Raw genomic sequence first — 115343 nt, forward strand, 5'->3', positions numbered from 1 at the left:
TACGACCACGACAAGTACCGGCGCCAGGTGTGGGCCAAGGGCATCAAACCGGTCATCGCCCGCCGCGGCGCCCCGCACGGGTCCGGGCTGGGCGTCCACCGCTACGTCGTCGAGCGCACTATTGGCCTGTTGCACTGGTTCCGCCGCTTACGCATCCGCTGGGAGATCTGCGACGACATCCACGAATCTCAGTGATGGTGTCAAGCCGCGAGTGCGTTGACCTGCGATGGCGGGATCGGGTTGTAGGTCCGGTTGTCACGCAGCAGGGCCCACAGCACGTCGACCATGCGTCGGGCCAGCGCGAGGAGAGCCTGAGTGTGGATCTTGTTCTCATCCCGTTTGCGCTGGTAGAAGACTCTTGACGGCCCTTCGGTCTTCAGGCTGGACAACGCCATCATGTAGAAGACCTGGCGCAGTGGCCGGTGGTAGCGCTTGGGCCGGTGGTAGTTGCCGCTGACGCGTCCGGAGTCACGCGGGACTGGCACCAAGCCAGCGTAAGAAGCCAGGCGGCCGGAGTTGGCGAAAGCGTCCAGGGGACGCCCGTCGGTGGCGACAAGGAACTGGGCACCCAGGATCGGGCCCATTCCGGGCAGGCTCTCGATGATGTGGGCCTGGGGGTGGTCGCGGAACCTGCTAGTGAGCAGCTTGTCGGTGCCTTTGATCTCCTGGTCGAGGTCCAGGAGTTGCTTGGCGAGCCTCTTCACCAGCAGCGCCGTAGTGGCTTCGCCGGGCAGTTCGACGGTCTGTTGCTCAGCGGCTTGGACGGCTTGGGCGGCCATCTTGTCGACCCCCCTGGCCCAGGCCCCGTGCTCACGCAGGTGGGCGGCCAGCCCCTCGGCTCCGGCGCCTCGGATTCCGGCCGGAGTGCAGTAACCGGTGAGAAGGATCAGCGCTGACCGGGTGGAGTAATCGAAGGTGGCCTCCAGCGCAGGGAAGATGCTGGTCAGCAGGGCACGGAGTCGGTTGATGCCGCGCACCCAGTCGGCCATCACGTCGGCCCGGTAGGAGGCCAGCCGGGTCAACTCGACCACCAATTCGTCGCTGGTGGTCAGTTCCGTCAGATCGCTTCGCATGCGGGCGGTGTCGGCGATGATGCGGGCGTCCTTCGCGTCGGTCTTGCCCTCGCCTCGGAACACCCCGGCCATGCCGTGGACGACCCGGCCGGGCACATAGACCACGTTCTGGCCGCTGGACAGCAGGATCGCCAGCAATAGGGCAGCGGGTGGGCTGACCAGGTCGATCGCCCACCGCACCTCGCCGTCGCCGGCGGTCGTGGAGGCTCGGTCGAGCAGCTCCTCGATCGGCTGCTGGCTGTTGCCCACCTTGACCGACCAGAGCTTCTTGCCCGATGCGTCGACGGCCACCGCATAATGGCTCGCCTTCCCCGCGTCGATCCCGCCCACACGACACTCGTGGCCGTCACCCCGGCCACCTCCCCGTTCTCGCAGGTCAAGCCCGTGGACGGCCCCGCCATCAGGTCCCTAAACAGCGACGGTTCGCATCAGATCTCAGTGAGCGGCCAGGGGGTCCAGGGCGACGAGGCGGCCATTCGTGGAAAGCCACAACCACGGCAAGCATTCATTAGCCACACCCCGTCGCCCGGGGCATCCAGAGCGACTCACTCCAGACACTTCGATCTTAGGGAAGCGTTCATGACCCTCGCCGCAGCCACCATCTAATAAGGGTCGTCGCGTCGAACGCCTGTGGCATATCCGGTCCGTTGAGGCCTGGAGCAAGACCGTGCAGACGCGGCCCGCCGTGGCGGTGGCCTGATCGATTCGGGCGCGCCACCACGGCGGTCTACGGCAGGTTGTCGATCGTGGTTCGAGCCGCCCGCGCGGTGCATCCCTCGCCATCATCAGAGTCTCTGAGGCCTATCAGCAGACTGGGAGCCCGTGCGGGTCGCTGGGATCGCGAACGGCTCCATCGGAGGCCAGGCCACGAGCCTTGTTATTAGAGCGCTGCGCGTTCCCTGCCAGGTCAGACCCACAGTCGGACATACCGAGGGCGACCAGAGGAGAGAGCCCACGTGAAAGTGTTCTGCGGGATCGACTGGGCCGAATCCCACCACGACATCGCGCTTGTCAACGGCGCCGGTGAACTAGTGGCCAAACGCCGGATCAAAGACACCGCCGAAGGGTTCGGTGAACTGCTGCAGATGCTCGCCGACGCCGGCGACGACCCGGCCGATCCGATCCCGGTCGCCATCGAGACGCCGCGCGGCCTGCTGGTCGCCGCGCTGCGCGGCGCCGGCCGACGGGTCTACTCCATCAACCCGATGGCCGTCGCCCGCTACCGCGAACGCCACACCGTGGCACGCAGGAAATCCGACCACCTCGACGCCATGACATTGGCCAACATCCTGCGCACCGACGCCCACGCGCACCGGCCGCTGCCCGACGACACCGAACTCGCCCGCGCCATCACCGTGCTGGCGCGCGCCCACCAAGACGCCACCTGGAGGCGCACCAAGGCCTCCAACGAGCTGCGCTCGCTGCTGCGCGAGTACTTCCCCACCTTCCTGGCCGCGTTCGCCGGCCGCACCACCAACCTGACCAGCCGAGAGGCCCGCGCTGTCCTGGCCATCGCCCTCACCCCAACCGCCGCGGCCAAACTGACGCGCACACGCATCGCCGCGGCACTGCGCCGGGCCGGCCGCCAACGCGGCATCGAGCAGCTGGCCGAGAAGCTCTACCAGGCCATGCGGCAGCCGCAACTGCATCACCCCCCGCTGGTCGAACAGGCGATGGGCGAGCAGGCCCGCGCCCTCCTGGCCGTCCTGGACACCGAATGCGCCAACGCCGACCGCCTCGCCGAGACCGTTGCTGAGGCCTTCCGCCAGCACCCCGACCACCAGGTCATCACCAGCTTCCCCGGACTCAGCGATCAGCTCGGCGCCCGGGTCCTGGCCGAGATCGGCGACGACCGCCACCGGTTCGCCGACGCACGTGCGCTCAAGGCCTACGCCGGATCCGCCCCGGTCACCCGCGCCTCCGGCCGCAGCATCTCCATCACCCACCGAACCATCAAGAACGATCGCCTCGCCAGTGCCGGATTCGTCTGGGCGTTCGCGGCCTCGACCAACCACGAACCCGCACGAGCCCACTACAAGCGACGCCGCGACCGAAGCGATCGGCACTCAGCCGCTCTGCGGCATCTGTTCAACCGGATGCTCGGCCAGCTCTTCCACTGCCTCCAGACCGGCCAGAGCTACGACCCCGGCAAGGCCTTCACACCCCCTCCCGTGGCAGCCGCTTGACGGCTTAGCGCCATCGGAGGTCTGCTGGCGACGCCTCGTCCGCTGATTCTGTTACGACCTCTTAGGGCCGCGCGTCATCGTGATCGACGAGGCGCAGGAGCTGTTCACCCATCCGGAGTACAAGGACGAGGCGGCCGACCTGTCCACGCGGCTGATCAAGAAGGGCCGCGCGTACGGCCTCCTGCTGACGCAGAACCCGGACGCGCCGTCGCTGCCGTCGTCGGTGTCGTCCAGCGTCGGGACGCGGCTGTGTCTGGCGGTCATGGACTGGCGCGCGAACAACAACGTGCTCGGCACCGGCGCGAACGAGCGGGGCCTGCGCGCGATGGACATCTCGGCGTCCGAGCAGGGGACGGGCATCCTCGTTCGGGGCCGTGAGGGCGGCACCGTCCGCGCGGCGTTCATCAAGCAGACCGAGGCGGAGGAGATCGGGAAGCGGGCCCTGGCGCTGCGTATCGCGGCCGGGACGCTGTCCGGTGAGGCCGCCGGCGAGCAGCTGGAGGAGGGCGACCGGTCGACGCTGCTCGATCACATCCGCTCGATCTGGCCTGCCGGAGAGGACGCCGTGCATTCCTGGCGGCTCGTCCAGGCCCTCGCGGTGTATCGGCCGGAGTTGTACGGGCAGTGGCTCCCGGAGGGCCTGGAGGCGCTCGGCGAGGACGAGCAGCGGGACGCGCGGTCGGCGGCGTCGACGACGCTCGCGGCGGCGCTGAAGCCGTACGGGGTGCCGACCCGGCAGATCAACCGGCGCGGTGCCGGCGGCGGCGGGAAGGGCGTCCGGTGGGACGACCTGAAGGCCGTTGAGGGGGCGCCTGTGGGTGGTTAAGGGTTTCGCCGTTGCAGGCCCTCAGATGCGCTGTGAGGCGTGTCCGCGGGCCTGCGGCGTTGGGGGCGAAACCCGAAACATTGCAGGCCACCCCCGTTACCGGGGGCGAAACCGGTTTCGGGGGTGCCTACGTCACCAGCGTTGCCGCTGACGGGGCGTACGGCGGTGTTACAAGCTCTATTCGGTGGGCGCGCACAGCTCGCGGTACGCCTCGTTCAGCTCGGCGGCCTCCGGGACACTCCGCGCTTCCACGGCGGCGATGACCTCGACCGCGCGCCAGTAGTTCGACGGCACCAGGCGCCCACTCGTCACCGCCTCCAGCGCCGTGTGCGCCGCCTCGTCCGGCTGGTCCGCGGCCAGCAGCGCGAGCGCGAGATCGAGCCGCGCCGAGGCCGCGCGCCGGGGCCTGGCCGGCCCCGTGGCCGGGTGCTCCAGCCGGGCCAGGACACCGCGAGCGTACGGCTCGGCCGCCGGGTCGCCGATCCACGCGAGCGTGGTGGCGGTGTAGGCGTCGCTCTTGGCTGGGTCGTACCGGTAATGGTGCTCGGGACGGTCCGGCATCGGCAGCGGCTCTACGAGCCGCGCGACGCGCGCCAGCGCATCGCGGGTCTCTGGGCCGGCGCCGAGACGAGCCCACGCCCGGCCCTCCTGCGCGGTCGCCTGGATGAAGGCCGAACTGCCCCGCGGGGCGACCTCCTGCGCGCTCCGGGACAGCCTCACCGCCTCCCGCAGGTCGCCGTCGGTGAGGCACTGCCAGGCGCGGGTCTCCAGCGTCCACGCCAGAATCTCCGGATGCCCGGCATGCTCGGCGAGCTGCGCGGCCGTCCGCAACCTCGCGGCGGCAGCCGGGCGCTGTCCCAGATCGATGTCGCAGGTCGCGGCGAGCAGCGACAACCAGCCACCGATGACGACCAGGCGGCGGCGTTCGGCCAGGGTCATGCGCGCGTCCATGAGCCGGGAGACGTAGCTCAGGTGCCGGCGCGTCCGCGCGAGCAGCTCGCCGGGCGCGGACCGCGGGTAGGCCGAGGCCAGCTCGTCAACGGTCATCTCCAGCGCGACGAGGGTCTCCTCACCAACGTCGCTCGCTGTCACGCGGCGCCCGAGGTCCAACGCCTCAAGCTCGTCGTCGAGGGGCGGGGCGGCGGCCGGTGTGGAGGGTCGGAGCGCCTCCAGTTCGCCGCCGGCGGCCAGGACCTCGTCGAAGCGCGCGGCCATCTCCGGTGAAGGGACCTTCAAGTCTCGGGCGACCCGGGACACGTACCCGTCGTTGCACGGCACGAGTCCGGCCAGCCTGCGCTGGCTGATCTGCCGCTCGTCCATGAGCTGACGCAGCATCGCGCCGAAGGTGGTCATCGCCTCACCCGTTTCGCCCCGGGTTGCCCTGCTGCCTGTCGCTGCCCACGCCGACAGGCAGCAGGCAGCATCTACCAAGCTAATGCCGGGCGCGGTTATGTGGTGGGCCAAGGGTGTCCCAGGACACAAAAAACGGCCCCGGCCGGCGGGCGAACGCCGGGTGTTCCGGGGCCTGACCGGAACAGAGGCCCGGCTGATGAGCACGGTACCCAACCCAGCACCCGCACCACCTGAAGACATCGAGGGGCGCCTCGCCGCGCTCCGCGCCGAATTCCCCGGCTGGACGATCACACCCGCCGACACGCCGCCCCTCTACCGCGCTGTCCGCGACAGCGGTGAGGGCGAGCGCCTCGGCGCCGGAACCTACGCCGGGCTGCGCCGTCTGCTGGACGACCAGGACGACGCCGACAGCAACCGCGCCGTGCTCGCCCTGGAGGCGGCGCTGGAGGAGCGCGGCGTGCAGGTCGTCCAGCACAGCGTCAGCCTCATCATGCGCACCCGCACCGGGATCGCCCGGACCGTCGGCGCCTACCGGGGGCGTTTCAACTGGGGCTCCGGCCTGGACCTCGGCCCGATCGACGGCATCGACGAGGTCGTCGTGAAGATCGTGCGACTGCTGGGCCTGGAGCTGCACCCGCAGCTCTCGGTGCTCGCCCGGCACATGGGCGTCCGCGGCTACAGCGTGGACATCGGCGCGCCCGTGGTCACCGTGACGACCCCAAAGGCGTCTCGCCGCCCCACGCCGTGCGGGTCACCTGCGAGCCGCGCCCCACCGACGAGGACCGTGAATGGTTCTGGACGCACTGGGGCAGCGCGCTCGCCCAGGCCGACGACATCACGGGCGCCGAGGTCGCGCTCGTCGGGCTGCTCGCGGAGGAGACGTGACGGCCGAGGAGCGGCTCGCGGCCCTGCGCGACGAGCTGCGGGCCCGCACCCAACTCGGCCGGGTCGACTGCGGTCATGCATCGAGCATGGATCCGCCCGACTATCTGAAGGTCGCCGCCGGCACCGGGCCGGTGCGCTACATCGTCTGGCACGACGGCTACCGCTGGACGACGGGCGAGCAGCTCGGCGCAACCGCGTCCGGGGCGGCCGAGGCGGTCGCGCGGACGCTGGGTATGCCGATCACCTGAACCCCGCTGCCTCAGGAACCCGCATCACCCGGGGCGGCGGCGTCACGACCGGTGACGGTCCCGGTACTTCTACGGGAAACGTGACGACTTCGAGCGGGTCACTCACCTCGGTGACATCGTGGAGCGTGCGGCCCGCGAATAGACCGGGGTGGCGTCGCCGACCAATCCCCAGGGCGGCGCCACCCCGCACCAGACGTGTACCGGCCGCGGCCGCTGCGTTATCCCCAGCTCAAAGAAACCGCGGCCAGCGCACAAAAGGACAGCCCCCGCCCCCCTCGTGTAGAGGAGGCGGGGGCTGTTCGCGTCCCCGCGAGCGCGGGGCCAATACGTCCACCGGTCGGACAGGTCAGACGTGATCAGAACCATCCCCGCGGGCGCGGGGCCGACATCATCTGTCCCGTCAGCGCGTCGTCCTCGTGGGAACCATCCCCGCATGCGCGGGGCCGACTCGGAGAATTCCGAGAGCGGACGGGTCCAGCCAGAACCATCCCCGCATGCGCGGGGCCGACGTGACTCCCGGCAGCAAGGAGATCGGGCGGCGCGAACCATCCCCGCATGCGCGGGGCCGACGCTTGCTGACCTGCGACGCTATCAAACAGGGCAACGGTTCTCATTCGCTGACCAGTGATCATCGATCCCGGGGGCGGCGAAGCGCCCCCACCTCCCAGGGGCCGGGAGGTGGGGGCGCGCGTGGAAGCGGTCCGGCGGAGACCGCTCCACGATTAAGGGGCCGCGGGTGGACGCTACCGCCGATAGGTCGGCAGCACGTCCCGATCGGCCGGATTGGTCCGGTTCGGGGCCGCGATGACCCCGGCCGCGGCGAGGACCGCGATGCCGATCGGCACCCACTCCCCGGAGTGATCCGGCCGTCGCCGGCGGCGGCCTGGACGGCGAGGAGTACGGGCGTCGACGACGCGATGACGCCCTTCCGGCAGCGGCTGATTCGCAGCATGGTCGGGCGACCGGGCGGCCCCAATCGAAGGTCTCGCGGGCCTCGCGAAGGATCTTGTTGGGGTCTCGCAGGTCGGCCTCCACGTACTGGCAGGTCCCGCCCTCCAGCGTGGTGGAGGGGAGAAGGGCGCGGGCGAGCGCGAGGACCAGGGGGTCGTTGTCGACGTAGATCACCCGGGCGGCGCGCTTGATGTGCTGGGCGACGTCGTGGGTGTTGGTGGCGGCGGGAAGGCCGGGGCCGATGTCGAGGAATTGGGCGACATCGCGGGCCTTTGCCAGGTGGCGCACGACGCGGGTCTTGAACTGCCGTGCCGTCAGCGCCAGATCGACGGCTTCGGGCATCGCCTTGATGATCTTGTCCGCCACCTGGCGGTCCACTTCGTAATTTTCCTTGCCGCCGAGGAGATGGTCCCATACGCGGGCCGCATGCGGGACGGTCTGGTCGATCTTGGCGGCGGGTATTTCGGTCACGGTGTAGTGCCTCCGGGGGGCGAAACTGTTGGAACAGCGCCGGGATGGCCCGCGGAGATGGGCGGGCCGGGGGAGGGGGGACACGGCGATGCTGCAGCCGTAGAACAGCGATGGGGTGGTGGTTGCATCGGGTCCGTGCGGAGTTCCTGTGTGACGGCTCCACGCGTTTCTCAGCCACGCCCCCTCGTTGACATCTGCATCAGCCCAGCCAGCCCAGTGCGGCCGCGTTGATGATCAGGTGAACGGTGTTGTCGACCACGGTCAGCAACGCGCTCGCCCAAGTGCTCGACACGGCGGCCGAGGAGCCCTTGTTGTCAACGGCCTGGCTCCATGGCGTCCTGAACGACCAGGGGCCGAGGAAGCCTGCGCCCAGACCACGTACTTGGCGGCCTGGTAGTGGTCCAGGACGGCGTGTGTCCCACCGACGATCAAAAGCGCCCACACTGATCGTGTGATCAGTAAGAACGGCAGGGCGTAACACATGCCGTGGGCGATGGCAGGCCACCACCTCTCGACCTTCTTCACTGCCATCCACCGCGACTGCAGGATGTAGTCGCCAGCCAGATGCGCGATCACAGCCTCAGCAAGCAACCCCCACCTCCGGCCGCTTGGTGCAGAGAACGTCGATGGCCGCGGCGGCCACCTGTACGGCGGTGCAGGTCAGGGCGTGGCGGGCGGCGGCCCGGCGGCCGAGCTGGCTGACCGTCAGCGCGCTGGTGCCTGGGCCACGATCGACCACCTTCTGTCCGTGCTCCTCCTTGGCGAGGTCGGCGCGTCGCTGGAACCACAGGTCGAGGAGGGGACGCAGGGCGGTGAAGATAACGGCCGTCACCGAGAACACTCCCATCCGCTCGGCCGCCGGGCTGCCGCTGCCAGCGGCTCACCGGAGCTCGGCGGTCGGACGGTAAGGGAGTTGATCAACGGGGACGTCGCCTCAACGGCAACCGCCCCCAGGGCCAGCCGCGCGAGTTCCGCCGCCTCACGCCGTGGTCCCAGACGAGGGGTCGGTCAGGTTCCAGACGAGGGGGGCGGTGGGATGCTTGTCGGGAAGTTCCTTGGCCGGGGGGACGGCGTCGGCGAGGGGACGGGCGGCGTCGTGGTCGCCATTGCGGGTGTGGGCGGCGGCCGTCAGGTAGCGCAGGCGGGCGAGGTCGGGGTCCGACCAGCCGGAAAACCTCTGTTTGGCTCGGGCGAGGTGCTCCAGGGCCGCGGTGGGCTCTTCGGCGTCGAGCGCCAGCTGCGCCCGGTCCAGGCCCAGGCGGGCGAGTAGGTAGGGCTCGCCGTGTTCGACGAAGACGCTCTCGACGGCGCGGAAGTGTTCTTCGGCTTCGCTGCCTCGTCCAAGCCGGGCCAGCGCGATGCCGAGCTGGCGTTCCAGCAGCGCTTGGCCGCGCTGGTGCGGGACCACCGCCGCTTGGTACAGGGTGAGTCCGCGCTGCAGGGCTTCCAGGGCCTTCTGGGGTTGGTTCAGGCGGAGCAGGGGCGCGCCCTGGTGTGCGGCGGCGGCTGCTTCGGTCAGAGTGTCGCCGGCTTGCCGGGCCAGGCGTGCGGTCTGGTTGTGGTGGTCGAGGGCGCGCGGAAGTTGTCCGCAGTGCCGTCCAGCAGGCCGGCGAGGCTGTGCCACAGAGCCAGCGCAGCCGGGGTCGCCGTTGCTTTGAGGGTCAGAAGGTGGATGACCAGGGAGGCGGCTCCGGCCGCTGGCTACTCGGCCGTCTTCCCGTCGTCCGGTCCAGCTCAGTGCGTCCCGACTTGAGCAGGTGCCTCACCGTTCTCATCGCCTTCTCGGCGTGCGTGAGATGCGCAAGTGCGCTGTCCACTGCGGGCAAGTCGAGTGCGGGCGCCTGCTCATCCCGGGCCTGCGTTGCCTGCGCGACCGCGACCGCGATGAAGTCGTGGAACACATGTGCCGTGAAAGCCGGCGGCTCCAGTGCCCTGGCGATCTCCGCCGGCGTCGCCGTGGTGGGGTAGCTGCCGCGCCCGACCAGGTCTGCCAGGTCTGCCAGGGAGTCCAGAGCCAGGCTCAGACCGGTCTGGCCAGCGTCGGAGACGGCGCGGACGGGTTGTTCAGGCATGCGCTCTCAGCTCTCCGGTGAGGATGCGGGGCAGCTCGCCGATCCGGGCGATCAACCGGGCGCGCGGAGGGAGGTGCGCAGCCTCCGCAAACGGCGCAAGCAGGACGGCGCGGATGCCCAGTAGCGCAGGGGCGCGAACGTCGGTGTCGATGTTGTTGCCGCACACCAGCAATGCGCTCGGAGCGACATCGAGCTCGTCTAGGACGTAGGGGTAGAAGTCCGGATGAGCCTTGTCGAGGCCGAGTTCGTGGCTGAGGTAGACGCGGGAGGCGAACAGCTCGTCGAGCCCGGCCGCTTTCAGCGCCCGGCGCCGGTCCAGATCGAGCACGGTGTTGGACACCAGCGCCACCTGCGCCGCCTCGGCCATTGCTGGTACGCCGAGGCCCGCGTCACCGTAGTGATCAAGCAGCCACGTCATCGCCTGGGCGAGATGAAGGGGCAGGGTACGCCCGTCTGGGTGTGGGGCGCGGCATCCGCACAAGGGGCACCCGACCTGCACGACGGCCACGAGTTCTTCCTTCCTTCATCGAGGGTCTGGGGGAGGAGCGGTCACCCACCGGCGGGGTGGCACGGCCCGGGTGGGCGGTGATGCCGGGGCTGGCCGGGCATGATCGCGCTAGGGGAAGGGGAGGTTCAGGTCGACCCACACCAGCCGGTGGTCGCTGGCCTGGTCGCCGGTTTCGCTGACGCCCACGCCGTAGGAGCCGGGGACCATCGCGCGCGCCAGTGTGTGGCTGAGCACGATGTGGTCGATCCGGGCGCCCTGCCCGTCGTCGATGTCGTTGTTGACGGTGACGGTCATGTCGTCGGCCTGGCAGCCCGCGCTGCGGAATCCGGCCTCCCACAGCAATGTCAGCGCCCGCCGGTCCGATACCAAATCCTGTCCCGTCGGTGGCCGGGCCCCGGGCGGCAGCGTTTTGTGCTGCCGCTTGTGGAGCGGTCGGGTGTACCAGTTCGGCTCGAACTCGTGATGCGTGACGCCCAGGGGTCCGGTGCAGTCGGGCCAGATCGAGTTGAAGTCGCCGGCGACGATCGCCAGTGAGCCGGGGGTGGCGTAGCGGGTGAGTTTGTGCGCTTCCTCCAGCCGGATGTCTCCGGACCAGTGCGCCCACTGGGTCGACTTGACCGCCAGTTCCGGCTCCAGGCCGTCGACGCGGAGATGCAGCCAGCCGATCTGATCGTGGAAGACGTCCGGGAGGTCCGGGGTCCAGTGCCGCACCGGCCGGATCCGCGCCGTGTTGACGAACACCAGTTCGTGCAGGGTGCCGCGGGTGCTGCGGGTCAGGAAGCCGCGGTCGGGCCCGAGCGGGGCCAGCAGGTCCTCGGCCTGGTAGCGGCGGGCCTGCCCGCCGCGGTCGTACTCTTTGCCTTCCTGCATGCACAGGATGTCGACCGGCCTGTCGATCTGGGCCAGCAGGGCGGGTACCAGGTCCAGGCGCTCGCCGTCCTTCAGGTTCAGCGTCGCCACCGTCAATGTGCTCACTGGGATTCCTTCCTGCGGTCCGGGGCCTAGTGGTGTGAGGAATGGGGCGCCGGTGGATGAAGCGTGGTCACGCGGACGCGGACGAATCGGCCAGGCCATCCCCGAGCAGGGCGCACAGGTCTTCACTGAGCTTGGTCATGTGGCTTGTGGGCGGGCCGTACCTCGCTCAGTAGCAGAGCCGCCAGGATCAGCAGGACGAAGACGTGGGGAAGTGCCTGGTGCCAGTAATCGAGCAGGGCGTTGTAGGCCAGATGCGTGATGATCAGCGGAGTGAGTCGGCGTGTCCGGGTGAACAGCCAGAGGTTGGCCGCGCCGAACAGGCCCACTCCCAGCGCGGGAATGCCGATGTAGGCATGCCAGAGGATGCGGGCGGTCACCGACACCGCGTAGATCTCCCGCAGGGGGCGACCGGCGGCGGTCAGCAAGACCGCGGTCACCGCGACGAACACGGTCTCCTCCCGGAAACCGGCGGCGAGGTCTAGCGTGTAAAAGCTCAGCCCCACATTTCCCAGGAGGTCGGCCTGACTGCTGGTCATTTTCGGGACCGGCAGCATCAGCAGGTAGGGGATGATGATCGCGGTGCCGGCGACGCATGCTGCGAGCGATATCGCGGCGATGATGACTGATTGGATGCGGCCGGTGCGGTTCGCGGCCCAGCCTGGGCGGATCCCCATCTGCGCGGCGGAGATTCCGCGGTCGCGTGCGACGGCCAGGCACAGCCAGATTCCGGCGCCGGCCACGACCAGGACACCGATCGCGCTGGCCCAGGTGTTCGCCCGCCCGGTCACGGTGACGGCGCAAAGGCCCAGCCCGAGCAGGCCTAGCACGCACGCGGTGGCCAGCGGCAGCACCGGTCGCAGACGAGCGCCGTCGGCCTGGCCGGCGCGGCGTGAATGCAGGGTCAGCAGCCACATGGCGGTCGCCGCCAGGACCACGCCGTAGATTCCGCCGGCGGGCCAGGTGCGTGGCCAGGTGGCCCATGCGGGCAGGCCCGCCAGGTCGGCGCCGATCGCCAGCCGTTTGGTCATGTCGGGTCCCAGCAGCACTGCGAGCAGCCCGAACGCCGTCAGGTAGCCGCGACCGCCGGTGAGCGCTGGAAGGTTGCGGGCTGAGAGGGGCGAGTGCAGCCATCGGTCTCGGCGGGAGGCGGCTGCGCGGGTGCGCGGCGTTGCCGTTGTGTCCGTCGCGCTGGAGGGAAGCGGGGAGGGGGCCCCGCTTCGCCGGGCGGTCTCTGTGGGTTCGGTGGGGTTCATGTCGGTGTCCGAGATGGGTCTGGCCGCGCAGCGGCTCGGGTTCAGCGGGCAGCGATCAGTTCGCTGCGGCCGCCGGGGGGACAGGGCGGGCGCTGGAGGCGGGCTCTGGTCAACGTCGTTTCTTCCGCGGGTTTTTGGGGCGCTTGCCGGTGGGTGGACGGGGCGCCGTTTTGTGTTTCGGGCGGCCTAGGTGATGCTCATTTCCGGCCAGGGCCATGAGCGCGCAGGCTTGGAAGGTCCCCAGCGCCCAGAGCAGATCGGTTGGAGCGATTCCGGGTGGCGGCAGCGTCGGTCCCGGGCCCGCGGGCAGCAGTAGGTGTTCCAGGCCCGTCCACGCCCGGGCGTCGAAAGGCATCCCCTTGGCGGGGAGTTGCCCGGTGGGTGTCAGGACGCTCAGTATCTGGGCGAGTGCGGTGTCGGGGCCGGTGCGGTCCTGGTCGGCCATGGCGTGCAGCAGTTGCCGGCTGGAGCGGTAGGCGGCCATCATCACCACCTCGGCCTCATACCGGCGCAGCAGGTCGGCGATCACTTCATCGGGCGTGGGGCCGTCGGGCGCATCGGGCGCGACCATGGCGAAGACCCGCATGCGCAGGCGATGGACGCCGGCGTCCAAGCCCGGGGGGAGCGGATCTGTGGGCCGCAGGGTGGGGGCGGTGACCAGCGTGACCTGGTCTGCGGGCGGCAACCCCGCCTTCCGGTCGGCTTCGGCCTCCTGCACGGGCGCGGTGCGCCGGGTCAGGTGCGGCGGCGGTGCGGGCTGGGCCGGGTCGGGGGTGAGCATCGCCCAGGACGCCAGGACGATGTAGGTGAGGGCGTCGTAGGGATCGCGCTGGTCTGCGGGAAGCGTGTTGAGTGGCAGACCGCGCAGATCCGTGAACGCGAACGCGGCGGCGGAATCGTGGGCCCCCGCCGAGCCGGGCATGCGGGTGTGCGGATTATCGGGGCCTTGCAGGAAGGACGCCGCGTTGTAGTAGAGCGGGCCATTCTGGGCCAGGACGTCGTCGGCGAGTTGCGGGGTGAGCCACGGCGGTGCCGACGCGTCGGCCAGTCCGTCCCCCAGCAGGGCGGACAGGTCGCCCCAGAACACCAGCCAGATGCCCGAGGTGTCGGGGGTGGTGATGCGGCCCCAGTGCATAGCGGTGATCGGTGTCTGGCTGCCGGGAGGGATGATCGGCGTGGCCCAGCGCACAAATCCTGCCGGGGTGGGCGGGACTATCCATGGTGCGGCGATCGTCCCGCCGGGCGCGGGGCGCACGGTGTCGGCCGTGGCGGCGCTGGCGTGAAGGCGGGCCCCGTAGGAGACCGCGGCCGAGGTGGCCCCAGGGTCGAAGGCGAACAGTTCGGCGTCTCCGAGCCGCGCGGCCTCATCGGCCGCGAGCGCTTTCAGGCGCTCGTTGGGCTCGGCGTCCGCGGCCGCCGGCAGGGACGGGGGCATGAGCATCCGCTCGCCGAGCTCTTCCCGCAAGGCGAACCAGGTCGGGGCCTGCCCGATGAGTGACTGGTGGGCGCTGCGGCGTCCCCGAATCAGGGCACCGATCGGGTCCGCGATCGGTGCAGTGCCTGGGCTGGTGTTCGGGCGGCTGGTGGTCACGTGCTGCTCCCGATGACGTTGTTGCGGGCCACGGCTGTTGTTTGCGTCTCGGGGGTGTCCCAGGTGTCGGGGTCTGCGTTGGGCAGCCCGCGGCGGATGCCGCCGCGGGGGTCGTCTTGGTCGCCGAGCCGGCGCGGGATCAGGTGGATGTGAAGGTGGCCGATGGTGCGGCCGGCGGCCTGGCCGTCGTTGACGCCCCAGTTCCAGCCGTCGACCCGCCGCATGGAGGTGATGACGTCGGCCGCCTCGGCGAGCAGGCTGAGCCCCTCCAACTGCTCGACCGGAGACAGATCGAACCACGAGGTGACGTGCGAGAACGGCACGATCTCCAGATGGCAGGGCGTGGCCGGGAAGTTGTCGAAGCGGGCGTACCAGCTATCGCTCCTGGCCAGGATGCGGGAGCGGGCCGGGTCGCAGAACAGGCAGGTCACTGCCAGGCCTCCGAGTGCGGTGGGGGCCGCCGAGCCCACGGGTCGGTGGGCTCGGCGGCGCGGGGGAGGAGTTCGGACTGCTCTAGTGGGCGAGGGCGTTGACCAGGCGTCCGGCGTCCCGGACGGTCCCGACACCCGACGGAAGGTCGTAGCCGCGGCGAGCCTGGAAGCCGGTGACGCCGTTGGCGGTGTTGGTGCCGGTGGTCAGGTCGGTCAGCCCCAGCCGGGCCGAGCCCGGCGCGGAGTACAGCACCCGGTGGATGTCACCGACCGGCCGCCCGGCTTTCTGCGCGGCGAGCGCGACGATCCCGGCGAGTTTGGGCGCGGCGATTGAGGTCCCGGCGACCCTGATCCAACCCGGCTGCTGCCCCGCGATGGGGTTGTAGGAGGAGAAGAACCATTCGCGGGCCTTGCCGGAACCGTTCAGCGCGACGTCGACGCTTCCGCGCCGCTCACCCACGACGCTGGTGAGGCGGGCCTGGTAGGCCGGGCGGCCGAAGACGGCCGAGGGGCCGGCGCCGGTGGCGACCCCGCCCTCGTCGTCCCACACCTGGTCGGGCGCGGTCCGGACGCCGGTGTCGGTCAGGTGGACGCGGGTGCCGCCCACGGCGGTGACCAGCGGGTCCGACGCCGGCCACGCCACCGAGGGATGGGTGTAGAACGCGGTTCCGGCCAGGTTCGGGCCGGTGGGGCCCCGGTTCCCCGACGAGGCGATCAGCGTTGTCCCGCGCCGGTGCGCGGCTTTGAGAGGGCCGCGCAGCCGGGTGAGCAGCCGGTAGTCGCCCTCACGCCCGGACTGCTCGGGGAAGTTGGCCTCGAAGGCGCCCCAGCTCGCGGTGACGGCGTCGACCTTGCGGTGGCGGGTGACCCACCCGATCGCGCCGATCAGCTCGTCCAGGCCAACGGTGCCGCCGGTCTGGTCGGTACCGGTCTCGACCACGATGATCTTCGCGGCGGGGGCGATGGCGTGCACGGACTGGACGTCGACGGCGGCCTCGGCGGCGCACGCCGCCTGGCCCGGGTCGCCGGGGTCTGCGGTCGGCACCTTCCCGTACTGCATTACCTCCAGGTTGGCCGGGGGCAGTCCCCAGTGCCGGGAGTAGGTGGCCACGTTCTTGCGCAGGTGGGGGTTGTGGAAGCAGATCGGGATGGCGATGGTGCGGCCCTTGCCGGTCAGACCCCGCCGGTGGAGGCGGTCGAGCCCGTAGGCGTGGTTGATCTGCGGGGGTCCGTAGCAGCCGGTGGTGTTGTAGAGCCGCGGGCACTGCGACGGCGGCACCGGCACGACCGGGCCGGCCGGGGGTGTGGCCGTTCCCCGCATGGTGCGGGCGCCGCCGCGGTCGCGCGGTGCGGTCGGCGCCGGGGCGATGTCCAGTGTGGAGATCACCCCGCGGCTCAGTATGGCCGGTGGGGCGCCGCTGGCCAGCGTCCCGCCGACCAGGGTGCTGCGGGCCGGTCCGCCGTGGGCCGGCGCGGCGGTGCCGATCGCTATGGCGGCACCGGCCGCCAGCAGGGCTGCGGCCGCGAGGCCGGCAACCAGCCGTCCAGAAGTCGATTGAGGGGTCACGTGCTTCTTTCTCGGTCGAAGGATGGGTGGAACGACCGGGACGTGGGTGTCCCGGAGCTGGGGGGTGCGAGGGGTGCCGTGCTCGGGTGGGTCGCCCACCGGCGCGGCCCGCGGCGGGCAGGCGGGCCCGGTCAGGTCCGATCGGGAACGGCTCGTCCGGGGTGGGAGGGGTCTTGATCGCCGTCGGATCAGAGTTTCTGATCGCCTGCGTTCATTTCTGGTTTTTCCTGTCGAGTGAGTTACGGCGTGTGGGGGTGGGGCGGGCGGGGGTTCCTCCTCGCCCTGCACCCGGGCGGGAGAAACGCTCAGGGGTTATGCGGCGTGCTCGTGGCGACCGGGTCCGAGGACGTGTCGTCGTGTGCAGGGGCCGCGGGCCGGCTGTGGGTTCGCACGGCCAGTTCCGCCCGCAGCTGGCCGGGCGGCTGTTGGATTCGCAGCCGGGCGACCATGTGGAGGAGTTCGATGGCGTGCCTCCCATGTCGGTGCAGACGCACGAGCTCCCAATGCCCACGGGCCGCGTCCGGTCCGACCGCCTGGCTGGCGGCGGCATCGGCTCGGAGCTCATCGGCCCAGCACAGGGCCCCGGTGATCAACAACAGGGCGGGGACGACGAAAAGCAGCACTCGCGGCGGGACGGCCAGCCCCAAGACCAGCCACCCGGCCACGAACGGCCCGCTGGGAAGCACACGCAGGAGCCGTGATGTGACCCTTGCGTGGGAGGCCGTGTGCGGCAAGAGCAACGACAGCGATGTGGGCTGCTCCAGAACCTTGTCGCCGATCGCCAGCACCACCCGCCGCCGACCGGGCATCAAGGTGACCTCCGCCCGCAGCGGCCGACACGAGCAGCAACCCGAGGAGAAGGTGCACTCCCTCTCGTGGCAGGGGTCGGGACGCACCACGTAGGGGTACACCCCCACCACGTGCGGCATGTGGTCGCGGACCATGCGCTGGGCGCCCCTCAGCGCAGTACGGACAACGGGGGGCGCAGCCGCGATGAAGTCACGCTCGTAGGCGTCCGCAGTCGCCCAATCCACGTTCTTGACCGGGCCCCAGTGGTATCCGGCGAAGCATTTCAGCAAGGCCCCGATGACGACCACCAGCGCCACGGCAAGGGGGAGCCTGGTCGCCAGCGGGGACGGCAGCAGCCCGATTCCGGCACGGGCACCCACGCCGAGTCCGGTGAGCAGCAGCGTCAGGAACACACCTGGGGCCGTGCGCAGCCTTCTCCGTTTGGTCTCTGCGCGCATGGCGGCCTGGAAGTCACGTGAAGGGCCCGTTCGGAAGGGAAACCGGAGAGGTTGCAGACGCATCATCGGCTCGTTTCGAGGTCAGGGGGTCGGTAAGGCAAGGGCACGACCTGGACGCGTTACGGTTTGCGGCCCACGCCGCAGTACTGGAGCACCGCGTCCGCCGGCCACGGTGACGGGTCGGGGCGCCAGCGCGAGCAGGTCACGATCCCCGGGTCGAGGAGATCCACGTCCTGGAAGAACTCCGCAATCTGGCTCGGGGTTCGGGCGGTGAACGGTGTGCCGCCCATGCCCGTGACGATCTTCAGGACCTGGTGAAGGTCGTCGCCGTGCAGGTCGGCTGTGAAGTGGGCGATCACCAGGTGGCTGCCCGGTGCCAGCGGGGCGACCAGGTCCCGGACGGTCTCCCTTGCTTCGATGTCGTCGACGATGTGGTTGAGGACGCCGAGCATCAGCAGCGCGACGGGCTGCCCGAAGTCGAGCGTGTGGGCCGCCTGGGCGAGGATCGGGCCCGTGTCGCGCGCGTCGGCTTCCAAGTGGTCGCACGAGCCCTCAAGCGTGGAGGTGAGAAGAGCACGCGCGTGAGCGAGGACAAGGGGGTCGTTGTCGACGTACACGATCCGCGCCTCGGGCGCGATACCCTGCGCTACCTCATGGGTCTCGTCGCCCACGGGCAGCCCGGTCCCGATGTCCAGGAACTGCCGTATCCCGGCCCCACCGGCCAGGTACCGGACGAGGCGGGCCCGGAAGTACCGACTGTGCAGGGCCGCGTCGGCGACGGGCACCCGGTCGGCCACTCGGTCTCCGGCCTCCCGATCGATGCCGTAATGGTCCTTACCGCCCAGCCAGTAGTTCCACATCCGGGCGGCTTGGGGATGGTCGGAGTCCAGCCGGGACTTTGCGGTGGCCGGGGCATCCATGTGGCAGCGGAGCATGAGGCGGCGGAGCATGAGGCGCTTTCGTTGTCGATGGGGAGGGTGGCGGACACGCCGGGGACGCGCGTTCGTGTCTGAGGGCGGGGAGATCCGGGCCGCGCCCGCCCGGTGGAAGTCAAACCCCGAGGAACGATTCAGCCGCATTGATCTTTTTTCGGAGTTCGTTGACCGAGTCCGCATCCACCGCTTCGAAACGGGCGAGGACCCTTCTACGTGCGTCCGGGTCTAGAGCGCATTGGGCCCACCAGCGCCCCTTGTTGGAGTGAAGGAATCTCCAATTTGGAAATTCCTTCTCCAGTTGAGCCTTGGTTCGCCGGGCGTCAGCGGCAGCATCGCAACTTGTGTTCATGATGGGATTCCCTGATGGATAGGGATGGGCAGCGGCGGCGGGCATCCAGTGTGGGGAGGCTTGCCCGCAGCCGCCGTCACCGCATTACTTCAACCTGGCGATCAAGCTCCTCCAGTCTCCCCGGGAGAGACGGATCACGGGCCCTTCCGGGATCTTGGAGTCGCGGACCGCGCGCTCGTCTTCGCCGACCGCGGCGACCTCGACGCAGACATGCTTATCGCCTGCGTCCGCTCCGGACGAGTAGCTGCTCTTGCGCCAAATCGCGCCGGGGAAGCCCGGGTGCGGGGCCTGGGGAGTTTTCACCGTTTCCTTTCTTTCTCTGCTTTCTTCATTCGTGAGAGGCGGTCTTGGCCACCGTCGGTGAGCGGAGAGTTCCGTTCACCGAAGATTATTAGTGCCGTCTGGGGCGGCGGACGGGAGGCCATTGCTGCGCCAGCCGGTTGTGCATGTGGCGTGGGTGGGTTCTTGCGTTTAGGCGGCGGCCTCCTTGGTGGCGGTCGGCGGCTGCAGGGCCGTCAGGGGCGCGAACCGCACCGACCACGGGGGGCCGTGGTCGATGCCCAGGGCTCCCTCGGCGAGGCGGTGAATTTGGACATCGCCGGTGCCGGCGGGTGCATCGAGATGGAAGGCGTCCCGCAGTAGGCGTTCGATGGGGCGGTCGCGGCGGAGCCCGGCCGCCGCGTGGATCTTCATCACTGCCAGGGCCGAGTTCCACAACGCCTCGACGCCGTACTGCTTGGCGTTCATCAACTCCTCGTCGCAGGGCTGGCCGTGGTCGAGCATGTGGGCGGCCTGGTAGGCCAGTGCGCGGGCGGTCATCAGCCGCTGTTTGATCTGTCCGATCCGCTGGCGATTTACGGGGAGTTCGGCCAGCGGTGCGCCGCGGCGATGGCGGCGCGGGTCGGTGGTGAAGGCGATGGTCTCGTTGAGGAGGGCCTGGTGGATGCCAAGCGCGACGGCGGTGAGGTTGGGGCGGCCGTACAGGACCGAGGAACTGTAGGCGACGTCGAGGCCTTCGCCTAGGCCGCCGATCATGTTCGCGGCCGGGACCCGGACGTTGTGCAGGACCAGGTCGCCGAAGGAGAAGCCGTGCAGCCCCAGCGGCGGGGCGTAGGGGAGGAGGGTCAGGCCTGGCCGGTCGTGTTCCACCAGGAACGCCGACAGGCACTTGGATCGGCGGGTGTCATCGCCGCCGGTGCGGACGACGACACCGTGCACATGCCCCACGTGCGAGTTGCCGACGTAGAGCTTGCGGCCGTTCAGCACCCACTCGCCGCCCTCGCGGCGCGCGCTGGTGTGCATGTCCAGCACGTTCCCGCCCGACTCTTGTTCGGTCACCGCGATCGTCGGCAAGCACTCGCCTGCGGCGATCGGCGGCAGCCACCGCTGTTTTTGCCGCTCTGTACCGAAATGGATGATCTGGGCGGCGCCGAGCTGGGACGCCTGGACCATAGCTCCCATCGCCCCCGACACTCGGGCCAGTTCCTCGATCACGATGGTCTTGGCGAGGTGTCCGGCGCCCCTGCCGCCGTATTCGCGGGCGATGGTCACTCCGATCCATCCCTGCTGGGCGATCAGGGCGGAGGTGTCGATGTCGACGGCTCGGGAGGACTCCATCCCGGGCACGCGTGGTGCGAGGTGGTTGTCGGCGAAGCCGCGCACCTGCTGACGGAGTCGTTGGTGGTCGTGAGTCTCGAACAACGCAGACGTCCCCTTTTCGTCGTGGAACTGCTGCCGGCGGACGAGTCGGCAGGCGTCCATCACCCTGATGTGGCCGCTAGTCGGTGACCGTGGCGTGCTTGCCGTGGAGGCGTTGTACGCTGGCCAGCTGGTCGCCGGGCGGGCCGAGGTGGTTGCGTGCGCCGCGCTGATCGATGAGGTTCATGAACTGTTCCGCGTAATCCTTGATGAGTGCGCGGGAGGGCTCCCCCGTGACGAGCGGCAGTTCGATGGTGCCGACGACGCAGATGGTCCCCAGAACAACGCCGGTGGGCCGGTGGATGAGCGGGGCACCGGCGTAGGTGCGGATCCCGATTTGATCGACTACCGCGTTGGCGGCGAAGCGGGGGTGGGCGTAGACGTCGGGCAAGACCAGGGCGGTGCGGCGTTGAACCACTTCGGGGCAGAAGCCATGGTCGCGGGACATGGTCCGCCCGACCGGAGGTTTGCCCTCGGGGCAGTGCAGGCCGATGAACTGCTGCTCGCTGGTGACCAGGTTGACCATGGCGTAGGGGACCTCGGCCCCCCCGCCCAGATGGGCGGCGAACTCGGTGGCCAGGGCGGCGGCGCAGGCGTCGAACTGCTCGGTAGGTTCACCGAGGCCCAGGTCGATCAGCAGCCGAAGCCGCTGTTGGACCTCGGCGTCGAGGTCGGGTTTGGCGGGCATGTCGAACACGGGTGGGCTCCCAGGAGAAGCGGTGGTCAAGGGCGGGCGGCCAAGGCATGGCGGACCAAGGTGATCAGCACGGCGATGACCGACCTGGGATCGCGGGCGTCGCAGACGACCACCGGAACCTCGGCGTCCAGGTCGAGTGACCCTCGGATCTCGTCGGCGGGATAGTGGTGGAGGGCGCCATCGAACTGGTTGACCGCCACGACGAACGCGAGACCTCGCTGCTCGAAGAAGTCCAGCGCGGGGAAGGCGTCGGCCAGGCGGCGGGTGTCGGCCAGCACCACGCCGCCGACCGCGTTGTGAGCCAGTTCGTCCCAGATGAAGTCGAACCGGTTCTGGCCGGGGGTGCCGAACAGGAACAGCGTCATCGGCAGCGGCTTGGTGAGCGTGCGGCGACCGAAGTCCAACGTCACCGTGGTAGTGGTCTTGTCGTCGACCCCGGCCAGCGAGTCGAAACGGGTGCTGGCTTCGGTCAGGCATTCCTCGGTGGTCAGCGGCTTGATCTCGCTGATCGCGCCGACCATGGTCGTCTTGCCGGTGCCGAACCCGCCGGCAATGAGGATCTTCAGTGCACGTCGGCGGGCCGCGTGAGCCAGCTCAAGCGACGGCGAATTCATGAGCTTCCAGCCCTTCCAGCAGTGCCTGCAGCAGATGTGTGCTCGGTCGGCCGGCCTGGGAGTCGGTCGGTACGGCGGGCGACGCGATGCCCAGCGCGCCGGCCTCGATCAGGTCGCACAGGAGTGTCTTTGTGACCAGGACGGGCTGGCGGATGGTGGCGGCGATCTCGGCGACCGAGCAGCCGCCCGCCCGGCAGAGCCCAATGGCGTGCGCGGCCTCGGGCGCCAGGGCCTCTGTGGCGGTACCGGCAGCGGAAATGGCGGTGGCGGCGGCAGTGTTGGTGGTGGCAGTCAGCACCGTGTCCAGCCGGATTTCATACCTGGGGTGGGCGTGGCCGTCGGTCACCACCACATACGGCCGGAGCTGCTGAACATCCTGATCGACCCACGGGGCGCTGGTGGGCGGACGAGCCCGGTCGCGGCGTTGGGCGCCGTGGTGGTGTTCACTGCTCATCGCCGGCCCCTTTGTCTTGCTGCCCTGCCCCGTCCCTGAAGACGTGCGTGGTGGAGACTCTCCAAGGGGCGGTTTCTGTGTTGGCCGCGCTGGACGTGCTGGTACGGATCGCGATGACCATGTGCCGGGCGACGCTCTCGATCAGTGTGCTCATCCCGTTCGCGATCAGCCGGGTCTGCGCGTCGGGGCCGGCCAGCACGCCCAGGACGCATCCGACCGCAGCGTCGCCCGCCTGTGGGGCCAGTGGATCCCGGGTGGTGTTGGAAGCACTCTCCGCTGCGATGTCGTGCGGCTGGTCAGGGGTTCTCATCACGATGGTGTATCCGGCGTCGTGCTCGACGATGATCTGCTGGACGGCGCCGAGGCAGGGAGAAACGATCTTTCCGGCGGCGCCTGCGATCGAGAACGTTGACGCCGTCGCCGCAGCGGCATGGTCGGCTTCGTCGGTGGTCAGGCCGGAGGCAGCGAGCACCAGCCCGTCCCGGCCCACCAGGAATGCGGCCCGGATGCCGGGCACCTCGGCGCGGAAGTTGTCTAGCAGCCACCCCAGGCCCTCGCTGGAGCCGCCGCTCTGCGCGCCGGCGGGACGGGCGAAGGCGGGGGAAGGCGAGACGGTTGGGTTCAGGGGGATCGTCATCGACAAACTCCTGGTAGAGGTCGGCGGAGGCGGGCTGGGATCGGCCGGGGACCGATGGCGGTCGCGCGAGTCATTGCGGCGAGTGCCCTGCGGCTGGGTCGGTCGGCGGATCGGCGTGCTGCGGGCTCGGGGGCGTGGAGCGCCCGGGTTCCTGCTTGCCCTGGTCGCCGGCTTGATAGTGCGGGCGGGCCGCGCCAGCGAAGTCGGTCAGCAGCCCGGTGGCCGGGCCCCGCTTGGGTGGGCTGTCCCGCTCTCGGCTCGGCCCAGTCGCCCGCGTCGTGAGATGCCCGGCTGCGGCATCGGCTGCTGGTTCCTCGAGACGGGCCTTGCGATGACGTCGGGGAAGGGCGGGCCGGGCCTGGACATCGCCGGCTCCGCCCAGCGCCGTGTTGCCGGTGGTGCTCAAAGGTGCGGTCGGCGAGGAAATTGCGGCTTCAAGCTGGGCCGGTGGCGCCGGTGACGGCGGCGCGAGGGGCGGCAGGGCGGCGGCGTGGTCGAGGTGCGTCCCGGTGCTGGTGGTTCTGGCTAGGGTTGGCCGCCCAGGGGTGGGTTGGGGTGTCATGAGCAGGGCGGCCGGGAGGGTGACCAACGCCCGGGTCCCTTTCGGGTCGGCCGGGTGGAGCTCCACTCGCACGCCATGGGTTTGCGCGAGAACCGACACGATCAGCAGCCCGATGCGCCCCGCGATGATCTGATCGCGGAGGCTGACGGTGTCGGGATCGGCTAGCAGCCGGTTGAGCGTCGCGAAGGTGTTGGGCAGCATCGACAGTCCCCGGTCAGTGATCTCGATGCTCATCCCGGACGGCGCCGGGGCCACGGTCATCTGCACCTGGGTGTCTGGCGGGGAGAACTTGGTGGCGTTCTCCACCAGCTCCGCCAGCAGCAGCGCGATCTCCGGCCCGGCGGATCCGGGCAGGACCGCCTCCATGTGTGGGGGCGGTACCTGGACCCGTGCCCTGCGGTAGTGCTCGATCTGTGCGACGGCCTGACGCATCACCGTCGCCAAGCTCAGTGGTTCCTTCACCTGCCGGGCTGTCTCACCGCCCAGCGGTGCTTGCCGCTCCAGTCCCCGTAGCACTCGCGTCGTCAGGTGGTCGATCTTGAGTAGTTCGTGGAACAGAAGCGTGTCCTCCACCTCACGCTCCACTGAGTCCAGCAACTCCAGAATGCGGTGGACCAGCACGTGCAGCGGCTGGCCCAAACGAATGATGAGCTGCCGTACGAACTCTGCGTCACTCCTGCCCGACTCGGTGCCGAGGTGCGCCGACCGGGCACGGTGGCGCACGTCGAGGTCGATCGCCCCAGCGACGGCATCAGCAGCTTCCTGCGGCTTGGTGGCCGGGCAGAACGCCTGGAACCAGCGCGCTCCGATCCATTGACGCTCCGGGAAAAGCCGCTGCCAGTGCCAGAGCAAACCGTCGGTCCCGGCAGGTCCTGGTAGCAGCAGCACCAGCCGGCCGACATAGGGGTGAAGGTCCACCCGCTGCGCCGACACCGCCATGGCCCCCACCGGGCTGCCCACATTGGGCGCTGCCGACGCGCGAAGGCCGCGCTCAGCCAGGCATCTGACCAGTTCGTGCGCGTGTTCGCGGGCCTGCGCGGGTGAGTGGTGGCGCCCGGAGGGGACGGGTGCGGCCAGGTGAGGGTTCGTCATCACATCGCTCCGAAACTCACACCGATACCGATCCGGCCAGGCAGGTTCGGGGTGCACACCCAGAAGTTTCGGATGCGCCTGTCGCACCAGGCCACAAGGCCCTTGGGGGAGTGGACGGTGATCCCCCGCACCGCGTCCGGGTTCTCTAGCCATGAGGGCGCGCTGATCGAAGAGTTCTGATTGCCCGGCTGGTCCTGTCCTACGCGGTTCACTGCCAGGACTCCTACTCCTGGTAAGCCCCGGAGTTCCCTCCTGTCCTTACAGGGGAGCCGGGACCGATCTGTTTCTGACGTGTCGCCCAAGTTTTTCCCGGTCGACCGTTACTGTGGAACCGTTGGGGTGTTGGGGAGGTGTTGGGTCAACACCTAAGCGATGCTCCGCAGCGAGGAGAATGTTCAAGGAGCGGCGATGACCTCAACGACCTTCGGCGATCGGCTGCGCCAGGTCCTGCACGAGCGTGGGATGTCCCAGAACGCGCTGGCCAGGGAAGCCAACTACGGACCCAGCTACCTGTCGAAAGTCGTCAACGGCCATTCGTCGCTTACGCTGGAGATGGCACAGAAGATCGATGCCGTACTCCATACAGGCGGTGAATTCGCCGACGCCTACTGCCGCCCCGCTCCGATCGACCTCACCGACCCCTCAAGGGGTGAGGAGCATGAGGACGCTGAGGAAATGGAACGACGCCGACTTTTCCAAGCGCTGACCGTGCTGGGCATCGCCATGACGCCGGCTGCTGGCGCACTCGAACACATACGTGACGCGGCGGACCGCACGCTTGGCCGCGACGACTCAGTCCACGTCGAGAACTGGGAGAACACCCTTATCGAGTACGGTTACGCCTACATGGAGCACTCGCCAGCCCGCCTGCTACGCGACCTTGCGCTGGATCTGGTGCTCGTGCAGCAGGCCACGCGGGCAGCCCGCTCCAACGACCGTAGCTACCATGCCTGGTGCCGGATCACCGGCGGCCTGGCCGTGCTCATCGCCAAAACGCTGTGCAACCTCGGTGAACACCGTCAGGCCCGCGGCTGGTGGAACACCGCTACTCGCGCCACCGCATGTGCCGGTGACCTTGACCTCGAACTGTGGGTGCGTGGCGAGCAACTTATCCACGGCCTCTACCAGGGCCGCCCCACTCAGATCCTGCTGCGCGAGGCCGACCTGGTCCGCCGAGTGGCCAGCACGCACCGTCCAAGTCGCGGTATGGCCAAGGTCCACACCGCCAGCGCCCAACTCCACGCGCTCAGCGGCGATGCCGACAGCGCCAACAGCGAACTGGCTGCGTGCCGCGCCGTCTATGAAAAGCTCCCAGCGTCCGTCACCGAGGACGTGTCCTCGGTCAACGGCTGGGCCAGGGACCGCCTGACCTATACCGAAACCTGGGTGCACGCCTATCTCGGCGCCGCCGCAGAGATGGAACGCGCCGCCGCTCAGACCCTGAACCTACTGCCGCCCGGACCCATGAGCGTCCGTGCGAACACCCAGATCGCTCTCATGCGGGGGGTCGGCCACGTCCGTGCCGGCGACGTCGGCACGGGCCTCGCGCTGGCCGAACGCGCCTACGCTGGCCACCCCGCCGACCAGCGCACCACGCTGATCACCGCGCTCGCCGCGCAGGTCCTGACTGATGTCCCTACCCGGGAAGCGCACCGTCCGGCCGTGGACGCCTACCGGGAACTCCTCCGGCCGCCCGAGCTGCGCGCGCTCACCTGAGCTCCAGCAGGTACAGGTCGAACTCGGTCTGCGTCTCGCCCGGCGAGCCGGGCACCCGGCCGACCTTCCGCCATCCCCACCGCTCGTATATCTGCTGCACATCCCGCTCGGCAGGGTTGGTCGCCAACGTTGCCCGTTGCTCGGCCCGCCCTTCGAGCAGGTCACTTACGAGCCGCCGACCGAGCCCGCGGCCCCGCGCGTCAGGGAGAACTGCCAGGTCGATGAGCGCGAAGGTCCGCTGCCCGTCCTCGGCGGTGAACGCCGCGTCGGATGACGCCGGGTCGAGCCCAGACCACCACCCGCCGCTGCGGAGCGGCAGCCCGTAGGCGAAGCCCACCAACCGTCCGTCCTCCTCGGCCAAGAGCGCCTCGAACCCAGCCACGGCCGCCTGGCGAGCCGTCCGATCGCGATGGTCGCCAAGGTCATAGCCGGGGAACGCCACCGCGTACACTTCCTGGATCTCTCGCAGCCGGGCCATGGTCTGCTCACCGTCAAGACGGATGATCCTCAACACCATGCAGGAAGGGTACGTCCCTTCGAGGAGTCGCCCACCTCTCGCTCGCCGCATGATGACGGTGGAACAGGCCTTGCACAGCGGGGGATCCCCGAAGGAACAGGTGGCGCCAAACTGACGGCGTACCAAGCGGCGGCCAGCGAGGAGGTGCGCCAGATACTCTTCCTGGTCGTCGGGGCGCAGCATCGGCTGGCGGCGATCGTCGAAGGGCATCTCCCGGACGGTGGCGGCCAGCTCCGTCACCAGGTGCCGGCCGGTCTCGGCGATGGCATCGCACGGCTGGCGCGGGTGCTTGCGGCAGCGGCTGCGTATCCGTCCACGCCGAGCAGGGGGCGGCATCGACGGGGACGTTGCTGGTGAAAGCCTGTCTCAGTCGCAGGTCCCGCACCGCTGCCGCCGCCTACATCACCCACTGCGTAGCACCGCTGCTGCGAGGCACCACCGGCCGCACCCGCCCCGCCATGTTCACCGCCGCCGCCGACCTATTGACCGGACTACCGGGGTGGGGGCCGCGTGTTGTCAGCGTGTTGAGCTGGGGTTCCTCGGTACAACCGGCTGGTGACCAGTCTCGATCCTCCAGAGCGTGACCTGCGGAGCATCCGGCTGCCGATGCTCGGGAAGGTCGTGCCGTCGGATGGTGTGGTGCCGTGGGTGGTTCTCGACGCGGCGGGTGGGCCGGTGGCAGCCGATCATGCGCTACCTGCGCGATTTCGTAGCGCGTGGAAACCGGCCGGGGAGCGTCCGCAGCTATGCCTATGACCTGCGTCGTTGGTGGCGTTTCCTGGTGGCGGTCGAGGTCGAGGTCGAGTGGGACAAGGCGACCTCGCGAGAGGTCTGCGACTTCGTGCTGTGGATCCAGAGCAGCAGCAAGCCGCGGCGGTTCGCTCGCACGGCTTCAGCACGGACCGTGGGAAAGACCAACGCAGTAACACGGAAGCGGCATCTGTCTGATCGGTACGAGCCCACCACGGTCAGGCACAGCAACTCGGTGCTGCGCTCGTTCTATGAGTTCTGGATCGAGACGGGCGAGGGCCCGCTGGTCAATCCGGTGCCGCGAGACCGCGAGGGGCGCCGCCCGAACGCCCACCACAATCCGCTTGAGCCCTACCGCGCCGAGCGACGGCTGCGCTACAACCCCAAGCTCCCCAAGCGCAAGCCGCGTTCGATGCCCGACGAGCGGTGGCGGGACTTGTTCGGCTCGATGCGTTCCAACCGCGACCGCGCCATCCTCGCCTTGGCGATCAGCACCGCGGCGAGGGCGAATGAGCTGCTGGGCATGGCCGGCGCGGATGTGGACTGGGGTAATCAGCTCATCCGGGTCCGGCGCAAGGGCAGCGATGCCGAGCAGTGGCTGCCGGCCAGTCCGGAAGCGTTCATCTGGCTACGCCTCTACTGGAACGACATCGGCGAGATTGGGCCTAACGCCCCGCTCTGGGTGACGTTGCGGCGACGGCGCCGTGGCCCGGACTCGGAGTTGGAGCGACGGCCTCTGAACTACGAGGCGTTGCGGGCGGTGCTGCGCCGCGCCAACGAGCGACTCGGCTCGAACTGGACGATGCACGACGCCAGGCACACCTGCGCGATCCGCATGATCCGCGACGAGCGCCTTTCGCTCCGCGACGTCCAGACGATCCTCGGTCACGCCCACCTGACCACGACCCAGATCTATCTCGAAGAGGACGAAGCCGAGGTGATCGCCCGGGTCCTGGAGCACCTGGCCGACGGCCGAGAGCGGGCGACCCAACAAATAACGCCCGCGCAGGGCTACCAGCAAGCAGATCTCGATGTCCTGTTCGGAGGAAGTCTCGGCCATGGCCATTGATCAACTTGAAGCCACAGAGACGGTTCAGGAAGGCGAGGCGGGATCTGCGGTTCCCGCGCTGCCCAGAGCGGAGAAGGGCTCGGACCACCTGCAAGCGAAGCGTCAACCACTGATCAACCCGAGCGCCGAGGAACTCCTCGTGATGGTGCAGCAAGTGGTCCCGATCGCCCTCTACAGGGATGGCGTCATCATCCTCGGCACCACGCGCGTGCTGGACTGGCTGCTGACGTTCCCCGGGAACACCTGGCAGGAACGGTGGGAGGCGAGCGGCGCCGACGCCGGAGCAGGCTGGATCCAGGACCTGGTTGACGCGGACCCGCGTCGCGCGAGCACCGCGCGCAACGACCTCACCTCAGCGATCTACCGGATTCTGCTCTGCCGGGTCGTCTATCCCAGCTACGACTTCCTCACCGAATACGTCGCGCGCACCCTGTTCGGCAAGGTGCAGGAGCGCGTGACTCCCGACCTGTTCACCCAGCTCAACAATGCGGCCACTGAACTCAAACTCCATCCCGGCCAGAGCATCGACGGGATGCGCGTCATCATCAAGATCGTCCTTCACGCCGGCAAGGGAGTCGACGAAATCACCGCGCACGACCTGCTCGACTACCGGGATTGGTGCAACGGGTGGAAGCACAAGAGCGAACGAGGCGTCTCCGCGGCCTGGGACATGCTGCGCAAGATCGGAGTCATTGAGGACGTCGATTTCCGTGTTGGTCTGCGGCGCGGACAGGAAACCAACCAGGAGATCATCGACCGCTACGGGATCAAAACCCCGGAGATCCGCACCCTGCTGACCCGTTACCTGGACGAGCGCAGGCCGGGGATGGACTACGTCTCGCTGCGCAGCATCGCCTTCATCCTCGCCGACCTGTTCTGGGCGACATCGAACGGCACCACCCCGAGCAGAAAGATCTCCAGCTCTCAAGAGAGATCGCCGAGGCCTGGCGCGAGCGCGTCCGGTCCAGGAAAGACAAACCCGGCGAGCTACGCAGGGACGTAACCTCGATCGTCTGCTCCGTCCGGGCGTTCTACCTCGACATCCAGGAGTGGGCGCAGGAGGACCCCTACTGGGCGGTCTGGGCCGCGCCAAGCCCGATCCGGCGCAGCGACACCATGGGCCAGGCCAAGCGCAAGAAGTTGGTGATGTCTCAGATCCACCAGCGTATTCGTGCTCGGCTGCCGCACCTGACGGTCCTGGTTGATACCGCCGAGGCCCACTTGGACCGTTGCACACGGTTCCTCGCCGCCGCGGAAGCCGTGCCGATCGACGACACCTTCAGCTTCGACGGTGTCACCTACCGCCGGGTCATCACCAACGCCGCCCGCAAGGACCCCGTCTATCACCGGATCCACAAGGCGCTGATCGAAAACCTCGAGACCGGCGAGCGGCTCGATGCCGAATTCGCGGAGGACGAGGCCTTCTGGGCCTGGGCAATAATCGAAACGCTCCGACACACCGGAATCCGGATCGAGGAGCTCTTGGAGATCACGCATCTGGCCCTGAGCTCCTACCGAATCCCCAAGACTGGTGAAGTCGTCCCGATGCTTCAGATCGTCCCCTCCAAGAGCAGCCAGGAACGACTTCTCCTGGTCGCACCGGAACTGGCCAACGTCCTAGCCCGAATCGTCAGCCGGCTGCGGGTCAAGAACCACGGCGCTATTCCGCCGATCGAGCGCTACGACAAGCACGAGCGGGTCACCAGCCCGCCGCTGCCCTATCTGTTCCAGCGCATGACCCGCGGATGGGTCAGCCAGAGCATCAGCAGCAGCACCGTCACCACCCTGCTCAACAAGGCCGTCGCGCTCGCTGGAATCGTTGATGCCACCGGGGAACCGCTTCGCTACACCGCTCACGACTTCCGGAGGCTGTTCACAACCGAAGCCGTGACCGGAGGCCTGCCTGTCCACATCGCCGCACGGATCCTCGGGCACGCGAACCTCGCTACGACCCAGCACTACCTGGCCGTCTTCCAAGACGACTTGATCACTGCCTATCGCAGCTTCCTGTCCCGGCGCCGCAGCCAGCGGCCCGAAGCTGAATACCGCGAACCGACCGCCGAGGAGTGGAAGGGTCTGTCCAGTTAACGGTGTAACTCGATCTTGCAGGGTCTAGTTGCGGGCGGCGGCCAGGCGGCCTTCGAAGGTGATCTCGAAGGCGTTGAGGGCGGCCTTCCAGCGGGAGATCCAGCGTTTGCGGCCGGTGCCTTTGGGGTCCAGGCTCATGACCGCGAGGTAGACGCATTTGAGTGCGGCCTGCTCGTTGGGGAAGTGGCCGCGGGCCTTGACCGCGCGGCGGATGCGGGCGTTCACCGACTCGATGGCGTTGGTGGAGCACACGACCTTGCGGATCTCGGGGTCGAACTGCAGGAACGGGACGAACTCGGCCCAGGCGTTCTCCCACAGCCTGACGATCGCCGGGTATTTCGCGCCCCAGGCCTCGGCGAACTCCAGCCACCGCTCCATCGCGGCCGATTCGGTGGGTGCGGTGTAGACCGGCTTGAGCGCACGCGCGATGGCGTCCCAGTCCTGGCGGGCGGCGTAGCGGAAGGAGTTGCGCAGCAGGTGCACGATGCAGGTCTGGACCAGGGCCTGCGGCCACACGTGCGCGACGGCGTCCGGGAGGCCGGTCAGGCCGTCGCAGACGACCATGCAGGCGTCGGCGACCCCGCGGTTCTTGAGTTCGGTGAGCACGTGCAGCCAGTACTTGGCGCCCTCACCACCACCGTCACCGGCCCACAGCCCCAGGATGTCGCGGGTGCCGTCGGCGGTGACGGCCAACGCGACGTAGATAGGACGGTTGGCGACCTGCCCGTCACGGATCTTCACCTGGATGGCGTCCAGGAAGATCACCGGATAGACCGGGTCCAGCGGCCGGTTCTGCCATTCGGTCATGCCGTCGATGACCTTGTCGGTGATGGTGGAGATGGTCTGCTTGGACACCGACGCGCCCTACACCTCGGCCAGGTGCGCCGAGATCTCTCCGTGGGTCAGGCCCTTGGCGCTCAGCGACAGCACCATCTCATCCACCCCGGTCAGCCGCCGCTGCCGCTTGCGGACGATCTTCGGCTCGAAGCTGGCGTCCCGGTCGCGGGGCACCTGGATCTCCACCGGCCCGACCTCGGTGGTCACCGTTTTGGAGCGGTGCCCGTTGCGGGAGTTGCCGCCGTCGGTGCCGGCCCGGTCGTGCCGGTCATAGCCCAGGTGGTCGGCGATCTCGCCTTCCAGCGCCGACTCCAGCACCTGCTTGGTCAGCTGGGCCAGCAGCCCGCCCTCACCGGTCAGATCCAGGCCCTGCTCGCGGGCCTGCGCGACCAGCTGCCCGACCAGGTCCTGGTCGACCCGGCCCGCGCCGTCGCTCTTGGAGGGCTTGTCGGACTTGGCCACCGCGCCGTCCGCCTTCACTTCAGTTGTCGTCATCAGGTGTCACTCCTTCATCAGGAGTTACACCGAAAACCGTACTGTGAGGATCTTGGGGTGCCGTCCCGGGCGCAGCCTGACCCGAAAACCGTTTGGCCTGCCTGTGTGTGCCTTCGGACTGATCTGTCGGCTGCCGCCTGGGCGGTGCTTGCTGCCGCCGGACCGATGAGACGTGTCCCGATAGGGGCCTTGCCGCATCGAGCATCATCACAGTACTGACCGCCTGATCGGCCCGGCGACGGCCAAGCCCGTTAGCGCCCGACCAGGGAGAAACCAACCGTGTCCGGCATCCCCCAGCCCGCTTCCGTCTGCTCCTCCGCCCATGGCCAGGAAGTGATCGTGGGAGTAGACACCCACAAGGACTTCCACGTCGCCGCCGCCATCACCACGCTGGGCGTCTTGCTGGGCAGCAAGACCTTCCCCACTACGCGGGCTGGTTACCAGGCATTGGTGGAGTGGGCTCATGGGTTCGGCTCGGTGCGTCGCGCAGGCGTGGAGTGCACCGGGTCCTATGGGGCCGCGCTCGCTCGCCACCTCGCCACGGTCCACATTGAGGTGTTCGAGGTCAATCAGCCCGACAAGGCCACCCGTCGCCGTCGGGGCAAGAACGACACCATCGACGCCGAGGCCGCCGCCCGGGCCGTGCTGGCCGGACGCGCCCAGGCCCTGCCCAAGACCGGCGACGGCCCGGTGGAGATGCTGCGCATGTTCAAACTGGCGAAGACCTCAGCGACCAAGGCCCGTTCCCAGGCCATCAACCAGCTCAAATCCATCCTGGTGGCGGCCGATCCGCAGCTGCGAGACCAGTTGCGAGGCCTCACCACCAACAAGCTCGTCAAGCACTGCGCTCAGCTGGCTGTGGCGCCGCCCGCCGACGGCGCCACAGCCGCCCGATACACACTGCATCTGCTCGCCCGCCGCGTTGAGCAGCTCACTCGAGAGATCGCCGACCTCCAAGCCCAGATCAGCGCCCTCCTCACCGACCACCATCCACAATTGCTCGCCGCCTATGGCGTCGGCCCCGACACAGCCGCAGCGCTGCTCATTGCTGCCGGCGACAACCCAGAACGGCTAGCCACAGAGGCCTCCTTCGCCGCGCTCTGCGGCACCAGCCCGATCGAGGCATCCTCGGGCAAGACACAACGCCATCGCCTCAACCGCGGCGGCGACCGCCAAGCCAACTGCGCCCTGCACACCATCGCCCTGTCCCGGATGCGCTGGGAACAGCGCACCCGCGACTACGTCGAACGGCGCACCGCCGAGGGCAAGACTCGACGTGAAGTCATCAGATGCCTCAAACGCTATGTCGCCCGGGAGATCTACCAACTCATCAACCGCTCACCAGGCACCACAGTGCCGATGACGGCTTGACATCCATAGGGGCATCAGTCCCGAGTGGAAGGAGTTCCAGGACCACTTCGAACTCCGCAAGGTCGCCCTTGGAACCTGCGGCCGCCCCTACGGGACACCTTGCCAGCACGAACACGCCTGCTTCTCTGAACCAGTGGTCCTTGCCTCGGCTGTGATGGGGTCGGACGGGCCAGGTGGTGTCAGAGAGTTCGTTCGGTTCGCTGGGACGCAGCAGGGTTGCGGCCGAGGGCGAGGGCGTTGTGCTGTCTAGCACCGTTGAATCGTGGCTCGGGGAATTGCTCACGCCGCGCCCGGTTGTAGAGGCTTCGGTGGATTTCCTCGATGGTGAGCAGGTCTCCTGCGTGTGGATCTCCTTTGGTCAGGAGATCGATGAGCGCGCTGGTGAACTCGGATCCTTCTGGCCCGTCAAAGGAGGCGTGTTGAGGGCCGGTGGAGGTCAACTGGTAGGAGACGGGAGCGTCGAATGCCGGATCAAGCGGGCCCATGGTGTCGAGCGCACGCCCTGAGTAACAGGCATCAACGATCACCAGTGATCTGCGGGCTCTGGCTTGGGAGAGCTGATCACGGATGTCTTCCCAGCTCAGATGGGTAAATGGAAGAGATAGGTCGCTGTCTGTAGTAGGGAATGTGAGGGTGCCGCGAGAGGTGACGTTCCCGTGTCCGGAGATATGGAGCAAGAGGGTGTCGGTGGCCCGGTCGGCGGCTTGATGCAACTGGGTGAGGACTTCGGTGCTCGATGGCGGGTTCAGGAGTTGAATCGTGTTACTTGCCGGAAAGCTGCCTTCGCGGTGGGGGTCAGTGAGCACTCGGCCCAAGCGTTTGAGGCCCGGTGCAACCCCATAAAGATCAGGTATTTCATCCGACCTGTAGTGCTCCATGCCAACGAGCAGGGCATGGGAGGTCGCTGGATCAGGGAGGATTTTCCTCCACTCCTCTGATCGCTCACGAGCGCTGATGACGGTCCGATCGCGGGTCGGCCGGGGGTGAACGACAACATCTCTGGCCGCCGTATAAGCGTCTCGGCCTGCCTGATAGATCTGCCCTTCCCCGGCTGCTCGCGCCTCTTGGCGGATGGCGGGGGTGTCGTCGTCCGAGCCGGGAGGCTCTGCCGTGCTCGTCGGCGGAGGGGATACGACTGCTTCTCGTGGACGAGGTGTCTGGCTGCCTGCTCCCCCGATGGGGGGCGGGTATGCGACGTAGCGTTGGGCCGCTCTCCACTTCTCCTCGAGCCAGGCGTAGAACTCCTCCTCGCGTGCGTTGTCGCCTTCGCCGTCGTCGCTGGTGAATCGTGGTCGGCGGCCTTGGCTGGCCAGCCAGCCGGCAACGTCGTAAAGGGTGTTGCCGTCGGCGGGGAGGCGGCCCGAGGTGAATAGCTGATGGATCTTGTGGCGGCTGCAGCCGACCGCTTCGGCGATCTCTCGGATGGGCGGGGCGCCGGCCAGAGCGTGGAGTTCATGAAGTGCCAGAAAGAGTTCCCGTAGTGGCCCGGGCTCGAGGTCCGGGAACTTCAGCTGAGCCATGGATGCCTCCGTCTGACCGCGTCATGCAGTGTCATTGTATGTCATCAAGCGTCATCGAAGCCCGTGGGAGGCAGGACCATGAGCGGAGGACATCAGGACGAAGTAGACGAAGGCGGCGGCTATGCCAGCTGCAACAACGATCAAGGTCTTGCTGGCGATCATCGTCATCCAGCTCGCGGTCATCGTTGCGATGACCGCAGGTACCACCGCCTGGCTCGCCGGGGCTGCTCTGGCGATGGCCATCGGCTCTGGGACGGCGGCCTTCTTTGCGACGATCGGGGCTGCTATCGGAGTGATCGCGTTCATCCGCAGCTGAGCCCATGCCCGGGGCCTGACGGCGCAGAGCATCGGCCTGGTTGATCGGGCGAGGTCATGGGTTCCTCGTGGGGAGAATGGCCGTCCGGTCGGCGATTTCCCGAAAGGAGGGGATGCCGAGGTTGATGGTGGCGGTCCGGGCGGCGCGTTCGGCGAGCTAGGCGAGCTTGTTCTCGGCGGCCGCGAGGCTGACACGCAGCCCTTCGGCTTCACCTCCCCAACCCTCACGTTCGGCCTCGGTGACGCGGGCGGTCAGATTAGCGCGGATCTCTTCCAAACGGGACCGCTGACCTGGGTCGATGCGAAGGAGGGGGCATCTGACACAGCTTTCTTTAAACCTGTTCTCGATCTTGATTGAACGCGGCAGCCCACCTTCGCGAGTTCATCGATCACCACGCGTGGTGGGAATGCCAAGGTCCACGGCCGTATGCTGCCTGTGGCCCCGACCGAGCTGGCGGAGCTTCTCCTCAGCGCCAGCCAGGCTGACCTTCAGGCCTTCGACCTCGCCGAGCCAGCCTTCGCGCTCGGCCTCGGCGATGCGGTCGTGCAGGTTGTCTCGGATCTCCTCGAGCCGCCCCCGCTGGGCGGGGTCAGGCCTCAGGAGTGAGCATCTGACACATGCGTGTTCGTGGACGCAGGGTGAGGCGAATGCGCGGCCGCAGGTGCCTATCGAGACTTTCCGCTTTTCGAAGTGGGCGAGGAAGGCGTCCCATTCTTCGTCGGTGGGAGTACGGTATTCCTCGCTGGGCCGGGTCGCGCGACGGCGGGCGATGAACGCCCGGTGGGCCTCGATCGCCTCGGTGGGGTAGACGGCCTTGTAGCCGATCGTGGTGTCGATGTTTTTGTGGCCGCAGATGACCTGGGCGATGTGGGGCGGCAGGCCACTGATGATGGCGTCGGTTACGAAGATCCTGCGGAAGTCATGCGGGGAGAACATGAGCGGGTCGCCGGCGGCGTCGGTCAGGCCGGTCGCAGCGAGCGCGTTGATGAGCAGTTTGCGGATCGCGCTGGGGGTGAACGCCCGGTTCTCGCTGCCGATGGGCCGCTGGAACAGCAGCGGCATGGGAGGGTTCCAGACTCGCTCGCGGACGTCGTAGGAGACGGTCAGCGGGACGCCGCCGCAGGGGCCGCGGAGTCGGCTGATGATCGCCGACAGGACGTCGGCCAGCTCGGGGCTGACCAGGAGAAGTCTCTCGGTATCGGACTTGCTCGGGACAATCTGCAGCAGCGGGACGAACTCGCCGGTCGAGGGCAGTTTGTACTCGGTGATGCCGTGGTGGGTGAGTTCCAGGAGCTCCTCGCAGCGAATCCCGGTGAGTCTCAGGACCTCGATCGTGGCGAACCCCCAGAAGGCTTCTTCTTCCTCATACGACAGGTTGCGGCGTTTGCCGGTGGCGGTGTCCTCGGCCCACACGTGCCTGCCGTTGGCCGTGGGGGCCACGGCTCGGCGCAGTGTCCCGCCGGTTTCTTCGATGATCTCGCCGGGCGGTGTTGTCATGGCGGCTTGGAGGTGGCGGGCGGTGGCGTTCCTGCGCTCGGCAGCGGTGTGGGTAAGGACGGGTAGGACGGGCAGCCGCTCGCGGGTCCGCTGGTCCATCCGGGCCTTGCGCCGCCTGCGTTCCTTGGCCCAGTTGATCTCCGCGTCGCTGACCGGGCTCGGTACCGCCCACTGCGCCCAGCGTTCCGGCTCCTCCATGGCCCACTGGGCGATGTCGAGATAGAGCGCCCGGACGCGTATCAGCTCGTCCTTAGCGTTGATCCGCGGCCGGGTGACGACGGTCTTGGTCCCGTCGGAGCCGGTGACGCTGCGCTTGATCGTCTGCAGGTCCTCCTTCCAGGCCCGGGCAACCTCCGGCGGCAGCCGTAGCGTCGCGATGCCTGGGGACAGGGCCTCGACCCTTGCCCAGAACAAACCCGCCAAGGACGCTGAGATGGTTTCTAAGCTGGCGTAGTCGAGTGCGGGCTGACGTTCCTTCAGGTAGTCCACGAGCAGGTCACGGACCGGTTTGCACTGCAGTCGATAGCGGTCGACCAGTTCCTCGATGGTCAGCTGTCCCTGGGCCATACCGAATGCGCGGATGGTGGCCGGGGCGTCAGCGGGGAAGATCCCGAGAGCATGCAGCCGAAGGTAGAAGTCGACCTTCTTCTGGCCGCCGCGGGAATGGACCAGGCGCTGGGTGTCGGCCATCTCCACGCAGTCTCCGACGGCAATGTCGCTGATGACGCCGCCCTTGCAGGCCAGGATGGTCGCGATCCTGGTGGCCGCGAGCCTGGCGTCCTTCAGAGCCGACGCCGGCCCGGCCGCGGCGAGCTCTCGCAGCCGGGCGAACCCGGCGGGGTCGCGTACTTCCGCCATGACCGGGGCCAGGTGCCTGTGGGCTCGGGTCACCATCCAGGCCATACCAGGGCGGATCACGTCCCCGCAGATCAGCATCAGCAGCCCCGACGACAGGTCGTTCTCGTCATAGGAGGCCGCGGTGCCGTTGTCGCGCAGCCAGCCCAGCGGGAGCGGCAGCCACGAGCTGCCCGGGTGCTCCTCAGCCCCGGAGGCTTCCCATCGCTGCTGCCAGGTGCCTCCGGGGAAAGAAGACAGCCAGCGCAGCAGCTTGGCCGTTCCCCGGCGCCGCCCTGCCCGGGTCGCCTTCACATCCGGGAGGAACGGCGGAGAGGTCAGCCGCGCCAGCACCTCGTCCTCGCCCTGGGCCGTTGCCGGCCACCATTCCTGGGCGGCCCGGGATGGGAACTGCCTGCGCAACTGGCTGTTTCGCGGCTGCGCCGGAGCCGCAGTGTCGGCCATTGCCTGCTTGCTTCGGATCGTGTGCTTCACGACAGCGGTCATGACGGCCGCCCGAACAGCACCGACAGTGACTGAGGGTCATTTCCCGGTGCTGGCTGCGGCGGTGCCTGCTGCGCGCGGAACTGGCGGGCATGGTGAGCGAGCACGCCCTCGATCACCTCGTCCCGGTTCGGAGCCAGGTAAATCTCCGTCGTGGTCAGGTGTGCGTGCCCCATCACCCATTGCACATCGGTCAGGCTGAGCTCGCCGTCACGGGCCATTCTGGACGCTGCCGAATGCCGCAGATCGTGCAGCGTCCAGTCCGCGCCGAGCGAAGCGTTGACTCGCTCGAACATCCGGTGCGCCCCGTGATAGCTCAACGGCCGGAAGGGCCGCCGCAGTGTCCACCAGGCCGGCTGCCGCCGTCCCCGGGGAACCTCCATCTTCAGCAGTTCCTGCTGGTAGAGCCGGTGCCACACGAACGCGTCCGCCGAAGCCGGGAGCTCCTGCACGGCCCGGGTGCCCTTGCGGACGACGCTGATCAACTGCTCGCCAGGGCGAAAGTCGCACTGTCGCATGCCCAGCAGCTCCGCGGCCCTGGCCCCGGTGGAGATCTAGAACGCGACCAAGGCCCGGTCCCGGTGCGAGCGCAGTGACGCGAACAGCTTGTTGAACCACTCGTCGGGGATCGCCCGCGGTATCCGCTTGGGCACCGTCGGCCGGTAACGCCCGGTCCGCTCGGGCCTCCACTCCTCCATCGGGTTGTGATGCGCGTTCGGGCGACCGCGACCGCGGCGGGAGGCATCCAGCGGAAACGGGTTCAGCACCGGGCCGGTGCCGCAGTCACGGTGGAAGTCGTAGAACCGGCGCAGCACCGTCTCGCTATGCGCCACCGTGGACGGCGCATACCCCTCGCCAGACGCCGGCTTGCCGGTCACCGGGTTCGGCGCTCCCGCCACCCGCGAGGACAGCCGGGCCGCCCGCGGCCGAGACGTCTGCAGCCGTTGCTTGGCCGTCAGCTGGATCCAGCAGCTGAAATCCCTCGCCTCAGCCCGCGACGCGCGATCCCACTCCACACCGACGGCATCCAAGAACCGCCACCACCTCAGCAGGTCAACCGAGTACGACCTCAGCGTCGATTCCGACCTCCCCGACGCAAGCAGATCCCGCAGGAAAACCGACACCGGTTCCACGAACCTCGCCGCCGGGACCCACGATGCGATACGGCTCACGGACATCGCCGGTCGCCACGAGACGACCCGCCCGCGACACCACGAGCCGCGACAGATCGCGTCCCTGTTCCCCATCCGATTCGATCACGCGGACAAATTAGCGCCAGTCTCCGAGACCCGCCATGAACTGCTGAAACATCGGAGTTGGTTCAGTTAACGGGGCATCCGCTGCCCCATGCTCTAAATCGACCCCCGCCAGATCGGCCGCCTTGCCGAGCTCGTCAAGAACCTCCAGGACCGGCTTGAAGAAGCCGAGATCCACGGCTGGGGTGGAGAGATCGAGGGCATCAAGGCCAGCCTGGAAGCCGGCCGAGCCAAGCTGTGCACGGCCCGCCGCACCGCCGCCAAGCCCCAGAAGGGCTTGACTAACCTCGGCATCCCAATAATCCGAACAGCTGAGAACTAGGGAGGCGGGACCATCAGTGACGTCGACGATTACTGTCCGGCAGCCCGGTCGGCCGGGCACGCACGCTCTCACCTGACTCGAGGGGATACTCGCGCCGAATGTCCTGCACCGACTGTTGGCGCCACCGCGGCGAGTCCTGGGGCACTTCCTCCACGGTCACCACCTCCTCGCCTGCGGCCTGCCGCCGCTGAGCCTGGAGTCTGGTGCGAAGAATGCGCGCTGCATCCCTGTTGTTATCGACATCCGCGAGTGCCCTCATCGTCGTGGCCACCGAGCTATGGAGCTCCATCAACGTCGCCACATCGTCGGACATCGGGACAAAGACCTTCGTCGCACCAGCCACAGGCTCGAACGACACGGAAGGCTTACCCGCCTCGTCAGTCCCGACCCAGACCGGAACTGGGTGCCCTCGTCTGCGCGGAGCAGGTCCTCCTTGCGCCGTGGCCGCCATGGCCTGAATCCTAACCAGCTCAAACGCGCTCGGGCAGGCCCAGGCACCATCCGGACAAATCCAAGATTTGTAGTCCGGAAAAGAACTGGCCTACCCGCCCGGCTGGATGGCCGCCGATGACATGCGCCACGGCCTGGCCCAGACCTGGTACGTGCAGGTCGTCCGGCTCGCGCAAGAAGCCGACGATCCCACCATGCGCTCCACCGCGCTGCGCTCCCTGACCGTCCAAGCCCTCGACCTCGGCCACAACAGCCACGGCCACGCGCTCGCCGAGGCCGCCGCCGAAGGCCTGCCGCCACTGCCCCCTGCGCAAGCGGGCATGGATCACCGGGATGCGGGCCGAGGCCCTGGCCGCCACCGGATACCAGCGAGCCGGCGCCCATCGCCTGCTCGCCGCGGCCGAAACCGACCTCGAACGCGCCGACTCCCTCCCCGAAGCCGACTGGACCGGCGGTTACCGGCGCCCCTCATATGAACACCAGATCGGACTCACCCTCACCCAGCTCGGCGACCACAAAGGCGCCGAAAACCACTAGGCCGCCTCCCTCAGCGGCCGTCGCCCCATCGAACGCCGCACCAATGCACTCATCACCACGCGTCTGGCACTCGCGCAAATCCACCAGCGGCGCCCCGAAGACGCCGCCCACACCGTGCTCGCCCTCGCCCCCGATCTGCCCGTCCTGACATCCGCGCGCCTGCACCAACAACTCACCCAAATCCGCCGAGCCTGGGCCCCACGATCCAGGCAAGGTCGTCGCGGACCTGGCGGTGATGCTGGCGCTGGGCGGGGACTGCCTGTCCGATATCGCGGTGCTGCGGGCCGAGCCGGAGCTGTTCGGGCCGGTGCCGTCGGATCCGACGCTGTCGCGGCTGGTCACCACCCTGGCACAGGCCGGCCCGCAGGCGTTGCGGGCGATCCGCAAGGCCCGCTCGTCGGCCCGCGCGCGGGCCTGGGAACTGGCCGGCGAGCACGCCCCCGGGACGGGCGGAGGCCTGATCCCGGTGGATCTGGATGCCACGATCGTGCTCGCGCACTCCGACAAGCAGGACGCGGCTCCGACGTGGAAGCGCACCTTCGGGTTTCATCCGATGACCGCGTTCATCGACCACGGTGCGGGCGGGACCGGTGAGGCCGCCGCGCTGGTGCTGCGGCCGGGCAACGCCGGGTCCGACACCGCCGCCGACCACATCACCGCAGGCCGCCTGGCACTCAACCAGATCCCGTCCCGCCTGCACAAACAGGTCCTCATCCGAACCGATTCAGGTGGCGGCACCCACGAGTTCCTGGACTGGGTCACCGCCCGCCGCGTCAAGTACTCGATCGGGTGGGGCCTCACCGACGACATCTGCGCCGCCATCCTCGCCCTGCCCGAACATGTGTGGCAGTGCGCCTACGATTCCGACCGACAGCCCCGCCCCGGCGCGTGGGTCGCCGAGCTGACCGGCATGCTCGACCTGACCAGCTGGCCGAAAGGGATGCGGGTCATCGTCCGCCGCGAACGCCCCCACCCCGGCGCGCAACTGCGGTTCACCGACATCGACGGGCACCGCTTCACGTGCATTGTCACCGGCACCCGGCCCGGCGGCAAGCACGGGCAGCTCGCCGACCTGGAACTGCGCCACCGCCGCCGCGCCCGCTGCGAGGACCGCATCCGCTGCGCCAAGGACACCGGCCCGCGCAACCTGCCCCTGCACAGCTCAGCGGCCAACCAGGTCTGGCTCGAACTCGTCGCGCTGGCCGCCGACCTGACCGCCTGGGCCCAGATGCTCGCCTTCGCTGATCACCCGGCCCGCCGCTGGGAACCCAAACGCCTGCGCCTGCGCGTCTTCTCGACCGCCGCACGCCTGGCCCGAGGAGGGAGACGGCTCCGGCTCCGGCTGGCCCGCCACTGGCCCTGGAGCGCCCTGATCGCCTCGGCGATCGGACGCCTGCAGATGCTCCCGGCGCCCTGACCAGCCCAAACCGTCCCATCAACACCAGGAAGGAGAACCCCCGGGCCCGTGGAACCCCGCCCACCCGACGCGACAGTCGGGCCCCACCGCTGACCCGCCGCCGAAAACCAAGAGCCGGTTGGGTCGCTCCGCGACCCAACCGACCTCACGAAAAATTGAGGATAGTGGCTGTCTCTGGCTCGTTGCTGGGCGCGTCTTCTCCATTCAGACCATTTCAGAGCGTGGTCGATGAAGTGTGTGGTGCGCATTACGACGCGGTTCCATAGGCGACGGATCTCGTTGATGCTCAGCGGGCGGATGCCTACCGGCGGGTATTCGACATCTCCCCTTTTTGACAGGCCCGCTGGAGCCTGAGCAGGAAGGCGGAAGCAGCCATGGACAAAGTGATGTGCCGATACCAGGCCTGGTAGCCGCGGACCTGATAGTGGTCGAGTCCTGTCTCATTCTTGGCCGCTTGAAAGCACTCCTCGATGGCCCACCTACTGCCCGCCACACGCACCAGTTCCTTGAGGGGAGTCTGCTCTGGGGCGAAGCAGATGTAGTAGGCGAGTTCATTCGGATCGCTGATGCTTCTGCGCGCGAGAAGCCAGTGGCCTGCTCCGGGTTCACGAAATGGCCTGATATCGACAGCAGCCCAGTCGTACAACCGTGGACCATGAGCTCCGTCTCCGCAGCTTAGCCGCTGCCACGCGTCCTGCTCCAGTTCGTCGATCAAGTGGTGGTCACGCTCCTGGGTCAGCTTCATCGAGATCACCATCTGCGTTTTGGGAACGGCGACCACGTGGGCGATGCCGCGTTCTTCCATCCACCGCCACAGCCGCCACACCTGCCCGTAAGCCTCGTCCGCGGTGACCCACCGGAAGGGGATCCCCGATGCGACCACCCGTTCGAGTAATGCCTTGCCCAGATCGGGCTTGGTGGCGAACTCCACTTCATCGCCGATACTCGCCTGGCGGCACCGTCCACGGTCTTCGGGTCCACGACTTCGGCAGATAAAGCTCACGATCGATTAGCGCCCGCCCTGCAGGACTTGCATAGGCACAGAAAACGCCAATCTGACAGTTTTCGATCCTGCCGGCGGTCCCTGAATACTGGCGGGCCACCCCGGCGGACCGCATGCCCTTCTTCAGGAACCCGGTGTCATCAAGAATCACCACACCCTGTTCAGGGTCCCCGATGGATTCAGCGACCATAGTACGAATGTCGTCCCGCAAACCATCCGTGTCCCAGGCGTAGAAGTTCAGTAGACGCTGAAGACGCTCAGGACCATTCTCGCCCGACATCTCAGCAAGGGTCCATCCGTTCTTCCTCTCCAACTCGCTCAGGAGTCCGCGCAGGTAGGAGGTCGCCTGGCGGCGTGACTCCACCCGGGGAAAACGATGAGCGAACATAGCCAGAAAGTCAGAGAATTCCCGCGACCAGGCTTCGACGTCGTTCGTGACCACCGTCACTGCTTACCGTACGCAGCGTCGTGATCACAACCTGTTGTTGCAGTACTAGGGATCCTTCTATGTTCGTCAAGCTGGGGTGGTGGCTGTGTCGATGGCGTTGAGGAGCCGGTAGATCTGGCGGGCTAGGTAGCGCTTCAGGCAGCGGCGGATCTCCTTGGTGGTGCGGCCTTGGGCCCGGCGTCGCTCGACGTAGGCGCGGGTTTGCGGGTCGTGGGTCATGCGGCTGAGGACGGCGATGTGCAGGGCTCGGTTCAGACGCCTGTCACCGCCGCGGTTGAGGCGGTGGCGGACGGTGTTTCCGGAGGACGCGGGGATGGTCCCACCACCGACCTGGCGGGCTTCACCGATCACGCCTTCTCGGTTCTGGCCACCCAGCGTCTCCTGGACGCCTGTATCCGGCACGACGTGCAGCGGGTGGTGGTGGCGTCCTCGGCCCACGTCTACGGCCCGGCCACCTCTGGTGAAGAGCCGGTTCGGGAGAGCGCCCCACCGAGCCGACCTCGCCGTACGGCGTGACCAAGCTCGCCGCCGAAAGACTGGCGCTGGCGTACGCGCGCCGTCCCGGTTCCCAGCTCAGTACGGTCGCACTGCGGTTCTTTCCGGCCTTCGGACCCGGTTACAACCCCCAGATGGTGATCCCGCGATTTTTCACCGCCGCGCTCACTGGAGAGGCCGTGCCGCTCTTCGGAGACGGCACAGCCCGGCACACCTGGACTTACATCAGCGACCTGGTGGAGCCCGCCGTGCGCGCGGTCGCCGCTCCGCTGCCGCCTGGAGGCGCCGAGGTCGTCAACGCTGCCGGACGTGACGCCGCGTCGCTACGACAGGTCGCCGAACTGGTCGGCCAGATCGTCGGCCGGCCCGTGCCGCTCCGTCCGGCCGGAGAACGTCCTGGCGACGCGGTCGCCGTCCTCGCCGACGTGACCCGTGCCGGCCGGGTGCTGGGATTCGTCCCGTCCATCACGCTTCCTGACGGCCTGGAACGCCACGGGAACACCACGATCCCCACCTCGGTGCGGAACACGACCGAGGCGGAGGTGACGGCGTGATCACCGTGACCGCCAACTCGGCCAGCGCCCTGTGGCGGGACACCGTCGACGCGGTGCTCGTCCACGGCGCTCCCAGCTGCCCGCGTGGGCTGGACACGTGGGAGGCGACCGATGCGCACCTGACCCTCACCCGCCCAAGACGGCGGCTGGTGTGCGTCCCGCCTGACCGCGTCATCAACGCCGCGTTCGCCGCCGCCGAGACGGTGTGGATCCTGGCCGGGCTCGACGACGCCTGGATCTACACCATGCGGCTGTTCCCGCTACGGGTACTCAGCCGATCATGGCCGCGCACGACCCCGGTGTTCGCCGCCGAGACCTGCCCGCCGCGCCACCCGGACGACCCTGTCGAGCAGATCCACGCCGACGTCGCGGCCGCGCTCCAGGAACGCATCGAGCAGGTGATGGTGCATCTCGCGCGCCGTGCCCAGGCTCTGACTGGCGCGTCGATGCTGATGGTGGGCGGCGGTGTCGCGATGAACTGCGTTGCGATCGGCCGCATCTGCCGGCAGGCCGGCTTTGAGCGGGTGGCGGTTCCTCTCTCACCGGGCGATGCCGGCACCTCTGCCGGGGCCGCCCTCGCCGTCTACCGCAACCTGACCGGGCAACTGCCCGATGGGGTGGCCGGATTTTGCTACCTCGGCCCCGCTACACCGACGTTCAACTGCCGCTGCACCCACGCGCGGGGACGACCGCTCAGCGGGTTCGGGGCGCCGCAAGACTCCTCGCCGAGCAACTGGCCGAAGGACAGATCGTCGGAGTGTTCCGCGGACGGCTGGAGGCCGGGCCCCGCGCGCTGGGCCACCGGTCGATCTTGGCCTCCCCGCTGCAGCCCGGCGTCATGGAGCGTCTCAACGACCGCGTGAAGTTCCGCGAACCGTTCCGGCCGTTCGCGCCGGTCGTGCTCGCCGACCATGCGGCCGACTACTTCACGCTCGGCCAACCGTCCCCGTTCATGTCGATCGCGTCCGGTGCCACCGACCTCGCCTGCCAGGCGATCCCGTCCATCGTCCATGTCAACGGCACCGCCCGCGTCCAGACCGTCACGCGCGAGCAGAACCGTTTCCTGGCCGAGGTCCTCGCGGCATTCGGCGCCCGGACCGGCTACCCCGTGCTGATCAACACGAGCTTGAACATCAAGGGCAAGCCGATCTGCGGCACCCCCGAAGCCGCGCTGGACTGCCTGACCGGCTCCGGGCTGGACGGCCTCCTTCTGGGCACCCGCATCACCCACGGCGCCGTGAAAATCGGCTACAGCTTCTGGGGGTTCATGGGCGCGGGCATCACCGACACCCCTGACGGAGGACGCAGCCACCGCGCCACACTCATCGACGGTCTAACGGCCGCAGGCCACCACGTAGTCTTCCTTCAAGTCAACCGCGACTTGGACGAGGCCCGAGACGACCTGGGAGACCGCTACACCTGGGAACAAAGGCTCCCCGACATCGACGTCCTGATGTGCGAATGGCGCTGGCCGATCCCCGGACGCAACACCACCGCCTGCGGCACCCCCGGCCATACCTGCGACCTGCATCGACAAGACGAGCTGCTGGCCCACTACACCTGCGATCGGTACCTGCCCACGCTGCTGTGGGACAAGGACCTCCAGTTGCCCGGCGACCACCGGCTCCGCCATGCCGACAACGTCACCGTCTGCGAAGCCGCGCTCCATCCGAGAGCCGGCGCTGCACGACTGCTGTTCCCCGTCGCCGACGCGGCCTTGGACAACGCCGACCCCGTTGCCTTGGCGGCAGCATCCCGAGACCTCCCGCTGGTCTACATCGGGAACCAGTACGACCGCGACGCCGAGTTCGACCGCTACTTCGCACCCGTGGCCGCGACCGTCCCCATCGCATCGCCGGGAAATGGACCTCCACCCAGCGCTGGCCCGAGCTGAACTTCACCGGCCGCATACCGTTCCCCGACGTGCAGCCGCTCTACCGTCGGTCGGTCGCCACAATGCTGCTGGCGCCCGACCGGCTCGCCGCCTGCGGCCAGTTCACCCAGCGGCTCCCCGAAGCCGTTCTCGCCGGATGCCTGCCCCTCGCCCCCGCATATCTGAGATCCGCCGACCGTGTCGTCCCCGAACAACTGATCACCACGGACGCTCGTACGACCCGCGCCGCGCTGACCGCCCTCACCCGCGCGCTGAACACCACCGATCACGTGGACCTGATCACCCGCTGCCTCGCCGGCCTCGAGCCCTTCCGGTTGTCGCGGCAACTGACTGCACTGACCCACCTACTCGAACACGTCCAGGAACAAGCCCGTGGCCGTCGCCACGCCCACGGCCCGGCGACTCCGCGGCGTCGGCGATGAACTCTCCCGTTTGCCGCCGCGCAGCGCGGACTCCTGGCAACCCCACCGCACTCCCACCCGGGGGCCTTCCCCCCGAGGTGTGGACACCTTGAGCACCCTGGATCATGGAGATCTGGGGGTGAGAGGGGTCCTGTGTGGGGATGAAGGCCTATTCCGAGGAGTTCAAGGCCGACGCGGTGGCGTTGTATCTGTCGGATCCGACACGGACGTACGCGTCGGTGGCCAGGGACCTGGGCGTCAACCGGGAGACGCTGCGGCTGTGGGTGCGCCAGGCGCGGGCCGGTGCCGAGCCGTCGCCCCGGCGACGGGAGGCGGGTGGGGCCTCGGTAGCCTCGGACGCCGCGCTCGAACAGGAGAATCGGGAGCTCCGCAAGAAAGTGCGGGAGCTCGAGGCCGAGCGTGACATCTTGCGCCGGGCGGCCAAGTATTTCGCGGGAGAGACGAACTGGTGAGTCGCTTCCAGTTCGTTGACGACCACCGCACGCTGTTCAGCATCAAGCGGCTGTGTCATGTCCTTGGGGTGTCGCGATCGGGCTACTACCGGTGGCGTGATGCGCGTGCAGCTCGGGCCGGGCGGCAAGCCGCCGACCAGGCACTGGCGGAAGAGATCCGACGGATCCACGTCGGCCAGGACGGGACCTACGGGTCACCGCGGGTCACCGCCGAGCTGCGCGATACGGGCCGTCGGGTGAACCACAAGCGTGTCGAACGAGTGATGCGCGCGTTCGGGATCGTTGGCGTCCACCTGCGCAAGAAGGTCCGCACCACCGTGCCTGAGCCGTCGCATCAAAAGATCCCTGACCTGATCAAGCGGGACTTCACCGCCGCAGTGCCGAACCGGCGCTACGTCGGCGACATTACCTACCTAACGGTCGGCGATGGGAAGTTCCTCTACCTGGCGACGGTGATCGATCTGTGCTCTCGTCGCCTGGCGGGCTGGTCGATCGCCGACCACATGCGCACCGAGCTGGTCATCGACGCCCTGGAGGCGGCGGCCCGCACCCGGGGTGGGCGCCTGGACGGGGCGACCTTCCACTCCGATCACGGCGGGCAATACGGCTCGGCCGACTTCGCGGCCGCGTGCGCCCGGCTCGGGGTGGTCCAGTCGATGGGTGCGGTGGGCACCAGCGCCGACAACGCGCGGCGGCCGAGGCGTTCAACGCCACCCTGAAACGAGAGACGTTGCAGGGCCGCAAGCGCTGGAACGGGCCGCGAGAGGCCCGGCTGGCGGTGTTTCGGTGGGTCACGCGATACAACACCACCCGCAGGCACTCGGCCCTCGGTCAGACCAGCCCGATCGACTACGAACAACAGTCCATTAAGGTGACTCAAGCCGCATAACAAACGGTGTCCACACTTTGGGGGAAACCCCCCGGAAGCGGACGACTCGAACTTGGCAGGTCGCCGTCATCGCCCCGGCAGGCCACCCTCGTCCGGCAAGTATGGCCCCGTCACCAGCCGTCGCTCGGTACCGTCGTTGCCCATGAAAGCCATCCAGCGAGTCGCGATCATCGGTTGTGGAGGCAGCGGCAAGACCACCGTCGGCCGTCGCCTCGCCGCATCACTCGGCACCACGATCACGCACCTGGACGCGTTGTACTACGACGACGAGTGGAACAAGCTGCCGCAGGACAAGTTCGCCGAGATACAGGAAGAACTGGTGGCCGCCGACACCTGGGTGATCGACGGCAACTACGCAGGCACCCTGCCGATCCGGCTGCGCCGCGCCACCCACGTCGTCTTCCTCGACCTCCCTGGAATCACCTGCCTGTGGGGCATCGCCCAACGCCGTTGGCGCTACCGCGGCGGCCAGCACAACGACGGCGTCTACGACAACATCAACTGGGGATTCATCAAATACGTCTGGGGCTACCGCAAGGAGATGGCGCCGCGAGTTCGAGCATTGCTCAACGATCACGCCGGCGACGCCGAGGTGTTCATCGTGCGGTCCCGCCGCGAGGCCAACCGCCTCACCGCGGAACTGGAGCGCACCGTCCGCTGACCGAACAGAGGAGGCGGTGACCCGATGCCGTCCTCCCTCCTCGGCCAGCCCGACCCGGACGCCCAACGGCCGTTCACCGACCCGGCACAGGTTCCCGGCCTGTACGCCGATCGCCGCAGGGTCGACCGGCGCAGCAACGCGCTGTTGAACGCCAAGATCCACGGCCTGCACGTCGGTGAAACCGCAGCCGACCTGCTCACTTTTGCCATCCTCCCGGCCATGCAGGACAGCGTCAGTGCGCCGGTGGTCGCTGACATCGGCTGCGGCAACGGGCGGCCCACCCGCGCCCTGCTCACCCGCTTCCCGCACGCACGATTCCTTGCCGTCGACGCCTCAGCCGCGATGCTCGCCCAGGCCCGCGCCCACCTTGCCCCTCACCAGACGCGCGCCAACGATCCGATGTACTTGCAGGCCGACTTCCACGACCTTCCCCTCGCCGACCAAGCTGTGGACGTCGCCACGGCTTTCTTCTGCCTGTACCACTCCGGTCGACCCGGCCACGTGGTCGATGAGATCAGCCGCGTCCTCAAACCCACAGGGATGGCGTTGATGATCAGCAAGTCCGCGGACAGCTATCAGGAACTCGATCAGCTCATGGTCGACACCGGCCTGGACACCGACGCGACCCGGCGGCGCAGCCTGTACGCAGCCGCCAGCGGTGAAGACCTCCCAAACCTCGCTGCCGCGTCGCTCAACGTGGTGCTCGTCCTGCGTGACCCGCACGTCTTCCGCTTCCGTGACGCCCGCCACCTGGCCGACTACCTGGTCACCATCCCCAAGTACCAACTCGGAGATCTGCGGGGTGATCCCGCCGCACTGGCAGCGGAACTGCGCCGACGCCGTGGCGACGGCCCCACCACCGCGACTTCCACGATCACCTACGTTTTGGCGTGTTGACGGTCCTCATGAGCACTTCGTCTCCGAGCCAGTGGACCAAGTTCTTTCCCGACCATCAGGCGTGTCGAACGGCCTGGATGAACCACCGCTGGCTCGCGAAGCACGTGCAGGCGCTCGACGCGCCGCTGCTGATCCCTGCGATTCGCCGGGTGGATGACCGGCGCCTGACATTCGAGCATGTGACCGGACGCCACGCTCGCCCGGAGGATGCGGTTGCCATCGCCGGACTGATGGGCCGGCTTCACCGCGCCCTGCATGACGACACCCTTCACGACGCCAGGCTCGACACACCGTTCCCAGTCAGCCGCGAGCTGACGATTCCCGATTTCGTCACCCCACGTCGAAGTCTGGTGCGCCAACGCGTGGACAGCGGGCAGGTTCGCGCACCGGCTATGACCGCCGAGCAATTGGTGCACGTCATCGAGGAGGCCCGCAACGCACCGGCGGCGATCTACAACGACGCTAATCCACGCAACTTCCTTCTCGATGGCCACCGGGTGTTCGCGGTCGACCACGACTGCCTGACGCTGGCGCCCTTCGGATACGACCTCGCCAAATTGATCACGAGCTTGGTGATGACCCACGGCCCCTTGCCCTCGGCGCTGATCGCTGAAGCGCTGGCCGCTTACAATCGCGCGCTCCCTGGCCCACCGCACCACATCTCCGAGGTTCGGTGGTCCGATCTGATGGCGTGGGCGGAAGTTCATCACGTCCTCACCAGCCCCTATCTGGGCCGTCATGGATACCGCTATGGCTGGCACGAAGGCCGCCCGGCCGCGTCGACCTGCGGGAGTGAGGTGTCCGTGCCGCCGCCCAAAGTGCAAGAACAAGATCGTCCGCATGGTCCTGGAAGGCCCGCGCTCCATGGCCCACGGGGCGCGTGAGGTCGGCACCCATGGCGCAGCATCCATGCATCAGCAGTGACGCCGGTTCGCCGAAGCCACTCAGGGATGGCGTTGGAGGTTGGTGAGGAGTTGGTGGGTTTCGTCGTCGGGTTCGGTGTCGAGGTCCGCGAGCCGGGCGGCTAGGAGCCGGTACGTGCGGTGAACGGCGTCGGGTTGGCCGAGTTCGGCTTGTAGTTGCATGACGGAGCGGTAGAGAGGTTCGGCGTAAGGGTCGTGTGTTATGGCCTGTTCCAGCGTGTTGAGGGCTTGCTCGGGGTGGTCGTGCTGGAGAAGCCGGGCCAGGCGGGCCAGGGCGTCGATGACGGCTCGGCGTAGGTGTTCGCGGTGGTTTTCGGCCCAGTCGTGAGTGAGGTCGGTGGCGAACTCGGCGGTGTAGAGGTCACTGACCGGGGTGAGCGCGGCGATGCGCTCGGGGTCAGTGGTGGCTTGGCGGGCCTTGGCGAGTGTGGCGGAGAGGCGTTGTTCGTCGACGTCGATCAGGTCGGGGTCGAGGCGGTAGCGGCCTGCGATGTGGGTGACGTACATCGGTTCACGGAGTCCGGTGGCGGTGCGGAGAGTCTTGCGGATGTTGGCCACGGCGGTGTTGAACTGGGTGGTTGCGGTTTCGGGTTGGTGGTCGGGCCAGAGGGCGTTGATGGCTTGGTCGCGGCTGATACCGCCAGGCTGCAGGGCGAGGTAGGCGAGCAGGTCGCGGGCGCTGCGGCGGACTCCGGTGGTGATGGGACCGTCGGCGGTGTGCAGGCGGACCGGCCCGAGCACCTGGAGACGAATCAGGCGGGGCTGCGCCTGGTCGGTGGGGGCAGGAACATGAATCGCGCTGGGTGCTGGGGTGCGAGACGTGACTTCTGGACTTAGGTCGGAGCCGGGTCTCGGTTCCGGGATATTGACCGGCTTCGAGTCGGCGATGCCAGCGGCCGTGCGAAGGGTGTGGAGCATCGCGCTGGCGTCGTCGACAGTCAGGTGGAACAGGCGAGCTCCGGTGAGGGCGTCGGCGTAGGGTCCCTCGGCTTGGGTGACGGTGGTGTCGTCGTTGAGGTGCAGGGTGGTCCCCGCCGGCGCAGGGCCGAGGATGAGGGTGCCGATGCCGTAGCGGGCGCCGAGTTGGGTGATGGCGTGGACGGTGGCGGCTGTTGGTTCGGCGACGGAGGCGGTCAGGAGTAGGGCGGGGAGAGGGTCGGTCTGGTCGGTAGCGCGTAGGGCGTTCAGGTCCGGTTGGTCGGTGGCTTCCAGGGCCCGGGCGCGGCGGAGGATCTCGGCCTCCAACTGTGATGTGGCTGCCGCGAGGCTGGGCGTGATGGTGAGACCTGGGATGTCGGTCAGGGCGGCATCAGGGAAGAGAGCATCCGCGTCGGGTTGGGGGATGAGGAGCTCGGCGCGGTTGCGGCGTGCTTTGGCGAGGAGCTCGGTGGTGACGGCTCGGGCCGCCGCGAGTGCGCCGTCGCCGGTCAGACCGAGCATGAGCCCGGCGAGGGGCAGGTTGATGGGGGCGCGGTCGCGAGTGCCCAGAGTGATGTGGTCAGGCGGCGGCGTAAAGTGGTCCTGCGCGACGAGGTCGGAGTCGGAGGGAACGACGGAGTCATTGTCGGCGTAGGCGATGTCCAGGTGGGCTTTGCGGGCCTTGGCGACCGGCTCTGGTGGCTCACTTGGCTGATGGGTCGGGACGTCGCCGGTGTTGACGTGGAGTTGGCGGCGTCGGTGCAGGCGGGTGGCGGCGATGGCGAGGCTGAGCGCTGCGGCGAGGCCGAGGCCTATGTAGGAACCGGACGGCAGAGCGATGCCCGGGCGGTCTTGGTTGGTGGCTCGCGGTGTGGTTGGTGAGGGCCTGGCGGGTGGATTGTCCGCCGGTGGTGCGACGACCGGGCTGGGCACTCGCGAGGGCCGGCTCCCAGCGCCGTTGAGTTCTTGGGAAACGTGCGGAGGGGGGCCGTAATCGTGGTTCGCTTTGGGTTCTGACGGCTGTCCGGGGTGGTCGGCGTGAGGGCCGCGTTTCGGCGGAGGCGTGTCGGCTCGCTTGCGGACCGAGGGGATCCGGATTCGTTGGCCTGGGTGGAGTTCGTTGGGATCGGTGAGGGCCGGTATGCCGGGAGGCTGATCGATGGTGCGGCTGGCTTTGAAGATCTTGGGATACCGGTCGCCGGAGCCGTAGGCGCGACGGGCCAGGTTCCACAGGGTGTCGCCGCGATGGACGACTCTGGTCCGCGGTTCCGGCTCTGATGGTTCCGATGGGGGAGGCGTGTCGTCGCCGAGGAGTGGCTCCCATTCGGTGCTGTGGGGCGGGGATGCGCTGGGTTCGTCGGCGGACGGGGTATCGGTGGTGGCATGGGCGGTAGCCGACGCTGGGACCGTCACGATTGTGGCGGTGCCGAAGACAAGAGTGGCGGTAGCGACCAGGTCTCGCGCGAGCACCTGCAGGGGCCGCACAGGGCGCGGCAGCGTAGGTGCGCTTCGTCCGGCTAGATAGCTGACGGTCTCACTGCAGAACGCGCCAGCGAACAAGGCCCAAGCGCCCCACCCGACCAGACGGATCACCGCGAGGAACAGCCAGTTGCCGGTGTCGGGACGCAACAGCGTGGCCATCACCTGCTCCCCGGACGGAACGTGATCGGGGAGCGGAGATCCTGCCACGGCGTACAAGCCGATCGGGACCCCGACCAGCAGAGCGACGCAGACCAACAGGGCGCCGATTCCTCGCAGAATCTCGGCGGCACGAGCACGCGCAGTAAGAGTCATGGCTGGGCGGGTCCTTGCACTCCGGTGGTCAGGTTCGCGGTCGCGCTACCGTCAGCGCGCAGGTGGCTGATTCCGATGACGGGTAGGAACAGCGCGGGCCGGGTGACGGTGACGTGGACTCGGATGGCGCGGGTCCCGGACGTCGTCACAGTGCCGGCGTAGCCGCCCGCTCGCAGGTAGGCGCGGGCGGAGTGGATCGCCTCGCGACGGTCGACGACGAACCTGCCGTCGGTGTAGGCGCGGTCGAGGTCGACGCGGCCCGCGCCGGCGCGAGCAGCCTCCTGGGCGGCGGTGTTGGCGTCCTGGCGGGCTTCGAGCTTCTGCTCGAAATCGACGACCGCGCCGAAGAACACTACGACGACCAGGGTGAGGATGACGGCGAAGATGCTCACGCTCCCCGCGTCGCCACGGCGTCGGGACGGCGGACAGGGAGCCCGCGTGGTCATGAGCAGGTCACCGTCCTCGGTAGGGATCGATAGGGGACCGGCGAGTCTCGGTGACGGTGCGTGATCCGGGCATGCCCGGTAGAGCGATATCGGCGAGCCGAATTACGCAGGTCACCCGCGCGGCCACCGTCCCGGCCTGCCCCACTGGTTGGCGAAAGCCAGACAGGTCGAGCCGGACGACAGGGCGGCAATGGAGCCCTCGATCGCTCAGCGTGGTCATAGCGCTGGAGTTAGCATCCGCGCGAGCTCGGGTGGCGGTGCGGGCGATGGAGGCGTGCCGGGCGGCGTCGGCAGCGGCCTGGGCAACGACGGCGCTGCCATGCTGGACGCGCATCGCCACCAGCAACCCAGCCAAGAACGCGATGAACAACGGTGCAAGAATCGCGACCTCGACGGCCGCGTTCCCAGCGTCTCGCGCGCCCAGCAGCGTGCTGTTCTTTCGGTGGCTGCTCATGGCCGCTCGGGGATAGTGAAGCGTTCCCGGGCGCCCCTGGCCGTGCGACTGATCTTGATGTTGACGCCGGGCAGGATGGACGGTGCGGACCCGGTCACGCGGACGGTGAGAGTCGTGGCCCCAGACACGTTCACGCTTGGCGAGCGCAGCACGGGTTCGGCATCAGCAAAGGAGGAAGCGGCGGAGCGGCCCGCTGTCGCGGTTCCGTGGCGGGCGCGCGCGACACGCAGTCCTTCCTCGGCGGCCGAGAGGGCGACGTCCCGAGCCACCGAAACCATGACCGCCTGCACCAACCCCAGGAACAGCACTCCAACGGCGGGGAACACGATCACGGCCGTTACGGTCGCCGAACCCGTGTCCCGCCGTGCGGCAGGGGAGTTCATGGGCCGGAGGAACCGGGGATCTTGCTGATCCAGCCGTTCACCTTGCCTGCGACGGCGAGGTAGACGGTGAAGGCCAGGCCGGCGAACCCGGCCACGATGATGATCGTCTCCACCACACCGGACCCCCGGTCACGATGGGTGTTCAGGTCGGCGAAGCGGTTGAGGACGGCGACGGCTATGCGAGCCGCGGCGGTGGTGAGCGTGTTCATGGTCCCCCGAGTCGGTGATGCGGTGTCTTGTTAGCCGGACGCCAGAAGCTTGGAGAAGAACGGGAAGCCGATCAGGATGACGAAGCCGAGCATCAGCAGGGATGTGGGCACCCACATGGCGGTGGTGCGGGCGTTGGCCTCGGAGCGGGCGGCGGCGGATGCCTCATGCCGCATCGAGCCGATCTTGGCGATCAGCACATCGTGCATCTTTGCGCCCTCGCTCCCGGCGATCTCGGCGGTGTGAGCCAGGTCAGTCAAGTCCCGGACGTCGATCTCGGCGCCGAGGTCTGCCAGAGCGCGCCATGGCTGCTGCTGCCCGTGCCGGGCACGGGAGAGAGCCTGGTGGATGCGCTGAAACGGCCACCCGTCGGTGATCTTCGCTGGGTTCTCTAACGCGGCATTGAGCGCGGCGCCCGCCTGGCGTTCCAAGACAACCAGTTGCAGGTAGGAGGTGAAGGCGTAGCGGAAGTCGCGGCGGCGCTGCCGAGCCTGGGAGCGCACGCTCCAGTCCGGGACCAGCGACAACACTGCGGCCAGTACTAATCCGACCAGCACCGGGAAAGCCCATGGCAGCGAGCCCCCGGCAACGGTGACCAGGCCAGTCAGCAGCGAGGGTGCGGCGAGGCCGGTGACGAACAGGGCCAGCTTGTCCAGCATGAACCGCTCTACCGGGCGGCTCAGCACCGCCAGATCAGTGCGGGGAACAGCCAGCAGCCCTGACGGGCGCGCGATTCGTTCGGCAAGCCAGCACCCGACCTTCTCTTGGATCGTCGTGCTGTCGTCCTGTCTTGCAGATGGCGCGAACGGCACGGCTTGAACGCGGGCCAAGGCGGCGTCCAGCCGCGGCGGCGCGGGCCGCAACTCACGCACGAGCAGGATGAGTCCGGCGGCGGCCAGACATCCGGCGAGGGCAGCGATCACGGTCACCGGCTGGTCCTTTGCTCGGCGGCGGCCACCGAGCGGGCGGCGTGAAGGAAGCGGGCACCGGTCGACAGGACGGCGAGGCGGCGCATCCACCACAGCCCGGCCGCGTAGATGGCGGCGACCACGGCGAGCACGGTCTGCCCGAGCGGAGTGTCGTAAGGGCCGGCGAGGGTCTGGGATGACGCGAACAGCACGCTCAAGATCCCAACGGAGGCGACGATCACGATCAGGGTGGTGCGAAGCCCGGCTCGTTCGGCCTCGACGTCGCGGCGCACGATCACCTCGTGCTCGACGGCGTCGGCCAGCAGGCTCAACGCCTCACGCGCGCCCGGGCCGCGGCGGCGGGCCGCCAGCAACAAGGCGCAGGCGATCAGGTCGGCGATCGGGTCGTCCAGTTCGTCGGCGAACGCCCGCAGTGCCTGGTCGGTGTTGGCGTGGTTGTTCAGCCGTCCGGCCAGCTTCGCGACCGGCTCACCTATCGCGGCGGGGGCGATGCGGGCGCTGTCGGCCAGGGCCTGTTCCAGGCCACGGCTGGCACCGATCATCTCCGCCAGCCGCCTGGACCACTGCGCCAACGCTTCCAGCCGCGCGATTCGACGCTGCGGCGCACGCCCAGACAGCATCGGCGGAAGCGCATACGCGCCGACACCGGCCGCCAGCGCGGCCACCGGCCACCCTGACAGCAGCAAGACCACCAGCCCGGATCCGGCCCCGGCGAGCGCCCGGTTGCGGCGACCCGGCCACGCTGGCGAACGCATCATGGCCTGGATGCGGGACGGTGGACGCACATCCGATGCGCCGGGCTCGACGCCCCGGAATCCCGTGATGATGACGAGCACTGCCCCGGCAGCGCACAGGCCGGCGAGCGCGGCGAGCCATCCCGTCATCTCCAACCCCCGTTCACTGGCTCCGACACCAAAAGCGCGGGATCGAAGCCGTGTGCCAGGAGTTCCTCCAGCAGGGCGGGACTGATGTGCCCGCCGGCCGGAGTCGCACGTCCGTCCGGTCCGGGCGTGAAGACGAAGTTACGGGTCGGTTCGGCAGAGTCCGCCGGCGGGCCGATTTCCATCACCTGGGCCACGTACCGGTCGTTGGTGGCCTGGTCGCGCCGCAGGTAGACGATGAGCGGTTCAGCCAGGCCGAACATTAGGTGCACATCCTCGGCGCCCAAGCCGAGATCGGCGCGGCGGCCCAGCTGCACCACACGGCTGAAGACGTGTTCGGGGCGGTGGACGTGCAAGGTGCACATCGAGCCGCGCGCGCCGGAGTACATCACTTCCAGCATTGGGGCCAGCTCGCCGTGCCGGGCCTCACCGACGATGACGCGGTCAGGGTTCAGCCGCAGACATGCCGGCACCAGGTCCTGGAGTCGCACCTCACCAGCGCCTTCAGCGTTGGCCTGCCTTGCTTCGAGCGCGACCACGTCCGGGTGGCGGTGAGCCAGCCGCGGGTCGTCCAGAAACAGTTCGAAGTCGCTTTCCAGAGTGATGATTCGCTGCTCTGGGGGGATCTCCCCGGCCAGGGCCCGCACGAGCGTGGTCTTGCCGGTGTTCACCTCGCCGCAAACGATGATGTTGCGGCGTGCGGCGATCGCCGCACGCAGGAAGGCCGCCAGTGGTGCGGTCAGCGTGCCGAGTTCGGTGAGCTGCCGCAGGCTGATGTCGACCAGCCGATGGACCCGGATCGCCAGGTGCGGATGCCGCGACACCCATCCGACCACGGCCAACCGCACCCCGTCGGCGAGCGCGACGTCCAGCAGCGGGGAAGCGTGGGAGAACTCCCGCCCTGTGTTGCCGCGCCGGGCCAGCAACTGCACCCACTCGACCAGGTCCTCATCCGTCTCGGCGACCGGCGGGCCGGGCTTCTTTGATCCGTCGGTGTAACTGACCCAGGTCTGGCGGCAGCCGTTGACCACGATGTTCTCCACATCGGAACGCTCCAGGAGCGGCTGCAGCGCCCCCAACCCGAACCGCCGGTCGAACACCATCTGCGCCACGCGCCGCTGCTCGGGACCAGAGGTGACGCGTCCAGCGGCCATCTGCTCGTGCGCCCAGACCTGGACTTGTGCGTCGATGAGCTGTCGCGCCCGCACGCGATCGACCCCGTCGCCCAGGACGTCAACGAGTTGCGCCGACACCTCCCGAACCGCCGCCCAAGCATCCGGCTCACCACCCTGCTGAACAGGGATCGGGAACGGTGCGGAGGCCCTGGTGCCAGCGGGATCCCAGCCTGGCGCGGTCATTGGTGAGCCCCTGCTGCCGCAAGACGCGCCGACCGTGCGGCAACGTCCTTCACCCCGGAGTCGGCGACAACCGAGTGGAGTTGCTGGCCTAGATCCTTCAAGGACCGCACCAGGACCGAAGTCCTGAACGTCAGCCGAGGACGCGCACCGTCTGACAACACTCGGGCATCGCCGGCAGACGAGGGAAGCTCGGCCAACACCCCGACATCCAAGGCGCGTCCAACCTGAGCCGCGCTGTAGGGACCGTCGGCGATCACACAGAGCCCGAGCATTGCGCGTTCCCCCACGACGCCCCTGAGCGCTTCCAGCCGTGGCTTAGCGGCGTCGACCTGCGTCAACGTGGGCTTCAGAACCATGACAACTACGTCTGCCGCCTTCAGCAGCTCCACGGGGGTGTCTGTGCCGCCGACCTGCCCCAGGTCGGCGATCACGTCACCGTCCCAGGCCGCCAGCGCCCTGGCCAACCGCTGCCAGAGCGGCCCCAATTGCCTCCCATAACGAGGATCGCGAACGCCGTGCAGCAGCTCCACGCGCCCGTCGTCGGCGATCGGCACCACATACTCCTTCAGCGGTACCGGCGCGTCCTGCTCGGCCTCGGATGCCATAGCCAGCCCCAGCAGCCCCGGGCCGGCCGATTCGCGCATCCGGTCGGCCATGAAGCCCGGAAGTACGCGGCGTCCCATCGGGTCGCACTCGGCAAGGAGCACTCGCCCCGGCCACAGCAACGACAATCCGAGAGCAGTGGTGGAAACACCCGGTGCTCCTCCGGGAGAGACCAGGCAGCAGAACCCCATCGCCTCAACCTCGCCTTTCGGTCACCACGAGCACGACAAGGTCGGCCGCGGCCTGCCGTGCCACTGTGCTGCTGTCGGACTCGGCCACAAGCAGCGACACGGTGGTCGCTCCCTCGGCGTCTGGTCCTTCTACCTGGTCGACAACCCCCGGTGAGTCCCGCAGTGGATCGGTTCGCACCCCTCTCGGCGCTGAGCTGCTGCCAGAGCTCTGCTCGCCAGGGGTGAAGACCACGCGGACGCGCCACCCGGGCGCCAGACCCGGCGGCACGGCACTGGCCTTCAAAGGCACCGTCACCAGCGCCTGACCAGGCTGCGGACTCTGTTGTGCCGTCAGTTGCGAAACGGCGAGCAACGTTCCCTTCCGCAACCCGACCGCAGCCCGCTGCCCGACAACGTCCCGCAACTGCCGCTGCGGAATCATCGCCACCGCCGAATCCGCTGCCACCCGGACCACGTCCAGATCGGCCTGGACGAGCTTGTGTCCGACCGGAACATCACGTGCCATCCGCACCACCGACATCCGCTCTCCTGCCGAACGGAAGAGGTATACATTCGCGAGCACGGCGAAGGACAGGAGCATCACGCCGGCCGCGATCCAACTCGGACGTCGTTGCCGTGCAAGCCGTCCCGATGATGGGGGCACTGTCCCGCTCGCAGCTTTCGGAACAGTTGCTTTGGGCAGGGTGCCGCCGCTGGACTTCATCGCACTCCTCATCCGTACAAGCCCTGTGCCTCGGCTACCCGCAGGCGAAAACTCGTCGTACGGTTCAACGGCGGCAGTGCACCGCCGGTCCCGTCAGACCCTCGCCACGTGCCGCCCCACGTCACAGTCACTCGTACTCGGTAAGCGCCGCCCGATTCATGCGCTGATGATCGCGGGAACGTATACGAGCAGTCCGTCCCCTGCGTCGAAGCCGGACGCGACCTGTCATAAGCGGTGCCCACTCCCACGCACCGGACGGTGCGGCTCCCATGGCCAGGATTGATCGTGAGGTTCTGGGGTCTGGCGGTCACCTCAACCCAGACAGCACGCGCCGAGGCCCGACCGCTGATCGGGCGGGAATTCGTCACCCAGAACCACTCCGGCAGCCCCACCAGCCCGGCAGAACGGCGCGGTGGCGCCGTCCGCACTGCTGGCACGGGGATCGGCATCCGCGTCCATGTGGTCAACGCCAGTTCAGCCGGCGAGATCTTCGGCGCCTCCCCGCCCCCATCGACCGGCTTACAGACCTGCACGTTGTCGCCTGAGGTCTGGCAGTCATGTGGCCCGATGTCATCTGACTCTTCGACAGGAGCACCGGGCTCGGCCGGATGTGCGCTGGATGGGTTTCCAGCACTTCCCGGACGCCCATCGTCCTGGGCGCCGAAACCGTACCCGTTCAAGTTCGCGTCAGGAGGGATCGGATCTTGAGGTGGCGGTGCGGAAAAAGGTTGCAGCAACAGCGTGCCACCAATAAGAACGGTGGAAGCGGTGGGCGCCATGTCAGCAGCCTTCGCCGAGCACGACGTACTTGCTGGTGCGCCACTTATCGTCTGCGCCCTTGATCAAGTACGTCTTAGTCCTTCCCTTCTCGACCCCGCGCTTGATTTTCTTGCGTGTAGTCCGGTTCATGATTCCGGCTTCGCTGGAGTCTTGGCAATCGTGCAGAGTCGCATCGTTGCCGGCGACGTCCACACTTACGATGTGGACAATCACCTTCCCGTAAGAAGTGAGATTCTTGCCTCTCAACTCCTCGACTCGTTTGAGTACGCGCGAAAGCTGAGGGTCGACCATAAGCGCGGACAACTGCTGTCTGCGAGATCCGTCCGGAAGCGAGTCTGCACGGTCGAGCGCACTGATAAAGGAGGTGTAGGACTCCTTCACGGCTTCTTCGTCCGAAGGGGGAGAGGGGATAGAAGTAGTTGAGGGGCTCGATGAGGGAAGGGCAACGGCGTCGTTGTGGTTGCTGCAGCCGGTTAGAGCCAACGCGATACCTGAAACTCCGAGCCAGGCGGGCCAACCGGCCGCCAGGCGGTCGATTACGGTCAAGTCCGTACCTCCATGAACTTGATCTCTCACGGTGCTGACACGATCATCATCGCGCCAGCACCGTGAGGCAACGTCGAGCGATCGTAGGGGCAGGCGAACCGCTTCATGTCCACGTCACGCCGTGGTGAAGGTAAATCCCGCACAAGGAAGTCCGCGTCGCCTTGACATGGGAGTCCATTCTGTCCCTATTTGGTGCAACTCTGATCCGTGTCTAGTCGGTCAGACACCTCAACTGCGCTTCGTTAGACCTCACATTGTGAGGGCGGAGCAGTTGACATCGCCGATATACGGCCATCCCTAATTGCCGCCGCGAGACGACCCTCAGCGACCTGTCGTAGCTTGTACAACCGGCTTGCCGGCACACCCTGGTCGCTGGCCATGAATTGGACGGACAGGCCGTTCAGCCGCGTTGCGATGATCAGCTCAGCGGCGGCCGAGGTGATGATCTGCTGTCGTGCGGCCTCCAGCAGGAGCATGATCGGGTCGAGGTCGTAAGTGGCGTGGTGAACGGGTAGTTCGTTCGGGTCACATGGGATGTGGCGGGCATCCCGACCGCGAGCACGTAGTGCCCCCTTGCGGGCCCACAGCATGAGCCGGGCAGCGATATGGGGACGCTCGATGTCGATGCGCGCCAGCTGCGCGACGAACTCCGTCACCAGCTCGGACACGATGTCGTCGATGAGCCGACTCGGACTCGACCGGATCACTCGGGCGGCGGTGCTTTTCAGTCCTGGCATCGCTACGCCGACGCAGCCCACCACCCAAGCCGGGTCTCCGCTCCGTGCCCGATGGACGAGTTCCCGCCACGCAGCGTCCTTGAGGTCGTCCGAAGCGGACTTCTGGAGTAGCAGCGAGCGGAGCTCGGTCAGATCGACAGTCCGAGCCGGCAGGCCATGCCCGATCGCGTCTCCATCGACCGCCAGCGGGTTCGGGCCAGTGGTGAGCAGTTTGAAGGAACGCTCGGCGACGGTCAGCGCATTGCTCGTGCACTCGCCAACAGCCCGGCTCGAACGTCGGCCCTCGATCTGGTGGTTACTCATGACGCCTCCGGAAGATCGTGACGGATCGATGGCGCCAGATATCCGCCACTGCATGTGCAGCTCGTGAGCACTCCGTGGGCGACAAGGGCTGGCTATGGGGTGCACATGGACTGCTCATAGTTGCGCTGACCTGCGGAGACTCGGGTCATGTACGAAGAGTCGAGGCGGTGGTAAAGGCACTGCTCGCGCCTAAAACCGACCTGACCAGGCAACTCAGTTGCCACCGGCCTCTCCTCATGGGTTTGGCAAAGAGCTCACCGCCGGGGGATTGGGAGGACTGCGAGGTAGGGCTATGCCTGCCCGACGAGGAGTGTCAGCCCCGATCCCTAGAGTCCTTGCTCGTCGAGGGCGATGGAAACGCGAACCTGAGGAGCGGCATGGGAGCCAAGACGGCGCTGCTGGCATTCACGGACGGCGACATCCGGTCGACGCTGGTCGGGTCACCGTCCTCAGACCGTGCCGAGGCCGAGAACCTCGTCCGGCGGATTCATCCGGGCTACGCGATCGAGCGGATCGCTGACGGCACGCTCGATTGCACCTACCCGCCCGACGACGTGACCTACGCCCTCGCGCTGCCCGGGACGGATCTGCTCATCGACCACGGGCCCGTGCTCGACCGTCCGTCGGAACTGCCCGAGCATCTGCGGCTGCTCGGGGAGGGCGCCGGATCGTCCTGCACTGGATGCACTCGGTCGTCGACTGGCTCGCGTTCGCGATCTGGGAGGACGGGACGCTGGTGCGCTCGCTGAGCCTGTCCCCGGACAGCGGCATCATGGAGAACATCGGCGATCCGCTGGAGTTCGAGTGCCCGTACTGGGCCGGCGAACGCGCCGTGGAGCCGGATCCGGCCTGGGACGACGAGGAGCCGTATGCGCTGCCGTTCCATCCGCTGGAGATGGGCGAGGACGCATTGCGCTTCCTGTTCGGTTTCGTCATCGAAGGCCTCCCGGACGACGCCGACCTCAACGCTGAAGAGATCCCCATGTACGGGTTCAAGGTGACCGATCCAACGGGACGCGAGCAGGCCGAACGTGAAGCCGCCTACGCCGAGGCGATCGCGAGGATGAGCCCGCCCCGGCGCTTCCGCATGGGCCCCGACGGAAAGATGCAAGAGATCGGCAACGACGACCTCTGAAACCGCTTGGATCTGCGGCAAGGGGATGTCGGTTCTGGCCCGACCGCTCCCCAGGGGTTTCGCACAGCTATCCTGGGACGCCCCTTGATCTCCGTGGCTGGAGGGGTCCCAAGGGTCCGGACCGCGCTCACCAGTCTTGAGATGGGCGACCGGCTTGTCGGGGCGCATTGCGAGTTCGCGTCCGCGTCCGCGTCGGGTAAGGCGTTCAGGTCAACTCGCCCCTGTGCTCCTCCCGCCAGACTGTGCACATCGGCCGCGGTGTCGCGTTGATGAGTGCAGCGCAGTGGTGAGGCCAGCGAGCTGGGCAGCATCGTCGGTCGCTACCTCTGCGCCGAGCTGGCCTTCCTCCTTGCACGCGGGCATAAGCAGACTTGGAAGCCTTTGTCACCTCGGTCATCGCCTGAATAGCGCCTGCGCAGGGACGTCGCCAGCCGGTGACACGGTGCACGCATATCCGCTTGCTACGTGATCGGTTCGGCACGACTATGACCGGAGTGGCAGAACCTACCGAAGAGACCCCGAACCCGTCCTCCAGCAGCGAAGCTGAGGTTGTGAACGAACCGAACCCCCTCTTGCCGGCCCTGCCGAGGGACGCGCTTGCAGTGTCCCCTCTCCAGGAAGCGCTCCAGCGAACGATGCAGGAAGGGGTTTGCCGGTTTTCGCACAACTAGCCGAAATGCCCTTCACTGGCCTTGCTGAGGGGCTCCTCGCCTTCGGCGAGGCGACCGAGGCGTTCCAGGCGTCACCTGGGTGGCTGGAGGGAATCCACCCAGCTTTGCTGGAGTTCTCCCACGCTCTGAGCCAGCTCGGCGTTCTTGAGGACTGGGCGCCGCCGAACCCGCGCGGGTGGCGGTTGAGGGAGCACTTCGGGGGCAGCGACTTCGAAGACGTGAGGTCCGTGCTCGTAGACGACGGGATCCCACTGGCGTACGTGCCGCGCCGGGAGATTGTGCACGACCTTATGCAGGCCCCAGATCGGACCCGCCGCGTCGCGATCCTCCTCGACCAGCAGACCAAAATCGTCGCCGATTGTCGGTCGGTCTTGGCCGACGTGGACGAGCCCGGCCTGAAGGGTCACGTGCGGGGCGCGCAGGACGTGCTCGTTGCGGTGGAACAAGGTCTCTACGCCCCTGAGCAGTCTCACGCCGGGAACCTGTTCGACCGGCTCCTGCGCGACATCCACGACCGGGACAAACTGGTACCGAGGCTGCAGCGGTACAGGTACGCGCGGATGCGCGAGAGTCTGGAGAGCAGCCTGTCCATCGCGGAAGACGGCCTTGGGAACAAGTTCCGAACCAACCTCATCGTCCCCTCCATGGCGCGGGCCCTCGTTGAGTTCTTCCCGGGCGATCCGATACCCGAACAGTTCAACCGGCACGCGACTGCCCACGCTGCGAACGACCCGCGCCAGGTAAACCCCGGCAATGCGCTCATCGCGACCATGCTGGTGGTGTCCGTTCTGTGTGGCATCCAGTTTGAGGGCTGGTAGAGCGGTAACGGCTGGAGGCGCTGGTCGAGGCCCGTCCGTCTAGCGGACATGCGCATCCCCTTTAGACGTCATCTCATTTGGCAAGTCGGCGGTGACAGATGAGGGTGGCGGCGATGCCGACGAAGGCCAGGAAGTGTTCGGGCTTGCGTTCGTAGCGGCGGTGCAGGCGGCGGCAGCCGCTGAGCCAGGACACCGTCCGTTCCACCACCCAGCGATGCCGCCCCAACCGGTCGGAGGACTCGATGCCGCGGCGCGCGATGCGCGGGGTGATGCCCCGCCCGCGTAGCCAGCGCCGCAGGTCGGTGTAGTCGTAGCCTTTGTCGCCGTGCAGCTTGGCCGGGCGGCGCCTGCGCGGTCCGCGCCGGGAGCGGATCGGCGCGATGCCCCGCACCAGCGGCTCCAGCGCGAGTTTGTCGTGGGTGTTGGCCGCTGAGATTCCGACAGACAGGGGCAGTCCGGCACGATCGGTCAGCAGATGGATCTTCGACCCACGTTTGCCGCGGTCGACAGGATTCGGGCCTGTCAGCTCCCCCCTTTGCTCGCACGGACGCTGACGGAGTCGATCGCGCATCGCGACCAGTCCAGCTCGCCGCGCACGCCCAGCTCCTCCAGCACCAGGCGGTGCAGCTTGGCCCACACCCGCGCGGCCGTCCACTCGGTGAAGCGCCGGTGCGCGGTAGGGCCCGACGGCCCGAACACCGGGGGCAATTGCTGCCACGTACAGCCAGTGGTGGCCACGAAGATGATCGCCGCCAGCACCTCACGATCCCCGTACCGGCGCCGACCGCCGCCCTGCGGCCGCGTCGGAGCGGGCGGTACCACCCGCTGGAACAGCTCCCACAACTCCTCTGGCACCAGCCGCTCGACCATCTCCACGGCCGGCAGACTACCGGCGCCAACCCAAATGAGATGGCGTCTTAACGCGTGGTGTCGGTAGGACCCGTGCAACCGGGTAAAGGCTCGTCAGGAGGTTGAGAGGCCTGCCCGGGGCAGGCCTCTCAGCGTTCGTCCAACGGTCGTCGATGAACAGTAGGACCACCTGGAGATCGATTTCGGCCGCGCGGAGCTGCGGCAGCCACCGCCTTGCTGGAGACTGAAAGAACGATCGGGGTGCCACCGGACGGGCCCGAAGGGGAGGGGCCTACATAGGGAACGAGGGGCAGCACACTTGGCGTTGGTGACGAAGTTGTAGACGGTGGCAGGCCCGGTGGCCCGTGGGGTTCCGCGCTGGTGCTGGCTAATCGGCTTTCATGTGCCAGCGTGTGCGGGTGTTGCTGGCTCGGAGGGACGCCAGGCGGTGGGTCAGTTCGCGGCGGGAGAAGGGGTCGCCGGGGGCGTTGCGGACGTGGATGCCGATGGCGTAGATGTCGCGGATCTGCATGAGGGTCTCGTAGCCGTCCCATCTGCGCAGGTCGTAGCCGTAGGCGGCGGCGAAGTCGTCAACGTCGTTGGGTGAGAGGCCGAAGCGGCGCTCGCCGTGGTAGCTGTGGATCAGGTCCCATTCGCGGTGACCGAGGGCGACGCTGTCCCAGTCGCCCAGCACGACGTGTCCGTCCTGGTGGCGGAGCAGGTTGTCGATCCATGCGTCGCCGTGCAGAAGGGTCGGTGGCTTCTCGAACGGCAACGCGCGCCAGGCCGCGGTGAGGTCGCGGACGCGTTCACTGAGCCAGGTCAGGTCGTCAGAGTTGAGGATGCCGGGGTGATGCTGGACGGTTGCGCGGATGCTCGCCAGCGGGTCCGTCAGAGTCCGGAGGGGGAATGGCGGAGTTGGGCCAGTGTGTAGGCCGCGAAGCAGCCGGCCGAGGTCAGCGGTGGTGGCGGGGGCTTTAGCGGCAGGGATGTAGCGCCAGAACGTGATGGTGGCGCCCTCGACGCTTATGGGCTGGGCCGTGAGTTCATCGGCTGGCCGGACAGTGGGAAATCCCTGGTCGGCGAGCCAGCGTGTGACCGCGAGGACAGCGGGGAGACGTTCCGCGGCTGTGGGGGCGGTGGCGACCCTCACGATGATCGGCTCGCACAGTTTGAACACCGCGTTGCTGCGCAGCCGGAGTAGTTCGGCGCCGGTTGGGTCGAGACCGACCTGTGCGCATGCGGCGCGGAGGACGTCGTGGGCGCGCTGATGAAGATCGGCCGCGCCGGTCAGCTGGTTAGGCATCCCGGCCGCCCGGGATGGTGGCGGTGTCCAAGGCCAATGCCTCTTCGAAGGTGTTCAGGGCCCTGTTCCGCCGGCGGTGGGCAGGAAGGGCAGAGCGGACATCGCGGGCACGGACGAACACGATGGTTGTTCGTTGTTCGGCCGGCAGTTCCAGGAGGGTCTGGGTGGCTAGTTCGCAGGCTTCGGCTTCCCGCGAGTTGCGGGCGAGTGTTGCCGCTCGGTCCAGCTTGACCAGCGCTGGATCGATGTTCGGGCTGGTGGGGTGGCACAGTGCTGAGGCTGCGTCGTGTACCGCCTCGGCGCGTTGAAGGTCGGGTAGGTACGCGTGGGTGCCGCTCATGTACAGATAGAGCCGTTGCTCAGTGAAGTCGAAGGCCAGCGCCCCGTTGTTGCGCTCCTTGATCTGGGAGAAGAGCCGTTGGGCTCGGGTGAGCGAACTGATAGCGCCTTGTTGGTCGCCGATGCGCGCAAGGGCCCGTGCCTCGGCGGCCGCAGCCAACGCAGTAGGGGAGGAGGGCATGGCCCGACAAAGGGCTTGTGCCTCCCGAGCGAGGCTCACGGTTTCGGCTGGGTCGCCGTAGTAGTACGGCAGCATCGCCTCGTGTGCTCGAACGAGCGCTCTGAGATAGGGATCACCGGTGTCGTCGGCGGCCGTCTTCGCTGTGCCGTACCAGGCAGTCGCTTGACGGACGTCACCAAGCTTCATCAAGGCGTCCGCGCTGAGGATCGCCAGGACGGCGGCGACCCGGGAGAGCCGGCATTGGATCGAACCAGATTGTCGCTGGGCGGCGAGGTTCCGCACATCGCTGAACTCCAGCATGAGCCGGCACAGCATCGGCAGTGGCGGAGTGACCAGGTAGTCGCGGCGGCATCGCAGGACCGTCTCCTCAAGGCGGTCCATCTGGTCCTCGGTGACCGTTCCGGTGGCCAGAGTGCGGTCCATCTGCTGTCTCAGTGTCTCCACTTCCGCTAAGAGATGGCCACGCGAGGCTCTGGTGCATCCTGCGAGAACGTCGTTGAACAACGTTCGACGGTTGGTCTCGTCGTCGAACTGGCCGGGAGTCCCAGGGCTATGGAAGGCACTCGGAGTGAGGACCGGCGTCTGTGGGGGAGCAGACGAGAGCGGTGACGTACGTGGGGCGGGAACCACCACAGCCTCGTCGAGATCCGTGTCTTCCGAATAATCGGCGGCCAAACCGAGCTTGATCGGGTTGGCCCGGTACAGCCTGGAGAGCCGATCGATGGTGTCCGGGCGTGGACGGCCTCGGCCGTTCTCCCACACGTTCAACAGATCGATGTTGGCGTGGGGTTCTCCGAGGTGCTCGCGTTCGCAAAGCTCGACCAAGTGGTCGATGGCGGCTTGAGCCGTCCAGCCCAGAGCGAGTCGGTGCGCCTTCAGCAGGCTCACCCCACAGCAGTGGTGTATCGCTTGTACCAGCTTCCACGTCCGCCAGCTTTCGGCTTGGCCTCGCTGGCGCCATCGACGTGCGCAAGACGGTGCGTGCTCTCCTCGGGCCATTGGTACTCCCACGGCGTTCTGACGCGGCTGGTGCCAGTGGCCTCAGCGTAGAACGGCGCCGGTCACCTAGACCCCCTTTCTGACGTGCACGGACGTCTTCCCGTGGACCGGGGACGGGTTCGAGGCCGGCTTCCGTGTCTCTTCCACGGTTCGCGCGGATTCGCGGATTCGCGACGGTTGGCACCTTGCTGACTCTGCGTCACTGTTCTGGCACCCAGACGAGGTCAGAAGGCTGCTAGGCGGCAAGGGCCATTCAGGAGGTGCGGTCGTGACAGAGCCCCACGAGCAAGAGCAGGAGGTGCTGTCCGGGCAGGCCGAAGATACCTTGATCGAACAGACGGAGCTCGCCGGCTTCCATCTGGAGATCCGTGATCTTCCGGAAGAACGGACCGCGCGCCACGCCAGGGCACTGCTTCGGGAGACGCTGCGCAACGCCGGTGTGGACGAGAACGATGTCGACGACGCCGAGCTGGCCGTTGGAGAGCTTGCCGCCAACGCCGTCTCCTATGCCTGCGGGCCGTACGAGATCCGCTTCGTGCTTGTCGGTGGACGTCCCGTCTGGTGCGAGGTTGTCGACGGGGGCACCGACCTCGCCGGTATCCCAGAGATCTTCGAAAAGCTGCAAGAAGCTGGGGCGGCGGAGTGCGTGCCGGCCGAAGTGCCCCAGGACAGCGGCCATGGTCTGGCGATCGTCCATCGGCTCTCAGGTGGTCTGTGCAAGGCCTATCCCACCGTCGTCTCCTCGGCGCGACGGCCCGGCAAGGCTGTGGCGTTCGTCCTGCCCGGGAACGGGCTGCTGTGATTGGGCAGTACAACCGCAGGGCCAGCGGCATGGCGTCAGATCCGCGACGACTCGTTCCACCTGATCGGTTCGACCTGGCGCGGGACCTCGTGGATCTACTCAGCGACGTGGGCCTTTGTGCCGCCAGCACGTGGGAATCAGCACCGTCGACGGTCTCTGTGTCGGCTCGCCTGATCGGCGTCGACCCGCGGAGCGGTAGGACAATTTGGTGCTTGCCATGGCCCGGTAGCCGCGTCCTGTACTGGCAGTGGCGGCGAACGGTGTACCGCGGCGGAGTCATCGTCGCTCGACGGTCCGAACCGGTGTGCCCGATCACTGACACGATGAAGGCCGCTGCTCATCTCATCGCCGCCGTACACCTGACCTCGGTTCCCGATCCGACGAACTGGGTGCGCGACGAGACTCTTCCCGCCGTATCGGCAGCTCAGGCAGCCAAATCTCATGGAGTGCCATCGCCGCGCGTTGCGCACCAATCCAATCACGTTGGTAGCTGAGCCTTGACCGAACGTAAGAGGTGCCCCTTGATTGCCCTGTCCGTCACGTCGTTCGGAATCAGTTTCCGGTGAAGCGGTACGCCGGAGAGAGGATGGGATAGTGAAAGAAGGAACTTGGGGCTTGTCCACCCCTCGTGAATGGCTGTGGGGATCGGAGCCGATGCGGTGGCGTCGCGTCTACCCAGGCCGTGTGGACCAGGTGCGTGTAGCGCGGGTGTTCGCGGCGACCCTGTTCGAGGGGACCGGCCGCGAGGAGGACGTGGCGGTAGTGGTGGCCGAGATGGCCACCAACGCCGTGCGTCACTCCCGGTCGGGAGGTGAACGGGGCTGGTTCGGCCTGGAGGTGACGCTGGCCGAGATCGCCTACATCGCGGTGACCGATCTGGGCGGAGGGTGCGTGCCCACGGTCCGGTCTGAGATGCCGGAGTGCCAGCCGCGGGAGGGGGGATATGGCCTACTCACCGTGTCGAAGCTGGCCCTGACCATGGGGATTCACGGGAGCTCCGCGGACGGCTTCACCGTGTGGGCTGACATGGACCTGCGTCGCCCGGTCCAAGACAACTCCACGCAGCAGGCGATCCTGGTGCCCTAGGGAGGGCCCAGCCTGTCGGTAGCAGGCTGGCCCCTCGGGGACAGCGTAGAAGAAGCGCCTGTAGCGGCGAGACCCTGGCCGCAGGTTCGCAAGACGAGCCTGCGGCCAGGGCACGTCTACGTGTGTGCCTAATTGTGTGCATATGTCCTTGCGTGGGTGTGTCTATAGTCGGCCGTTCTTATCGGGGTTCTCTTCGGTCTTCTTTTCGGGGTTCTTCTCGGGCTCCTGTCTATGGCCAGAAGCCCCTGACGCGCCTGTCGGTGCAGGTAGATGTGCTGCTGCGTCTTCTGTTCGTGTGCCCGACTCGTCACCAGGACGACCCCTGGTAATAGTCCGCGCGTCTGTGTAGTCGATGACTGTTGCGACTGCCGGCCAGTCTTGCGGTTCTGTATCACCACGTGCCCGACCCCCGCGTACTTCGCTGCGGCCCTCACCGTCACTCGCCGGCGGCCGCCGTCAGGCAGAGGCGCGTGCACCCGAGGCCGCGTCGCCTCGAGTGCGTGAGGTGTACGAAGGGCGACGTTCCCTGATCTGAGACGTCAAGTCGCCTAGCCGTTTTGACGTCTTTCGCGAGACCTTTTTCGCCAGAGGTGGCGCGGTCGTCATTTGTGCGCCGCATCGGCATTTGCGATTGCTTGGGTTTAGGCTCCTGAGGGCGCGAATAGTGACAACGTTCAGCCCTGGAGGTGATTAAAAATGTGGCCGAAGGTGCTTGCCTGGTGGTGTTGCATCGAGAAATGGTCGAGCTCCGATGAACGGGAACGGCGCCGGGAATCCGGTTGCCGGTGATACCGAATGGGAGTCGAAATGGCCGCGAAGAACATCACCCCGAATGGCGCTACCGGGAACGGTGTCACGGGCATCGAGAACGTCGGAAACGGCACCCCTGCCACTGGGGGCGGGGCGCGTCCGTCCGGCGCGGCAGGGGACGTGTGGGACGCGCTGACCGGAAACCCCGGCGCGACCGTGACCGCGCTGGCGGAGGCGTCCGGTGTCAGCCGCGCCACCGTCGCGCGGATTCTGACCACCCTGGAGCGCGACGGTCGCGCCACCCGGACGCGCGGCGGACACGATGGCGGGAAGCGGCAGCCCGACACCTGGTGCCCGGCCATGGCCACCACCGGCGACACCCCAGAGGTGTCCGCTCCGGATGTGCCGACCAGCGACGGGGACACCACCGCCGCCATCTCGATCACGACCGAGGCGCCGACCGACGACACCGCCACCGGTCCGGGCGCGCCGACCGAGGCGCCCGCCACCGGCGGGGACGCCCTGACCGACACGGACACCGCCACCGACGATGACGCCACCGAAACCACGGGCGCCGAGGACAACGCGGCGGGGATGGACGCGGCGGCGGTGTCTGAGGCACGGGACGCGCTGACCGGGCTGCAGGACGCCATCGCGGCGGCGCTGACCGCGCTGGACGGCGGGGACGGTGCGGGGGCGCTGGCGGCGGTTGAAGGTGTCTATGGCGGCTCGGGGAAGGTGCGGCGGCTGGTGCGCGCCGCTGCGAACGGGCGCCCGCGTACCGCGTCGGGGGCGCCACGTTCGGCGCCGGGTGAGATGCGCGCGAAGGTCGTCGGCCACCTGACCGCCCACCCCGGCGCGGCGTTCACCCCGCACGAAGTCGCGAAGGTGATCGGGCACTCGGCGGGGGCGGTGTCCAACGCCCTGGACCGCCTCACGGAGGCCGGTGAGGCGGAGCTGGTGTGCGACCGGCCCCGCAGGTTCACCGCCACCACCGCCCGTCCCGCCGAGCGCGCCGCGCGCTGACCGCCGACAGGGGCGGGCCATCGGCAGGGCCCGCCCCCGGCGTCCCGACCACCCACACCCGCAAGGAGCCACGCCATGACCACAGCGCCCAACGCCTCGACCGCCGCGCCGACCGTCCGACCGGGCTCGGTGCCCGTGCCGAGTAGCACCGGACGCCTCGGGCAAGGTGAGCTGCGCCGCAAAGTCGCCGCCATCCTGACCGACCGCCCCGGCGAGATGTTCACTCCAGGTGAGATCGCCCGGAGTCTGGACCGGTCGGCCGGTGCGGTCGGTAACGCGCTGTCCGTGCTGGCCGACCGTGGGCAGGCCGAGCTGGCAGCCACCGGGCCGCGCCGCTACCGAGCCACCGCCACCACTGCCGACGCCCTCAAGGGTGGCCGCACGTCCGCCGCCCGGACCGCCCATCCCACAACCGCCACAGCTCCCGCGCCGAAGGCCGCGTCCGCGCCGACCCCACGCACGGCCGGTGCCTCGGGGACATCGGCGAAGGTCGAGAAGCCGGTGGTCGGGCCGGTGGTGCGGCCGAACGGTCAGACCTACCACCCGCGCCGGTTGGCCGACCTGCCGGACGTCGCGGCGCTGCGGCGGCTACGGGAAGCGTCCATCCCCGCCATGTTGTACGGACCGCCCGGCACCGGGAAGACGTCCCTGGTCGAGGCGGCGTTCCCGGATCTGATCACGGTTGCCGGGGACGGAGACACCGCCGTCGCCGATTTCGTCGGTGAGTACACCCAGGCACCGGGCGGCGGCTACGAGTTCATTTACGGGCCGCTGATCACCGCCATGACCGAGGGCCGGACGCTGCTGATCGATGACGCCACCCTCATCTCGCCGAAGGTGCTGGCCGTGGTGTACCCGGCCATGGACGGGCGGCGCCAGATCACCGTCAAGGCGCACAAAGGCGAGACGATCACTGCCGCCGAGGGTTTCTACGTGGTCGCCGGACACAACCCCGGCGTTCACGGCGCCGTGCTCACCGAGGCGCTCGCCTCCCGGTTCGCCGCGCAGATTCGCGTGTCGACCGACTACGACCTGGCTCGCGTCCTGGACATCGAACCGCGCGCCGTGCGCGTCGCGCGGAACCTGGCCCGCCGACAGGAGTCCGGCGAGATCGGATGGGCGCCGCAACTACGCGAGCTGATCGCCTTCCAGAAGATGTCCGGGGTTCTCGGGCCCGAGGCTGCGGTGGCCAACCTTCTCGGCATCGCCCCCGAAGAGGACCGCGACGTCGTCGCCGAGGTCATCAGTTCCGTTTACGGGCGCGCGGTCGCACCGCTGGCCCTCGGACAGCAGATCTAACCCGCCACACCGCCGCACCCGCGACCGCACGCACCCGCACGGAGGAACCATGACAACGCACGTCATCCCCGCTCCGCCCCTCGCGCCGTCTGGCACCGGACCGGGCGCCGCGCCCGCCGCCCCAGTTACGGCGTCCGCGCCGGTGACCGGCCTGGCCGGGGCGTGGCTGAGGCTGTCGGCCGCTTTCACCGAGGCCGTCACCGATCTCACCGACCGGGAGGACCTCACCGTGCAGTGCGCGCCCGGCCTCGGGCGCGGTGCGCCCGGCTGTTTCGTTCCGGCTCTGGCCACGATCGAACTGGACGGCAGGACCCTGCGGCAGGACCCGGCCACGTGCGACCCGTCCTGGCCCGCTGATCGGGACCGCTACCCGGCCCTATGGGGCGTCCTGACGCACGAGGCCGCACACGCCGCCCACACCCGATGGGACGTCCCCGAGGGCGCGCCCGCTGCTGCAGCCGAGGCGGCGATGGCACTCGAAGAGTCGCGGATTGAGGCCGTGCAGATCCGCCGCCGCCCCGCTGACCGGCGCTGGCTCCGGGCCTCCGCCACCAGCCTCATCTTGGCCGACTTCACCAGCCCGCCTGCCACCACGTCCAGTGGCGGGCCCGTGCCGTCCGGTGGCGCCCCGACCAGCACACCGGTCGCTCCACCGGTCGCACCACCGACCGCCCCGCCGGTGACTACGCCGCACGCGGCGATGACGCCGTGGAACGCCGGACGCGCCGCCGCGCTGATCCTGGCCCGCGTCGACGCCGGAATCCTCGAACAAGCGGAAACCAAGACTCTGGCCGATGCCGTTCTCGACGTCCTCGGCCCGACTCGGTTGAGTGCCCTGGCCGCACTGTGGCACCTCGCGCACGCCACTGGCGACGACGACGCCGAAACCATGATGGACCTCGGGCGGCGCTGGTGCCGGATCCTGGACGTCGACCCTGAACGTCCCGCACCGCCCCCGCCACCTGGAACACCGGGCGCCTCGGGCGACCCTTCCCCGCTGGCCGCCGCGCTGGGCGCCACCATGGCCGCCGTTCACGCAGCCGCCGCACAACCCGTTACCAGCTCACCCAGCCTTGACTCCGCGCAGAAGCGGCGAGAGGAGAAGGACGCACGCGAGGCCGCTGACCGTGCCTCGCGCCGCGTTTTCGCCGCGAGCACCGCGCCGACGACAGCACGCGGACGGACCTCGATCAGCGGGACCCGTCCGCCGAACCCCGACGAGCAAGCCGCCGCCCGCCGCCTGGCTCGGCAACTGCGCGCCGCCGCGCACCGCGACCGCGTCACCACCACCCACACCTCTCCCACCCCGCCCGGACGGCTCTCCATGCGCGGCGCGCTGGCCGCCGACGCTCAGCGCGCCGCCGGTGCCACCCCGACCGCCGAGCCGTTCACCCGCACAACCCGGCGCCACGTGCCCGCGCCGCCGCTACGTGTCGGCATCGCCTGCGACGTGTCCGGATCCATGAACGCCCTGGCCGCGCCAATCGCGTCGGCTGCGTGGATCATGGCCCGCGCCGCAGGGCACCTTCCCGACGCCATAGCGGCCACCGTCATCTTCGGCGCCCGAGTCCGCCCGATCGTCCGCCCCGGACACACCCCGGCCACCGTGACCGAGTTCCCCGCCCGCGACCCGAGAGAGGACTTCGTCCAGGCCGTCGACGCCCTCGACTCCGCCGTGGAGCTGACCCGCATCGGCGCAGCCCGACTACTGGTGGTCGTGTCCGACGGCATCTTCAAAGACGACCAGCGCGAAGACGGCCAGAAGCGCATTGACCGGCTCACCGCCGCCGGGTGCGGCGTGGTGTGGCTATCGCTGTCCAGCCGCACCAAACCCATGAAGGGCGCACATCTGGTCACCCTGACCGACCCTGCCGCAGCCGCCGACGCCATCGGCGCCGCCGCCGCACGCGCCCCCGGCACCGCCTGATACCCGCCACCCGGTGCGTCCCCCAAGGCGCACCGGGCCGACCAGTACACCGAGCCAACATGCCGCCCGCAACCGGCTCCGGAACGTCCTGGGCGCAGACAGGCAGCACTGGCGCCGCCAACCCAAAGAAAGCGCCAAACCGGCGAGAAGAGGCACACCGTGAACAACGTGGAGTCCTACATTCGTGACCACCACGACGATGCCCACGAGCTGCTTTGTGCGCAGAGGCGAAGATGCTCGCCGGCCTCGACGAAGGGGAAGACATCGCAGCCGAGGCCGCAGCCGCCGCCGAGCTCCGCGCTGGCCGACCACCTCATCCCGCGCGACGCCGACCTGTTTGGCCAAGGCTTCGCCTTGGCCTCCATCGTGGCCGCCCGCACCTTCCACCGCGACACCGCCCACCAGAACGCCCTCACCACCCTCACCGAAAGGCCCAGCTAATGAGCAACCTTCCGAAAGCTACCGCTGAGCTTGAGACGGCCGACACTTGCCTGATCTTCGAGCTATGCGCCCTGATCGACGCCACCGCCAGACTCGATGAGAAACCCCGCGACCGTCACCAGGCCGAGCAAAAGGTGATCACGGTCGCCTACCGCGTCGCTGCAGCAGCGGGGCCCGTCCTGGATAGCGAGGCCGCGCTGATCAGCGCCCTGCGGGATGCGGCCGCCGCCCACCCGCCGATCCCCGAGTCCTGCCGGGGCTGTCAGAAGATGAACGGTGCCCGATGCGGGCACCACATCGGGAGCATCGACGTCGCCGATACTTACAACGAACTCGGCAACGCCCTCAGCGGCCCCAGCTACACCGACCTCGCCAACTGCTCCGCCGACACGGCCCTGCCGACGGCCGACCATGAACCGGCCCGCTGAGAGGAACCTCGATGTCCCGAACGATTCGCATCGACGATGAGGTCCGCGCCTTTCTGCAAAGCCGCAGGAGGCAGCGCGGCGAATCCTCTAACGACGTCCTGCGCCACTGGTTGTGTTTGGACCCCGACCCCGGCCACATCCGGCAGGATGGCACTGGCCCGGTACCGACGGTCACCCAATGCGCCGTACTGGACGGTCCGCCCTATGTTCAGCGTGGCTGAGGATCCTCCCGTGGGAACTCACGGTGCAACGGGGGTTGGCGACGAAGAACCGGGTTTGTTGGGCGATGCCAGTTGATCGGAGTTGCAGGGCTGGTGCGCCGGTGCCCGCCACCGCCGTGGAAGCCCTCGCCGGCCTGATGGCCGTGCGGCAGATGGCCAGCCGGTGGTGCTTCTTCGCGACGGCCGAGCCTCTGAAACTGGAGCGCCTGGCCGGGAATGGCGGATGGAGTGGCCGGACGTGAGCAGTTCGTCTGGAGCGCAAGTCACCGCGCGGTGGAGGACTTTGCGGCCGACGATGGCGCTATTGTGCGTGGCCGTACCGCTCGTACGGCGCTGACCCGGTCGCCGACGGTGGTAGGTACGGTGCTGTCCTCGCTGAACCAGGGGGTGCTGATCGTTTCGGGTCACCTCACCACTCCTGGCCGGTTTGTCCGGTAATGCTGGACCAGTGACGCTCAGTCCAGTGCGAGGGTGAGTATCGGGGTGCTGGTCGGCTGACGGGAGCCGCCCTTCGGCTCGATCGTGACGCCGAAGTGCTGCGCGGCGCCCATGCCCGCAGTGACGAGGGGACGCGGCTTCCCTGACAGGTCCGGCGTCCCGGCGGAGCGGGGACCGGTGGGGCCGAGCCACCACATCTGGTACGTCTTGGCCGACGGTAGATGCGGGAGCCCGGACGTGGTGACGACGGCCTTGCCCAGCAACCGCGACGACACGACGGTGACGGTCGCCGCGCCCTGCGCGCGGGTGGTGGAGGTGTGCGCGTCCGGTGCCGCCATCACCATGCTGACCTGCCGGTTCAGGGCTTGGGTACGCTCGGCGGACTGGTGGTAGTGCCACGCCGCACCGCCGCCGATGAGCGCTAGGACGAGGCAGGCCGCGGCGGCCAGCCAGGTGAGCCCGCCCGCGCGGGGGGACGGCAGGCGCCGGGCGAGGGGCGGAGGCGACTGCCGGGTCCGGGCGATCTCCGCCATGACGCGGCCGCGCAGCTCGTCCGGCGGGCGCCGCTCAGCGGCCAGCGCCAGCCGGATCGCGGTCTCGCGGAAGCCGGCGACCTCGTCCGCGCAGGCCGCGCAGCCCGGCAGGTGGCGCTCGAATCGGCGCCGCTCGGTGTCGGTGAGCGCGTCCAGCGCGTACGCGCCGGCGAGGCGGTGCGTGTCGAGGTCGAGCGTGTCGAGGTCGTGGGTCATGGCTGCACTCCCAGGCAGTCACGCAACCGGATGAGTCCGTCGCGCATCCGGGTCTTGACGGCGGCGAGGCCGACGCCGAGCAGTTCGGAGACCTCGCGGTAGGTGTAGCCGCCGTAGTAGGCGAGCATGATCGATTCACGCTGGGTCCCGGTCAGGCCCCGCATGCAGCGGCGCACCTGCTGGTGCTCCAGCCGGACGCCGACCTCCTCGGCGACCTCGTCGTACTCGGGCGCCGGCGCAGCGGTGCGCTCCTCGCGGTCCCGGTCGGCCTGGTTGGAGCGAACGCGGTCGACGGCGCGGCGGTGCGCCACGGTCAGCGCCCAGGACGTCGCGCTGCCGCGTTCCGGACGGTAGTGCGAGGCCTTGCGCCACAACTCGACCAGCACGTCCTGGGCGATCTCCTCCGCCTGCGCGGGATCGCGGACGACCCGCAGCGCCAACCCGTAGACCGGCCCGGACAGGCGTTCGTACACGTCCCCGAACGCTTCCTGGTCGCCGCGAGCGACGCGGCCGAGCAACTCGGCCAGGTCTGGAGGTTCGGGGTGGACCGCCGCTATTCCTCGCGGCTGCGGCCCTTTGACCGGTTCGTTCATCTCCACATTGGTAGTTCGGTGCGGAGGGTGCGGCGGATGGGTCGGAGACTGGGCGAAAGTTCCACCCATCCACCTGCCGTCCGGCCCCGAACACCGGTTGTGACAGGGAAACGAGCGACAGGGCCACTGCGGTGGGCGAGCGCTGCGCTGTGCGGGTGCCTGGCGGCCGCGGCCGCGATGGGAGTCGCGGAGCTGGCGGCGGGTGCGCTCGGACGGGTGTCGTCCTCGCCGCTGCTTGCGGTCGGCGCGGCCTTCATCGACCTCACCCCGGTGTGGCTCAAGGACTTCGCGATCCGCCACTTCGGGAGCAACGACAAGCCCGTGCTGCTGATCGTCCTCGGCGCGGGGATCACGGTCGCGGCGCTGGTCATCGGATTGTTGAGCAAGCCCCGGCTGGTCTTTGGCCTGATCGGGCTCGCCGCCTTCGGAACCGTCGGGGTCGTCGCGGCGCTGACCCGGCCGGTCGCCGAGCCGGTCGACGCCCTGCCATCGGCGGTCGGTGCGCTGGCCGGCATGGCCGCCCTGATCCTGCTGGCACACAGCGTCCGCCCGAAGCCCCGCCCGAAGCCCCGCCCGAAGCCCCGCCCGAGGCACCGTGCGTCACCCATCCGGCCTCCCGGGACGACAGCTGCGGGCGAAGCCGCCCACGGCACCGCTACCCCGGGCGGCGACCAGGCAACCGGCCCCCGGTCGGAGTGGGAGAACGGACCAGAACGCCGCTCCAAGGAGACCTCCGAGCCGGCTGCCGGGGCCGGTGCCGGGATCGATCGGCGGCGTGTGCTGCTGACCGGCGCAGGGGTGGCCGGCGTCGGTGCGGCCGGCGGGATCGCGGGGCGGGTGCTGCTGCGCCGCGGCGACGTCTCTTCCGTCCGGGCGGACGTGCGGCTGCCCCGTCCGGTGGGCCCGGCGCGTCCGGTCCCCGCCGGCTCGCAGGTGCGGTTGCCGGGTATGACGCCGTTTCGCACCTCCGCCCGGGACCTCTACCGCGTCGACACCGCGCTCACCCTGCCGCAGGTCGACCCGCGCGACTGGACGCTGCGCATCCACGGCATGGTCGGCCGGCCCGTCGAGATGTCGTTCGACGACCTGCTGCGCGAGGCGCTGATCGAACGCGACATCACCCTGTCGTGCGTGTCCAACCAGGTCGGCGGCGACCTCGCGGGCAACGCCCGCTGGCTGGGCGCGCCGCTTGCGCCGCTGCTGCGCAGGGCCGGGATCCCGGCGCCGACCAGATCCTGTCCCGCTCGGCCGACGGCATGACGCTGTCCACCCCGATCGAGACGATCCTCGACGGCCGGGACGCGATCCTCGCGATCGGCATGAACGGCGGGCCGCTGCCGATCGCCCACGGCTTCCCCGCGCGCATGGTCGTCCCCGGCCTGTACGGCTACGTCTCGGCCACCAAGTGGGTCGTCGACCTCAAGGTCACGCGCTTCGCGACCGACCGCGCGTACTGGACCGAACGCGGCTACGCCGAGAACGCCCCGATCAAGACTTTCTCCCGCATCGACATCCCGAAGCCGCTCGCCACCGTGAGATCAGGCCGGGTCGCCGTCGCCGGCAGCGCGTGGGCCCAGCACCGCGGCGTCGACGCAGTCGAATGGCAGGTCGACAACGGACCCTGGCGGCAGGCCGAACTCGCGCCCGTCCCCGGCCTGGACACCTGGCGCCAATGGGTCGCCGAATGGGACGCCGCGCCCGGCTCCCACACACTCCGCTGCCGCGCCACCGACGGAACCGGCCACACCCAACCCGAACACCGCGCGCCCCCGTTCCCGGACGGCGCGACCGGCTGGCACTCGGTGGTGGTCACCATCACCTGACATCGCTCATTCAACCCACAGCTTTCACGACACCACAGACGCAGCGGAATCCAACGCAAGGAGTTCACCATGTACCGCACCCGCATCGCCGCCGGTGCCCTGGCCGCAGCCGCCGTCGCCACCGGAGCCGCAGCCTGCTCCAGCGGCGACGACAAGGACGGCGCCGCCGCCGCCCCGCCGAACTCGGCCGCCCCGGCGACTACCATGACCAGCGCACCGTCCGGTGACCAGCCGTTCGGGCCCGCGTGCTCGGCCGTTCCGGCGTCCGGCAAAGGCAGCTTCCAGGGCATGTCCACCGACCCGGTCGCGACCGCCGCGTCCAGCAACCCGGTGCTGTCCACGCTGGTCACCGCGGTGAAGAAGGCCGGCCTGGTCGACACCCTCAACTCGTCGAAGAACATCACCGTGTTCGCGCCGACCAACGACGCCTTCAACAAAATTCCCAAGGCGACCCTCGACAAGGTCCTGTCGGACAAGAAGACGCTGACCGGCATCCTCACCTACCACGTGGTCGGGCAACCGATCATGCCGAGCGGGCTGTCGAACGGCGACTTCAGGACCCTCAACGGCGCGATGCTCAAGACCAGCGGCTCCGGCGAGTCGTTCACCATCGGCGACAGCGCCCGCGTGGTGTGCGGCAACGTCCACACCGCCAACGCCACCGTCTACATCATCGACAGTGTCCTGATGCCGCCCAAGTGACCTTGCTCCAATCGGCCGGGCCTCCACCACGCGGAGGCCCGGCCGATCACATAGCGTCCTGGCGGACGCGGGCGAGGCGGTCGTATCCACCCGTGAGTTCCGGTCATGCGGAACGCCCCCGGCGCCGCCGGGGGCGTTTCGCAGTTCTCAGATCCGCGCCCGCCTGGTTCAGCGCGCGATGTCGCGGCGGCCGAGCCGCCAGGTACCGGCGGCGATCAGGACGGCCGCGACGATGGCCAGGACGGCGGCATCGATGAGCTGGAAGCCGTTCTTGAGCGGCTCGCCGCCGATGTAGTAGTGGAACGGGGTGAGGTAGCGCAGCCCGTCCGCGCCGATCTGCGGGGCGAAGCCGTTCAGGACGTAGGCGGCGACGCCGATCCCGGCGGTGATGCCGAAAACGGTCGCGCGGCTCTTTCCCACGGTGGCGCCGATGCCGGTGCCCAGCGCTCCGAAGACGATGGCGAGCAGCGCGAGGTTGAGGCACTGGGCGGCGACGTCGCCGGCGCCGACGGTGTCGAGCTCGGCGCTGGAGCGGACGGCGAGCATGGCGGCCAGCACGACGGCGGCGATCAGGACGGCCCCGGTGGCGAGCGCGGCGAAGCGCTGAAGCAGGAGCCGGGTGCGGCTGATCGGGTGGGCCAGCAGCAGGTTGAGGTAGCCCGACTCCTCGTCGGCGGAGATCATGCGAGCGCCGGTGGCGGAGCCGTAGAAGGTCGCCAGCAGCGGCACCAGCAGTCCGAACACGGCGCCCTGCAGGTAGCCGGCCGCGCTGGAGGCGTCGTCGAGCCCGAATCCGCTCATCGCTTCGGGGGTGCTCGCCATCGAGTCGGCGGAGAGCTGCGGGTAGAAGGCCGCGTACATCATCGCCAGCAGGCCGGTGGCGGTGGCCCAGACGGTCAGGATGCGTCGGTTGTCCCACAGGGTCTTGCCGTACATCGTCCTCACGAGCGCGTGGCCGGAGAGGGTGGAGGTGGACATGGTGCCGCCGTTTCGGGGTTCGAGGGGAGCGATCAGGCGGCCGTGGAGGCCGCTTCGCCGTTGTAGTAGCCGTGGAAGAGGTCTTCGAGGTCCTGGGTGTCGGCGCGCAGGCCGGTGATGGTGTGCCGGGCGGCGGCCTTGACCAGCGGGTCCGGGCTGCCGTCCACACGGCAGGCCAGAGTCGTGCCGTCCACGGTCACGTCGCTGACGCCGGGCAGGGGCGTGAACTCCTCAGCCCGCACGGGGGCGGCGAAATTGATGCGCACCTGGAGGAACGAGCGGGCGCGCAGGTCGGCGACGGTGTCCAGGGCGACGAGCTCGCCTTCGCGGATGATGGCGACGCGGTCGGCGACCGCCTCGACCTCGCTCATGATGTGGCTGGACATGAGCACCGTCTGTCCCGCCTCGCGGGCCTCGCGGACCAGATCCAGGAACGTCTGCTGGACGAGCGGGTCCAGGCCGGAGGTGGGTTCGTCCAGGATGAGCAGCTCGGGGTGGTGCATGAACGCCTGGACCAGTCCGACCTTCTGCCGGTTGCCCTTGGACAGGCTCTTGATCCGCGCGTTCAGGTCGAGATCCAGCCGCCCGGCGAGCTCGATGATCCGCCTGCGGGGCACGCCGCCGCGCAGCGCGGCCAGGAAGGCCAGGCATTCGCCCGCGCGCTGACGGCCGTCCACCACGAAGTCGCCGGCCAGGTAGCCGATCCGGCGGTGCAGCTCGACCGCTTCGGCTCGGGGGTCCAGGCCCAGCACCCGGGCCGTGCCCGAGGTGGGGCGGATCAGGTCCAGCAGCATCCGGATGGTGGTGGTCTTCCCGGCTCCGTTGGGGCCCAGGTAGCCGAACACCTCGCCGGAGTGCACCTGCAAAGTCAGGCGGGTCAGGCCGCGCCGGGGCCCGTAGGTCTTGGTGAGCTGCACCAGCTCGATCGCCGCTGTCATGCCGCAATAGTATCAGAGTTTTCAAAGATTTCTGAAGACTCAAAGCTGTTAGGCTTTCGTGAGGATCGCGACGAGGGAGATGACCTTGGCAGACACCACCGAAGCCGCTGAGCGGATGGCGCTGACCCTGGCTCAGGGCGGCCTGCAGAAGGCGACGGCGCGGGTGATGGCGGCGTTCCTGTTCTCCGACGCCGACAGCGTCACGGCGCCCAAGCTCGGCGAACAACTCGGCATCAGCTCGGGTTCGGTGTCGGGCGCGATCAAGATGCTGTCCACCGTCGGCCTGATCGAACGTGTCCCGGCCCCTGGCAGCCGCCGCGAGCACTACCGGCTGCGCGAGGGTGCCTGGGCCACGTTGATGTCGTCGCAGAACGGCCTGGTCCAGGCCATGTTCGAGGCCGCGGACCAGGGCATCCAGGCAGCCGGCGAGGACAGCCCCGCTGCCCGGCGGCTGGCCGAGATGCGCGACTTCTACGGCTTCATGTTCCGCGAACTGCCCGCCCTTATCGACCGCTGGCAGGCCGAGCGAAACAGCACGTAGGCGGGCCACTCTTCGCGGTGGGACGTCAGTGGTATAGGGCAAGCGGAGCGACACCCACCAGGACCGGATCAGCCGGGTCGACGCTCCTGCCGAGCCGACGAAGCCCAGCCGCCTCAGCGGCTCGCGGTCATACGACCGGCAGCCCCGTGCGCACCGCTTCGACGGCGACGATCACTTCGGCCTACATGACCAGCAAACTGTGGCGTGGCGATGCCCCATGGTTGCGTACGCTCTCCTGCCTTGTGCAGTCCGGTTTCGGCGCAACGGCATTGACGGCATAGGCCTGACCGCGCGTCGCCGGGTGATGCCCCTGTGGGAGATGCTGGGGAACGCCCAGCCGTGATGGCGGCCGAGGCCGGATCGGCGCGCAGGAACCATCCCAGCAGCACGCCGCCCAGCACAGCAACGCTCAAGGAGCCTGTGCTACAGCGGTCCGGCGGAGGGGGCGGTTCGCTTCTTACAGGTAGCGGAGCCAAAGGTAGGGGATGCAGAGGGCCACGGTGATGGTGGTGACGATGAGCCCGTATTTGGTGAAGGTCCAGAAGCTGATGGGGGTGCCGTTGCGGGCGGCGATGCCTAGGACGACGACGTTGGCGCTGGCGCCGACGGCGGTGGCGTTGCCGCCGAGGTCGGCGCCGAGCGCGAGCGCCCACCACAGGACGTGGCCGTCGCCGGCGGGTTGCTGATGGACGAGGTCGGCGACGATGGGGCTCATGGTGGCGACGTAGGGAATGTTGTCCACGATGGCCGACAGGGCGGCGGAGGCGCCGAGTAGCAGCATGGTGGCGACGCCGAGTTTGCCTTGGGTGGCGTCGGCGGCGGCTTTGGAGATGTCGCCGATGACGCCGGTCTCGACCAGGCCGCCGACCATGACGAACAGGCCGGCGAAGAACACCAGCGTGGGCCACTCGACTTCGCGCAGTGCGTCCTCGGTGGTGACCTTGGTGGCGGCGACGAGCAGTCCGGCGCCGAGCAGCGCCACGATCGAGGGTTCGTAGTGCAGCACCGGGTGCAGGACGAACGCGAGAACGACGAGGGTGAGGACCGACAGTCCTTGCCAGAGGAGCCGCCGGTCGGTGATGGCCTCGCGTTCGTTGAGCTTCATGACGGCGGCGGCGCGCTCCTCGTCGTAGGTGAACGCGGAGCGGAACAGCCATCGGCAGAGCAGGCAGTACACGATCATGAGGCCGACGACCAGCGGGGCGAGGTTCACGAGGAAGTCGTTGAACGACAGGCCGCCCTTGCTGGCGATGATGATGTTGGGCGGGTCGCCGACGAGGGTGGCGGTGCCGCCGATGTTGGACGCCATCACCTCCGCGATGAGGTAGGGGATCACCTTGAGGCCGAGGCGTTCGCAGACCAGGAATGTCACCGGTGCGATGAGCAGCACGGTGGTGACGTTGTCGAGCAGCGCGGAGGCGACCGCGGTGATGAGGACGAGCATGACCATGAGCCGGTAGGGCTTGCCGCGGGCGCGTTTGGCGGCCCAGATCGCCACGTACTCGAACACGCCGGTCTGCCGCAGCACCGACACGATCACCATCATGCCCAGCAGCAGGAAGATGACGTTCCAGTCCACACCGGTCTCTTCGGAGAAGAACGCCTTCTCCGCGTCGGTGATGTGGAACAGCAGCATCAGCGCCGCGCCGCCGAGCGCGACCCCGGTGCGCGGGATCTTCTCTGACGCGATCAGAATGTAGGCGGCGACGAAGATGACGATCGCGATTACGGCAGCCAAGGAACCTCCTGGTCAGCGGGCATGAGGGAGACGACGCCGACCAGACTTCCCGGCACTCCCGGAACCACCGTAACCGAGCCGATCACGGTGAGTCACCGTCCGTCGTTGGGGCGTCGGCTTTCCCTGTCCGGCGGACGAGGGCCCGGCTCTTGCCGAACCAGGCGGGGACCTCGTGCTCGTCGTCGAAGCCCCGGGCCACGACGATGTCGGTGGAGGAGTGCGCCAGGATCGACAACACGATCGTCACGGCGACCAGGTGGAAGATCTTGTCGGCATTCGGTACGCCCGATTCCAGGACGAGCAGCCCGTACACGACCGAGGCGAATCCCTTCGGGCCGAACCACATCACCGCGGCCTGCTCGCGGGCGGTGAGCCCGGACCTCAGGAACGACAACCAGATCGCCACCGGCCGCGCGACGACCAGCGACAGCACCGCGAACACCCATCCCGCCCAGCCGGCGTCCCCCAGGAACGCCAGCGACAGCAGCGCGCCGAAGACCAGCAGCGCGGCGAGCTTGAGCAGTTCGGCGACCAGCTCGCCGAACTCCTCGAACGCCCTGCGGTGCTGGTCACCGATGGTGGCGATGGTGATGCCCGCGGCGAACGCGGCCAGGAACAGGTTGCCGTGCGTGGCCTTGCCGAGCGCCAGTACCAGCAGCCCGATGGCGACCGCGTTCAGCGGCTCGTACTTGGCGGAGATGGCGAACAGCCGCGTGCGCTCCAGCATGATCGCGGCCCACGGCACCGCCACACCGATCAGCAGGCCTACGGCCAGCTCGCTGCCCAGCTCACCCAGGTGCAGGTCGTGCGAGCCCTGGGCGATGGCCAGGAACAGCACCACGAACGGCAGGATCAGCCCGTCATTGACGCCCGACTCGACGTTCAGCAGATGCCGCAGCCGGGGCGGCACCCGGTCGTTGCCGACCAGCGCGGCGGCGAACACCGGGTCGGTCGGGGTGAGAACGGCCGCGATCAGCAGCGACTGCACCCAGTTCAGCCCGACCACGTAGTGCGCCATGACCGCGGTCACCACCAGCGTAAGCGGCAACCCCCAGCCCAGCGCGCGGCCGGGCAACCGCCACGCACTACGCAGATCGGCCCAGCCGGCGTGCATGCCGTCGGTGAACAGCACCGCGAACAGCGCCAGCTCCGCCAGCGTGCCCACCATCGAGTCGCCCGGCTTCAACGAGACGACCCCGGTGACGCCGTCGCCGAGCACGAAACCGCCGACCAGGAACAGTGCGGCGGTTGACAGGATGGTGCGGTTGGCCAGGCTGGACACCAGCACGGCCAGCAGCAGCAGGCCCGCGAACGCGGTCAGTAGAGCGGTCATCGGCGCACCGGCGCCCTTCAGGGTCGACGAATAAGGACATGCCGACCAGGCTTCCCGGCTCACCGGTTCAAGACCTTAACGGGATTCTGACGCCGTTTCTACGCGGCACCTATGTGATACGACCTCGGTACCGCCACCGGCGGTGGGGTGACAGCGGCCAGATCAGATTCCCCACGGAGGCCAGTTGCAGTGTCACTCTCCGTTGTGTTTCAGCTCGGGCATAGGGGTGGTTAAGGCGCAGAACGACGCACTCTCCAGCGCCGGGAGTCCCGACAGAGGTGGCAGCGCGCCCACACCAGCCATGTCCGCGTGGAGTTGCGCGAACGGTCAGGTCGGGGGTGCGTCGGCGTTAAGACCCACCTGGCCGCCGACGTCGTCGCCGTCGGCGGCGCCGAGGACCGCGGTCAGCAGACCGGGGAAGCGGGTCTCCAGGTCGTCGCGGCGCAGTTCGACGAAGCAGCGGGTGCCTTCCTGGCGGGTCCGGGTCACCCCGGCGTCGCGCAGCACGCGCAGGTGATGGCTGAGAGTTGACTTGGCCACCGGGGCGCACAGCTCACCCCAGCCCCGCTCGCCGCCGTCAGCCAGCACCCGCACCAGCCCGACGCGGATCGGATCACTGAGCGCGCCCATCACCTCCATGAGGGTCATCTCGCCCGGTTCCGGATGCCGCGCCTGCTTCATGATGACCATGCTACTTTGTTCGACGTTCTACGAACTTCGAACGAAGGGGTGAGTGTGACCAGCCAGCAGCACGACGACCTCTCCAGAGGGGACCTCACCGGCCGGGTCATCATCGTCACCGGAGCCGGGTCGGGCATCGGCCGTGCCACCGCGCACGCCTTCGCCCGCGCCGGAGCCCACGTGCTCGGCGTCGGGCGCCGCAAGGACGCGCTGGCCCAAACCGCCGCCGCGTATCCCGGGATCGACACCCATCCGGCCGACCTGCGTGACCCGGACGTCCCCCGGCAGGTGGCCGAGGCCGCCGCCGAGCGGTGGGGCCGCGTGGACGTGCTGGTCAACAACGCCGGCGCCACCCAGGTGATGCCCTTGGCCGAGACCACCGCCGAAGGCATCACCAGCCTGTTCGACCTCAACGTCACCGCGCCGAGCCTGCTGGCCCGCGCCGCCCTGCGCCACCTGCGCCGCACCAAGGGCGCAATCGTCAACGTCTCCAGCACCTACGGCCACAGGCCCCTGCCCGGCGGCGCGCACTACGCCGCCTCCAAGGCTGCCCTCGAACAGCTCACCCGAAGCTGGGCCGTCGAACTGGCCCCTGGTGGTATCCGCGTCAACGCACTTGCGCCTGGACCGACCGAGAGCCAGGCCCTGGAAGCCGCCGGCCTCCCCGAGACGACCATTGAACAGATCAAGCATGAGGAGGCTGCCCGCATCCCGCTCGGCCGCCGCGGCGAACCCGACGAGGTTGCCGCCTGGATCCTGCGCCTGGCCGACCCGGCCACCACCTGGCTCACCGGCCAAGTCCTCACCATCGACGGCGGCCTCGAACTCACCTGACAAGAAACAATCACAGCGCCCCCGCCCCCGCTGACGCCCGTCCCCTGAATCCAGGGTTTGCCGCGTGAACATCAACGCACTGTGACGATCGGCGGCCAGATAACTCCCCGCTAAGTGGCCGCCAGTGGGGAATCCCAACTGGCCGCCGACAGGTGGGGTAGCGTCACAGCTGTGCGAGCCCGAGAACTAGCCGTGGAATTCCCCACTGTGACGCCCGAGACGAGCGCGCTGGAAGCCGCGCGGCTGCTGGCCGAGCACCAGCTGCCCGGCCTGATCGTTGTCGATGGCGACCACCGCCCCAAGGCCGTGCTCCCGGGCTCCCAACTGCTGGGATCCATCATCCCGCAGTACGTGCAGGACGACCCCGCACTCGCCCGCGTCTACGACGAGGACCACGCCGACAAACTCTGCGCCAAGCTCGTCGGCAAGACCGTCGCCGACCTGCTGCCCAAGGACAAGACCCCGCCCCCGGTCGTGGACGGCGACGCCACCGCCATCGAGATCGCCAGCGTCATGGCCGCCGCCCACAGCCCCATCGCCGCCGTGTCCGCCGACCCCCGCCGCACCGACGGCCCCATGGCCGGAGTCGTCACCGTCTCCCAGCTCCTCAACCGCCTGCTCCCGGCCTCCAGCCCGGAGTAGACAGGCCCGCGATCGGATCATGAGCTGGGCGGCCCTGCCCGAGCCGAACCCCTCAGTCCTGCTGCTGTGCGCACTCGTTCCTGAGGTCAGGCGAGTTCCAGGCCGCCGTCGATGGTGAGGACCTGGCCGGTCAGCCAGGTCGAGGCCGGGTCTGCCAGCCGCAGGATCCACACCGCGGACGCATCGTGCTTGTCGTAGCCGACGTGGTCGGTGATCTCGCCCTCCAGAGCCGACTCCAGCACCCGCTTGGTCAGCTGCTGTAACAGCCCGCCTTCGCCGGTTAGCTGCAGCTCTTGGGTCCGAGCATGCTCCACCAGCATCGAGATCAGCTGCTCATCCGACGCCGCACCCTGCGGCTCCTGGACCGGCTGCTCAGCGGACTGGTCCTCAACGACGGGGTCAGTCACCTGGCGTCTCCTTGATCACCGGATCCGCCGTTCATTAGACGCTCCCGGCGACGGCGCGGGCCAGTCGTAAGGCGTGTGGTGGGGCGGGGTGACGGGCGGGGTGAGGGTGGCGAAGACGACGGTGTTGTCGGTGTAGTGGTGGGTGCGGGTGTCGAAGTGGCCGCCGCAGGTGATCAGCCGGAGTGAGGGGGTGTCGGTGTCGCGGAAGACGGTGTCGGTGGGGAAGGCGGTTTTGCGGTAGCGCTTGACGGTGTCGACGCGGTAGATCGCGTCTTGGTGGTCGGCGCGGGTGATGGTGATCAGGTCGCCGGGGCGGGTGGCTCCGAGCCGGTAGAAAACCGAGGGGCCGTTGCGGGCGGAGTCCAGGTGCCCCTCGATGACGGCGGTTCCTGGTTGGCCGGGGGCGGCTGAGCCGGTGTACCAGGCGGCCTTGTCGTAGTCGGGTCCGGGTCGGGGGACCTGGAGGGTGCCGTCATGGTTCAACCCGAGCGTGGTGATCGCCGCGCTCACCTTGATCGCGGGGATCTTGATCGTGGTCGGAACGGCGTAGGGCAGCGGAGAAGCGGATGGTTGTGCGATGGGGCCGGAGGCTGGGGTGCCGGCCGGTACTTGAGGTGGCGCGCCAGCGGTGAGTGGCGGCTGCGGTGCGTGTCGCTGGGTGGCGAAAGTGAAGGCGATGACGCCGGCCCCGGTGATGGCCAGGGCCGCTGCGGCCGCCGGGACGGCGTCGTCCCGGCGGCCTGCGGCGGGCCGCAGTGCTGTCTGCGCGGTGTGCAGGCGCGCTGCGGCAGTGCGAAGGATCATTCAACGGCTGTGATGGCGCGGCTGCGCCGGTGGAGCGCCAGGGCTCCGGCGGCCGCGGCCAGCAGCGCGGCCCCTAGACCGAGCAGGCCGGTGTGTTGCAGGCCGGAGGTGGATCCGCCTCCGGTGCCGGCTCCGCCGTTGGGCATGGCCTTGCCCGACCCGCTGTTGTGGGGAAGGGCGAGGTAGGGGAAGGATCGGCCGAACTGCTTGTCGTTGCGGTCGACGCGGTCGCCCTTGGCCAGGGCGGGGACGAGCTTGCCGGTCTGCGCGGCGCCTTCAAGCGCCTGGAGTTCGATGTCGACGACGTCGTCGGTGAGCCGCCGCCCGTTGGGGAAGCCCTGCAGGTCACCGGCGAGGACTCCGAGCCGGTTGGGTTTGGCGGTCTGAGGGACGGCCATGTTCAGCCGCAGTTCCTCGGCTGGGGTGAACCGCTTGGGGTCGACGTCCTTGTTCAGCAGTTGCGAGTTGAGGTCGGCCTTGATCGGACCGCCGGAATTCTTGGAGATCCCGGTCAGGAAGATCTCCGACAGGTCCTTGCGCGGGGTGGCCGGTGCTTTGATCTTGTAGATCTTCTCGATCAGTTGCGGCACCTCAGGATCGAGGACCCGGTTCACCAGCGGTTGGACGGTGTGGTCCTGGGAGGGGTCGAGCCGGTTGAAGGCGTCCTTCAGCCCGGCTGGCGAGATCACCTCGTTGATCAGCGGGTTCCCCAGTCGTGAGACCTGCCGGTAGGTGCCCGCCGGGGCCTTGTCGATGCTGACGGCCGCTCCCTTGCGGTCGGTGGTGGACCAGACGCCGACCACGGGGTTGCGGGCGGCGTTTCCCTTGAGCGCCAGGTCGGCCTTGGGGACCTGCAGCGTGATGTTGTTGACGTTGTACCCCTTCAGGGTGTCGGTGCCGGTCTCGCTGAGGTCGCCGCCGTAGAGCAGGTCGAAGATCCGCAGGTCCAGGAAGAACGAGTCATCGGCTTGGCCGGCGTAGGATTTTCCTCCCCCCGGCAGTGAGGTGATGGCCTGCTGCCGCAGGGCGGCGTAGTTGGGCATTGAGGCCTTGCCGACGAAGGACGGCGCGGCGATCGCGTCCTTGACCAGAGTCCGCGTCCGATCCTTGGTGATCTTGGTTACGGTGTAATGCTGCCGGAACAAGAGCGTCGAATCACGCAGAGACTTGACGGGCCCGTTGTTGTACAGGAACGTCTTATTGCCCCTGCGGTCTTCGTTGCGGAACGTCCACCGGTAGGTGATATCGGCGTACCCGTCGCCGTCGTTGTCAATTTTGATGTTGTATCGCGCGTTTGTGGCGAATGGGTAGAAGTTCGGGCCCCCGTTGGGCTCTTCGAACGGGATCCAGTTCGCGGCGAGGGATACGGTGTCCGGGGAGTCGGGGCTGGTGAAGGCGTACACGTCGGTGTTGTCGGCTTGGGGGTCATTGGCGATGAGCGGCGCCTCGCGATGGCTCGATGCCGTGCTCGTCCCCGGGCCCAGCGTGGCCAGCATGCTGGCCACACCGAGCGTTCCCGCCGCCGCAGCCGCGACTAGGGCGCGATTTGCGCGCACCCGCTCACGCAATTGGCGCATTCGGTCTGTCTCCTCCGGTCGATCGCGGACACGGACATCAGAGGGCCCACTCCGCAGCTGATCACTGAATCGCCTCCTACCCCACCGGGGACCGAAACGCCCCGCCAGCAGATCTCTGAATCGGAGTTGATCAACATTTGAAGAACCATCCGCAACAGGGACCGAACACGGTCCTTGTGCAGACCCCTACGGAAAGGGAAACGACCCCCGACGTGATCAACTTTGCAGGGCTCTGGTACCGCTCAAGACCGAACGCGATCCACCGGGCATGGCGCGCTGTTTGCAGAGGAGGGTTCAGACCGAGCCGGTAAGGCCGCGAAGGGCCAGCCCGGTCCCCACAACGATGACCAGCCCGGCGGTCACGATCCGGGTGTACCCGGCCAGATTCCAGGCGCGTCGACAAAACGGCACCCGATGCAGCACGTCACTGAGGCGGGCCAACAGGAGTCCGGTGGCGGTGAGCGTGGCTGCCATGCCCGCGCCGTACCCGAGGACCAGCGCGACGCCGAATCCGGAACGGCCGAGTGCGATCGCGCCGAGGAGCACCACCAGTGCCGAAGGACTGGGCACCAGTCCCCCGGCAATTCCCAACCCGAGCAGCCGGCTCCGGCGAGAACCCTCATTCGGCCGCTTCTCGTGCCTGTGCACCAGCCCGTGGCCATGCCCGTGGCCATGCCCGTGGCCATGGCTGTGGCCATGGCTGTGGGTGGGTTCGGGGGACGGTATGGGGGGATGCCCAGCCATCGCTGCGACCGGTATGGCGACGTCCTCGCGAACCTCGAGGGTGGGATGGGGTGTTCGGCGGGCTCGCCATGCACTGCGCAGCAACCCGATCCCGATGCCGGCCACGATCAGTCCGCTGATGACGCCGAGGACCTTGAGCAGCGATTCCCCGGCCAGTGCTGCCGAGCCGCTGACCAGGAGCCCAAGGATCAGGACGCCCGCGGTGTGGGTGAGGGTGACGGTGGCCGCGACGATGACGGCGTCGCGCAGGCCGCCGCGCAGGTTGCGGCGGCGGCCCAGGAGATAGGCCGCCATGACGGTCTTGCCGTGGCCGGGCATCGCGGCATGGGACGCGCCGAGGACCAGCGCGAGACCTAGGGCGAGAAGGCCGATGGGGAAGGTCAGTTCTCGGGAGGCGACGAGCGCGTCGAAGCGGCCGTTCAGCTGATTGACCGCTCGGGCGAAGATTCCCGCGGAGGGCAGCCGCGGCAGCACTCCGACCGAGGAGCCCCCTCCATCGCCGATCCGCAGCGTGACAGTGCGAACGTCCAAGGGGGAAGCGAGAAGGTCACCGGGGTAGCGCCGCAGCTGCCGGCTGACACTGCGGCGCGGAACCGGAGGGTGGTCGAGCTGAATTCCGTCGCCGACCGCGGTGATCTCACGCCAGCCGATGCGATCGCTACGGAAGCCGTCGGTGAAGACCACGTGCGACCCCGGCCTGAGAGACGTCGCGGCGGTCAGAGCACAGGTGGTGCGGCTGGTCAGCAAGCCCGCCGCGCCCGGGACATAAACGAAGGACGAGGACCGGATCCGCCAAACCAGCAGTCTTCCCTGCACCTTAACCGAAACGGCCCGGCTCAACCGGGCGCACTGACCGCGTGCGTAACCGTCCGATTCGGTCGAACTGACCGTGCCGTCGTGGTCGGTGTCGACAGTGTCCCGTGCCTGCAGAGTGGGTATCTCCGCGGAGTCCACGATCGCCAGGTCATCCACACGGTCGCTGCGCAGCGTCAGCCCGTTGTAGTGATTGATGGTGAAGTTGCCCAGCGGATGCGCCGTTGCGGCCGAGACCGGGCCAACCCCGACCCCCATCAGCACGACCACCACCAGCAATGTCAACGCGAGCGGAAACACCACGAGCGCAACCCCGGCCGATACGGCCCTCGCTGCAGCCATGGCCCCTAGTGTCGGCAGCAGGCGGTGCGGTGAGTCCCTCACGTGACTCTTCCCAACGCGGGGATCTTCTCGTCCAGGCGCGGGTTGGCGCGAAAGGCTTTGACGCGGTCGCGGCGAGCGGCCCGGTGGTCGCCGAGTGCCTCTTCGATGACGGCCTTGTGCTGATAGAACTGGGCGTTCCGCCAGCCCAGCCGTGTCGCCTTCTCCGCAAACCCAAGCGCTTCCCGGTCCCTGCCGTTCAGATGCAGAGCCCAGGCCAAGGCGTCGGCGACGACCACGTGGTGGCGGCGGCGCCATTCGGCGCGGGCGTACCGGAGCGCTCGGGGCGCGTCGCCGTTGTCGGCGGCGTGCTCCGAGGCCGACAGGTCGTCGGCCACACCGCCTGCGGCGAGCAGCCGCTGGGTGGTGTCCAACAGCCGCCTCTGCTGGGCGGCCTGATCCCTGCGCCCCAGAGCGTTCAGAAGCTCCAGGTACTCCATGATGTACTGCGGCTGCGGCATCCGGCCCACGACCGTCTGGTACGCCTTGACCGCGGAGCCGTGATCGCCGCGACGCACCGCCGTTTTCGCGATCCCCTCAAGCGCCGGGGTATACGTCTGGTCAGCCTCATGAGCAAGACGGTATTGATGGGCGGCTTGGGTGAAATCACCTGAATGAAAGGCGAGTTCACCGAGGTAGTACCGGCAGTAGGCGATATCGGAGGGGACATATGCGGCCTGCAGCGCCTGGAGCAGAAGTTTGCGGGCACCGTTCCGGTCACCGTGTATCTCCAACTCGTAGGAGGCTCGGGTGAACGACGACACGCCCGGCGCCAAGCGGGTCATGCGACCGACCGCCGCGGTGGCGGCCGCGTAGTCCCCCAGTTGGGTGTAGGCATCGGCCAGAACACCGAACACCCCTGGACTGGAGGGGTTGGTCTTCTTGGCTTGCTCCCCCCAGCGTGCTGCGGAGCGAAAGTCGTGCCGTGCGTTGGCCAGCGCGCCCATCCCGACCATCGCCGCATCGTTGCCGGCGGGGCGCAACGTGAGAGATCGCCGCAGCGCACCCTCGGCCTTGGGATAGTAGGAGGGGTCGGCGCTGATCCGGGCCTGCTCGACATAGGCTCCTCCCAGATCCGCCCAGGTCTGGTAGTCGCCGGGAACTGCTCGCAATCTTTGCTGGTAGCGGCTCACGGCATCAGCGCCGCCGCCTCCCGCCGGCACCGAGACGCCGCCCGTGGAGGGACCCCTGCGGGCGATCCCGACCACGATCACCGCGACCGCCGCCATGGCGATGATGAGAGCCACCAGCCCGGCCATACGCAGCCGGCCGGACCGGTCTCCCCCTCGCCTCGCCTGGTTTCTCCGCCAGTTCGCGGTGGTCCCCATGCCTGCGGTGCTCCTTTCAGCTCACGATGACGTGACGGAAAGCCGTCCTGCGGCAAGTGGGTGACGTGGCATCACGGCAATCCAGAAGCCGCTTCCATCGACCGCCGCGAGCGCATTCCTACTTCGTCGGATCTTTCGCGCCTATATTGAAATGCGATGTCGAAAATTGCCATGAATGTCCGTTTGCGCTTCCTGGAGGCGTGAGCAATATACCCTTCCAGGTGAACGGCATCCATTGGGCCGGTGACGAGGGTCGCCCTTGGTGCCCTCTTGGAGGGAAACATGATTTGCGCAAAGTAATTTATGGTGGCGGCTGGGTTTCTTCATGGCGAGCGGATGCGTCCATCATGAAAGCGATGGAACGTGCACCGACCTGGGCGGGCACAGGTCGGTGCGGTCCTCGCGGTCCATCTGATCGGCGGGTGGGGGAACGTGGCCGCGCCTGATCGGCGTGGGTCCGCGGGGACGGCCGCCTTTGGTTTTCCGGTGAAGTTCTGGCGCGCCTTGGAGCGAGCGCGTCCACCAGGGGTCGGTCGTGCCCGAGCGTGGCGCAGCCCCCTGCGAGGGCCGTGGCTGACGTCGGTGTTGGGGGCGGTCCTGCTGGGGACGCTTCCTTTGGTGATCATCACCGGGCTGGTGTCGTACGTGGCGTACGCACCGTGGTTCGGGCAGGCGTTCCCGGCCCATGTCGGCCTGCTGCACCTGCCGTACTTCGCCTGGCCGACCCGACCGGCGTGGCTGTACCGTCTCAACCAGGGAATACACGTCGGCCTCGGACTGGTGATGGTGCCGGTCGTGTTGGCCAAGCTGTGGTCGGTGCTGCCGAAGCTGTTCGTCTGGCCGCCCGCCCGTTCGCTCGCCCAGATGCTGGAACGGCTCTCTCTACTGCTTCTAGTGGGCGGCATCCTGTTCGAGATCGTCACCGGTGTCCTGGACATCCAGTACTGGTACGTGTTCAGGTTCGACTTCTATACCGCCCACTACTTCGGTGCTTGGGTGTTCATCGGCGCCTTCGTCTCGCACGTGACCATCAAGCTGCCGCGCTTGATCCGTGCCCTGCGCTCACCGTCCCTCCGCCGGGAACTTCGGACCTCTCGCGCCGCCACCCAGCCTGAATCCGCTGATCCCGACGGACTGGTGGCCAGCGATCCGGCCCCGGCAACGCTCAGCCGCCGAGGCGCGCTTGCTTTGGTGGGCGGCGGCAGCGCCCTGACCGCCGTCATGGTCGCAGGGCAGAGCATCGGCGGAACCGCCCGGAGTATCGCGCTGCTGGCCCCGCGAGGCGGCTATCGGGACACACCGCACGACTTCCCGGTCAATCACACCGCCGCCGCGGCGGGGATCAACGCCGACGTCGGCGGCGGCTGGTTTCTGACCCTGACCGGCGGCGGCCGCGCGGTTCGGCTGGATCGGAACGAGCTGCTGGCCATGCCGCAGCACACCGCCAGGCTGCCCATCGCCTGCGTCGAAGGCTGGTCGACCGTGCAGACCTGGACCGGTGTCCGGCTGCGTGACCTCGCCTCCCTCGTCGGCGCCGACCATCCGCCCTCGGCGCACGTGCAGTCCCTGCAGGAGGGCGGGGCCTTCAACCGGGCCACCCTGCAGTCCAACCAGGTCCTGGACCCCGACGCGCTGCTGGCTCTGAAGGTCAACGGCGCCGATCTGTCTCTGGACCACGGCTACCCCGCCCGCGTGATCGTCCCCGCGCTGCCGGGCGTCCACAACACCAAATGGGTGCACTCCATCGCATTCGGGGACATGCGCTCCATCGCATTCCGGGACACCTGAGATGCGGCACACGCTGACGACCGTCAAGAACTTCTACGGCGCCGCCCCGCTGCACCTGCTCGCCCTGATGGTGTGCTTCGCACTGGCCGGCTATGCCGCCGTTCAGACCATCCCGACCCCGCACTGGCCCTGGATCCTGGTCTGGTTCGCCGGCGCCGTCGTCGGACACGACCTCGTCGCGTTCCCCCTGTACGCCCTCGCCGACCGATCCCTCATCCGAGCCCTCCGGGCGCTGCGCCCCTCAAGCGCCGCGACACCGCTCCCCGTTCCGGCGGTGAACCACATCAGGGTGCCGGCAATGGGAGCGGGACTCCTGTTCCTTCTGTTCTTTCCCCTGATCCTGCAGAAGGGGCGGACCAGCTACCTCGCCGCCACCGGACGCACCCAGCAGGCATACCTCGGTCATTGGCTGCTCATCACCGCCGCCCTGTTCGCCCTCAGCGCCCTCATCTACGCCCAGCGCCTGGGGAACGCCTCGCAACACCGCCGGATCCGCGGCAAATGACTCGGCACGAAGGGCGTTTCGGCCGAGTGAACTTCAGTGTCGCCGCGTTCGGTGTAGGGGTGCGCCGACACTCGATGTTGCGCCGCTCGGCAACCTCGCAGTTGGCGCTGCCCTCGGGCCAGGTGTCGCACCTGACTGACAGTGCGACCTGGAGAGCTGGGCCGCGCAGCAACTATGAACTCGGAACACTAAGAGGAGTCATCTGGTTGCGTATCGTAATGTTGATGTTGTGATCGATGTGATTCTGCCCTTCCTCAAGGAGGCCAAGGCTCTGCCGCTGACGCGACGGCGCTCCGCCGGGCTCGCCATGAGCGAGCCGCCGGAGCCGACCGATACGTACACCCCCGCCCACGCCGAGGCGGTCGCTACGCAGGCGCCCGCCGGGTGGTTCGCGGTGCGGGCGCTGGGGACCTGGCCCGGAACCAGGACCGTCCCGGCATGATCGGCGAGTTGTACGACGAGGCGCTGCGGGGCGCCGCGACGGTAGAGATCGAGCACGCAGACGGACGCCGTCGTCCGCTGCCAGTACAGGACTGGCTGGCGCTGCGCCGCGGCGACGCCGGGCTGCTGGACCGCTGCACGGGCGCCACCCTGGACGTCGGGTCAGGGCCGGGACGGCTGACGGTGGCGCTGGCGCGGCGCGAGATCCCGGTGCTCGGCATCGACATCGCCGAGCCCGCGGTCGCGCTGACGATCGAGGCGGGCGGTCCGGCGCTGTGCCGGGACGTGTTCGGGCGGGTGCCGGGAGCCGGACTATGGCAGACGGTACTGCTGGCCGACGGCAACATCGGCATCGGCGGCGACCCCGCCACGCTGCTGCGCCGCGTCCTGGCACTGCTGGCGCCGAGTGGCCAGGTGCTGGCCGAGGTGGACCCGCCGGGCGCGCCGTCGCGGACCGAAGCGCTACGCCTGCGATCGGGCCGTGCGGTCGGCGAATGGTTCCCCTGGGCTCACGTATCCGCCGACGCCGCCCCCATTCTCGCCACCGCTTGCCGCGCCACCGTCGCCGAACAATGGCAGGAGACCGACCGGTGGTTCGTAGCCCTGCGCCCAGGCATCACCAAAGCCGGGCGCGCCTTCGCTCAAAAGCGACCGCCACCACCACGCCCACAAAGCCTTCCCCAGCATCACCTCGACAAATGAGGGCCACCCGCGCGGCACGGGCATGTTTCGAAGGGGGGTGAGCGTCGGCGTGATGAGTTCGGCCCCCGCGGTTCGGGCGATGCTGCCGGTCCTGCCTGCGCGCGAGCCAGAGGCACCCCCTCCGGCAGCTGAGAACGGCTCTGACACCGAATGATGCGGATCGGGCCGGGAACCGTAGCCGGGTGAGCAGGCGGCCGGTCGGCGTTTATGCCGCTGCTGGCACGTGCGGTCGCGGCGTCCTGAGTACGGATTGAAACTTCACTGATGCGTTCGTTGCACAGACCAGGGGACGAGGACTGCTGCGCTGTTCGCACCGGCTCCGCACGGCATCACAGTCGGCCTCGTCCAGGACCCTGGCCGGACCGGGGCGGGCATTCCAGGTCGAGATCCCCTCTCACCAGACTGCAGAGCTACCTGCGGACCTGCTGCCCGCCCACCGGCTCCGGCGACGGCCGGCCTGGCGGCCCCCGGTCAGGAGGCGCAGGCCCACAACGGTGGCAGAGCACGGGTGTCGTGCACACGCAGGGGCTGGTACCCGGTGGGCCGATCAGAGCGCGGGTTGCAGGATGCGCCGGGCGACCGCGGCGTAGCGGGCGGCGGTGGTGTGGGAGACGTTGAAGACCAAGGCCAGGTGCAGCGGGTCGGGGGCGGCGGTGAGCGCTTCGTGTAGCAGCCGGTCGCGGCGGATGCGTTCCAGATCGACCCCGCGCTGGGACACGTGCGCCCTCAGGAAGGTCCGCGAGACCGGTCCTTGGCCGAGCGCGGATTTGGCTGACAGCACCAAGTGCGGGTTGGGGGTGAACGGCCAGGTCGCGCGGCGGTGTTCAAGCCAGGTCACCAGCGTGCGGAAGGGCAGCTCGCCCAAGCGTTGCCGGTGCCCGGCCAGGGTGATGCGTCGGTTGGGCAGGTCGACGTCCCGCAAGGTAAGGAGCCGGATCGCGGCCTGGCGGGCGGCGTGGACGGCGGCCAGGGCGACCGCCATCCGTTGCAACGGGGTGGTGGTGAGCTGCTCAACGGCCCGGATCTCCTCCTCGGTCATCGGAAGGAAGGTGGCATCGACGGTGGGCAGGGTCAACCGGGTCGTGGGATCGGTGAAAATCAGGCCGCGTCTCTTGGCGAAGCGGAACAGCGACCGCAGGGCGTTGATCGCAAGGCAGCGCTGGGCGACGGTCAATGGACCAAGTCCGGTGGTGATGTCGGTCGCGGTGATCTCCCGCAGATGGCGGCGGCGCACCGCCCAGTCCTTCAGCAACGGCCGGACCGCGCCGAAGTAGGCGTAGATGCTGGAGTGGGCCCGAGGCCGCGCCCGCTCCTCTCCGTCCAGCAAGACCAGTAGCCACGCTCGCACGTCGTCGGCGAACCCAGCGGGCAACTGGCTGGTGCGCCGATCGATCCAGGCGCGGATCGGCGCGACTGTGTCGTCGACGATGATCAACCCGATATCGCTGAGGACCTCAGATATCCGGGGAGTAGACCCGGGTCCCCGCAGGGCGTGGATGTCGCTGAGCGTGATCTGCTGGTCCGGGACGGGTCGGGCGAGCACCGCGGTCAGACCGTCGAGGGTATTCAGCAAGGTCGTTGGCGACCAGCCGTGCAGTTCTGCCAGTTCCTGTGCCATGGCGGCCGCGGCCGCCAGGACGGGCTCGTCGGCAGTGAGCGCGGGATGCCGCCAGCGGCCCAGGGGCGCAAGCCCCCCGGCCTCCCTGTCGCGGCCAAAGGCGTCACGGCAGCGTCGGTTGCAAAAGAGCCGATCGCGGCGCGATCCTTCCGGCAGCGGCGTGCCGCAGTGTCGGCAGTTCAACGGGGTGGCAGCGAGCGACGGCGTCGAGGCCGGGGCGCCACCGAAGGCGCCACCGAAGGTGGCTGCCCGGCGGCTTTCCGCTGCTGGTCATCGGCTTCTGGGGCGGGGACGCTATCGGGTTCAGGCAGCAACAGCTCCTGCACGCCGCAGCCGAGCACGGCGCAGATGACGTCTAGCTCGTCCAGGCGGACGCTGTTGGGCTGTCCCGACCACAGGCCCGACATCTTCCCCGCGCTGATGACCATGCCTCGCTCAGCAAGCATCCGCTGCAGTTCGCTGGCCTTCCAGATGCCGCGGTTGGCCGCGGCCAACCGCAGGTTCCACCTCATGTCAGGCCAGTCCCTTCCACCGGTCGGTCGCGCGCTGCTGCCCCTGCACCCAGGCGTCCTCGACATGCGTGTGATTGACATGGACGTATCGGACCGTGGTACCGGTCCAGGCGTGTCCGAGGAGTTCCTGGAGGGCCAGCAGGCTCATTCCTCCCCTATATAGCTGGGACGCGCAGTAGTGCCGCAGCACGTGCGGAGTGAGCCGGCCCGTCCACGCCGGAAGATGTCTCACCGTCGCCTCGGCCAGCGAGTAGCGGAACGCATCCGATGTCACCCGGCAGCACGAACCGTCCTGGTTCTTGCGCTCGGAGGGGAACAGCGGCGCTCCAGGCCGAGTGTGGTCCAGGTCGAAGTAGCCCCACACATCCTCGATGTACCAGTGCAGACTGCGGTCAGCTCCGTTGATCAAGGGCACCAGCCGCGGCTTGGGACCGCGACGCCGGGCGCCCTTGCCGTGCCGGACGTGCAGCTTCCCGAACCGGCCCACATCCCAACGAACGTCCTCCAAATCCAGCCTCCGGGCCTCGTTGATGCGCAAACCCACATCGGCCGCCAGCCGCGCGGCCGCGTAGTTGCGCGCCGCCGGAGCGAACTTGCGGCACACGGCCAGATCGTCCCGCCAGCCGGCGTACAACTGCTCGATCTCGGCCTCCGAAGGCGGGACCCGCAACTGCACCTCGACCGACAACTGCGGCCGGTTTATCTCATCCAGCGGGCACTCCACCCGGCGGCCGACGATGTTGAACAGCTCAACGGCATGCCGCAGCTCCAGAAACTGGAAGTACACCGTCAGTGCGCTGGCGCGCCCCTTGCGCGTTGCAGGGCTGGCGTCCCGCAGCACCTTGCCGAAGTAGACGTCGGCATCAGCCGGCTCCATCTCCCACAGCGGGCGATCGAACCAGCGCCGCATCATCTCCAGCTGAAGCATGTCGGAGCGGATCGTGCCGTCCGCGAGTCCGGCCGAAGACCTCGCGAGCACGAACCCAGCCAGCACATCGGTCTCGAAGTCGATGAGCTCTTCCCGGCTAGCTGGAACCCGCTGGTCACGTAGATCACGGACAATCGCCAGAGTCACCCGGGCCTCCTTGACTTCACCTACATCATAGGATCGTCAGGAGAAGTGAGTATGTTTCACTCTGCCTGAAGTTTGTCCAGACAGCCCACGGATCTCTGGACAGGCGCTTCACCCCAGGTCCAGCGGCGATGGGGACCTCAGTCTTGATCCGAACCCACCGGTTGTTGCTCATGCTGGCCACTATCGCCACCGCCATGACCGTCGCCCAGAACACGGCAGCGGCCTCGATCAGCCCCGCTGCCACCGGTAAGGCCCTGCGGCACCTGGAAAGGCGGGCACTGTGCGCCGCCATCAAGTGTCTGGCAACGCCGCTCGCCGCTGGCATGACGAATGGCGGATCACTGACACCAACGTCGACCAGGAAGAGGCCTGACCGGCCACCTGCCCACAAACGGCCTCCGTCGAAGGGCGCCCGTGCCTTCCTGCCCCGTCCGAGCACCGTCTCAGGACGGGGCGGGGTCCTGGGCTCCGGTGATGATCTGCTTGACCTTACGGCGGTCGATGCCGTACTTCTCGGCCAGATAGCGCTGGGAGACCGGTCGGCCCGGCCCGTGCAGGCTGGCTCGGTACTCGGCCAAGATGGCCTGTTCCGGGGTCTGCGCCAGACTGGTGCCGTCCGAGTTGGGCTGCTCCAGCCTGATGCGTTGGGCATCCAGAGCGGTTCCTGGAGGCGTTACCGGCATCCGGGTCAGGGCCATCAGGAGCTCGAATGAGCCGACCAGGGCCAGGGCGGGCCAGGCACTGACCAGGGCCCCGATGGGCCCGTGCGCGGTGCCGTGCGCCACATTGGCGCCCACTGTGGCGCAGATGCCTGCCGCCAGGCTCCACCCGGCCAGCGCCGGTACGGGCCGGTCGCGGCGGCTGGCGTCCAGGGTCACCATCGACGCTGCCAAGATGAGACCGTCCACGGTGAACGGGACGAGTTGTGCCGTCACACCGGTTTCGCCGTGGGTGCGGACGAGGTCGAGCATGTGCGCGTAGGAGATGAGCGCGGCGACGGCGGCGACCGCCACCACCGCCAGCGCTGTGGTCGCCTTGATTAGCCGATCGATCACCGGTCGGCTCCTCTCCCCGGTGCCTTTGCTCGCCGATGCGCGGCCGGTCGGGTGAAGCCGAGCAAGGTGGAGCGGCGGTAGGACTGGACCTGCACCACGGTGCCGGTATGCGGCGCGGCGATCATCTTTCCGCCCCCGATCACCAGGCCGACGTGCCCGGGACTATTGGTCGAGGTGCCTGGTCCGGAGTTGAAGAACACCAGATCGCCTGGCTGCTCGCGTCCGATGGGGATGCGAGGGCCGTGCCGCCATTGGGCGCCGGACACGCGCGGGATGCTTATCCCGGCGGCGCGGTAGGCGGCGTAGGTCAGGCCGGAGCAGTCGAAGGCGCCTGGCCCGGTGGCGCCCCACACATACGGTTTGCCGAGTTGCGCGCGGGCGAATGCGATCGCCTCTGCGGCCGCCTTGCCCGGCGGCAGCGCCGTGAAGGTTCCAGTGCCAGCGCAGCCGCCACCAGCCAAGTCGGCTTCGTGTGCGGTGTAGGTGCGAGCTTGCTGAAGAACGAGGTCGACGTACTGGTCGGAGTGGTTGTACTGGAAGAGGGCGGCGCGGATCTTGCCGGGCGCGCCGTTGTGCTTGAGGTAGCGGGCAGCGGCTGGGATCGCGTCCGCAGGGTTGTAGATGTCCTTTCGGCCGTCTTTGTCGCCGTCCACTCCGAACGCCTTCCAGGTCCCCGAGATGAACTGCATGGGCCCGGCGGCTCCTGCGGAGTTGGTGCCGGTGCGGATGCCCGGGCCGGGGCCGCGTCCGTGGTCGGACTCGACCTTCCCGACGGCGGCCAGCACGTTCCATCCGATCCCGTACTCGGCTCCGGCCTTGCGGTAGAGCGCCAGATACGCGGGCGGGATATTGGCGGTGGAGTTGCTGGGCGCAGGCTGGCAGACGGCCTCTCCGGAGCCAGGGATGACAGCACCGATCACCGCGACGAGCACGGCCAGCAGCGTCAGGACGCCGACAGCCGCGCCGATGGCGAGCGGCATCAGGAGCCTGCCGCATCATGATCGCCTTCTTGGGTGTGGTCGTGGCGGGGGACGGTTGCCCACAGGTGCGCGAGGTCCCCGAGGCGGCGCCGAGGGCCGGTGGCGCCGGCGGGCTGCCAGACCGGTCCGGCGGGCCCGTCGAGTGAGGTGTCGGACGTGTGGACGGCGGTGGCGACCGGGATCTCGGGTGTGCCAAGGAGGCGGCGGAGGTTGGCCTCGCGTTTGGGCGAGGGGAGCCAGAACAGGACGGGCGTGGTGGTGCCAGTGGCTTCGGCGAGGTCGGCGTAGCCGCCGAGTTTGGCAGTGACCCGGGCGAGCGTTTCGGTGCCGGTGTCGTGTTCGAGGAAGAAGTCCAGCGTGGCCGCGGTGCCGTCGATGGGGGGCTCGGTCCAGCGGCCGAAGGCGTCCGGCCGGGCCAGATCACCCCACAGGGCCGCGCAGCGATGTTCCGACCACCACTGCTCCACGGCGCCGCATTGACGCCGAGCGTGAGCGTGCAATGAGACGAAGAATTCGTTTACGCCGATCTGGTGGGCGAGGCGGGGTGAGACTGCGATGGCGGTGGCGGTGTCCTGCCGGTAGCCGAACTCGGCGGTGCTCTGGCCCTGCTCGACGGCCAGGACGTGTGCGCCGGCCGGGCCGAGAACCCAATGCCAGGGCTTGGAGCCAACAGGCGCCCAGGGACGGAACCGGAGAAGAGCGTGGTGGTTGTAAAGGTGGTTGAGGCGCTGCCGGGCTCTTTCCGGCGTGGGGAAGAACAGGCGGGTGAGTTGCCCGGTGGTCAGGACGCGGTGTTCCCAGACCATGGCCAGCAGGTTCCGATCACGGACGGTCAGCCGATAGGCCAGCTCTGCGACCACCTCAGCGGAGACACGTGGAGCCCGGATCTGGGTTCCGCGTAGCCGAGTACGGGTCGTGCGGGGGCGGGTCATCGCTGCTCTTCCTCCGCAGGCGGTGCGGCATCGGCGGTCGCTGTGGTCGGCCCGTCGGGACTTTCGACGGGTGTCGATGGTGTGAGTGGTGAGGCGCCCAGATCTCGCAGACCGACCTCGGGGATCGAGCGTGCGGTGTGCTGGGGTGCGAAGCGTTCGCGTGATGCGTTGCGGACTGCGCCGGCCCGGTCGGGGATCGATTCGGGTAGTGGGCGGGTGCGGAAGGTGAAGGGCGGGGTGGGGGTGTTGCCGTCCATGAGGCGGGCGGCGGCTTGGTAGGCCCCCAGGTGGGACAGGTCATGCGGGGCCAGGAGCGGCGTGGTGTGGCGGGCGAGGTCGGTGGCGTCTTCGGGCGAGGCGGCGAAGTAAATCTTGTTGCGGGCGTCGGCGGAGACGGCTTCGCGGAGGTCTTTGGGGAGTTGGGACAGGTGCTGGTGGGCGATGGTCAGGCTGAAGCGGTAGGCGCGGGCTTCGGCGAGGATGTCGCTGATCGAGCCCGGCAGGTTGAGGAAGTTGTGCGCCTCGTCGATGTAGGCGGCCGCGTCCGACCGCTCGTGCTCGGCCTGTGTGGCGCGCGGGGTGATGGCCTGCCATGTGTGCGCCAGCAGCAGCGATCCGAAGAGGCGCACGGCGTCCTCGCCGAGAACACCCTTGGGCAAGCGAGCGAGGATGAGGCCGCCAGAGGCGAGGGTACCGGCGAGGTCGACGGTGGACGCACCGCCGGACAGGGCGTCGCGGATGAAGGGGCGCAGCAGGACGGCGCGGAGTTTGTTCATGACCGGGCTGATCACCGAAGCGCGGGCGGCCGGAGTGAGTTCGTCGTAGGAGTCCCAGAATCCGCGGAGGAGGTCGTCGGTGAGGCGCGCGGTCACGCGGGCGCGGTAAGCGGTGTCGATGAGCAGTTTGGGGATGTCGCCGAGGGTGGCGCGGGTCCCGTTGACCCGGGTCAACGTAAGGCAGGCGGAACGGAGTAGGTCGTCCAGGCGAGGCCCCCAAGCGGAGCTGAAGCAGCGGCGGAACGTGGTGACGATCGACTCGGCCGCGAACGCCGCATCGTGCCCGGCGAGCACGTTCAGGCATGGCGGCCGGCCCGGCGCGGCTGGGTCGAACACGACGGTCTGGCCGATGGCGCGTTCGGGGAGGCGCTGCAGGACGTCGGCGACCAGGTCGCCTTTGGGGTCGATGACCAGGGCGCCGCGGCCGGCGGTGGCGTCGGAAAGGATGAGGCCGGCCAGGAAGGTGGACTTGCCGACGCCGGTCTGGCCGAGGACGTGCAGGTGCTGGCGGGCGCCGGCGACCGTCAGGCCGACCGGGCGCGGTGCTCCGGCGTCAGAGTCACCGAGGACGCGGATGCCAGGCCCGGAGACGGGGATGGCGGGTGAGGGCGCGACAGGGCGAGCTCCGGCGCGGGTGACGCCGGGTGCGGCGAGGTCATAGGGCAGGTGTGCGATCGCGGCGAGTTCGGCGACCGACAGCAGGTAGCCCCGATGCAGTCGCCGCTCGTTTAGCCGGGTGGCTGGGGAGCGGAGTCGGCGACGGCACAGGTACTGGTGGCCGGAGGTGAACAGCGCGAACGTCGAGGCGGTCTCGTGGGCGTGCGCGCGCAGCCACCCGCTGGCAATTTGATCGGGGTGGCGGCTGGCGACGCCGTAGCGGATCTGGACCTCGAAGCGCGGCTGGCCGGCTTTGCCGAGGACGGCGCGGACTTGTTCGGCGCGTTCGGGGTGCTGGCGGGTGAGTTCGCTGGGGTTGTGATGCCCCGACATGCTGGGCGTGATGAGGTCGAACAGATGGCCTTGGGGTGCATTGGAGCGAGCCCCGCGAAGTGCGGACGCGGCGCGGTGAGCCTTGCCGAGGCGGCGGCCTGCGGCAGGGCGGGCCAAAATCTGAACAGCCAGGTGTTCGCCTTCTGCCAGCCCGGACGCGGTCCCGAGCAAGCCCCGTAGCGGGTCGGCATCGTGGTCGCTGGTGAGCGGGAAGTGCTCGGGTCTCGCTGGTACCAGCCGCCCGCCCGCCGTCTTGTACTCCTGGCCGAGCGGGAGCGGTGGTGTGGCGGCGTGGGTGGTGAGCGTGGCGCCGGGCCAGGCCGCCCGAACGGTCTTTTCGACTATTCCAGGCGGGATGGTGCCAGGGACCCAGATGTGGAATCGGACGCCGTTGTGGTCGGCGCGGTACTCGAAGGCCAGGTGCGGCTGCCCGAAGATGAGGCGCTTCCAGCCCGGGTGGGTGAGGCCGATGAGGCGGGCCCACCAGGCGGCGGCGCTCGCCGGCTCCACCTTCGGCGGCACTGCCACCTCGATCAACCGAGCGCCCGCGACGAGTCTGCTGTTGCGCCAGTCCCACAACACCCAACGGACACTCATCCAAGCAGCGGCAGCGCCGAGGATGCCCAGCGCGCCGATAGGACCGTATTCGCAAGCGAGGTCAGTGAGTTGGTGCGGAGCGTAGCCGTGGTCCGAGAAGAGACCGGACGATCCCGTGCCGCTGGTGACGCCCTGGAGGAGAGTTGTGCGGGGCATCATCGGCTGGCCTCCGTGTCGGTGGCCGCGGTGGTGTCGATGGGCTCAGCGCGGGCAGCGAGCTCGGCGGGATCGGTGGTGACGAGCTGATGTTCGTGCGGGCTGGCGATCGCGCTGAACGCGGCCCGGTCCGAACCGGCGCCGGTTCCGCACAGCAGGCCTTGGCCGCGGTCGGCGGCAAGAAGGAAGGTCTTCTCGCCGTCGGTGAGGTCGAAGGCGCCGGCGATCTGGTCGATGGCCTGGGGCGCTTGGCGAAGCAGGATCTGGGTGGCGGAGTTGGCGACGACCGCCCGCCCCAGATCGGAGGAGAGCAGGTCGCCGGCGTCCTGGGTGACGACGGCGAGCCCAGCCCAGTGCTTGCGGGCGGACTTGGCCAGCCGGTACAGGAACCGGGCGCCCTCGTCCTCGCGCATGATCGTCCAGGCTTCGTCGACCACGACCAGGCGGCGGCGCCGGTCGTCGGGGTTGGCGACCGCGCGCCAGATCGCATCCAGAGCCAGGAGCATGCCGACGGCGCGGACCTCATCGGGTAGGTCCCGCAGCGAGAACACCACGAGATGTCCGGCCGGGCGGGTGGTGGTGGGCCCGGCGAACAGGCCACGGTAGGAGCCAGAGGTATACGGGGTGAGCCGCGCCGACAGGTCAGCCGCCGTGCCTGCTTCGGGGGCATCCGATTGTGCGACTTCGTCGAGATGGGTTGTGAGGTCGGCAAGGACGGGGACGGGACGCGCCCAGGTGCGGGGGTCAGAGCCGATCCCGCGCGCACGGTAGGTGGCCAGCACCGCGCGGTCCAGGACCGCCCGCGTCGTCGGAGCCAGCGGCTCGCCGAGCATCGCTGCGATCAAGGTCTGCAGAAACAGTGCACGGCGGATGAGAGTGTCCTCGCCTTGACCTTGCGGGAGGTCGAAGGGGTTGAAGCAGACACCGGGCGCGCCGAGCGGGATGCGGGTGCCTGCGACGTGATCGCACAGTCGCTGGTACTCGTCCTCGGGGTCGATGACGGCGACGTGAACGTCCTGGTAAAGCAGGCGAAGGGTTTCGAGTTTGGTGAAGTAGGACTTGCCGGCGCCGGAGCGGGCGAGGGTGACGGAGTTGTAGTTGTCCTGGGCGAACCGGTCCCACACCACCACGCCGGAGGAGTAGGCGTTGAGCCCGTACAGCACCGGAGTCTCGCCCAGCACCGGCTGCAGGTCGGGCGATGTGAAGGGGAACGAGGCGGCGAGCGCGGCGGTGTCGAACACCCGCCGCGCACCGATCGTGTCGCAAGCCAAGGGCAGGGTTGAGGTCCAGCCTTGCAGCGCGCGGAAGGTGGTGGGCTGGGCGTCCAGGAGCAACGAGGCGGCCAGCGCCCGTACCCGCTGCACTTCGTCCTCCAGCTCGCCCGCATCGGGGGCGTGCACGGTCAGGTATAGCCCGACGCGAAATAGGCGGCCGTGGCCGCGAGCTAGGGAGGCGGCGAGTTCCGCGGCGTCGTCGGCTGCGGCTTCGGCGGCGAAGTCGGCCAGCCGCCCGCGCTGCGCGTCGACGCGCGAGGCTGACTCCAAGCGGGCGAGCTGGCGGCGGAGTTGCTGCGCGGCGATCAGCGGCGGGACGGGGGCGATGTGCAGGGAGACGTCCAGGCGACCCGGGTAGGTGAGCAGAGGCTCCAACCAGCCCGCGCCCACCTCTCGCGGGTATCCGGTCACGGCGAACGACGCGCACGCCCCGCCGGGAAGCTCCAGCGAACGGGCATTGACGCGCAGCGCCGACGGCCCCAGGCCCAAGTCGTCCAGCCCGCCTCCGTGACCGTCTTCGGCGTGAGGATCGTCCAGCGTTTCGGGCTGGGTGTTGATGGCGAGGGCGCGTGAGAGCGCCCTGGGCGAAGGTCGCATCAGCCCTCCTTCCGGTGAGTGATCACGTCACCTGGGGCCGCGCTGTCCACAAGGTGCGGTTCGCTTGGGGACAACGATTCGGCCAGAACGGCGGCGGCGCTGTCCGCGTCCAGCACCTCGGCCGGAACGGCGAGCGCGGCCAGGGCCTGAACGGCCTCGGTGGCGCGCCGCAATGCGATCGCGGCTGCTGCCTCGCGCCCCACCCGGTGGCGTTTGTTCTGCCGCCATGGAAGGACGGACACCGGGGCCGAGGAGGGAATGTGGCCGGTGATGACGATGAGGACCTGCCGGATGAGCAGGTCGTGTGCGGTGCCCAGGTCGCTGAGGAACGCGGCGTGTGCGCATGCGGCCTGTTCCAAAGCCGGGTCGGGCAGTGCGGGTGCGTGCTGGGTGATGTGCTCGGCCAAGCCGGTCAGGTCGACTGGACGGGCTTGGACGAGGATCTGGACGGGTGCGTCCAGGGAATTGAGCCAGCGGCTGAACACCGCCACCAGCCCGGCCTGCTCGCCCGGAGTTCGCAATCCAAAGGTGAGGGTGCCGGCGCGGACTATGACTGCAACATCGCCTCCAGCCAGCTCCAGCGCCCCGTCTTGGCGGACGGCACGGACGGGCAGCCGCAAGGGTGCGGGGAGACGTCCGCGAATTCGACACCACATCGGCGGCGGCTGTACCGGCCCGCCGACAGTGACGCGTTCCTTCGCTGTCCGCGTATGTCGGAGGGCAGCGAGGAGGTAGCGGTCGAGATTCATACCGTCGTGGCGGGCGACGGCCAGCACGAACCCGGCCGCTACGACCGGCACCAGCACGGTGACCAGGGCCGGAAGCGGCACAAGCGGCCCGAAGGTAAGGAAGACCCACAGGCAGGCGGTGGCGGTGCCGGCGAGGATGCCCAGTTGCCGGATGGTGAGGCCGTAGAGGACCTTGTCGGGCTGATCGACGTCGGCGGGGATCTTCACGCTCATCGGCGGCTGGTCGTACTGCTGGTGACGGGTGCTCATCGGCGCCTCCTGGCTTTGGGCGGGTCGATCCACAAAGTCAGCTGCCGGCGTGGGACAGGCCGCTTGGGCATGCCGGGCAGTATCGGCTGCCGCGACCGCACCCGAGGCCGGGGAGAGGTAGGAGTTCCGGGGGAAGACGGCCGAGGGACGCGGGTCACTGGGATCGGCAACGCCATCTGTCTCGGCCGAAGCGCGGCGCTCTTGCCAGCGGGACCGGGCGCGGCCGGGATCGGCAGTGCGAGCTGTATCGGGTGGAGGCCTTCCTGCTTGTCGCGGTCGGGTTCGGGCGTTGGGCCTGGCGGCATCGGGATCGCTCCCGGAGGCATCGGGACCGCTCCGGCGGGTAGCGCCGGTAGTGGCTCGGCCAGACCGGGCAACGCCGGTGGCGTGTGCGGCGCGTCAGGTGGCGCCAAGGCCAGGCGCGACGGGCTGAACAACGCTGGCCGCCGCCGAACTTGCGGAGGCGGCGGCGGGGGCGAGGCCGACGAGGGCGACGGCGATGTGGCCAAGACCTTGCGAGTGGGAGCGCGGTGGCGCATAAGGGCGCCCAGACCGCGGTAGAGCACGAGGCTTTTGAGCATCCCCGTCAGAGCACTGGGTTGGGCGGCGCGCCAGATGGTGCGGGCGACCCAGGACGGGACCCGAACCATGATCCACAGCAGGCACAGGGCCAGCAGCAGATCGATCCCGGTCCCCGAGACGATCCCGGGGAAGTGGCTTTCCGAGTCACCGCCTGAGTGCTTGACGTTGGAGAACAGCAGCCGGAACGCGGTCGCCAGAACCAGGGCCTGACAGACCCCGATGGCCAGCACGCCGCTGATGCTGCGCCACCACAAGCGGGCCAGCCCGTCGGTCAGCGGAAGGGCGTGGAACATCAACGCCACCGGGGCGGCGGCGATCAGCACCATGGTGAGCGCGATCCGGATGATGTAGATGAACGCCACGCACAGCGCCAGTACCACCACTCCCAGCCCGATGAAGATCGTGAAGGGCTGGTTGGGGACCAGGCTCGCGACGAGGTATGCGGAGATCGCCTTGGCGACCCGGCTCGGGTCGACGGCCTCGGCCCCGGCGTTGAGGAACGCGCCTGACAGGCCGTTGGCGAAGGTGATCGCGTAGCCGATCAGGATGAGGCTGAGGTTGGAGGCCGCGAACGCACCGACCAGCCGCGCCACCAGCTGCCCGGGCGTCAGTTCACTGCCGGGTAGTGAGTGGCCCGCGATCAGTAGCACGCCGCTCGCGGTGATGATCAGCGCGTAACAGGTGTTGGCGATGGTCTGCGAGACGCCCCACAGGTCCTTGGCGCGCGCCATGTCCGGTGAGTCGAGGGGCGGGGTCCCCAGCACGGTCTGCGACAGCAGGTTGCAGATCGGCTTGGCCGCGCTTGTCACCAGATCGGCGAACCAGCCGTTCACCGCCTGTTTGGCCATGCAGCCCACGTCCATGAACCCGCACCCCGTCCCCTCCCCGCCACCACCTGGGTTGGGGGCGCCCGGCGTCGCTGGGGCCGGCGAAGGACCCGGGGAAGGGGAAGGCACTGGTCCGGCAGGACGAGATGGGAACGACGACTCGGATGGAGCGGCTGGCTGAGGCGAAGGCGGCGTAGTAGCGGGAGCGGGATTTGCTGGCGCCTGGGCGGGTGCCTCGGGCGACGGATTCGTCGTTGGCTGGGGCGCGGGATCGGCCGCACCCCAGACCGGCCCAGCCGCCGCACACAACACCACACCCGCCGCCAGCATGACCAGCAGCGCCACCGCGACAGTGGACGCCACGGACCCACGCGGCCAAGCGGGCGGGCTCGCCGTGGAGGTCACGAGGGCGCGCCAACGATGCCCTGAAGGATCTTGACCAGCACTGGCGCCAGCACCGCGACCGAGTACCCGATCGCGGCATACCGCAGGGTCTTCTTGGCCGCCTCGACCTCACCCGGGTCGCCGCCGGCCAGCATGTAGCGGACCCCGCCGATGGTGGCGAACAACGTCGCCAACCCCACCAGCAACCCCACGATCACATTCCGCAGGTTGTTGATCACCTCGTTCAGCGAGGCAGCCGTGGCGAGGTTGGTGCTGGCATCAGCGACACCGGGCACTAGCAGCGCGGTCATCACACATCCGGTCGTCCACATCGATGACGCGGCCATCAGCCGCCGTCGCGATGGCCGTGGCCGACGCGGCACGAGGTCGCCTCTGCCGGGCCCCGACACAGAGGAGGCGGTGCCAGGCCGCCTCAGGGTGCGGCGGCTCTTACCGTGGTTTCGGCCGGGCCACTCTGGGATGAGTCGATGAACGGTTCGGTGCGAGTGCTTGCGGGTGCGCATGGCAGCGTCTCCGGGATATCTCGACGGAATCGGCGCCAGCCATGCGATCAGCGGGAACGACGCGGCCTCGGGCTGCGGGCGTCCTCCTTGATGGGATCGTGAGACGGATGAATGCGGCGGGGACCGGGCTTCTGACCGTCCGCCCGAGCCGCACCGTTCACCGCTGATCTCGACTGGCACCCATGAAGCACCGCCGAACAGGCCCGAATTAGCAGTCAGCCCGCGATCCTTGATCAGGACTTGGGCCGCTCAGAGGAAGACTCGCCGTCCTGAGAGCCTCAGCGAGCCCCGAGCCGGCAGGTGTTTCAGACTTCTTCGGCGTCCACCGGGACATGAGCTACCGGTCATCAGCCGGTCGGCCGTTCTTGACCGGATCGTGACGCGGACGATCACGAAAACCGAGGCGCCCAGCGGTGCTTTATCGGTGCACGGGGATCGGGTGGCCGTCTCGGGTCACCCAGCAGATGAACACACCGTCCAACCCGAATCACCCGCCTACCAGCAACAAGACCGCTGGCGAGCGGCGCATGGTCCCGCTGACCGTATGGCTGTGCTCTGACCTTCGCAGCCAGGAACCGCCGCCCTACCTCAGCGCCCGCTCGAATCGGGAGAAGCCCGATACTCCAATCTGCGTCCAGCACCGCCAGACCGTCGGCCGGGAACTGGCTCAGCACCTAATCAGTACCTGCACCAGCAAAGGGGCACTGATCGCCGAAGGCTTCACCACCAGCGAAGCCACCTTGGTCACGGCCGCAGAACTCGACCGCCGTGCCATCGCGCTGGTCCCGCACTTCCCGCTCGCCCAGCACATCGGCAACCGGCTCCGCGCCACCCTCGACCAGCGGCGATTGAGGCGAGTGCAGATGCGCTCCGTCCGACCCGACCAGATGGCCAAGGGCCTGGCGGATCACCTCGGCCAGGTCTCCCTGGTCATCGGCGCCCCGCCGTCCTACGAGACCGGCGGCCACAATCCGAGAAGAGTTCCTAGAACGGACTGCCCGGCGTGCCGAGCCGACCTGTGGATGCTCTCTAGCGAACAACTCGGGCTTTTCCTGGCATCGGCGTGGCGGGTGTTGGCTCCCGGCGGTGTCCTGGCGGTCATCACCACGGCCCGCCACCAGGCCGGACACCTCATCGACCCAGCACCGCGCATCATCCGTCACGCCCAGAGGCTCGGATTCCGCTACGCCCAGCACGTCATCGCGCTGCGCGTCCCGATCGAGGGTGACGCACTGGTCGTGCAGGCCGGCCCTACTGACCTCGCGCAACTCCACGACGCCCGCTGCGGCGCCCTTCCACTCACGGTCGGTGTCCACGCCACGGTGTCCCTGTTCAGCAAGCCTCAAGTGCCCGCGAACTCACCTGGTCCTGACGGCCCGTACAGCGGGATGACTCGATGAACGACGAAGACCTCTCTCGCACCCAGGCGCTGCCTTCGGTGCTGGCGACTGGGCAGCGCCCGTCCCGGCTTCAGCGCCACGGGCGCTATACACCCGAGTCGATGCGCCACCCCGGCAAGATGCTGCCCGCCATCGCCTCCACTGTCATCAAGGCCTTCACCCGACCCGGTGACCTGGTCATCGACCCGATGTGCGGGATCGGCACCACCCTGGTCGAGGCCATCCACCTCGGTCGTGACGCCGCAGGTGTGGAGTACGAGCCGGAGTTCGTCAACCTCACTCTGAACAACCTGCGCCACGCCCACACCCAAGGAGCCACCGGCACACCTCAACTGGCCTGCGGCGACGCGCGCAACATCCCCACCATCTACAGGAACCATCACGGCAAGGCGGCGCTCGTTCTCACCTCGCCTCCCTACGGCTCCCACACCCACGGTCACATCCGCTCCAGCCGGGACAACGGCGGTGGCAAAGTCCTGAAACACCATCACCGCTACTCCACCGACCGCAGCAACCTCGCTCACCAGCCCCTGCCTGGCCTACTAGAGGGGTTCGGCCGCATCCTGGCCGGCAGCGCGGTGCTGCTCCGCCCGGCCGGCGTCATCGCCGTCACCATCCGACCGATCCGCGTCAAAGGCGAACTGCTCGACCTACCAGGCCTGGTCATCGACACCGCCCAACAGCACGGCCTGGTCCTCACTGGCCGATACGTCGCGCTCTTGGCGGGGCTCCGCAACGGTGCCCTCATCAACCGAGCCTCCTTCTTTCAGATGCTCGAGACCCGCCGTGCCCGCGACCGTGGCGTCCCTGCCTGCGCCACCGCACACGAAGACCTACTGGTCTTCCAGCACGCCACCGCCCAGCCCGGAGGCCGCTAATGGCACTCACCCAACGCAACGGCCGGGCGCGCGACCGAGCCGCCGAAATGCTGTCGATGTTGCAGCTGGCCCTGTGCGGGCGATGCGGACGCGCTCGGTACGCAACCCGCCGGGATGCCCGGCGCGCCGCCAGGATCGGCGCCCCCGGCGTCCGGCTGCGCGCCTACCGGTGCGGCGACGCCTGGCATCTCACCTCACCCGCCGGTGCACCACAGTTCGTCGCATCGCCGGTCACCCTCCTGAAGCATCCGGCCGTGTCGGGGCGGCTGTGGCTTGACCACCGAAACGGAGACAAGCGTCCATACCGGCGCTCCGGATTGAACCGGTGTGGGCGTCCGCAGGGTGCGCCGCGCCGATCCCGCCGGGGCGGTACCGATCCGCTGGAGGACGACCATGACCACACCACCCGACACCGCGTGCGGCGGCCTTCGCGCCACTGCACGGAGCGGCCTGCGGGGGAGGTGCGGTGAAGGGGTTGACCGCCGCGGAAATCCGTACGCTGCCCGCCACCATCGACCTGGTGACCGCGGGACGGATCGTCGGGGTCGGACGCACCAAGGCCTACCAACTCGCGCGCTCAGGCCAGTTCCCTTGCCGGGTGCTGCGGGTCGGCCACAGCTACCGGGTAGGCACAGCCGACCTGCTCACCGTCCTCGGCCTCGCCTGCGACACCCACGGCCAGCCGTGTTCCGGCGGGCAGCCGACATCGCGAGAAGAGGCTGAATGACCGCCAAAGGAAGCATTATCAAGACCTGCGCTTGCCGTGACGAGCACGGCAAGCGTTACGGAAAGGACTGCCCGAAACTACGGCGCGGCAATGGGCGCTGGAGCAGCACTCATGGCTCTTGGAAGTACCAGCTCGAACTCCCGCCCACCGCCACCGGAACGCGGCGTGCGCCGCTGCGCCGCGCGGGCTTCACCACGCAAGATGACGCGCTGCAGCAGATGGACAGGGCCAAGGAACTGCTGGCCATCGCCGGGGACGACCTGACGATCCAGATCCAGATCGCTGACCTGATCGTCGCCACGCTCCGAAAGACCCGCGTGCTCCCGGCGCCCGAACAGGTCCGCAAGAGGGTCCGCACCGGACAGGACCTGGGCCGCTCGATCACCGTGGCGGAGTACCTGGAGGAGTGGCTGGCCGGGCGTAAGGGCCTGCGTGAGGGGACCCGCCGAAGTTACGCCAGCCACATCCGTCTCTATCTGGCGCCGATCCTGGGGCCGATTCTGCTGGAGCGGCTCCGTGTCGGTCACGTCGACGCGGTGTTCGAGACGATCGACGAACTCAACGAACGCATCATCCAGGCACGCGAATCCGGTGACCTGAAGCTGCGCGCCATGGTCAAAGGCCGCCGGGTCGTCGGCCCGGCGACCAAGCAGCGCATCCG

107 protein-coding genes and 8 pseudogenes (1 of these 115 running past the window's edge) are annotated in these 115343 nt (G+C 68.6%); 44 read left to right on the plus strand and 71 right to left on the minus strand.

Translation table 11 applies throughout. From position 1 onward, the window contains the following. Positions 1 to 195, plus strand: a pseudogene (locus AB0H37_RS00005) (IS5/IS1182 family transposase); the annotation flags it as partial. Positions 196 to 200: 5 nt separating this feature from the next. Here AB0H37_RS00005 and AB0H37_RS00010 read toward each other — a convergent pair. After that, positions 201 to 1448 carry an IS110 family transposase gene (locus AB0H37_RS00010; RefSeq protein WP_360610716.1) on the minus strand — a complete coding sequence of 416 codons (1248 nt, stop codon included), beginning with the start codon at positions 1446 to 1448 and terminating at the stop codon, positions 201 to 203. A 581-nt stretch (positions 1449 to 2029) separates the two neighbouring features. On the opposite strand from AB0H37_RS00010, the gene AB0H37_RS00015 reads away from it, so the two are divergent. Together AB0H37_RS00015 and AB0H37_RS00020 are read left to right on the plus strand one after the other, a co-directional pair. Beyond that, a complete protein-coding gene (locus AB0H37_RS00015; RefSeq protein ID WP_360610140.1) occupies positions 2030 to 3259 on the plus strand; it encodes an IS110 family transposase in 1230 nt (409 codons plus the stop codon). A gap of 79 nt (positions 3260 to 3338) precedes the next feature. Next, positions 3339 to 4085, plus strand: coding sequence for a hypothetical protein (locus AB0H37_RS00020; RefSeq protein WP_360610142.1), 747 nt, complete (start codon positions 3339 to 3341; stop codon positions 4083 to 4085). 177 nt (positions 4086 to 4262) lie between these two features. On the opposite strand, the gene AB0H37_RS00025 is transcribed toward AB0H37_RS00020, so the two are convergent. Together AB0H37_RS00025 and AB0H37_RS00030 are read right to left on the minus strand one after the other, a co-directional pair. After that, a complete protein-coding gene (locus AB0H37_RS00025) occupies positions 4263 to 5438 on the minus strand; it encodes a helix-turn-helix transcriptional regulator (RefSeq protein WP_360610144.1) in 1176 nt (391 codons plus the stop codon). A gap of 79 nt (positions 5439 to 5517) precedes the next feature. Next, positions 5518 to 6099 carry a hypothetical protein gene (locus AB0H37_RS00030; RefSeq protein ID WP_360610146.1) on the minus strand — a complete coding sequence of 194 codons (582 nt, stop codon included), beginning with the start codon at positions 6097 to 6099 and terminating at the stop codon, positions 5518 to 5520. A gap of 83 nt (positions 6100 to 6182) precedes the next feature. Here AB0H37_RS00030 and AB0H37_RS00035 point away from each other — a divergent pair, with 83 nt between their 5' ends. Further along, positions 6183 to 6323, plus strand: a complete 141-nt coding sequence (locus tag AB0H37_RS00035) for a hypothetical protein (RefSeq protein WP_360610148.1) — start codon at positions 6183 to 6185, stop codon at positions 6321 to 6323. Then, positions 6320 to 6571, plus strand: a complete 252-nt coding sequence (locus AB0H37_RS00040; RefSeq protein WP_360610150.1) for a hypothetical protein — start codon at positions 6320 to 6322, stop codon at positions 6569 to 6571. The genes AB0H37_RS00035 and AB0H37_RS00040 overlap by 4 nt, the downstream gene beginning before the upstream one ends. Positions 6572 to 7162: 591 nt before the next feature. Here AB0H37_RS00040 and AB0H37_RS00045 read toward each other — a convergent pair. The 20 genes from AB0H37_RS00045 to AB0H37_RS00140 form a co-directional block, all read right to left on the minus strand. After that, complete coding sequence (locus tag AB0H37_RS00045; RefSeq protein ID WP_360610152.1) at positions 7163 to 7993, minus strand: SAM-dependent methyltransferase; 831 nt, start codon at positions 7991 to 7993, stop codon at positions 7163 to 7165. Positions 7994 to 8254: 261 nt separating this feature from the next. Further along, entirely contained in the window at positions 8255 to 8524 is a 270-nt protein-coding gene (locus AB0H37_RS00050) for a hypothetical protein (protein WP_360610718.1), read from the minus strand. A gap of 49 nt (positions 8525 to 8573) precedes the next feature. Continuing rightward, the gene (locus tag AB0H37_RS00055; RefSeq protein WP_360610154.1) at positions 8574 to 8825 is read right to left on the minus strand and encodes a hypothetical protein; all 252 of its coding nucleotides are present in this window, start codon (positions 8823 to 8825) and stop codon (positions 8574 to 8576) included. A gap of 147 nt (positions 8826 to 8972) precedes the next feature. Next, the gene (locus AB0H37_RS00060; RefSeq protein ID WP_360610156.1) at positions 8973 to 9617 is read right to left on the minus strand and encodes a hypothetical protein; all 645 of its coding nucleotides are present in this window, start codon (positions 9615 to 9617) and stop codon (positions 8973 to 8975) included. A 37-nt stretch (positions 9618 to 9654) separates the two neighbouring features. Next, complete coding sequence (locus tag AB0H37_RS00065) at positions 9655 to 10065, minus strand: hypothetical protein (RefSeq protein ID WP_360610158.1); 411 nt, start codon at positions 10063 to 10065, stop codon at positions 9655 to 9657. Beyond that, positions 10058 to 10573 carry an HAD family hydrolase gene (locus tag AB0H37_RS00070; protein ID WP_360610160.1) on the minus strand — a complete coding sequence of 172 codons (516 nt, stop codon included), beginning with the start codon at positions 10571 to 10573 and terminating at the stop codon, positions 10058 to 10060. Before AB0H37_RS00070 ends, AB0H37_RS00065 begins: the two co-directional genes overlap by 8 nt. A gap of 108 nt (positions 10574 to 10681) precedes the next feature. Then, positions 10682 to 11548 carry a hypothetical protein gene (locus AB0H37_RS00075; protein WP_360610162.1) on the minus strand — a complete coding sequence of 289 codons (867 nt, stop codon included), beginning with the start codon at positions 11546 to 11548 and terminating at the stop codon, positions 10682 to 10684. Positions 11549 to 11670: 122 nt separating this feature from the next. Next, positions 11671 to 12576 (minus strand): CPBP family intramembrane glutamic endopeptidase, encoded by a 906-nt coding sequence (locus AB0H37_RS00080; RefSeq protein ID WP_360610164.1) that lies wholly within the window; start codon positions 12574 to 12576, stop codon positions 11671 to 11673. Between the two features lie 334 nt (positions 12577 to 12910). Beyond that, positions 12911 to 14392 (minus strand): hypothetical protein, encoded by a 1482-nt coding sequence (locus AB0H37_RS00085; RefSeq protein WP_360610166.1) that lies wholly within the window; start codon positions 14390 to 14392, stop codon positions 12911 to 12913. Further along, positions 14389 to 14823 carry an HIT family protein gene (locus AB0H37_RS00090; protein WP_360610168.1) on the minus strand — a complete coding sequence of 145 codons (435 nt, stop codon included), beginning with the start codon at positions 14821 to 14823 and terminating at the stop codon, positions 14389 to 14391. The genes AB0H37_RS00085 and AB0H37_RS00090 overlap by 4 nt, the downstream gene beginning before the upstream one ends. Positions 14824 to 14905: 82 nt before the next feature. Beyond that, on the minus strand, positions 14906 to 16390 hold the full coding sequence (locus tag AB0H37_RS00095; RefSeq protein WP_360610170.1) for a S53 family peptidase: 1485 nt from the start codon (positions 16388 to 16390) through the stop codon (positions 14906 to 14908). Positions 16391 to 16695: 305 nt separating this feature from the next. Continuing rightward, positions 16696 to 17592, minus strand: coding sequence for a hypothetical protein (locus tag AB0H37_RS00100; protein WP_360610172.1), 897 nt, complete (start codon positions 17590 to 17592; stop codon positions 16696 to 16698). Between the two features lie 164 nt (positions 17593 to 17756). Next, positions 17757 to 18557 carry an SAM-dependent methyltransferase gene (locus AB0H37_RS00105; RefSeq protein ID WP_360610174.1) on the minus strand — a complete coding sequence of 267 codons (801 nt, stop codon included), beginning with the start codon at positions 18555 to 18557 and terminating at the stop codon, positions 17757 to 17759. Between the two features lie 448 nt (positions 18558 to 19005). Beyond that, on the minus strand, positions 19006 to 19224 hold the full coding sequence (locus tag AB0H37_RS00110) for a DUF397 domain-containing protein (protein ID WP_360610176.1): 219 nt from the start codon (positions 19222 to 19224) through the stop codon (positions 19006 to 19008). Positions 19225 to 19392: 168 nt separating this feature from the next. After that, positions 19393 to 20622: an acyl-CoA dehydrogenase family protein gene (locus tag AB0H37_RS00115; protein ID WP_360610178.1), complete on the minus strand. Its 1230-nt coding sequence runs from the start codon at positions 20620 to 20622 to the stop codon at positions 19393 to 19395. A 76-nt stretch (positions 20623 to 20698) separates the two neighbouring features. Continuing rightward, positions 20699 to 21307 carry a GAF domain-containing protein gene (locus AB0H37_RS00120; RefSeq protein ID WP_360610720.1) on the minus strand — a complete coding sequence of 203 codons (609 nt, stop codon included), beginning with the start codon at positions 21305 to 21307 and terminating at the stop codon, positions 20699 to 20701. A 35-nt stretch (positions 21308 to 21342) separates the two neighbouring features. Next, a complete protein-coding gene (locus tag AB0H37_RS00125) occupies positions 21343 to 21930 on the minus strand; it encodes an ATP/GTP-binding protein (protein WP_360610180.1) in 588 nt (195 codons plus the stop codon). Then, on the minus strand, positions 21911 to 22384 hold the full coding sequence (locus AB0H37_RS00130) for a DUF742 domain-containing protein (protein ID WP_360610182.1): 474 nt from the start codon (positions 22382 to 22384) through the stop codon (positions 21911 to 21913). Before AB0H37_RS00130 ends, AB0H37_RS00125 begins: the two co-directional genes overlap by 20 nt. Further along, positions 22374 to 23021 (minus strand): roadblock/LC7 domain-containing protein, encoded by a 648-nt coding sequence (locus AB0H37_RS00135; RefSeq protein ID WP_360610184.1) that lies wholly within the window; start codon positions 23019 to 23021, stop codon positions 22374 to 22376. Before AB0H37_RS00135 ends, AB0H37_RS00130 begins: the two co-directional genes overlap by 11 nt. A gap of 70 nt (positions 23022 to 23091) precedes the next feature. After that, complete coding sequence (locus AB0H37_RS00140) at positions 23092 to 24675, minus strand: ATP-binding protein (protein ID WP_360610187.1); 1584 nt, start codon at positions 24673 to 24675, stop codon at positions 23092 to 23094. Between the two features lie 408 nt (positions 24676 to 25083). Here AB0H37_RS00140 and AB0H37_RS00145 point away from each other — a divergent pair, with 408 nt between their 5' ends. Next, the gene (locus AB0H37_RS00145; RefSeq protein ID WP_360610189.1) at positions 25084 to 26391 is read left to right on the plus strand and encodes a helix-turn-helix transcriptional regulator; all 1308 of its coding nucleotides are present in this window, start codon (positions 25084 to 25086) and stop codon (positions 26389 to 26391) included. On the opposite strand, the gene AB0H37_RS00150 is transcribed toward AB0H37_RS00145, so the two are convergent. Continuing rightward, entirely contained in the window at positions 26384 to 27118 is a 735-nt protein-coding gene (locus tag AB0H37_RS00150; protein WP_360610191.1) for a GNAT family N-acetyltransferase, read from the minus strand. The genes AB0H37_RS00145 and AB0H37_RS00150 overlap by 8 nt on opposite strands. 478 nt (positions 27119 to 27596) lie before the next feature. Here AB0H37_RS00150 and AB0H37_RS00155 point away from each other — a divergent pair, with 478 nt between their 5' ends. The 3 genes from AB0H37_RS00155 to AB0H37_RS00165 all read left to right on the plus strand — a co-directional run bounded on the left by AB0H37_RS00155 (position 27597) and on the right by AB0H37_RS00165 (position 30815). Then, positions 27597 to 28727: a tyrosine-type recombinase/integrase gene (locus AB0H37_RS00155; protein ID WP_360610193.1), complete on the plus strand. Its 1131-nt coding sequence runs from the start codon at positions 27597 to 27599 to the stop codon at positions 28725 to 28727. After that, positions 28717 to 29730, plus strand: coding sequence for a hypothetical protein (locus AB0H37_RS00160; protein ID WP_360610195.1), 1014 nt, complete (start codon positions 28717 to 28719; stop codon positions 29728 to 29730). Before AB0H37_RS00155 ends, AB0H37_RS00160 begins: the two co-directional genes overlap by 11 nt. A gap of 113 nt (positions 29731 to 29843) precedes the next feature. Continuing rightward, positions 29844 to 30815: a site-specific integrase gene (locus AB0H37_RS00165; RefSeq protein WP_360610197.1), complete on the plus strand. Its 972-nt coding sequence runs from the start codon at positions 29844 to 29846 to the stop codon at positions 30813 to 30815. Between the two features lie 24 nt (positions 30816 to 30839). On the opposite strand, the pseudogene AB0H37_RS00170 reads toward AB0H37_RS00165, so the two are convergent. Beyond that, positions 30840 to 32057 (minus strand): annotated as a pseudogene (locus tag AB0H37_RS00170) (IS256 family transposase). A gap of 378 nt (positions 32058 to 32435) precedes the next feature. Here AB0H37_RS00170 and AB0H37_RS00175 point away from each other — a divergent pair. After that, positions 32436 to 33518 carry an IS110 family transposase gene (locus AB0H37_RS00175; RefSeq protein ID WP_360610722.1) on the plus strand — a complete coding sequence of 361 codons (1083 nt, stop codon included), beginning with the start codon at positions 32436 to 32438 and terminating at the stop codon, positions 33516 to 33518. Positions 33519 to 33697: 179 nt separating this feature from the next. Here AB0H37_RS00175 and AB0H37_RS00180 read toward each other — a convergent pair whose 3' ends face one another. Next, on the minus strand, positions 33698 to 35038 hold the full coding sequence (locus AB0H37_RS00180) for a caspase family protein (protein WP_360610199.1): 1341 nt from the start codon (positions 35036 to 35038) through the stop codon (positions 33698 to 33700). A 148-nt stretch (positions 35039 to 35186) separates the two neighbouring features. Here AB0H37_RS00180 and AB0H37_RS00185 point away from each other — a divergent pair, with 148 nt between their 5' ends. Continuing rightward, on the plus strand, positions 35187 to 35354 hold the full coding sequence (locus AB0H37_RS00185) for a hypothetical protein (protein WP_360610201.1): 168 nt from the start codon (positions 35187 to 35189) through the stop codon (positions 35352 to 35354). Positions 35355 to 35735: 381 nt separating this feature from the next. On the opposite strand, the gene AB0H37_RS00190 is transcribed toward AB0H37_RS00185, so the two are convergent. From AB0H37_RS00190 to AB0H37_RS00210, 5 genes are all read right to left on the minus strand, one after another. Further along, a complete protein-coding gene (locus tag AB0H37_RS00190; RefSeq protein WP_360610203.1) occupies positions 35736 to 38192 on the minus strand; it encodes a site-specific integrase in 2457 nt (818 codons plus the stop codon). Next, positions 38189 to 38743 carry a site-specific integrase gene (locus AB0H37_RS00195; protein ID WP_360610724.1) on the minus strand — a complete coding sequence of 185 codons (555 nt, stop codon included), beginning with the start codon at positions 38741 to 38743 and terminating at the stop codon, positions 38189 to 38191. Before AB0H37_RS00195 ends, AB0H37_RS00190 begins: the two co-directional genes overlap by 4 nt. Further along, positions 38744 to 39313 carry a site-specific integrase gene (locus AB0H37_RS00200; RefSeq protein ID WP_360610205.1) on the minus strand — a complete coding sequence of 190 codons (570 nt, stop codon included), beginning with the start codon at positions 39311 to 39313 and terminating at the stop codon, positions 38744 to 38746. It lies immediately after the preceding gene. A 145-nt stretch (positions 39314 to 39458) separates the two neighbouring features. Continuing rightward, a complete protein-coding gene (locus tag AB0H37_RS00205) occupies positions 39459 to 39827 on the minus strand; it encodes a hypothetical protein (RefSeq protein ID WP_360610207.1) in 369 nt (122 codons plus the stop codon). A gap of 410 nt (positions 39828 to 40237) precedes the next feature. Then, positions 40238 to 40465, minus strand: coding sequence for a hypothetical protein (locus AB0H37_RS00210; protein WP_360610209.1), 228 nt, complete (start codon positions 40463 to 40465; stop codon positions 40238 to 40240). 85 nt (positions 40466 to 40550) lie between these two features. On the opposite strand from AB0H37_RS00210, the gene AB0H37_RS00215 reads away from it, so the two are divergent. Together AB0H37_RS00215 and AB0H37_RS00220 are read left to right on the plus strand one after the other, a co-directional pair. After that, complete coding sequence (locus AB0H37_RS00215; protein ID WP_360610211.1) at positions 40551 to 40754, plus strand: hypothetical protein; 204 nt, start codon at positions 40551 to 40553, stop codon at positions 40752 to 40754. Between the two features lie 199 nt (positions 40755 to 40953). Further along, a pseudogene (locus AB0H37_RS00220) lies at positions 40954 to 42171 on the plus strand (IS1380 family transposase); the annotation flags it as partial. Positions 42172 to 42472: 301 nt separating this feature from the next. Here the strand turns inward: AB0H37_RS00220 and AB0H37_RS00225 are convergent. Continuing rightward, a pseudogene (locus AB0H37_RS00225) lies at positions 42473 to 43562 on the minus strand (IS701 family transposase). 126 nt (positions 43563 to 43688) lie between these two features. Beyond that, positions 43689 to 43937, minus strand: a pseudogene (locus AB0H37_RS00230) (transposase); the annotation flags it as partial. 105 nt (positions 43938 to 44042) lie between these two features. Here AB0H37_RS00230 and AB0H37_RS00235 point away from each other — a divergent pair. From AB0H37_RS00235 to AB0H37_RS00270, 8 genes and pseudogenes are all read left to right on the plus strand, one after another. After that, positions 44043 to 44671, plus strand: a pseudogene (locus AB0H37_RS00235) (NAD-dependent epimerase/dehydratase family protein). Beyond that, positions 44668 to 45534, plus strand: coding sequence for a carbamoyltransferase N-terminal domain-containing protein (locus AB0H37_RS00240; protein ID WP_360610213.1), 867 nt, complete (start codon positions 44668 to 44670; stop codon positions 45532 to 45534). Before AB0H37_RS00235 ends, AB0H37_RS00240 begins: the two are co-directional and overlap by 4 nt. Further along, positions 45429 to 46565: a carbamoyltransferase C-terminal domain-containing protein gene (locus tag AB0H37_RS00245; protein ID WP_360610215.1), complete on the plus strand. Its 1137-nt coding sequence runs from the start codon at positions 45429 to 45431 to the stop codon at positions 46563 to 46565. The genes AB0H37_RS00240 and AB0H37_RS00245 overlap by 106 nt, the downstream gene beginning before the upstream one ends. Positions 46566 to 46594: 29 nt before the next feature. Next, the gene (locus tag AB0H37_RS00250; protein WP_360610217.1) at positions 46595 to 46987 is read left to right on the plus strand and encodes a hypothetical protein; all 393 of its coding nucleotides are present in this window, start codon (positions 46595 to 46597) and stop codon (positions 46985 to 46987) included. A gap of 134 nt (positions 46988 to 47121) precedes the next feature. Further along, positions 47122 to 48328 (plus strand): annotated as a pseudogene (locus tag AB0H37_RS00255) (IS3 family transposase). Between the two features lie 142 nt (positions 48329 to 48470). Continuing rightward, positions 48471 to 48989 carry a topology modulation protein gene (locus tag AB0H37_RS00260; protein ID WP_360610219.1) on the plus strand — a complete coding sequence of 173 codons (519 nt, stop codon included), beginning with the start codon at positions 48471 to 48473 and terminating at the stop codon, positions 48987 to 48989. A gap of 24 nt (positions 48990 to 49013) precedes the next feature. Then, entirely contained in the window at positions 49014 to 49886 is an 873-nt protein-coding gene (locus AB0H37_RS00265; RefSeq protein WP_360610221.1) for a class I SAM-dependent methyltransferase, read from the plus strand. After that, positions 49883 to 50770: a phosphotransferase gene (locus tag AB0H37_RS00270; RefSeq protein ID WP_360610223.1), complete on the plus strand. Its 888-nt coding sequence runs from the start codon at positions 49883 to 49885 to the stop codon at positions 50768 to 50770. The genes AB0H37_RS00265 and AB0H37_RS00270 overlap by 4 nt, the downstream gene beginning before the upstream one ends. A gap of 60 nt (positions 50771 to 50830) precedes the next feature. Here the strand turns inward: AB0H37_RS00270 and AB0H37_RS00275 are convergent, their stop codons facing one another. From AB0H37_RS00275 to AB0H37_RS00330, 12 genes are all read right to left on the minus strand, one after another. Then, positions 50831 to 53368 (minus strand): BTAD domain-containing putative transcriptional regulator, encoded by a 2538-nt coding sequence (locus tag AB0H37_RS00275; protein ID WP_360610225.1) that lies wholly within the window; start codon positions 53366 to 53368, stop codon positions 50831 to 50833. A gap of 149 nt (positions 53369 to 53517) precedes the next feature. Beyond that, positions 53518 to 53913 carry a pilus assembly protein TadG-related protein gene (locus AB0H37_RS00280; protein WP_258945672.1) on the minus strand — a complete coding sequence of 132 codons (396 nt, stop codon included), beginning with the start codon at positions 53911 to 53913 and terminating at the stop codon, positions 53518 to 53520. Positions 53914 to 53974: 61 nt separating this feature from the next. Then, positions 53975 to 54421, minus strand: a complete 447-nt coding sequence (locus AB0H37_RS00285; protein ID WP_360610228.1) for a TadE/TadG family type IV pilus assembly protein — start codon at positions 54419 to 54421, stop codon at positions 53975 to 53977. After that, positions 54418 to 54753, minus strand: a complete 336-nt coding sequence (locus AB0H37_RS00290; RefSeq protein WP_360610230.1) for a hypothetical protein — start codon at positions 54751 to 54753, stop codon at positions 54418 to 54420. The genes AB0H37_RS00285 and AB0H37_RS00290 overlap by 4 nt, the downstream gene beginning before the upstream one ends. Before the next feature lie 47 nt (positions 54754 to 54800). Then, entirely contained in the window at positions 54801 to 55013 is a 213-nt protein-coding gene (locus AB0H37_RS00295; protein WP_258945675.1) for a hypothetical protein, read from the minus strand. A gap of 30 nt (positions 55014 to 55043) precedes the next feature. Then, entirely contained in the window at positions 55044 to 55940 is an 897-nt protein-coding gene (locus AB0H37_RS00300) for a type II secretion system F family protein (RefSeq protein WP_360610232.1), read from the minus strand. Next, positions 55937 to 56824 (minus strand): type II secretion system F family protein, encoded by an 888-nt coding sequence (locus AB0H37_RS00305; RefSeq protein WP_360610234.1) that lies wholly within the window; start codon positions 56822 to 56824, stop codon positions 55937 to 55939. The genes AB0H37_RS00300 and AB0H37_RS00305 overlap by 4 nt, the downstream gene beginning before the upstream one ends. Continuing rightward, positions 56821 to 58179, minus strand: coding sequence for an ATPase, T2SS/T4P/T4SS family (locus AB0H37_RS00310; RefSeq protein WP_360610236.1), 1359 nt, complete (start codon positions 58177 to 58179; stop codon positions 56821 to 56823). Before AB0H37_RS00310 ends, AB0H37_RS00305 begins: the two co-directional genes overlap by 4 nt. Next, positions 58176 to 58835: a hypothetical protein gene (locus tag AB0H37_RS00315; RefSeq protein WP_360610238.1), complete on the minus strand. Its 660-nt coding sequence runs from the start codon at positions 58833 to 58835 to the stop codon at positions 58176 to 58178. The genes AB0H37_RS00310 and AB0H37_RS00315 overlap by 4 nt, the downstream gene beginning before the upstream one ends. Before the next feature lie 142 nt (positions 58836 to 58977). Beyond that, complete coding sequence (locus AB0H37_RS00320; protein ID WP_360610726.1) at positions 58978 to 59553, minus strand: SAF domain-containing protein; 576 nt, start codon at positions 59551 to 59553, stop codon at positions 58978 to 58980. 903 nt (positions 59554 to 60456) lie between these two features. Then, entirely contained in the window at positions 60457 to 61002 is a 546-nt protein-coding gene (locus tag AB0H37_RS00325) for a hypothetical protein (protein ID WP_360610240.1), read from the minus strand. Positions 61003 to 61244: 242 nt separating this feature from the next. After that, the gene (locus AB0H37_RS00330; RefSeq protein ID WP_360610242.1) at positions 61245 to 62042 is read right to left on the minus strand and encodes a hypothetical protein; all 798 of its coding nucleotides are present in this window, start codon (positions 62040 to 62042) and stop codon (positions 61245 to 61247) included. Positions 62043 to 62419: 377 nt separating this feature from the next. Here AB0H37_RS00330 and AB0H37_RS00335 point away from each other — a divergent pair, with 377 nt between their 5' ends. From AB0H37_RS00335 to AB0H37_RS00345, 3 genes are all read left to right on the plus strand, one after another. Beyond that, a complete protein-coding gene (locus AB0H37_RS00335) occupies positions 62420 to 62791 on the plus strand; it encodes a hypothetical protein (RefSeq protein ID WP_360610244.1) in 372 nt (123 codons plus the stop codon). Further along, positions 62725 to 63177, plus strand: coding sequence for a hypothetical protein (locus AB0H37_RS00340; protein WP_360610246.1), 453 nt, complete (start codon positions 62725 to 62727; stop codon positions 63175 to 63177). Before AB0H37_RS00335 ends, AB0H37_RS00340 begins: the two co-directional genes overlap by 67 nt. A 649-nt stretch (positions 63178 to 63826) precedes the next feature. Further along, complete coding sequence (locus AB0H37_RS00345; protein WP_360610248.1) at positions 63827 to 64666, plus strand: hypothetical protein; 840 nt, start codon at positions 63827 to 63829, stop codon at positions 64664 to 64666. 73 nt (positions 64667 to 64739) lie between these two features. Here the strand turns inward: AB0H37_RS00345 and AB0H37_RS00350 are convergent. From AB0H37_RS00350 to AB0H37_RS00360, 3 genes are all read right to left on the minus strand, one after another. After that, positions 64740 to 65536 (minus strand): IS5 family transposase gene (locus tag AB0H37_RS00350; protein WP_360610727.1). Its coding sequence is split into 2 segments (ribosomal slippage): positions 64740 to 65194 and positions 65194 to 65536, totalling 798 coding nucleotides; the frame shifts between segments, so codons are not numbered across the junction. A 367-nt stretch (positions 65537 to 65903) separates the two neighbouring features. Next, on the minus strand, positions 65904 to 66821 hold the full coding sequence (locus tag AB0H37_RS00355) for an aminoglycoside phosphotransferase family protein (RefSeq protein ID WP_360610250.1): 918 nt from the start codon (positions 66819 to 66821) through the stop codon (positions 65904 to 65906). After that, entirely contained in the window at positions 66814 to 68229 is a 1416-nt protein-coding gene (locus tag AB0H37_RS00360) for an XRE family transcriptional regulator (protein WP_360610252.1), read from the minus strand. Before AB0H37_RS00360 ends, AB0H37_RS00355 begins: the two co-directional genes overlap by 8 nt. A gap of 379 nt (positions 68230 to 68608) precedes the next feature. Between AB0H37_RS00360 and AB0H37_RS00365 the strand changes: the two genes are divergently transcribed. From AB0H37_RS00365 to AB0H37_RS00395, 7 genes are all read left to right on the plus strand, one after another. Next, a complete protein-coding gene (locus AB0H37_RS00365) occupies positions 68609 to 69142 on the plus strand; it encodes an ATP-binding protein (protein ID WP_360610254.1) in 534 nt (177 codons plus the stop codon). Positions 69143 to 69826: 684 nt separating this feature from the next. Next, positions 69827 to 70228 (plus strand): ATP-binding protein, encoded by a 402-nt coding sequence (locus tag AB0H37_RS00370; RefSeq protein WP_360610256.1) that lies wholly within the window; start codon positions 69827 to 69829, stop codon positions 70226 to 70228. Between the two features lie 807 nt (positions 70229 to 71035). Beyond that, entirely contained in the window at positions 71036 to 72004 is a 969-nt protein-coding gene (locus AB0H37_RS00375) for a helix-turn-helix domain-containing protein (protein WP_360610258.1), read from the plus strand. Between the two features lie 75 nt (positions 72005 to 72079). Continuing rightward, entirely contained in the window at positions 72080 to 73303 is a 1224-nt protein-coding gene (locus tag AB0H37_RS00380) for an AAA family ATPase (RefSeq protein WP_360610260.1), read from the plus strand. Positions 73304 to 73352: 49 nt separating this feature from the next. Then, on the plus strand, positions 73353 to 75230 hold the full coding sequence (locus tag AB0H37_RS00385) for a hypothetical protein (RefSeq protein WP_360610262.1): 1878 nt from the start codon (positions 73353 to 73355) through the stop codon (positions 75228 to 75230). Positions 75231 to 75389: 159 nt separating this feature from the next. Beyond that, positions 75390 to 75671: a hypothetical protein gene (locus tag AB0H37_RS00390; protein WP_360610264.1), complete on the plus strand. Its 282-nt coding sequence runs from the start codon at positions 75390 to 75392 to the stop codon at positions 75669 to 75671. Further along, positions 75671 to 76099 (plus strand): hypothetical protein, encoded by a 429-nt coding sequence (locus tag AB0H37_RS00395; protein WP_360610265.1) that lies wholly within the window; start codon positions 75671 to 75673, stop codon positions 76097 to 76099. The genes AB0H37_RS00390 and AB0H37_RS00395 overlap by 1 nt, the downstream gene beginning before the upstream one ends. Before the next feature lie 676 nt (positions 76100 to 76775). On the opposite strand, the gene AB0H37_RS00400 is transcribed toward AB0H37_RS00395, so the two are convergent. After that, positions 76776 to 77507 carry an anti-sigma factor gene (locus AB0H37_RS00400; RefSeq protein ID WP_360610267.1) on the minus strand — a complete coding sequence of 244 codons (732 nt, stop codon included), beginning with the start codon at positions 77505 to 77507 and terminating at the stop codon, positions 76776 to 76778. Next, on the minus strand, positions 77504 to 78100 hold the full coding sequence (sigK, locus tag AB0H37_RS00405) for an ECF RNA polymerase sigma factor SigK (RefSeq protein ID WP_360610269.1): 597 nt from the start codon (positions 78098 to 78100) through the stop codon (positions 77504 to 77506). Before sigK ends, AB0H37_RS00400 begins: the two co-directional genes overlap by 4 nt. Positions 78101 to 79150: 1050 nt before the next feature. Between sigK and AB0H37_RS00410 the strand changes: the two are divergent. Continuing rightward, positions 79151 to 79923, plus strand: a pseudogene (locus AB0H37_RS00410) (molybdopterin-dependent oxidoreductase). Between the two features lie 69 nt (positions 79924 to 79992). Then, a complete protein-coding gene (locus AB0H37_RS00415) occupies positions 79993 to 80625 on the plus strand; it encodes a fasciclin domain-containing protein (protein ID WP_360610271.1) in 633 nt (210 codons plus the stop codon). A 168-nt stretch (positions 80626 to 80793) separates the two neighbouring features. Here AB0H37_RS00415 and AB0H37_RS00420 read toward each other — a convergent pair whose 3' ends face one another. Next, the gene (locus tag AB0H37_RS00420) at positions 80794 to 81603 is read right to left on the minus strand and encodes an ABC transporter permease subunit (RefSeq protein WP_360610273.1); all 810 of its coding nucleotides are present in this window, start codon (positions 81601 to 81603) and stop codon (positions 80794 to 80796) included. Between the two features lie 32 nt (positions 81604 to 81635). Beyond that, entirely contained in the window at positions 81636 to 82541 is a 906-nt protein-coding gene (locus AB0H37_RS00425) for an ABC transporter ATP-binding protein (RefSeq protein ID WP_360610275.1), read from the minus strand. An 85-nt stretch (positions 82542 to 82626) separates the two neighbouring features. Here AB0H37_RS00425 and AB0H37_RS00430 point away from each other — a divergent pair, with 85 nt between their 5' ends. Then, on the plus strand, positions 82627 to 83082 hold the full coding sequence (locus tag AB0H37_RS00430; RefSeq protein WP_360610277.1) for a MarR family transcriptional regulator: 456 nt from the start codon (positions 82627 to 82629) through the stop codon (positions 83080 to 83082). A gap of 457 nt (positions 83083 to 83539) precedes the next feature. Here the strand turns inward: AB0H37_RS00430 and AB0H37_RS00435 are convergent, their stop codons facing one another. The 3 genes from AB0H37_RS00435 to AB0H37_RS00445 form a co-directional block, all read right to left on the minus strand. Further along, the gene (locus tag AB0H37_RS00435) at positions 83540 to 84820 is read right to left on the minus strand and encodes an ArsB/NhaD family transporter (RefSeq protein ID WP_360610279.1); all 1281 of its coding nucleotides are present in this window, start codon (positions 84818 to 84820) and stop codon (positions 83540 to 83542) included. Positions 84821 to 84902: 82 nt separating this feature from the next. Next, the gene (locus AB0H37_RS00440) at positions 84903 to 86153 is read right to left on the minus strand and encodes a cation:proton antiporter (RefSeq protein WP_360610281.1); all 1251 of its coding nucleotides are present in this window, start codon (positions 86151 to 86153) and stop codon (positions 84903 to 84905) included. A gap of 327 nt (positions 86154 to 86480) precedes the next feature. Then, positions 86481 to 86834: a metalloregulator ArsR/SmtB family transcription factor gene (locus tag AB0H37_RS00445; protein ID WP_360610283.1), complete on the minus strand. Its 354-nt coding sequence runs from the start codon at positions 86832 to 86834 to the stop codon at positions 86481 to 86483. Positions 86835 to 86888: 54 nt separating this feature from the next. Between AB0H37_RS00445 and AB0H37_RS00450 the strand changes: the two genes are divergently transcribed. Beyond that, complete coding sequence (locus AB0H37_RS00450; protein WP_360610285.1) at positions 86889 to 87668, plus strand: SDR family oxidoreductase; 780 nt, start codon at positions 86889 to 86891, stop codon at positions 87666 to 87668. Positions 87669 to 87860: 192 nt separating this feature from the next. Continuing rightward, complete coding sequence (locus AB0H37_RS00455) at positions 87861 to 88310, plus strand: CBS domain-containing protein (RefSeq protein ID WP_360610287.1); 450 nt, start codon at positions 87861 to 87863, stop codon at positions 88308 to 88310. An 86-nt stretch (positions 88311 to 88396) separates the two neighbouring features. On the opposite strand, the gene AB0H37_RS00460 is transcribed toward AB0H37_RS00455, so the two are convergent. The 5 genes from AB0H37_RS00460 to AB0H37_RS00480 all read right to left on the minus strand — a co-directional run bounded on the left by AB0H37_RS00460 (position 88397) and on the right by AB0H37_RS00480 (position 94283). After that, positions 88397 to 88717, minus strand: a complete 321-nt coding sequence (locus AB0H37_RS00460; RefSeq protein WP_360610289.1) for a hypothetical protein — start codon at positions 88715 to 88717, stop codon at positions 88397 to 88399. Between the two features lie 15 nt (positions 88718 to 88732). Further along, positions 88733 to 89521: a class F sortase gene (locus AB0H37_RS00465; protein WP_360610291.1), complete on the minus strand. Its 789-nt coding sequence runs from the start codon at positions 89519 to 89521 to the stop codon at positions 88733 to 88735. Continuing rightward, on the minus strand, positions 89518 to 91089 hold the full coding sequence (locus AB0H37_RS00470) for a DUF4331 domain-containing protein (protein ID WP_360610293.1): 1572 nt from the start codon (positions 91087 to 91089) through the stop codon (positions 89518 to 89520). The genes AB0H37_RS00465 and AB0H37_RS00470 overlap by 4 nt, the downstream gene beginning before the upstream one ends. A gap of 303 nt (positions 91090 to 91392) precedes the next feature. Further along, a complete protein-coding gene (locus AB0H37_RS00475; RefSeq protein WP_360610295.1) occupies positions 91393 to 92997 on the minus strand; it encodes a High-affinity nickel-transporter in 1605 nt (534 codons plus the stop codon). Positions 92998 to 93035: 38 nt separating this feature from the next. After that, the gene (locus tag AB0H37_RS00480; RefSeq protein ID WP_360610297.1) at positions 93036 to 94283 is read right to left on the minus strand and encodes a hypothetical protein; all 1248 of its coding nucleotides are present in this window, start codon (positions 94281 to 94283) and stop codon (positions 93036 to 93038) included. A 567-nt stretch (positions 94284 to 94850) separates the two neighbouring features. Here AB0H37_RS00480 and AB0H37_RS00485 point away from each other — a divergent pair. The 4 genes from AB0H37_RS00485 to AB0H37_RS00500 all read left to right on the plus strand — a co-directional run bounded on the left by AB0H37_RS00485 (position 94851) and on the right by AB0H37_RS00500 (position 97800). Continuing rightward, positions 94851 to 96152, plus strand: a complete 1302-nt coding sequence (locus tag AB0H37_RS00485) for a molybdopterin-dependent oxidoreductase (RefSeq protein WP_360610299.1) — start codon at positions 94851 to 94853, stop codon at positions 96150 to 96152. 1 nt (position 96153) lies between these two features. Beyond that, entirely contained in the window at positions 96154 to 96657 is a 504-nt protein-coding gene (locus AB0H37_RS00490) for a hypothetical protein (RefSeq protein WP_360610301.1), read from the plus strand. 229 nt (positions 96658 to 96886) lie between these two features. Beyond that, positions 96887 to 97099: a hypothetical protein gene (locus AB0H37_RS00495; RefSeq protein WP_360610303.1), complete on the plus strand. Its 213-nt coding sequence runs from the start codon at positions 96887 to 96889 to the stop codon at positions 97097 to 97099. After that, entirely contained in the window at positions 97096 to 97800 is a 705-nt protein-coding gene (locus tag AB0H37_RS00500) for a class I SAM-dependent methyltransferase (RefSeq protein WP_360610305.1), read from the plus strand. Before AB0H37_RS00495 ends, AB0H37_RS00500 begins: the two co-directional genes overlap by 4 nt. Positions 97801 to 98347: 547 nt before the next feature. Here AB0H37_RS00500 and AB0H37_RS00505 read toward each other — a convergent pair. From AB0H37_RS00505 to AB0H37_RS00555, 11 genes are all read right to left on the minus strand, one after another. Then, positions 98348 to 99418: a hypothetical protein gene (locus AB0H37_RS00505; RefSeq protein WP_360610307.1), complete on the minus strand. Its 1071-nt coding sequence runs from the start codon at positions 99416 to 99418 to the stop codon at positions 98348 to 98350. A gap of 179 nt (positions 99419 to 99597) precedes the next feature. Beyond that, positions 99598 to 99930, minus strand: a complete 333-nt coding sequence (locus AB0H37_RS00510; RefSeq protein WP_360610309.1) for a helix-turn-helix transcriptional regulator — start codon at positions 99928 to 99930, stop codon at positions 99598 to 99600. Position 99931: 1 nt separating this feature from the next. After that, positions 99932 to 101005, minus strand: a complete 1074-nt coding sequence (locus AB0H37_RS00515) for a tyrosine-type recombinase/integrase (protein ID WP_360610311.1) — start codon at positions 101003 to 101005, stop codon at positions 99932 to 99934. Between the two features lie 443 nt (positions 101006 to 101448). Next, complete coding sequence (locus tag AB0H37_RS00520; RefSeq protein ID WP_360610313.1) at positions 101449 to 102060, minus strand: DUF2637 domain-containing protein; 612 nt, start codon at positions 102058 to 102060, stop codon at positions 101449 to 101451. Continuing rightward, the gene (locus AB0H37_RS00525) at positions 102057 to 103040 is read right to left on the minus strand and encodes a bifunctional lytic transglycosylase/C40 family peptidase (protein ID WP_360610315.1); all 984 of its coding nucleotides are present in this window, start codon (positions 103038 to 103040) and stop codon (positions 102057 to 102059) included. The genes AB0H37_RS00520 and AB0H37_RS00525 overlap by 4 nt, the downstream gene beginning before the upstream one ends. After that, on the minus strand, positions 103040 to 103900 hold the full coding sequence (locus AB0H37_RS00530; RefSeq protein WP_360610317.1) for a replication-relaxation family protein: 861 nt from the start codon (positions 103898 to 103900) through the stop codon (positions 103040 to 103042). Before AB0H37_RS00530 ends, AB0H37_RS00525 begins: the two co-directional genes overlap by 1 nt. A 68-nt stretch (positions 103901 to 103968) precedes the next feature. Continuing rightward, positions 103969 to 106320 (minus strand): DUF87 domain-containing protein, encoded by a 2352-nt coding sequence (locus tag AB0H37_RS00535; protein ID WP_360610319.1) that lies wholly within the window; start codon positions 106318 to 106320, stop codon positions 103969 to 103971. Between the two features lie 170 nt (positions 106321 to 106490). Next, positions 106491 to 108362 (minus strand): ATP-binding protein, encoded by a 1872-nt coding sequence (locus AB0H37_RS00540; protein ID WP_360610321.1) that lies wholly within the window; start codon positions 108360 to 108362, stop codon positions 106491 to 106493. Next, positions 108362 to 109360 carry a PrgI family protein gene (locus AB0H37_RS00545; protein ID WP_360610323.1) on the minus strand — a complete coding sequence of 333 codons (999 nt, stop codon included), beginning with the start codon at positions 109358 to 109360 and terminating at the stop codon, positions 108362 to 108364. The genes AB0H37_RS00540 and AB0H37_RS00545 overlap by 1 nt, the downstream gene beginning before the upstream one ends. After that, positions 109357 to 110805, minus strand: coding sequence for a hypothetical protein (locus tag AB0H37_RS00550; RefSeq protein ID WP_360610324.1), 1449 nt, complete (start codon positions 110803 to 110805; stop codon positions 109357 to 109359). The genes AB0H37_RS00545 and AB0H37_RS00550 overlap by 4 nt, the downstream gene beginning before the upstream one ends. A gap of 365 nt (positions 110806 to 111170) precedes the next feature. Beyond that, a complete protein-coding gene (locus AB0H37_RS00555; RefSeq protein WP_360610326.1) occupies positions 111171 to 111464 on the minus strand; it encodes a pilin in 294 nt (97 codons plus the stop codon). A gap of 677 nt (positions 111465 to 112141) precedes the next feature. Between AB0H37_RS00555 and AB0H37_RS00560 the strand changes: the two genes are divergently transcribed. From AB0H37_RS00560 to AB0H37_RS00575, 4 genes are all read left to right on the plus strand, one after another. Next, positions 112142 to 113077, plus strand: a complete 936-nt coding sequence (locus AB0H37_RS00560; RefSeq protein ID WP_360610328.1) for a hypothetical protein — start codon at positions 112142 to 112144, stop codon at positions 113075 to 113077. Beyond that, complete coding sequence (locus AB0H37_RS00565) at positions 113074 to 113955, plus strand: DNA methyltransferase (RefSeq protein ID WP_360610330.1); 882 nt, start codon at positions 113074 to 113076, stop codon at positions 113953 to 113955. The genes AB0H37_RS00560 and AB0H37_RS00565 overlap by 4 nt, the downstream gene beginning before the upstream one ends. Before the next feature lie 466 nt (positions 113956 to 114421). After that, positions 114422 to 114682: a DNA-binding protein gene (locus AB0H37_RS00570; RefSeq protein WP_360610332.1), complete on the plus strand. Its 261-nt coding sequence runs from the start codon at positions 114422 to 114424 to the stop codon at positions 114680 to 114682. After that, positions 114679 to 115343 carry the beginning of a site-specific integrase gene (locus tag AB0H37_RS00575; RefSeq protein ID WP_360610335.1) on the plus strand. Its footprint extends 1006 nt past the window's final position, so the window shows 665 of its 1671 coding nt (coding positions 1–665); its start codon is at positions 114679 to 114681; its stop codon lies off the right edge, out of view. Before AB0H37_RS00570 ends, AB0H37_RS00575 begins: the two co-directional genes overlap by 4 nt.

The organism is Actinomadura sp. NPDC023710 (genome assembly GCF_040639875.1).
Classification (GTDB): domain Bacteria; phylum Actinomycetota; class Actinomycetes; order Streptosporangiales; family Streptosporangiaceae; genus Spirillospora; species Spirillospora citrea.

Excerpts from the sequence above, each read along its gene's own strand:
- AB0H37_RS00310 (WP_360610236.1), bottom strand. The coding sequence starts at position 58,179 with ATGACCGCGCCAGGCTGGGATCCCGCTGGCACCAGGGCCTCCGCACCG.
- AB0H37_RS00140 (WP_360610187.1), bottom strand. The coding sequence starts at position 24,675 with ATGACGAACCCTCACCTGGCCGCACCCGTCCCCTCCGGGCGCCACCAC.
- AB0H37_RS00425 (WP_360610275.1), bottom strand. The coding sequence starts at position 82,541 with ATGACAGCGGCGATCGAGCTGGTGCAGCTCACCAAGACCTACGGGCCC.
- AB0H37_RS00490 (WP_360610301.1), top strand. The coding sequence starts at position 96,154 with ATGCGGCACACGCTGACGACCGTCAAGAACTTCTACGGCGCCGCCCCG.
- AB0H37_RS00355 (WP_360610250.1), bottom strand. The coding sequence starts at position 66,821 with ATGCCTAACCAGCTGACCGGCGCGGCCGATCTTCATCAGCGCGCCCAC.
- AB0H37_RS00420 (WP_360610273.1), bottom strand. The coding sequence starts at position 81,603 with ATGTCCACCTCCACCCTCTCCGGCCACGCGCTCGTGAGGACGATGTAC.
- AB0H37_RS00395 (WP_360610265.1), top strand. The coding sequence starts at position 75,671 with ATGAGCAACCTTCCGAAAGCTACCGCTGAGCTTGAGACGGCCGACACT.
- AB0H37_RS00080 (WP_360610164.1), bottom strand. The coding sequence starts at position 12,576 with ATGACCAAACGGCTGGCGATCGGCGCCGACCTGGCGGGCCTGCCCGCA.
- AB0H37_RS00465 (WP_360610291.1), bottom strand. The coding sequence starts at position 89,521 with ATGATCCTTCGCACTGCCGCAGCGCGCCTGCACACCGCGCAGACAGCA.
- AB0H37_RS00320 (WP_360610726.1), bottom strand. The coding sequence starts at position 59,553 with ATGCTCCTGTCCTTCGCCGTGCTCGCGAATGTATACCTCTTCCGTTCG.
- AB0H37_RS00540 (WP_360610321.1), bottom strand. The coding sequence starts at position 108,362 with ATGCGACCTTCGCCCAGGGCGCTCTCACGCGCCCTCGCCATCAACACC.
- AB0H37_RS00160 (WP_360610195.1), top strand. The coding sequence starts at position 28,717 with ATGGCCATTGATCAACTTGAAGCCACAGAGACGGTTCAGGAAGGCGAG.
- AB0H37_RS00285 (WP_360610228.1), bottom strand. The coding sequence starts at position 54,421 with ATGAGCAGCCACCGAAAGAACAGCACGCTGCTGGGCGCGCGAGACGCT.
- AB0H37_RS00065 (WP_360610158.1), bottom strand. The coding sequence starts at position 10,065 with ATGCCTGAACAACCCGTCCGCGCCGTCTCCGACGCTGGCCAGACCGGT.
- AB0H37_RS00145 (WP_360610189.1), top strand. The coding sequence starts at position 25,084 with ATGACCTCAACGACCTTCGGCGATCGGCTGCGCCAGGTCCTGCACGAG.
- AB0H37_RS00375 (WP_360610258.1), top strand. The coding sequence starts at position 71,036 with ATGGCCGCGAAGAACATCACCCCGAATGGCGCTACCGGGAACGGTGTC.
- AB0H37_RS00500 (WP_360610305.1), top strand. The coding sequence starts at position 97,096 with ATGATCGGCGAGTTGTACGACGAGGCGCTGCGGGGCGCCGCGACGGTA.
- AB0H37_RS00415 (WP_360610271.1), top strand. The coding sequence starts at position 79,993 with ATGTACCGCACCCGCATCGCCGCCGGTGCCCTGGCCGCAGCCGCCGTC.
- sigK (WP_360610269.1), bottom strand. The coding sequence starts at position 78,100 with ATGAACGAACCGGTCAAAGGGCCGCAGCCGCGAGGAATAGCGGCGGTC.
- AB0H37_RS00565 (WP_360610330.1), top strand. The coding sequence starts at position 113,074 with ATGAACGACGAAGACCTCTCTCGCACCCAGGCGCTGCCTTCGGTGCTG.
- AB0H37_RS00315 (WP_360610238.1), bottom strand. The coding sequence starts at position 58,835 with ATGGCCGACCGGATGCGCGAATCGGCCGGCCCGGGGCTGCTGGGGCTG.
- AB0H37_RS00545 (WP_360610323.1), bottom strand. The coding sequence starts at position 109,360 with ATGAGCACCCGTCACCAGCAGTACGACCAGCCGCCGATGAGCGTGAAG.
- AB0H37_RS00190 (WP_360610203.1), bottom strand. The coding sequence starts at position 38,192 with ATGACCGCTGTCGTGAAGCACACGATCCGAAGCAAGCAGGCAATGGCC.
- AB0H37_RS00215 (WP_360610211.1), top strand. The coding sequence starts at position 40,551 with ATGCGGGCCGAGGCCCTGGCCGCCACCGGATACCAGCGAGCCGGCGCC.
- AB0H37_RS00505 (WP_360610307.1), bottom strand. The coding sequence starts at position 99,418 with ATGGCACAGGAACTGGCAGAACTGCACGGCTGGTCGCCAACGACCTTG.
- AB0H37_RS00550 (WP_360610324.1), bottom strand. The coding sequence starts at position 110,805 with ATGGACGTGGGCTGCATGGCCAAACAGGCGGTGAACGGCTGGTTCGCC.
- AB0H37_RS00260 (WP_360610219.1), top strand. The coding sequence starts at position 48,471 with ATGAAAGCCATCCAGCGAGTCGCGATCATCGGTTGTGGAGGCAGCGGC.
- AB0H37_RS00265 (WP_360610221.1), top strand. The coding sequence starts at position 49,014 with ATGCCGTCCTCCCTCCTCGGCCAGCCCGACCCGGACGCCCAACGGCCG.
- AB0H37_RS00555 (WP_360610326.1), bottom strand. The coding sequence starts at position 111,464 with ATGACCGCGCTGCTAGTGCCCGGTGTCGCTGATGCCAGCACCAACCTC.
- AB0H37_RS00400 (WP_360610267.1), bottom strand. The coding sequence starts at position 77,507 with ATGACCCACGACCTCGACACGCTCGACCTCGACACGCACCGCCTCGCC.
- AB0H37_RS00295 (WP_258945675.1), bottom strand. The coding sequence starts at position 55,013 with ATGAACACGCTCACCACCGCCGCGGCTCGCATAGCCGTCGCCGTCCTC.
- AB0H37_RS00525 (WP_360610315.1), bottom strand. The coding sequence starts at position 103,040 with ATGCCGCTCGCCATCGGCGCGGCTGTCGGCGTCCTGACGCTGCTGGCC.
- AB0H37_RS00335 (WP_360610244.1), top strand. The coding sequence starts at position 62,420 with ATGGGAGCCAAGACGGCGCTGCTGGCATTCACGGACGGCGACATCCGG.
- AB0H37_RS00155 (WP_360610193.1), top strand. The coding sequence starts at position 27,597 with ATGCGCTACCTGCGCGATTTCGTAGCGCGTGGAAACCGGCCGGGGAGC.
- AB0H37_RS00510 (WP_360610309.1), bottom strand. The coding sequence starts at position 99,930 with ATGAGGTGGAACCTGCGGTTGGCCGCGGCCAACCGCGGCATCTGGAAG.
- AB0H37_RS00275 (WP_360610225.1), bottom strand. The coding sequence starts at position 53,368 with ATGGCCACGCTGTTGCGTCCCGACACCGGCAACTGGCTGTTCCTCGCG.
- AB0H37_RS00025 (WP_360610144.1), bottom strand. The coding sequence starts at position 5,438 with ATGACCACCTTCGGCGCGATGCTGCGTCAGCTCATGGACGAGCGGCAG.
- AB0H37_RS00445 (WP_360610283.1), bottom strand. The coding sequence starts at position 86,834 with ATGAAGCAGGCGCGGCATCCGGAACCGGGCGAGATGACCCTCATGGAG.
- AB0H37_RS00440 (WP_360610281.1), bottom strand. The coding sequence starts at position 86,153 with ATGACCGCTCTACTGACCGCGTTCGCGGGCCTGCTGCTGCTGGCCGTG.
- AB0H37_RS00120 (WP_360610720.1), bottom strand. The coding sequence starts at position 21,307 with ATGCCCGCCAAACCCGACCTCGACGCCGAGGTCCAACAGCGGCTTCGG.
- AB0H37_RS00305 (WP_360610234.1), bottom strand. The coding sequence starts at position 56,824 with ATGACGGGATGGCTCGCCGCGCTCGCCGGCCTGTGCGCTGCCGGGGCA.
- AB0H37_RS00180 (WP_360610199.1), bottom strand. The coding sequence starts at position 35,038 with ATGGCTCAGCTGAAGTTCCCGGACCTCGAGCCCGGGCCACTACGGGAA.
- AB0H37_RS00385 (WP_360610262.1), top strand. The coding sequence starts at position 73,353 with ATGACAACGCACGTCATCCCCGCTCCGCCCCTCGCGCCGTCTGGCACC.
- AB0H37_RS00380 (WP_360610260.1), top strand. The coding sequence starts at position 72,080 with ATGACCACAGCGCCCAACGCCTCGACCGCCGCGCCGACCGTCCGACCG.
- AB0H37_RS00165 (WP_360610197.1), top strand. The coding sequence starts at position 29,844 with ATGGGCCAGGCCAAGCGCAAGAAGTTGGTGATGTCTCAGATCCACCAG.
- AB0H37_RS00340 (WP_360610246.1), top strand. The coding sequence starts at position 62,725 with ATGCACTCGGTCGTCGACTGGCTCGCGTTCGCGATCTGGGAGGACGGG.
- AB0H37_RS00150 (WP_360610191.1), bottom strand. The coding sequence starts at position 27,118 with ATGCCCTTCGACGATCGCCGCCAGCCGATGCTGCGCCCCGACGACCAG.
- AB0H37_RS00135 (WP_360610184.1), bottom strand. The coding sequence starts at position 23,021 with ATGACGATCCCCCTGAACCCAACCGTCTCGCCTTCCCCCGCCTTCGCC.
- AB0H37_RS00130 (WP_360610182.1), bottom strand. The coding sequence starts at position 22,384 with ATGAGCAGTGAACACCACCACGGCGCCCAACGCCGCGACCGGGCTCGT.
- AB0H37_RS00125 (WP_360610180.1), bottom strand. The coding sequence starts at position 21,930 with ATGAATTCGCCGTCGCTTGAGCTGGCTCACGCGGCCCGCCGACGTGCA.
- AB0H37_RS00475 (WP_360610295.1), bottom strand. The coding sequence starts at position 92,997 with ATGGCTGCAGCGAGGGCCGTATCGGCCGGGGTTGCGCTCGTGGTGTTT.
- AB0H37_RS00330 (WP_360610242.1), bottom strand. The coding sequence starts at position 62,042 with ATGAGTAACCACCAGATCGAGGGCCGACGTTCGAGCCGGGCTGTTGGC.
- AB0H37_RS00560 (WP_360610328.1), top strand. The coding sequence starts at position 112,142 with ATGAACACACCGTCCAACCCGAATCACCCGCCTACCAGCAACAAGACC.
- AB0H37_RS00105 (WP_360610174.1), bottom strand. The coding sequence starts at position 18,557 with ATGGATGCCCCGGCCACCGCAAAGTCCCGGCTGGACTCCGACCATCCC.
- AB0H37_RS00050 (WP_360610718.1), bottom strand. The coding sequence starts at position 8,524 with ATGGCAGTGAAGAAGGTCGAGAGGTGGTGGCCTGCCATCGCCCACGGC.